At 74.0% G+C, this 110,591-nt stretch carries 110 protein-coding genes and 2 pseudogenes (1 of these 112 only partly in view); 53 read left to right on the top strand and 59 right to left on the bottom strand.

The genetic code is table 11. The annotated features are described in order from the left end of the window. Window positions 1-140: 140 nt before the first annotated feature. Window positions 141-1,040 (top strand): LysR family transcriptional regulator, encoded by a 900-nt coding sequence (locus ABFY03_RS21645; protein WP_346170652.1) that lies wholly within the window; start codon window positions 141-143, stop codon window positions 1,038-1,040. Window positions 1,041-1,042: 2 nt separating this feature from the next. Here the strand turns inward: ABFY03_RS21645 and ABFY03_RS21640 are convergent, their stop codons facing one another. The 5 genes from ABFY03_RS21640 to ABFY03_RS21620 form a co-directional block, all read right to left on the bottom strand. Next, a complete protein-coding gene (locus tag ABFY03_RS21640; protein WP_346170651.1) occupies window positions 1,043-1,603 on the bottom strand; it encodes a GNAT family N-acetyltransferase in 561 nt (186 codons plus the stop codon). Window positions 1,604-1,635: 32 nt separating this feature from the next. Continuing rightward, a complete protein-coding gene (locus ABFY03_RS21635; protein ID WP_346170650.1) occupies window positions 1,636-2,574 on the bottom strand; it encodes a DUF2199 domain-containing protein in 939 nt (312 codons plus the stop codon). Between the two features lie 21 nt (window positions 2,575-2,595). Continuing rightward, window positions 2,596-2,781 carry a DUF397 domain-containing protein gene (locus ABFY03_RS21630; RefSeq protein WP_346170649.1) on the bottom strand — a complete coding sequence of 62 codons (186 nt, stop codon included), beginning with the start codon at window positions 2,779-2,781 and terminating at the stop codon, window positions 2,596-2,598. Further along, entirely contained in the window at window positions 2,759-3,589 is an 831-nt protein-coding gene (locus ABFY03_RS21625) for a helix-turn-helix domain-containing protein (RefSeq protein ID WP_346170648.1), read from the bottom strand. Before ABFY03_RS21625 ends, ABFY03_RS21630 begins: the two co-directional genes overlap by 23 nt. Before the next feature lie 191 nt (window positions 3,590-3,780). Next, window positions 3,781-4,044: an ATP-binding protein gene (locus ABFY03_RS21620; protein WP_319012092.1), complete on the bottom strand. Its 264-nt coding sequence runs from the start codon at window positions 4,042-4,044 to the stop codon at window positions 3,781-3,783. 1,611 nt (window positions 4,045-5,655) lie between these two features. On the opposite strand from ABFY03_RS21620, the gene ABFY03_RS21615 reads away from it, so the two are divergent. Next, window positions 5,656-6,162 carry an SMI1/KNR4 family protein gene (locus tag ABFY03_RS21615; protein WP_346170647.1) on the top strand — a complete coding sequence of 169 codons (507 nt, stop codon included), beginning with the start codon at window positions 5,656-5,658 and terminating at the stop codon, window positions 6,160-6,162. Window positions 6,163-7,178: 1,016 nt separating this feature from the next. Here the strand turns inward: ABFY03_RS21615 and ABFY03_RS21610 are convergent. Next, on the bottom strand, window positions 7,179-10,037 hold the full coding sequence (locus ABFY03_RS21610; protein ID WP_346170646.1) for an FAD-binding and (Fe-S)-binding domain-containing protein: 2,859 nt from the start codon (window positions 10,035-10,037) through the stop codon (window positions 7,179-7,181). A 51-nt stretch (window positions 10,038-10,088) separates the two neighbouring features. Here ABFY03_RS21610 and serC point away from each other — a divergent pair, with 51 nt between their 5' ends. Continuing rightward, window positions 10,089-11,207 (top strand): phosphoserine transaminase, encoded by a 1,119-nt coding sequence (serC, locus tag ABFY03_RS21605; RefSeq protein ID WP_319011966.1) that lies wholly within the window; start codon window positions 10,089-10,091, stop codon window positions 11,205-11,207. Between the two features lie 84 nt (window positions 11,208-11,291). Here serC and ABFY03_RS21600 read toward each other — a convergent pair whose 3' ends face one another. Next, window positions 11,292-11,657 (bottom strand): cupin domain-containing protein, encoded by a 366-nt coding sequence (locus ABFY03_RS21600; RefSeq protein ID WP_319011965.1) that lies wholly within the window; start codon window positions 11,655-11,657, stop codon window positions 11,292-11,294. Window positions 11,658-11,728: 71 nt separating this feature from the next. Then, window positions 11,729-12,724 carry a WD40 repeat domain-containing protein gene (locus tag ABFY03_RS21595; RefSeq protein ID WP_346170645.1) on the bottom strand — a complete coding sequence of 332 codons (996 nt, stop codon included), beginning with the start codon at window positions 12,722-12,724 and terminating at the stop codon, window positions 11,729-11,731. 71 nt (window positions 12,725-12,795) lie between these two features. Here ABFY03_RS21595 and ABFY03_RS21590 point away from each other — a divergent pair, with 71 nt between their 5' ends. Next, window positions 12,796-13,641 (top strand): alpha/beta fold hydrolase, encoded by an 846-nt coding sequence (locus tag ABFY03_RS21590; protein ID WP_346170644.1) that lies wholly within the window; start codon window positions 12,796-12,798, stop codon window positions 13,639-13,641. A 62-nt stretch (window positions 13,642-13,703) separates the two neighbouring features. Continuing rightward, window positions 13,704-14,393 (top strand): GDSL-type esterase/lipase family protein, encoded by a 690-nt coding sequence (locus ABFY03_RS21585; protein ID WP_319011962.1) that lies wholly within the window; start codon window positions 13,704-13,706, stop codon window positions 14,391-14,393. On the opposite strand, the gene ABFY03_RS21580 is transcribed toward ABFY03_RS21585, so the two are convergent. After that, a complete protein-coding gene (locus ABFY03_RS21580; RefSeq protein ID WP_346170643.1) occupies window positions 14,377-14,805 on the bottom strand; it encodes a carboxymuconolactone decarboxylase family protein in 429 nt (142 codons plus the stop codon). The two genes, ABFY03_RS21585 and ABFY03_RS21580, sit on opposite strands and share 17 nt — an antisense overlap. A 27-nt stretch (window positions 14,806-14,832) precedes the next feature. Between ABFY03_RS21580 and ABFY03_RS21575 the strand changes: the two genes are divergently transcribed. Further along, a complete protein-coding gene (locus ABFY03_RS21575) occupies window positions 14,833-15,405 on the top strand; it encodes a MarR family winged helix-turn-helix transcriptional regulator (RefSeq protein ID WP_319011960.1) in 573 nt (190 codons plus the stop codon). 12 nt (window positions 15,406-15,417) lie between these two features. On the opposite strand, the gene ABFY03_RS21570 is transcribed toward ABFY03_RS21575, so the two are convergent. Both ABFY03_RS21570 and thpR read right to left on the bottom strand, forming a co-directional pair. Then, on the bottom strand, window positions 15,418-16,407 hold the full coding sequence (locus tag ABFY03_RS21570; protein ID WP_346170642.1) for an aldo/keto reductase: 990 nt from the start codon (window positions 16,405-16,407) through the stop codon (window positions 15,418-15,420). 150 nt (window positions 16,408-16,557) lie between these two features. After that, on the bottom strand, window positions 16,558-17,172 hold the full coding sequence (thpR, locus tag ABFY03_RS21565) for an RNA 2',3'-cyclic phosphodiesterase (protein ID WP_346170641.1): 615 nt from the start codon (window positions 17,170-17,172) through the stop codon (window positions 16,558-16,560). A gap of 85 nt (window positions 17,173-17,257) precedes the next feature. On the opposite strand from thpR, the gene ABFY03_RS21560 reads away from it, so the two are divergent. Beyond that, window positions 17,258-17,779 (top strand): GNAT family N-acetyltransferase, encoded by a 522-nt coding sequence (locus tag ABFY03_RS21560; protein ID WP_346170640.1) that lies wholly within the window; start codon window positions 17,258-17,260, stop codon window positions 17,777-17,779. 4 nt (window positions 17,780-17,783) lie between these two features. Here the strand turns inward: ABFY03_RS21560 and ABFY03_RS21555 are convergent, their stop codons facing one another. The 3 genes from ABFY03_RS21555 to ABFY03_RS21545 form a co-directional block, all read right to left on the bottom strand. Further along, a complete protein-coding gene (locus tag ABFY03_RS21555; protein WP_386723714.1) occupies window positions 17,784-18,290 on the bottom strand; it encodes a lamin tail domain-containing protein in 507 nt (168 codons plus the stop codon). Between the two features lie 185 nt (window positions 18,291-18,475). Then, window positions 18,476-19,834, bottom strand: a complete 1,359-nt coding sequence (locus tag ABFY03_RS21550) for an MFS transporter (protein WP_346170639.1) — start codon at window positions 19,832-19,834, stop codon at window positions 18,476-18,478. A gap of 26 nt (window positions 19,835-19,860) precedes the next feature. Continuing rightward, the gene (locus tag ABFY03_RS21545) at window positions 19,861-20,304 is read right to left on the bottom strand and encodes a MarR family winged helix-turn-helix transcriptional regulator (RefSeq protein WP_031010539.1); all 444 of its coding nucleotides are present in this window, start codon (window positions 20,302-20,304) and stop codon (window positions 19,861-19,863) included. A gap of 167 nt (window positions 20,305-20,471) precedes the next feature. On the opposite strand from ABFY03_RS21545, the gene ABFY03_RS21540 reads away from it, so the two are divergent. Continuing rightward, window positions 20,472-20,717, top strand: a complete 246-nt coding sequence (locus ABFY03_RS21540; protein WP_031010537.1) for a hypothetical protein — start codon at window positions 20,472-20,474, stop codon at window positions 20,715-20,717. Here ABFY03_RS21540 and ABFY03_RS21535 read toward each other — a convergent pair. Beyond that, complete coding sequence (locus ABFY03_RS21535; protein WP_319011955.1) at window positions 20,687-22,138, bottom strand: NCS2 family permease; 1,452 nt, start codon at window positions 22,136-22,138, stop codon at window positions 20,687-20,689. The two genes, ABFY03_RS21540 and ABFY03_RS21535, sit on opposite strands and share 31 nt — an antisense overlap. A gap of 161 nt (window positions 22,139-22,299) precedes the next feature. On the opposite strand from ABFY03_RS21535, the gene ABFY03_RS21530 reads away from it, so the two are divergent. The 3 genes from ABFY03_RS21530 to ABFY03_RS21520 all read left to right on the top strand — a co-directional run bounded on the left by ABFY03_RS21530 (window position 22,300) and on the right by ABFY03_RS21520 (window position 25,605). Beyond that, the gene (locus ABFY03_RS21530) at window positions 22,300-22,557 is read left to right on the top strand and encodes a DUF2530 domain-containing protein (protein WP_346170638.1); all 258 of its coding nucleotides are present in this window, start codon (window positions 22,300-22,302) and stop codon (window positions 22,555-22,557) included. Between the two features lie 95 nt (window positions 22,558-22,652). After that, the gene (locus ABFY03_RS21525) at window positions 22,653-25,091 is read left to right on the top strand and encodes an HAD-IC family P-type ATPase (protein WP_346170637.1); all 2,439 of its coding nucleotides are present in this window, start codon (window positions 22,653-22,655) and stop codon (window positions 25,089-25,091) included. Window positions 25,092-25,152: 61 nt separating this feature from the next. Continuing rightward, entirely contained in the window at window positions 25,153-25,605 is a 453-nt protein-coding gene (locus tag ABFY03_RS21520) for an SRPBCC family protein (RefSeq protein ID WP_319011952.1), read from the top strand. A gap of 24 nt (window positions 25,606-25,629) precedes the next feature. On the opposite strand, the gene ABFY03_RS21515 is transcribed toward ABFY03_RS21520, so the two are convergent. Together ABFY03_RS21515 and ABFY03_RS21510 are read right to left on the bottom strand one after the other, a co-directional pair. Then, window positions 25,630-28,752, bottom strand: coding sequence for a sacsin N-terminal ATP-binding-like domain-containing protein (locus ABFY03_RS21515; RefSeq protein WP_346170636.1), 3,123 nt, complete (start codon window positions 28,750-28,752; stop codon window positions 25,630-25,632). A gap of 266 nt (window positions 28,753-29,018) precedes the next feature. Next, window positions 29,019-29,954, bottom strand: coding sequence for a DUF3027 domain-containing protein (locus ABFY03_RS21510; RefSeq protein ID WP_319011950.1), 936 nt, complete (start codon window positions 29,952-29,954; stop codon window positions 29,019-29,021). Window positions 29,955-30,345: 391 nt separating this feature from the next. Between ABFY03_RS21510 and ABFY03_RS21505 the strand changes: the two genes are divergently transcribed. The 4 genes from ABFY03_RS21505 (at window position 30,346) to ABFY03_RS21490 (ending at window position 33,888) form a co-directional block, all read left to right on the top strand. Continuing rightward, window positions 30,346-31,722, top strand: coding sequence for an MFS transporter (locus ABFY03_RS21505; RefSeq protein WP_386723715.1), 1,377 nt, complete (start codon window positions 30,346-30,348; stop codon window positions 31,720-31,722). Window positions 31,723-31,827: 105 nt separating this feature from the next. Then, the gene (locus tag ABFY03_RS21500) at window positions 31,828-32,310 is read left to right on the top strand and encodes a DUF2771 domain-containing protein (protein WP_319011948.1); all 483 of its coding nucleotides are present in this window, start codon (window positions 31,828-31,830) and stop codon (window positions 32,308-32,310) included. Between the two features lie 7 nt (window positions 32,311-32,317). After that, entirely contained in the window at window positions 32,318-33,052 is a 735-nt protein-coding gene (locus ABFY03_RS21495; protein ID WP_319011947.1) for a futalosine hydrolase, read from the top strand. Next, on the top strand, window positions 33,043-33,888 hold the full coding sequence (locus tag ABFY03_RS21490) for a 1,4-dihydroxy-6-naphtoate synthase (protein WP_319011946.1): 846 nt from the start codon (window positions 33,043-33,045) through the stop codon (window positions 33,886-33,888). The genes ABFY03_RS21495 and ABFY03_RS21490 overlap by 10 nt, the downstream gene beginning before the upstream one ends. A gap of 9 nt (window positions 33,889-33,897) precedes the next feature. Here the strand turns inward: ABFY03_RS21490 and ABFY03_RS21485 are convergent, their stop codons facing one another. After that, on the bottom strand, window positions 33,898-34,281 hold the full coding sequence (locus ABFY03_RS21485) for a cold-shock protein (RefSeq protein ID WP_030497965.1): 384 nt from the start codon (window positions 34,279-34,281) through the stop codon (window positions 33,898-33,900). Window positions 34,282-34,525: 244 nt separating this feature from the next. Further along, window positions 34,526-34,696, bottom strand: a pseudogene (locus ABFY03_RS21480) (helix-turn-helix domain-containing protein); the annotation flags it as partial. 123 nt (window positions 34,697-34,819) lie between these two features. Here ABFY03_RS21480 and ABFY03_RS21475 point away from each other — a divergent pair. Both ABFY03_RS21475 and ABFY03_RS21470 read left to right on the top strand, forming a co-directional pair. Then, the gene (locus tag ABFY03_RS21475) at window positions 34,820-36,781 is read left to right on the top strand and encodes a zinc ribbon domain-containing protein (RefSeq protein WP_346170635.1); all 1,962 of its coding nucleotides are present in this window, start codon (window positions 34,820-34,822) and stop codon (window positions 36,779-36,781) included. Between the two features lie 51 nt (window positions 36,782-36,832). After that, window positions 36,833-37,102, top strand: coding sequence for a hypothetical protein (locus tag ABFY03_RS21470; RefSeq protein ID WP_346170634.1), 270 nt, complete (start codon window positions 36,833-36,835; stop codon window positions 37,100-37,102). 648 nt (window positions 37,103-37,750) lie between these two features. Here the strand turns inward: ABFY03_RS21470 and ABFY03_RS21465 are convergent. After that, window positions 37,751-38,386: an HAD family hydrolase gene (locus tag ABFY03_RS21465; RefSeq protein WP_346170633.1), complete on the bottom strand. Its 636-nt coding sequence runs from the start codon at window positions 38,384-38,386 to the stop codon at window positions 37,751-37,753. An 80-nt stretch (window positions 38,387-38,466) separates the two neighbouring features. On the opposite strand from ABFY03_RS21465, the gene ABFY03_RS21460 reads away from it, so the two are divergent. Genes ABFY03_RS21460 through ABFY03_RS21450 form a run of 3 tightly spaced genes read left to right on the top strand, consistent with a single transcriptional unit; the run spans window position 38,467 to window position 41,353 of the window. Then, a complete protein-coding gene (locus ABFY03_RS21460) occupies window positions 38,467-39,471 on the top strand; it encodes a FecCD family ABC transporter permease (protein ID WP_319011943.1) in 1,005 nt (334 codons plus the stop codon). Beyond that, entirely contained in the window at window positions 39,468-40,526 is a 1,059-nt protein-coding gene (locus tag ABFY03_RS21455) for a FecCD family ABC transporter permease (RefSeq protein WP_346170632.1), read from the top strand. The genes ABFY03_RS21460 and ABFY03_RS21455 overlap by 4 nt, the downstream gene beginning before the upstream one ends. Continuing rightward, window positions 40,523-41,353, top strand: a complete 831-nt coding sequence (locus ABFY03_RS21450; RefSeq protein WP_319011941.1) for an ABC transporter ATP-binding protein — start codon at window positions 40,523-40,525, stop codon at window positions 41,351-41,353. The genes ABFY03_RS21455 and ABFY03_RS21450 overlap by 4 nt, the downstream gene beginning before the upstream one ends. Here ABFY03_RS21450 and ABFY03_RS21445 read toward each other — a convergent pair. After that, the gene (locus ABFY03_RS21445) at window positions 41,315-42,355 is read right to left on the bottom strand and encodes a hypothetical protein (protein ID WP_346170631.1); all 1,041 of its coding nucleotides are present in this window, start codon (window positions 42,353-42,355) and stop codon (window positions 41,315-41,317) included. The two genes, ABFY03_RS21450 and ABFY03_RS21445, sit on opposite strands and share 39 nt — an antisense overlap. Window positions 42,356-42,431: 76 nt before the next feature. Between ABFY03_RS21445 and ABFY03_RS21440 the strand changes: the two genes are divergently transcribed. Further along, complete coding sequence (locus ABFY03_RS21440; RefSeq protein WP_346170630.1) at window positions 42,432-45,095, top strand: helicase-associated domain-containing protein; 2,664 nt, start codon at window positions 42,432-42,434, stop codon at window positions 45,093-45,095. 22 nt (window positions 45,096-45,117) lie between these two features. Here the strand turns inward: ABFY03_RS21440 and ABFY03_RS21435 are convergent, their stop codons facing one another. Further along, entirely contained in the window at window positions 45,118-45,495 is a 378-nt protein-coding gene (locus ABFY03_RS21435; protein WP_346170629.1) for a hypothetical protein, read from the bottom strand. A gap of 143 nt (window positions 45,496-45,638) precedes the next feature. On the opposite strand from ABFY03_RS21435, the gene ABFY03_RS21430 reads away from it, so the two are divergent. Beyond that, window positions 45,639-46,016, top strand: coding sequence for a VOC family protein (locus tag ABFY03_RS21430; protein WP_319011937.1), 378 nt, complete (start codon window positions 45,639-45,641; stop codon window positions 46,014-46,016). Here ABFY03_RS21430 and ABFY03_RS21425 read toward each other — a convergent pair. Beyond that, window positions 45,950-46,306 (bottom strand): Uma2 family endonuclease, encoded by a 357-nt coding sequence (locus ABFY03_RS21425; RefSeq protein ID WP_428838206.1) that lies wholly within the window; start codon window positions 46,304-46,306, stop codon window positions 45,950-45,952. The genes ABFY03_RS21430 and ABFY03_RS21425 overlap by 67 nt on opposite strands. 126 nt (window positions 46,307-46,432) lie before the next feature. On the opposite strand from ABFY03_RS21425, the gene ABFY03_RS21420 reads away from it, so the two are divergent. Further along, window positions 46,433-48,073: a DNA repair helicase XPB gene (locus tag ABFY03_RS21420; RefSeq protein WP_346170628.1), complete on the top strand. Its 1,641-nt coding sequence runs from the start codon at window positions 46,433-46,435 to the stop codon at window positions 48,071-48,073. Window positions 48,074-48,280: 207 nt separating this feature from the next. On the opposite strand, the gene ABFY03_RS21415 is transcribed toward ABFY03_RS21420, so the two are convergent. Together ABFY03_RS21415 and ABFY03_RS21410 are read right to left on the bottom strand one after the other, a co-directional pair. After that, window positions 48,281-48,610, bottom strand: coding sequence for a hypothetical protein (locus tag ABFY03_RS21415; RefSeq protein ID WP_319011931.1), 330 nt, complete (start codon window positions 48,608-48,610; stop codon window positions 48,281-48,283). Between the two features lie 70 nt (window positions 48,611-48,680). Continuing rightward, window positions 48,681-48,866, bottom strand: coding sequence for a hypothetical protein (locus ABFY03_RS21410; protein ID WP_319011930.1), 186 nt, complete (start codon window positions 48,864-48,866; stop codon window positions 48,681-48,683). 249 nt (window positions 48,867-49,115) lie between these two features. Between ABFY03_RS21410 and ABFY03_RS21405 the strand changes: the two genes are divergently transcribed. Next, complete coding sequence (locus ABFY03_RS21405; protein WP_319011929.1) at window positions 49,116-51,137, top strand: HelD family protein; 2,022 nt, start codon at window positions 49,116-49,118, stop codon at window positions 51,135-51,137. A gap of 61 nt (window positions 51,138-51,198) precedes the next feature. Here ABFY03_RS21405 and ABFY03_RS21400 read toward each other — a convergent pair whose 3' ends face one another. From ABFY03_RS21400 to ABFY03_RS21390, 3 genes are all read right to left on the bottom strand, one after another. Beyond that, window positions 51,199-52,101: an aminoglycoside phosphotransferase family protein gene (locus ABFY03_RS21400; protein ID WP_319011928.1), complete on the bottom strand. Its 903-nt coding sequence runs from the start codon at window positions 52,099-52,101 to the stop codon at window positions 51,199-51,201. A gap of 68 nt (window positions 52,102-52,169) precedes the next feature. After that, on the bottom strand, window positions 52,170-52,862 hold the full coding sequence (locus ABFY03_RS21395; RefSeq protein ID WP_319011927.1) for a copper homeostasis protein CutC: 693 nt from the start codon (window positions 52,860-52,862) through the stop codon (window positions 52,170-52,172). Window positions 52,863-52,913: 51 nt separating this feature from the next. Further along, window positions 52,914-53,909, bottom strand: a complete 996-nt coding sequence (locus ABFY03_RS21390; protein WP_346170627.1) for a hypothetical protein — start codon at window positions 53,907-53,909, stop codon at window positions 52,914-52,916. 192 nt (window positions 53,910-54,101) lie between these two features. Between ABFY03_RS21390 and ABFY03_RS21385 the strand changes: the two genes are divergently transcribed. From ABFY03_RS21385 to ABFY03_RS21340, 10 genes and pseudogenes are all read left to right on the top strand, one after another. Beyond that, window positions 54,102-54,383, top strand: a complete 282-nt coding sequence (locus ABFY03_RS21385; protein WP_319011925.1) for a cation transporter — start codon at window positions 54,102-54,104, stop codon at window positions 54,381-54,383. A gap of 108 nt (window positions 54,384-54,491) precedes the next feature. Then, entirely contained in the window at window positions 54,492-56,756 is a 2,265-nt protein-coding gene (locus ABFY03_RS21380) for a heavy metal translocating P-type ATPase (protein ID WP_346170626.1), read from the top strand. A 34-nt stretch (window positions 56,757-56,790) separates the two neighbouring features. Beyond that, window positions 56,791-57,072, top strand: a complete 282-nt coding sequence (locus tag ABFY03_RS21375) for a metal-sensitive transcriptional regulator (RefSeq protein WP_031010474.1) — start codon at window positions 56,791-56,793, stop codon at window positions 57,070-57,072. A gap of 169 nt (window positions 57,073-57,241) precedes the next feature. Beyond that, window positions 57,242-57,595, top strand: a pseudogene (locus ABFY03_RS21370) (BlaI/MecI/CopY family transcriptional regulator); the annotation flags it as partial. A 224-nt stretch (window positions 57,596-57,819) separates the two neighbouring features. Next, window positions 57,820-58,731, top strand: coding sequence for a M56 family metallopeptidase (locus tag ABFY03_RS21365; protein WP_346170625.1), 912 nt, complete (start codon window positions 57,820-57,822; stop codon window positions 58,729-58,731). Window positions 58,732-58,870: 139 nt separating this feature from the next. After that, window positions 58,871-59,350 (top strand): GNAT family N-acetyltransferase, encoded by a 480-nt coding sequence (locus ABFY03_RS21360; protein ID WP_319011922.1) that lies wholly within the window; start codon window positions 58,871-58,873, stop codon window positions 59,348-59,350. Window positions 59,351-59,523: 173 nt separating this feature from the next. After that, window positions 59,524-60,417 (top strand): SAM-dependent methyltransferase, encoded by an 894-nt coding sequence (locus ABFY03_RS21355; protein ID WP_346170624.1) that lies wholly within the window; start codon window positions 59,524-59,526, stop codon window positions 60,415-60,417. Between the two features lie 128 nt (window positions 60,418-60,545). Continuing rightward, window positions 60,546-60,971 carry a Fur family transcriptional regulator gene (locus ABFY03_RS21350; protein ID WP_346170623.1) on the top strand — a complete coding sequence of 142 codons (426 nt, stop codon included), beginning with the start codon at window positions 60,546-60,548 and terminating at the stop codon, window positions 60,969-60,971. 117 nt (window positions 60,972-61,088) lie between these two features. Beyond that, the gene (locus ABFY03_RS21345; protein WP_319011919.1) at window positions 61,089-62,135 is read left to right on the top strand and encodes a helix-turn-helix domain-containing protein; all 1,047 of its coding nucleotides are present in this window, start codon (window positions 61,089-61,091) and stop codon (window positions 62,133-62,135) included. 50 nt (window positions 62,136-62,185) lie between these two features. Continuing rightward, the gene (locus ABFY03_RS21340) at window positions 62,186-63,238 is read left to right on the top strand and encodes a helix-turn-helix domain-containing protein (protein ID WP_319011918.1); all 1,053 of its coding nucleotides are present in this window, start codon (window positions 62,186-62,188) and stop codon (window positions 63,236-63,238) included. Between the two features lie 116 nt (window positions 63,239-63,354). On the opposite strand, the gene ABFY03_RS21335 is transcribed toward ABFY03_RS21340, so the two are convergent. From ABFY03_RS21335 to asnB, 6 genes are all read right to left on the bottom strand, one after another. Next, window positions 63,355-63,558: a hypothetical protein gene (locus ABFY03_RS21335; RefSeq protein ID WP_319011917.1), complete on the bottom strand. Its 204-nt coding sequence runs from the start codon at window positions 63,556-63,558 to the stop codon at window positions 63,355-63,357. Window positions 63,559-63,784: 226 nt separating this feature from the next. Then, window positions 63,785-65,104, bottom strand: a complete 1,320-nt coding sequence (gene mshA, locus ABFY03_RS21330) for a D-inositol-3-phosphate glycosyltransferase (RefSeq protein WP_346172280.1) — start codon at window positions 65,102-65,104, stop codon at window positions 63,785-63,787. A gap of 141 nt (window positions 65,105-65,245) precedes the next feature. Beyond that, window positions 65,246-66,811: a class I tRNA ligase family protein gene (locus ABFY03_RS21325; RefSeq protein ID WP_319011916.1), complete on the bottom strand. Its 1,566-nt coding sequence runs from the start codon at window positions 66,809-66,811 to the stop codon at window positions 65,246-65,248. A 115-nt stretch (window positions 66,812-66,926) separates the two neighbouring features. Further along, window positions 66,927-67,673, bottom strand: coding sequence for an SDR family oxidoreductase (locus ABFY03_RS21320; protein ID WP_319011915.1), 747 nt, complete (start codon window positions 67,671-67,673; stop codon window positions 66,927-66,929). Between the two features lie 98 nt (window positions 67,674-67,771). Next, the gene (locus ABFY03_RS21315; RefSeq protein ID WP_319011914.1) at window positions 67,772-68,659 is read right to left on the bottom strand and encodes a 2-methylaconitate cis-trans isomerase PrpF family protein; all 888 of its coding nucleotides are present in this window, start codon (window positions 68,657-68,659) and stop codon (window positions 67,772-67,774) included. Next, window positions 68,646-70,454 carry an asparagine synthase (glutamine-hydrolyzing) gene (gene asnB / locus ABFY03_RS21310; protein ID WP_346170622.1) on the bottom strand — a complete coding sequence of 603 codons (1,809 nt, stop codon included), beginning with the start codon at window positions 70,452-70,454 and terminating at the stop codon, window positions 68,646-68,648. Before asnB ends, ABFY03_RS21315 begins: the two co-directional genes overlap by 14 nt. 134 nt (window positions 70,455-70,588) lie before the next feature. Here asnB and ABFY03_RS21305 point away from each other — a divergent pair, with 134 nt between their 5' ends. Next, the gene (locus tag ABFY03_RS21305; RefSeq protein WP_319011912.1) at window positions 70,589-71,332 is read left to right on the top strand and encodes a PIG-L deacetylase family protein; all 744 of its coding nucleotides are present in this window, start codon (window positions 70,589-70,591) and stop codon (window positions 71,330-71,332) included. 81 nt (window positions 71,333-71,413) lie between these two features. Here the strand turns inward: ABFY03_RS21305 and ABFY03_RS21300 are convergent, their stop codons facing one another. Then, window positions 71,414-72,037 (bottom strand): histidine phosphatase family protein, encoded by a 624-nt coding sequence (locus ABFY03_RS21300; RefSeq protein WP_346170621.1) that lies wholly within the window; start codon window positions 72,035-72,037, stop codon window positions 71,414-71,416. A gap of 157 nt (window positions 72,038-72,194) precedes the next feature. Between ABFY03_RS21300 and ABFY03_RS21295 the strand changes: the two genes are divergently transcribed. The 3 genes from ABFY03_RS21295 to ABFY03_RS21285 all read left to right on the top strand — a co-directional run bounded on the left by ABFY03_RS21295 (window position 72,195) and on the right by ABFY03_RS21285 (window position 73,969). Then, window positions 72,195-73,394: a serine hydrolase domain-containing protein gene (locus ABFY03_RS21295; protein ID WP_319011910.1), complete on the top strand. Its 1,200-nt coding sequence runs from the start codon at window positions 72,195-72,197 to the stop codon at window positions 73,392-73,394. Window positions 73,395-73,466: 72 nt separating this feature from the next. Next, on the top strand, window positions 73,467-73,631 hold the full coding sequence (locus ABFY03_RS21290) for a hypothetical protein (RefSeq protein ID WP_158822089.1): 165 nt from the start codon (window positions 73,467-73,469) through the stop codon (window positions 73,629-73,631). 23 nt (window positions 73,632-73,654) lie between these two features. Further along, window positions 73,655-73,969 (top strand): hypothetical protein, encoded by a 315-nt coding sequence (locus tag ABFY03_RS21285; RefSeq protein ID WP_319011908.1) that lies wholly within the window; start codon window positions 73,655-73,657, stop codon window positions 73,967-73,969. Here the strand turns inward: ABFY03_RS21285 and ABFY03_RS21280 are convergent. Together ABFY03_RS21280 and ABFY03_RS21275 are read right to left on the bottom strand one after the other, a co-directional pair. Next, the gene (locus ABFY03_RS21280) at window positions 73,927-74,691 is read right to left on the bottom strand and encodes an MBL fold metallo-hydrolase (protein ID WP_346170620.1); all 765 of its coding nucleotides are present in this window, start codon (window positions 74,689-74,691) and stop codon (window positions 73,927-73,929) included. The two genes, ABFY03_RS21285 and ABFY03_RS21280, sit on opposite strands and share 43 nt — an antisense overlap. After that, window positions 74,688-75,254 carry an NADPH-dependent FMN reductase gene (locus ABFY03_RS21275; protein WP_346170619.1) on the bottom strand — a complete coding sequence of 189 codons (567 nt, stop codon included), beginning with the start codon at window positions 75,252-75,254 and terminating at the stop codon, window positions 74,688-74,690. Before ABFY03_RS21275 ends, ABFY03_RS21280 begins: the two co-directional genes overlap by 4 nt. 130 nt (window positions 75,255-75,384) lie before the next feature. Here ABFY03_RS21275 and ABFY03_RS21270 point away from each other — a divergent pair, with 130 nt between their 5' ends. The 4 genes from ABFY03_RS21270 (at window position 75,385) to ABFY03_RS21255 (ending at window position 77,944) form a co-directional block, all read left to right on the top strand. Next, window positions 75,385-75,534: a hypothetical protein gene (locus ABFY03_RS21270; protein ID WP_346170618.1), complete on the top strand. Its 150-nt coding sequence runs from the start codon at window positions 75,385-75,387 to the stop codon at window positions 75,532-75,534. Continuing rightward, window positions 75,531-76,607 (top strand): MFS transporter, encoded by a 1,077-nt coding sequence (locus tag ABFY03_RS21265; RefSeq protein ID WP_346170617.1) that lies wholly within the window; start codon window positions 75,531-75,533, stop codon window positions 76,605-76,607. Before ABFY03_RS21270 ends, ABFY03_RS21265 begins: the two co-directional genes overlap by 4 nt. A 35-nt stretch (window positions 76,608-76,642) precedes the next feature. Next, a complete protein-coding gene (locus ABFY03_RS21260; RefSeq protein ID WP_319011903.1) occupies window positions 76,643-77,146 on the top strand; it encodes a cupin domain-containing protein in 504 nt (167 codons plus the stop codon). A 126-nt stretch (window positions 77,147-77,272) separates the two neighbouring features. After that, window positions 77,273-77,944 carry a TetR/AcrR family transcriptional regulator gene (locus ABFY03_RS21255; RefSeq protein WP_346170616.1) on the top strand — a complete coding sequence of 224 codons (672 nt, stop codon included), beginning with the start codon at window positions 77,273-77,275 and terminating at the stop codon, window positions 77,942-77,944. Here ABFY03_RS21255 and ABFY03_RS21250 read toward each other — a convergent pair. From ABFY03_RS21250 to ABFY03_RS21160, 19 genes are all read right to left on the bottom strand, one after another. After that, complete coding sequence (locus ABFY03_RS21250; RefSeq protein WP_346170615.1) at window positions 77,892-79,220, bottom strand: amino acid permease; 1,329 nt, start codon at window positions 79,218-79,220, stop codon at window positions 77,892-77,894. The two genes, ABFY03_RS21255 and ABFY03_RS21250, sit on opposite strands and share 53 nt — an antisense overlap. Before the next feature lie 154 nt (window positions 79,221-79,374). Then, window positions 79,375-79,986 (bottom strand): LysE family transporter, encoded by a 612-nt coding sequence (locus tag ABFY03_RS21245; protein WP_346170614.1) that lies wholly within the window; start codon window positions 79,984-79,986, stop codon window positions 79,375-79,377. Then, window positions 79,983-80,294, bottom strand: coding sequence for a DUF2087 domain-containing protein (locus tag ABFY03_RS21240; RefSeq protein ID WP_319011899.1), 312 nt, complete (start codon window positions 80,292-80,294; stop codon window positions 79,983-79,985). Before ABFY03_RS21240 ends, ABFY03_RS21245 begins: the two co-directional genes overlap by 4 nt. A 65-nt stretch (window positions 80,295-80,359) precedes the next feature. Continuing rightward, window positions 80,360-80,638: a hypothetical protein gene (locus ABFY03_RS21235; protein ID WP_319011898.1), complete on the bottom strand. Its 279-nt coding sequence runs from the start codon at window positions 80,636-80,638 to the stop codon at window positions 80,360-80,362. A 127-nt stretch (window positions 80,639-80,765) separates the two neighbouring features. After that, a complete protein-coding gene (locus tag ABFY03_RS21230) occupies window positions 80,766-81,425 on the bottom strand; it encodes a maleylpyruvate isomerase family mycothiol-dependent enzyme (RefSeq protein ID WP_319011897.1) in 660 nt (219 codons plus the stop codon). After that, complete coding sequence (ahcY, locus tag ABFY03_RS21225) at window positions 81,425-82,828, bottom strand: adenosylhomocysteinase (protein WP_346170613.1); 1,404 nt, start codon at window positions 82,826-82,828, stop codon at window positions 81,425-81,427. The genes ABFY03_RS21230 and ahcY overlap by 1 nt, the downstream gene beginning before the upstream one ends. After that, a complete protein-coding gene (gene metF, locus ABFY03_RS21220; RefSeq protein WP_319011197.1) occupies window positions 82,821-83,684 on the bottom strand; it encodes a methylenetetrahydrofolate reductase [NAD(P)H] in 864 nt (287 codons plus the stop codon). The genes ahcY and metF overlap by 8 nt, the downstream gene beginning before the upstream one ends. Further along, window positions 83,681-87,136 (bottom strand): methionine synthase, encoded by a 3,456-nt coding sequence (gene metH / locus ABFY03_RS21215; RefSeq protein ID WP_346170612.1) that lies wholly within the window; start codon window positions 87,134-87,136, stop codon window positions 83,681-83,683. Before metH ends, metF begins: the two co-directional genes overlap by 4 nt. Continuing rightward, window positions 87,133-88,116: a carbohydrate kinase family protein gene (locus tag ABFY03_RS21210; RefSeq protein ID WP_346170611.1), complete on the bottom strand. Its 984-nt coding sequence runs from the start codon at window positions 88,114-88,116 to the stop codon at window positions 87,133-87,135. Before ABFY03_RS21210 ends, metH begins: the two co-directional genes overlap by 4 nt. 5 nt (window positions 88,117-88,121) lie before the next feature. Next, window positions 88,122-89,333: a methionine adenosyltransferase gene (metK, locus tag ABFY03_RS21205; protein ID WP_319009167.1), complete on the bottom strand. Its 1,212-nt coding sequence runs from the start codon at window positions 89,331-89,333 to the stop codon at window positions 88,122-88,124. Next, complete coding sequence (locus ABFY03_RS21200) at window positions 89,330-89,581, bottom strand: acyl carrier protein (RefSeq protein ID WP_319009166.1); 252 nt, start codon at window positions 89,579-89,581, stop codon at window positions 89,330-89,332. The genes metK and ABFY03_RS21200 overlap by 4 nt, the downstream gene beginning before the upstream one ends. An 11-nt stretch (window positions 89,582-89,592) precedes the next feature. Continuing rightward, complete coding sequence (gene acpS, locus ABFY03_RS21195) at window positions 89,593-90,036, bottom strand: holo-ACP synthase (RefSeq protein WP_051717726.1); 444 nt, start codon at window positions 90,034-90,036, stop codon at window positions 89,593-89,595. A gap of 1 nt (window position 90,037) precedes the next feature. After that, window positions 90,038-90,892 (bottom strand): class-II aminoacyl-tRNA synthetase family protein, encoded by an 855-nt coding sequence (locus tag ABFY03_RS21190; RefSeq protein ID WP_319009165.1) that lies wholly within the window; start codon window positions 90,890-90,892, stop codon window positions 90,038-90,040. Window positions 90,893-90,944: 52 nt separating this feature from the next. Continuing rightward, on the bottom strand, window positions 90,945-91,838 hold the full coding sequence (locus ABFY03_RS21185; protein WP_319009164.1) for a diiron oxygenase: 894 nt from the start codon (window positions 91,836-91,838) through the stop codon (window positions 90,945-90,947). A gap of 38 nt (window positions 91,839-91,876) precedes the next feature. Beyond that, entirely contained in the window at window positions 91,877-92,920 is a 1,044-nt protein-coding gene (locus tag ABFY03_RS21180; protein WP_346170610.1) for a class I SAM-dependent methyltransferase, read from the bottom strand. Next, the gene (locus ABFY03_RS21175; RefSeq protein WP_319009162.1) at window positions 92,917-93,768 is read right to left on the bottom strand and encodes a class I SAM-dependent methyltransferase; all 852 of its coding nucleotides are present in this window, start codon (window positions 93,766-93,768) and stop codon (window positions 92,917-92,919) included. Before ABFY03_RS21175 ends, ABFY03_RS21180 begins: the two co-directional genes overlap by 4 nt. Before the next feature lie 165 nt (window positions 93,769-93,933). After that, window positions 93,934-94,476, bottom strand: a complete 543-nt coding sequence (locus ABFY03_RS21170) for a MaoC family dehydratase (RefSeq protein ID WP_319009161.1) — start codon at window positions 94,474-94,476, stop codon at window positions 93,934-93,936. Window positions 94,477-94,581: 105 nt separating this feature from the next. After that, on the bottom strand, window positions 94,582-95,757 hold the full coding sequence (locus ABFY03_RS21165) for a trans-sulfuration enzyme family protein (protein ID WP_346170609.1): 1,176 nt from the start codon (window positions 95,755-95,757) through the stop codon (window positions 94,582-94,584). Window positions 95,758-95,839: 82 nt separating this feature from the next. Continuing rightward, complete coding sequence (locus tag ABFY03_RS21160; protein ID WP_319009159.1) at window positions 95,840-97,276, bottom strand: MFS transporter; 1,437 nt, start codon at window positions 97,274-97,276, stop codon at window positions 95,840-95,842. 363 nt (window positions 97,277-97,639) lie between these two features. Between ABFY03_RS21160 and ABFY03_RS21155 the strand changes: the two genes are divergently transcribed. Both ABFY03_RS21155 and ABFY03_RS21150 read left to right on the top strand, forming a co-directional pair. After that, the gene (locus ABFY03_RS21155) at window positions 97,640-98,317 is read left to right on the top strand and encodes an HD domain-containing protein (RefSeq protein ID WP_346170608.1); all 678 of its coding nucleotides are present in this window, start codon (window positions 97,640-97,642) and stop codon (window positions 98,315-98,317) included. A gap of 184 nt (window positions 98,318-98,501) precedes the next feature. Further along, window positions 98,502-99,713, top strand: coding sequence for a Cmx/CmrA family chloramphenicol efflux MFS transporter (locus tag ABFY03_RS21150; protein WP_346172279.1), 1,212 nt, complete (start codon window positions 98,502-98,504; stop codon window positions 99,711-99,713). Between the two features lie 100 nt (window positions 99,714-99,813). Here ABFY03_RS21150 and ABFY03_RS21145 read toward each other — a convergent pair whose 3' ends face one another. Beyond that, window positions 99,814-100,092, bottom strand: a complete 279-nt coding sequence (locus tag ABFY03_RS21145; protein WP_319014054.1) for a DUF4031 domain-containing protein — start codon at window positions 100,090-100,092, stop codon at window positions 99,814-99,816. Between the two features lie 70 nt (window positions 100,093-100,162). Beyond that, a complete protein-coding gene (locus ABFY03_RS21140; protein ID WP_031015735.1) occupies window positions 100,163-100,519 on the bottom strand; it encodes a hypothetical protein in 357 nt (118 codons plus the stop codon). A gap of 111 nt (window positions 100,520-100,630) precedes the next feature. On the opposite strand from ABFY03_RS21140, the gene ABFY03_RS21135 reads away from it, so the two are divergent. Genes ABFY03_RS21135 through ABFY03_RS21125 form a run of 3 tightly spaced genes read left to right on the top strand, consistent with a single transcriptional unit; the run spans window position 100,631 to window position 104,028 of the window. Beyond that, a complete protein-coding gene (locus tag ABFY03_RS21135; protein ID WP_319014055.1) occupies window positions 100,631-101,551 on the top strand; it encodes a MurR/RpiR family transcriptional regulator in 921 nt (306 codons plus the stop codon). Between the two features lie 22 nt (window positions 101,552-101,573). Continuing rightward, on the top strand, window positions 101,574-102,503 hold the full coding sequence (murQ, locus tag ABFY03_RS21130) for an N-acetylmuramic acid 6-phosphate etherase (protein WP_346170607.1): 930 nt from the start codon (window positions 101,574-101,576) through the stop codon (window positions 102,501-102,503). Window positions 102,504-102,540: 37 nt separating this feature from the next. Further along, on the top strand, window positions 102,541-104,028 hold the full coding sequence (locus tag ABFY03_RS21125; protein WP_346170606.1) for a PTS transporter subunit EIIC: 1,488 nt from the start codon (window positions 102,541-102,543) through the stop codon (window positions 104,026-104,028). 90 nt (window positions 104,029-104,118) lie between these two features. On the opposite strand, the gene ABFY03_RS21120 is transcribed toward ABFY03_RS21125, so the two are convergent. Then, on the bottom strand, window positions 104,119-105,174 hold the full coding sequence (locus ABFY03_RS21120; protein WP_319014058.1) for a helix-turn-helix transcriptional regulator: 1,056 nt from the start codon (window positions 105,172-105,174) through the stop codon (window positions 104,119-104,121). Window positions 105,175-105,462: 288 nt separating this feature from the next. Here ABFY03_RS21120 and ABFY03_RS21115 point away from each other — a divergent pair, with 288 nt between their 5' ends. From ABFY03_RS21115 to mpaC, 6 genes are all read left to right on the top strand, one after another. Next, a complete protein-coding gene (locus ABFY03_RS21115; RefSeq protein ID WP_319014059.1) occupies window positions 105,463-105,747 on the top strand; it encodes a hypothetical protein in 285 nt (94 codons plus the stop codon). A gap of 83 nt (window positions 105,748-105,830) precedes the next feature. Continuing rightward, a complete protein-coding gene (locus tag ABFY03_RS21110) occupies window positions 105,831-106,808 on the top strand; it encodes an LLM class flavin-dependent oxidoreductase (RefSeq protein WP_346170605.1) in 978 nt (325 codons plus the stop codon). A gap of 110 nt (window positions 106,809-106,918) precedes the next feature. Next, the gene (gene mpaB, locus ABFY03_RS21105) at window positions 106,919-107,980 is read left to right on the top strand and encodes a daptide biosynthesis RiPP recognition protein (protein WP_346170604.1); all 1,062 of its coding nucleotides are present in this window, start codon (window positions 106,919-106,921) and stop codon (window positions 107,978-107,980) included. Then, a complete protein-coding gene (gene mpaM / locus ABFY03_RS21100) occupies window positions 107,980-108,798 on the top strand; it encodes a daptide-type RiPP biosynthesis methyltransferase (RefSeq protein ID WP_319014062.1) in 819 nt (272 codons plus the stop codon). The genes mpaB and mpaM overlap by 1 nt, the downstream gene beginning before the upstream one ends. Continuing rightward, window positions 108,795-110,063, top strand: a complete 1,269-nt coding sequence (mpaD, locus tag ABFY03_RS21095; protein WP_346170603.1) for a daptide-type RiPP biosynthesis aminotransferase — start codon at window positions 108,795-108,797, stop codon at window positions 110,061-110,063. The genes mpaM and mpaD overlap by 4 nt, the downstream gene beginning before the upstream one ends. Window positions 110,064-110,070: 7 nt before the next feature. After that, window positions 110,071-110,591 carry the 5' end (the start) of a daptide-type RiPP biosynthesis dehydogenase gene (mpaC, locus tag ABFY03_RS21090; RefSeq protein ID WP_346170602.1) on the top strand. It continues 676 nt past the right edge of the window, so only the first 521 of its 1,197 coding nucleotides appear in the window; the start codon lies at window positions 110,071-110,073; the stop codon falls past the right edge of the window.

The raw sequence follows: 110,591 nt of genomic DNA, 5'->3' as shown, positions 1-110,591 counted from the left end.
CTTGAGGACTTCAGACCTTCAGGACTTCACCCACCCGAAAGTCCAATCCACTAAACTCTCAGTCCAGAGTAATGCACTCCCCCGCACCCTGACGACCGGATTCCGCTTCCACGCTACGGAGCCCGGGCGCGGCAGCGGAAATGCGGATCGGCCTGCGGTTATGCTCCAGAGACATGACCGTGAGCATCGAGCTGCGCCACCTCCGCTGCTTCCTCGCCATCGCCGAGGAGGAGAACCTCACCCGGGCCGCCACCCGCCTCCACCTCACGCAGCCCGCCGTCTCCCGCACCCTCGCCGCCCTCGAACGCCACCTCGGCGCCCGGCTCGTCGACCGCTCCACCCACCACCTCGCCCTCACCGCCGAGGGCCGCGCCTTCCGCGACCGGGCCGCCGCCGCCCTCGCCGCCTTCGACGCCGCCGTCGACCCCGCCCGGCTGCGCCACCGCCCCCTCCGCCTCGGCCACGCCTGGTCCGCCTACGGCCCCTACACCACCCCGCTGCTGCGCCGCTGGCAGCGCGAGCACCCGGAGACCCCGCTCGAACTCCTCCGCATCGACGACCGCACCGCCGGCCTCGCCCGCGGCCAGGTCGACGCGGCCCTGCTGCGCGGCACCGTCGAGGCCCCCGGCCTCGTCACCGCCGAACTCACCACGGAACCGAGGGTCGCCGCCCTCCCCGCCGACAGCCCGCTCGCGGACCGCCCCGGCGAGCTCACCCTCCTCGACCTCGCGGACGAGACGGTCGTCCTCAACACCGTCTCCGGCACGACCACCCTCACCCTGTGGCCCCTGCCCGCCCGCCCCACGCGCACCCTCACGGTCGCCAACACCGACGACTGGCTCACCGCCATCGCCGCCGCCCGGGGCGTGGGCGTCTCCTCCGCCTCGACCGCCGCCCTCCACCCCCACCCGGGCGTCACCTACCGCCCCCTCCGCGACGCCCCGCCCCTCCCGGTGGTCCTCGCCTGGCGCGACGCCTTCCCGCACCCGGCGACGGAAGCGCTGGTCGCGATGGCCCGCGAGATCGTCAGCGGGGGCTGAGGTCACCGGGGACGACGGGACTCCCACTCCTCCCGCAGGACCCCGTACGTGACCGAGTCCCGCCACGCCCCGCGCACGAACACGTGCCCCCGGATCCGCCCCTCCTCCGTGAACCCGGCGGCGAGGAGCGTACGCGCCGAGGCGAGGTTCAGCGGCGCCCGCGCCGCCCACACCCGGTGCAGGTCCAGCTCCCCGAAGGCCAGGTCCAGGACGAGCCCGACCGTCTCCCGCCCGTACCCGATCCCCCACGACTCCGGCCGCAGCGCGAACCCCACCGTCGCCGCCCGCTGCTGGTGCGGGTCGAGCGCGAGCCGCGTGAAGCCGACGAGCACGCCCGAGGCCCGCTCGACGACCGCCAGCGCGTACTCCTCCCGCGGCACGGCCCGCGCCGAGTCGATCGACCGCCCGACGATCCCCCGCACCTCGTCCACGGACCGCGGCGCGAAGCTCAGGTGCTCGGTCACGGCCTCGGAGCCGTAGATCCCGTGCACGGCGGGCACGTCGGCGGCGACCAGCTCGCGGAGGGCGAGGCGGGGGGCCGGGGGGTCAGACCGTCGCTCCATCAGCGGTACCTACCCGTACGCGACCCCCGTACTCAGGCGTCCCGCCGCAGCGAACGCCAGACGTGCCGCGCCCACGCGTGCCGCTCCGGCTCCTCGTACGAGCAGTACAGCCCGGCCGCCGAGCCGTCCGGCTCCACCGCGTACGCGGTGAGCTCGTGGCGCGGGCGCCCGGTGTCCTCGGGCGTGCACCAGAAGGCGTACCGGACCCCGCCGTCCGGCAGCCGCTCGGTGTGGTCCTGCCCCGCCGGCACCTCGGGGCCGCCCCGCAGGAGCGCGGCGAGGAAGTCCTCGGCGCTCCGTCCCGGCTCGGTGTCCTGGAACAGCCCGACGGCGACGCTGCGGTCCGGCGCCCCGAACTGGTCCGCGCCGTTCTCGAACCGCGCCGAGAACCCCGCCGTCCGCTCCACCGACCACCCGTCGCCCAGATCGGTCCGCACGGCGACCGGCAGCGGGTGCGGGAAGCGGGCCAGGACGTGGTCCCGGTCCCAGACGTCCCCGAGGAGCCGTACCGCCGCCGGCCCGTGCCCCTCCACGAGGTACGGCAGCTCCTCGACGTCCCGGATCCGCCCGGTGAACTCCGCCCCGAGGACCTCCTCGCCCCACGGCCGCACGGCGTTCGCGAGCCGCCCGCGCACGACGAGCTCCGCATAGCCGGCCGCGTCGTCCCACACGTCGGCGGCCCGCCGGAAAGTCGTCTCGTCGACCTCCACCCAGGCCCCGAGCACCAGCTCGGCCTCCCCCGTCAGCCGCACCGGCAACAGACACCGCACGAAGAACCCACCCCCGTCGAGCGCCAGCAGCGCGGACGGCCCCGGCGACCGCCGGGCCTCCTCGGGAAGCTCGAACGCGACGTCCGGCAGCCCGAAGCGAACGTCGATCCGCCGCTCGTCGACGAGGGCGTCACCGCAGCAGGAACAGGTGGCCGGAGCGGTGGAGGGGGCGGTGGAGGGATGTGCGGGGTGGTCGCTCATCCCCGCACCCTAGAACCTGCCTCAGACACGCCCCTGCGCGGCCGCCTCGACGAACACGGCGAAGGCCTCGGGGGTGGCGAGGAGGTGGGGCCGGGAGGGTTCCTTGGAGTCGCGGACGGCGATGTGGGGGGCGAGATCGGCGACCTCGATGCAGTCGCCGCCGTTGGAACCGCTGTACGACGACTTACGCCACTGCACCGTGTCCATACCGTTCCTCCATCACACGAGCGATCAGCTCGGCCGACTCCTCCACGGAGAGGGCCGTGGCCTGGAGGCGAGAGTAACCGACGGAACGTTCCCTGATCACTTGCGGATTGGCGGTCATGTGACCGGAGTCGTAACTCTCGGAGTAGAAGAGGTCGGGGTTGCTGTCGAACCGCAGAACGTTGAACGACCCCATCACCGCCGCGTGCTCCCCAGCCTCGAACGGCAGCACCTGGATCTGCACCCACGGCTCACGGCTGAAGGTCAGCAGGTGCTCCAACTGCCCCCGCATGACCTCACGTCCGCCGATCTCCCGGAAGAGCACGGCTTCGTCGAGCACCGCCCACAGCACGGGCGGCTTTTCGCGCTCCAGGATCCGCTGCCGCTCCACCCGGGCCGCGACCATCTCTTCCAGCCGGTCCGTGTACTCGACGCTCAACACAGCGCGGGCGTACGCGGGCGTCTGGAGCAGGCCGTAGACGAGCTGGCACTGGTACGTCGAGATGTACGCCGCCTTCGCCTCCATCTCCGCGTACTCCTGGAACCAGCTCGGCAACTGGCTGCGCAGCACCAGCCCGACCAGGCGCGAGAAGAACCCGCCCGTCATCAGCGCCGCGTCGATGCGCTCGGAGAACTCGCGGGTGGGGACCTTGTGGGCCGTCTCGATCTGACCGATCAGCGAACCCGTACAGAAGATGGCCTCGCCGAGCTGGCTCTGACTGAGCCCGGCGTCCTCGCGGAGGCGGCGGAGTTCGGATCCGTAGTAGTCCAGCGGCGAGGCGGACGGATCCAGGCTGCGGATGTTGACCACGAGGAGGCACCCCCAACTGTCGGCTCGTCGCCGACGGTAACCGGGATGCCCGTCGCGCAGGAGTGGTATCGAAGAACGAGCCCTCTTTCGATGGAAGTTGGGCCTGCGGACGCATAAGGAACGAGACGGCGAGCGGCGGTTCGCCGCGCACCCGCGGAAGCGCGGACGCGCGGCGCCCACCACGCCTCAGATCACAGGGCCGGCAGGGCACCCGCCGGGCCCACGGGCAGGCCGCCCAGCAGGCCGGTGGCCTGGCCGGCCACGGGGGCGGCCTTGGCCGCGAGGTCGCCCGCGGGCGCCGGCAGGGTCTGCGCCGCCTCGCCCACCGGCAGGGTGGACGTCACGGTGCCCAGCGCCCCGGACACGTCGGGGGCGGCGGCCGCCTGGGCGGCGGGAGCACCGGCGGCGGCAGCGGCGAGCGCGCCGAGGGCGATGGCCAGGGTCTTGCGCTTCATGAGGTCTCCTTCATCGGGGCGGTCCGTAGACCGTCTGCTGCCCTGGCCAACGAGCGGACCCCCCTGGGGAAACGATCAACCTCCAGCCGACGCCGAGTGCGGGGCCCGGCGGGCGGGGCTCAGAACAGCCGGTTGCACGTCCCTCGGCCGGCCCCTTGTACAGCCAGAGGACCCCACCCCGGTCACGGGCAACGGTGCCGCCGAGTCCGCCGGGGAGGTTCGTGGGGTGGGCCGGGTACGGGGGTGCGGGTGCGGCCGCCCTCTTTCCGAGAGTGGCACCCTCCGGCGCCGCGTCAAGGGCGCCTGCGGCGTCGCTGCGCGATGGCCTTCGGCCACCCTTGACCCGGCACCTCCAGGCGCCCCAACACTCTCGGAGGGCGGCCGGGGGCGGGGCCACCGGGGGCCGTCGGGGAGTGGCGGGGGCGGGTGCCCGGGCTGCGGGAGGTGGGCGGAGGGCCCGGGTATCGCTCCCCTTTGGGTGTTTGCGTGCGGCCCGGTGGGTGGGGGCTTCGGGTATCGCTCCCCTTTCGACGTCGACCGCGCCCCGGTGGGTGGGGGCTCGGCTCGCGGCGCGCGCCGGGAGGGACGTGCGGGCCAGGGGTGGAGCACAGGCCGGGCATCGCTTCGGTGTGAGGGGCGGACCCCCGGCCGGTGGGTGGGGGGTCGGTTCGCAGCGCGCGCCAGGAGCGACCTGCCGGTTGGTGGGCGGGGCAGGCCGGGCATCGCTCCCGCGCGAGGGTCGGACCCACGGCCGGTGGGTGGGGGGTCGGTTCGCAGCGCGCGCCAGGAGCGACCTGCCGGTTGGTGGGCGGAAGGCAGGCCGGGCACGCTCCCGCGCGAGGGTCGGACCCCCGGCCGGTGGGTGGGGGGTCGGTTCGCAGCGCGCGCCAGGAGCGACCTGCCGGTTGGTGGGCGGAAGGCAGGCCGGGCACGCTCCCGCGCGAGGGTCGGACCCCCGGCCGGTGGGTGGGGGGTCGGTTCGCAGCGCGCGCCAGGAGCGACCTGCCGGTTGGTGGGCGGGGCAGGCCGGGCATCGCTCCCGCGCGAGGGTCGGACCCACGGCCGGTGGGTGGGGGGTCGGTTCGCAGCGCGCGCCAGGAGCGACCTGCCGGTTGGTGGGCGGGGCAGGCCGGGCATCGCTCCCGCGCGAGGGCGGTCCCCCGGCCGGTGGGTGGGGGGTCGGTTCGCAGCGGGCGCCGCAGGGATGTGCGGGCCGGAGGGCGTAGGGCGGGCCGGGCATCGCTCCGGCGTGAGGGGCGGATTCCGGCCGGTGGGTGGGGGTGGGTTTCGCGGCGGGTGTCGGGAGAAGCTGCGGGCCAGGGGGCGGGACAGGCCGGGTATCGCTCCCGCGCGGGGCGGTCATCGGGCGGCGGGCGCGGGAAGGGTGTTCGGGTGACACGGCGCCGACGTGCACTCAGATGAGCTACGGGGAGCAGCAGGGTGGAAATGACCCGATATGGGGGTTCAGGCTGCCACTCCGTTCATGTTGTCGTCGGCGGACTGGGAGACCACGCAGGGGCCGACCGGCCGCGCGCGGGCGGAAGGGGAGGGGGGTACCGTCGCCGGGTGAGGGACTGGGATGCGGGGTGGGTTCGCGCGCGGCTTCGGGAGATGGCCGACGCCGATTCCGAGCTGACGCGCTTCGGGGCGGGTACGCACCGGTACGTGCTGGCGCCGCCGCTGCCCGAGGCGGACATCCGCGCCTTCGAGACGAGGCATCACATCCGCCTGCCGGCGGACTACCGGTCCTTCGTCGCCGAGGTCGGCGACGGCCCCGCCGGGCCCGCCCACGGGTTGATGCCCCTGACCGTCCCCCGCGCGGATGTCGACGACGACTGGGCCGTGGACGAGGAGTGGCGGGGCGACCGGCGACCTGGCCGACTCGCTGAACCCTTTCCGCTCACCGAACCCCTGCCCGGGGCCATCGGGGCGCCGACCGAGGGACTGACGCCGGGCACGCTCATGCTGGCCGAAGAGGGCTGCGCCATGTTCGTCCGCCTCATCCTGAACGGCCCCCACGCAGGCCAGATCTGGCACCTCGACCCGGACTGGGGCGGCTTCGTCCCGATGGCCCCCGACTTCCGCACCTGGTACACGGATTGGCTCAGCCCGCAGTAGTCGCACCGAAGCGCGCACGGAGCGACTGTCCACACTCCCATATCGGGACATTTGCACCCCCCTGCTCCCCGTGGCTCATCTGAGTGCACGTTGGCGTCGTGTCATCCGCAGCCCGCACATCCCTGCGGCACCCGCTGTGAACCACCCCCCACCCACCGGCCGGGATCCGACCCTCATGCGGGAGCGTGCCCGGCCTGCCTTCCGCTCTCCGGCCGACAGGTCGCTCCTGGCGCGCGCTGCGAACCGACCCCCCACCCACCGGCCGGGGGTCCGACCCTCACACCGAAGCAATGCCCGGCCTGCCTCCGCCCACCAACCGGCTGGTCACTCCCGGCGCGCGCCACAAACCAACCCCCCACCCACCGGCCGGGGGTCCGCCCCTCACACCGGAGCGAAGCCCGGCCTGTGCTCCACCCCTGGCCCGCACATCCCTCCGGGCGCGCGCCGCGAACCGAGCCCCCACCCACCGGCCGGGATCCGACCCCCGCGCCGGAGCGATGCCCGGCCTGCCCCCGCCCACCAACCGGCAGGTCACTCCCGGCGCGCGCCACAAACCAACCCCCCACCCACCGGCCGGGGATCCGCCCCTCACACCGAAGCGATGCCCGGCCTGTGCTCCACCCCTGGCCCGCACGTCCCTCCCGGCGCGCGCCGCGAGCCGAGCCCCCACCCACCGGGGCGCGGTCGACGTCGAAAGGGGAGCGATACCCGAAGCCCCCACCCACCGGGCCGCACGCAAACACCCAAAGGGGAGCGATACCCGGGCCCTCCGCCCACCTCCCGCAGTCCGGACACCCGCCCCCGCCACTCCCCGACGGCCCCCGGTGGCCCCGCCCCCGGCCGCCCTCCGAGAGTGTTGGGGCGCCTGGAGGTGCCGGGTCAAGGGTGGCCGAAGGCCATCGCGCAGCGACGCCGCAGGCGCCCTTGACGCGGCGCCGGAGGGTGCCACTCTCGGAAAGAGGGCGGCCGCACCCGCACCCCCGTACCCGGCCCACCCCACGAACCTCCCCGGCCCTCTACCGCCCCTCCCCCTCCAGCCCCTCCGCCAGGAGCTCCGCCATGTGCCGGGCCCTGCGGTCCGTGAGGTGGGTGATCTGGGTGCGGCAGGAGAAGCCGTCGGCCAGGATCTCCGTTCCGGCGTCGGCGGCCCGCAGTGCCGGCAGGAGCTGGTCCTCCGCGCAGGTGCGGGACACCTCCTCGTGACCCGGCTCGAAGCCGAAGTTGCCCGCCAGGCCGCAGCAGCCGCCCGCCAGCTCCCCCACCAGCCCCGCCCGCTCCCTCAGGCGGCGGTCCGGGGCCCCGCCCAGGACCGCGTGCTGGTGGCAGTGGGTCTGGCCCGTCACCTCGCGGTCGAGCCGGGGCGGCGTCCAGTCCGGGGCCAGGGTCTCCAGGGCCTCCGCGAAGGTGCGGATCCTCGCCGCCAGCCGGGCCGCCCTCGGGTCGTCCGGGAGGAGTTCCGGCAGGTCGGTGCGGAGGGTCGCCGCGCAGGAGGGCTCCAGGACGACCACGGGAAGGTCCCCCGCCGCCCCCGCCTCACCCATCCCTCCCCTCTCTCCCCTCTCCCCCGTCTCCCCCTCCATCACGTCCAGCGTCCGCCGCATCACCCGCCGCGCCGCCCCCAGCCTCCCCGTCGACACGTACGTGAGCCCGCAGCACACCCGCCCCTCCGGCAGCGCCACGCCCAGCTTCGCCTCCTCCAGGACCCGCACCGCCGCCCGGCCCACCTGCGGGGCCAGGTGGTCCGTGAAGGTGTCGGGCCACAGCACGAGGGCCGCCGGGCGGGACGAGGCACGCTCGGCGAACCAGCTCGTGAACGTCCGCTCCGCGACCCTCGGGAGCGGCCGTTCCGGTGTGACGCCCGCCAGGCCCGCCGCGTACGGCAGCCGCGTCAGCGTGTTCAGGCCGCGCCCGAACACGTCCAGCCAGCGCGGCAGGCCGCCCATCGTCCAGTGCGATCGCGGCCTGCGCCACCAGCCGCCCGCCCCCGCGTAGTGCCGGTCCAGGAACTCCGCCTTGTACGCGGCCATGTCGACGCCCACAGGGCAGTCGCTGCGGCAGCCCTTGCAGGACAGGCACAGGTCCAGCGCCTCGCGCACCTCCTCCGACCGCCAGCCGTCGGTGATGACCTCGCCGAGCGCCATCTCGTGGAGGAGCCGGGCGCGCCCCCGCGTCGAGTGCTTCTCCTCTCCCGTCGCCCGGAAGGACGGGCACATCACGCCCTCCCCCTTGCTCGGCCCGGCGACCCGGCACTTGGCGACGCCGACGCACCGCGCGGCCGCCCTGCCCAGCCCTTCCCCACTCCCCAGCCCCTCCCCGCTTCCCAGCCCCTCCCCGCTCCCCACCACCGGCAGCCCCGCGAACCGCAGCCCCGAGTCCAGCGGTTCCGGCCGGACCAGCATGCCGGGGTTGAGGCCGCCGTCCGGGTCCCACACGTCCTTCACCTGGCCGAACAGCGCGACCAGCTCCTCCCCGTACATCCGGGGCAGCAGCTCGGCCCGCGCCTTCCCGTCGCCGTGTTCGCCGGAGAGGGAGCCGCCGTGCGCGACGACCAGGTCGGCCACGGCCTCGGAGAAGCGGCGGAAGTCGCGGACGCCCTTCCCCGTCCACAGGTCGAAGTCGATGCGGACGTGGACGCAGCCGTCGCCGAAGTGCCCGTACGGGACTCCCCGGAGGCCGAAATCGGCCAACAGCGCGCGGAAGTCCCGCAGATACGCGCCCAGCCGGGCCGGCGGCACCGCACAGTCCTCCCATCCCGGCCACGCGTCCCCGCCGCCCGGCATCCGGGTCGCCGTCCCGGCCGCGTCCTCCCGGATCCGCCAGAGCGCCCGCTGCCCGGCCGGGTCCCGTACGACCGCCGCGTCGACCGCGTCCGCCGCCCGGACGAGCCGGTCCGCCGCACCCGCCCCGTCCACCTCGCAGAAGAGCCACGCCCCTCCCCTCGGCAACCCGCCCACCGCTCCCACGAGGTCGGCCGCCATCCCCTCCACCGTCAGCGGCCCGTACGCCAGCAGTCCCGCCGCCGCGTCCGCCGCCGCCGTCTCGTCCGCGTACCCCAGAACCACGAGGATCGGCCGGGCGGGCAGGGGCACGAGCCGGACGGTCGCCTCCGTCACCACCCCGAGGGTCCCCTCGCTGCCGACGAACGAGCGGACGACGTCCACGCCCTTCTCCGGGAGCAGCGCGTCCAGCGCGTAGCCGGAGATCCGGCGGGGCAGGCCGGCCGGGTAGCCGGTCCGCAGCAGTCCCAGCCGCCGGCCCACGAGGTCGAGGAGCCCGGCGGGTGCGCCCTGCCCGTTCCTCCCCAGCGTCAACCGCTCACCCCGGTACGTCACCACTTCGAGGGAGTGGACGTTGTCGGCGGTGGTGCCCCAGGCGACGGAGTGCGCTCCGCAGGCGTTGTTGCCGATCATGCCGCCGAGGGTGCAGCGGCTGTGGGTGGACGGGTCGGGGCCGAAGGTGAGGCCGTACGGGCGGACGGCCTCCCGCAGCCGGCCGAGGACGAGTCCGGGGCGGACGACGGCGGTGCGGGCCTCGGGGTCGACGGAGACGATCCCGTCGAGGTGGCGTGTGAGGTCGAGCACGACGCCGGTGCCGGTGGCCTGGCCTCCGATGGAGGTGCCGGCGCCGCGCGGGACGACCGGGACGCCGTGGTTCCGGCACGCCTCCAGGGCTGCGGCGACGTCGTCGGCGTCGCGCGGCGCGACCGTACCGGCGGGCACGCGGCGGTAGTTGGAGGCGTCCATGGTGGTGAGCGCCCGTGCGGCGGGGGTGAAGTCGACGTCCCCGGCGAGCGCGGACCTGAGGTCGGCGGCCAGTCCTGCGTGTGTGCCCTCGTGTGTTCCCACGACGCAAGGATGTCTCGTCCTTCGTCTCATCCGGCGGACATCGGGCGCTCGCGGGCTTGCCGACCCGATACTCTCCGGCTCGTGGCCGATATCCAGATTCCCGCTGACATCAAGCCCGCAGACGGCCGTTTCGGCGCGGGCCCCTCCAAGGTGCGGACGGAGGCGCTGGACGCCCTGGCCGCCACCGGCACCTCTCTCCTGGGCACCTCCCACCGCCAGGCTCCGGTCAAGAACCTGGTCGGCGAGGTCCGTTCCGGCGTCTCCGAGCTCTTCTCGCTGCCCGAGGGCTACGAGGTGGTCCTGGGCAACGGCGGCTCGACCGCCTTCTGGGACGTGGCGACGCACGGTCTGATCGAGTCCAAGTCGCAGCACCTCACCTTCGGCGAGTTCTCCTCGAAGTTCGCCAAGGCGGCGAAGCTGGCCCCGTGGCTGGCCGAGCCGACCGTGATCTCCTCCGAGCCGGGTACGCACCCGGAGCCGGTGGCCGAGGCGGGCGTCGACGTCTACGCGTACACCCACAACGAGACCTCGACCGGTGTCGCCGCCCCGATCAAGCGGGTCGCGGGCGCCGACGAGGGTGCGCTCGTCCTGGTGGACGCGACCTCGGGCGCGGGCGGCCTGCCGGTCGACATCACCGAGTCGGACGTCTACTACTTCGCTCCGCAGAAGTCCTTCGCCGCCGAGGGCGGTCTGTGGCTGGCGGTGTTCTCGCCGGCCGCGCTGGAGCGGGCGCAGCGGATCCACGCGTCGGGCCGGCACATCCCGGAGTTCTTCTCCCTGCCGACGGCGATCGACAACTCGCTGAAGAACCAGACGTACAACACCCCTGCCCTGTCGACCCTCTTCCTGCTGAACGAGCAGCTGAAGTGGATCAACGGCCAGGGTGGTCTGGAGTGGGCGGTGGCGCGGACGAAGGAGTCCTCGGACGCCCTGTACGCGTGGGCCGAGGAGTCGAAGCACGCGACGCCGTTCGTCACCGACCCGGCGAAGCGCTCGCAGGTCATCGGCACGATCGACTTCGCGGACGAGATCGACGCGGCGGCGGTCGCCAAGGTGCTGCGCGCCAACGGGATCGTGGACACGGAGCCGTACCGGAAGCTGGGCCGCAACCAGCTGCGGATCGCGATGTTCCCGGCGGTCGACCCGGCGGACGTGCGGGCGCTGACGGCCTGCATCGACTACGTCATCGACAAGCTGTAGGACCGCTGCGGCGGTCGTATCGCTCCGTCGTACGAGGGGCCCGGTGTCGGACAGGACCGACGCCGGGCCCTTCGGCGTGCCGGTTCAGCCCGCCTGGGCCTTCACGTGGTCGATGACGGCGATGAACTCCTCCGTGGGGGAGAACTCGACGAAGTCGCTGTCCTCCAGTGCCTCGGGCGCGTGGCCGGGGCCCCAGTAGTACGCCTGTCCGGCCTCGTAGACCTGCTCGCCGGAGGCGGTCCGCATCCGGATGCGGCCCTTGAGGAGGTATCCCCAGTGCGGGCACGGGCACAGGTCGCCTTCCAGGCCCTTGAGGGCGGGTGCCAGGTCGGTGCCCTGGGGAAGGTGGATGAAGGCGACGCTCATGCCGCCTCCGGCCTCCTGGAGACGGAGGTCCACGCCATCGCCCTCCAGGGTGACCGGGGTGTCCTCACGTGTGAATGCCTTCATGGCGCCTCACCTCTTCGGTCTCCTTCCAGTCTGGGCCCGGTGCGGGCCGGAGGCGAGGCGGGGCCGGGGGTTCAGTCGCGGCGGAGGAGGCGTTTCACGCCGAGGACGAGGACGGTGGCGCCGGCGAGGACGAGGAAGCCCTTGGTGGCGCTGCCCGGGGAGTCGGTGGCGGCGGGCGTGGCTCCGGGGGGCGTCCCGGGGGTGGGGGCTTCCTGCCCCGGGCCGGGGTCCGCCGGCGCGGGCGCGTCCGGGCGGTCGACGCGGACGACGCGGCTCTGGGCGCCTTCCGAGCCGAAGAGCATGCCCGTGCCGTCGGGGGTGTACGTGACGGATTCCGCCTGGCCCTGGAAGGGGGCGCCGGGCGAGGTGCCGTCGCCGTCGATGCGGCCGTCCTTCCAGTCGTACTCGCGGGCGCTGAAGTAGCCGCGCAGGAGCAGCCTTCGGCCGTCGGGCGAGAAGGCCCCGTCGGTGACCCAGGGGACGTCGCCGATGCGGCGGAAGGTGTTGGTGCCGGAGGTGGAGAGGCGCTCGGGGCCGGCGTACAGGCCGCCGCCGTCCTCGTTCTTGCTGGCGATGTAGACGCGGCCGGTCTTCGGGTGGACCATCAGCGCCTCGGCGTTGCGGGGGCCGTCGGCGTACTTCACGACGTACTGCTCCGCCCGGACGGTCTGGTCCTTCAGGGTCTTCGGCTCGGGGAAGCGGTAGATCCAGACGTGGTCCCAGGAGCCGTCGAGGTTGTCGCCGATGTCGCCGACGTAGACGGCGCCGTCCGGGCCGACGGAGACGGCCTCCATGTCGCGGGGGGTGCCGACGCCGGTCAGGGTGATCGTCGCGACCGTCCTGCCGGTGCGGGAGTCGACGGCGAAGACGCGGGGTTCGTCCTGGTCGTTGTGCGTCCAGTAGATGCCGGGGTGGGCGCGGCTGGCGGCGAGGCCGCTGGACTCGGTGACGCGGGGGTCCTCGATGGTGAAGTCCCGGTCGGGTTCCTGCCCTTCGGCGCGGGCATGGCCGGCCGGGAGCAGCGCCAGGGCGGCGGCTGCGCCGAGGGCGCACAGAGCGGATCGCATGGGATCAAGCGTGCCATGGCGCCGGGGAAACGGGGTTGACCTGCCCGGAGGCCGCTGTCATGGTCGCGATCATGCCTACCTTCTCCGCCCCCGACGGCACCCTGCTCGCGTACCACGTGTCCGGTGCCGGCGCCCCGCTGCTCTGTCTGCCGGGCGGTCCGATGCAGGACTCCGCCTATCTGGGCGACCTGGGCGGTCTGGACGCCCACCGGACGCTGGTCCGCCTCGATCTGCGGGGGACGGGCGCGTCGGCGGTGCCGGAGGATCCGGCCTCGTACCGCTGCGACCGGCTGGTGGAGGACGTGGAGGCGCTGCGGGTCCACCTGGGGCTCGACGCGGTCGACGTGCTGGGGCATTCGGCGGGGGCGAACCTGGCGGCGCTGTACACGGCCCGGTATCCGGAGCGGGTGTCGCGGCTCGTGCTGGTGACGCCGGGCTCGGCGGCGGTGGGGCTCGACGCGACCGGGGAGGAGCGGCTGGCGGCGGCGCGGGGGAAGTGGCGCGCGGACGAGCCGTGGTTCGCGGAGGCGTACGCGGCTCTGGAGGAGCTGACGGCCGGGCGGGGTACGGCGGAGAGCTTCGCGGCGGTGGCGCCGTTCTTCCACGGCACGTGGGACGAGGCGGCGCGGGAGCGGCACGCCGAGAGCGAGCGGCAGCGGAACGGCGAGGCCGCCGGGGTGTTCGGCAGCGCGGGGGCGTACGAGCCGGCGGTGACGCGTGCGGCGCTGAAGGGGTTCGGGCGTCCGGTGCTGGCCGTCGCCGGTGAGGGGGACGTGAACTCGCCCGTGGAGACGGTGACCGCGTACGCGGATCTGTTCCCGGAGTCGCGGTTGTGGGTCCTGGCGGGCGGGGGGCACTTCCCGTGGCACGACGACGCGGAGTGGTTCAGGGAGAAGGTCGGCGCGTTCCTGGGCTGAGCGGCGCGCCCGTGTCCCGGATCACGTATCAGCGCGGCACGGCGGTCCGGGATGATGTGACCATGCGTTTTCTGTTCGTCGGCGACAGCATGACCATCGGACGCGCCGGCGACTGGACCTGGCGGTACCGCATGTGGCGGCATCTGGAGGCCACCCTGCCGGGCGGGTTCGAGATCGTCGGGCCCCGCACGGGTCTGTACGATCCGGCGGCCGACGCCCCGGCCTCGGACGCGTACGCCGATCCGGCCTTCCCCGCCCCGGCCCGCCGGCATCTGGCGGGGTGGGGCGAGGGATGGCTGCACATGGCTCCGGTGGTCGGGGAGACCGTGGCGGCCACGGGGGCCGACGTGCTGCTGGTCTCGCTGGGTCTGATCGACCTGGGCTTCTACACGAACAGCGACCAGACCGAGGAGAACGTGCGGGCCTTCGTGGCCGCCGCCCGGGCCGCGAATCCGCGGGTCCGGGTGGTGCTGCTGCCCGTGATCCCGAACGTCCGCGCCACCTACGACGCTCCCTTCGCCGCCGAGTGCGCCCGTTTCAACGAGCTGCTGGCGAAGGCGGTGGCCGACCTGGACTCGGCGGCCTCTCCGCTGCTGCTGGCGACGGTCCCGGAGTCGTACGACCTCCAGGAGGACACGTACGACGGGACGCACCCGGGTCCGAGCGGCGAGCACAAGCTGGCCGCCGCGTTCGCCGGGGCGATGCACCAGGCGTGGGGGCTCGGGGGGCCGTACGTCACGCGGCGCGGGTGAGGCGGTTCGCGAAGGTGGAGAGGGTGTACGCGCCGATGCCGAGGACGACCTCCAGGGCGTTCTGCCGGGTGTAGCCGGCGGCCTCGAAGGCGGCCAGTTCGGCGTCCGACACCGCGCCCGAGGAGGCGAGCACCTGGAGGGTGAACCTCTCGACGGCGGCGAGGCGTTCGGGGGCGGGGGCGGGGCCGAGGGCGGCGAGTTTCGCCTCGTGCATGTCGACGCAGAGGTGGCACTGGCTGCGGCGGGCGACGGTGAGGATCACGGTCTCGCGGGAGTGGGGGTCGAGGCTGGTGGACTCGAAGGTCGCGGAGAGCGCGAGGAAGGCGTCGAGGACCTGCGGGGCCTGGGCCTTGAGGAGGGCGACGGCGACGGCGGTGCGGTCGGCGAGGGTGGTGGGAGTGGTGTGCGGCAAGGTGGTCCCCCTTCTAGAATGGACAACATGGTTGACCATGTCGCGGGAGAAAACGTAAACCAGGTTGTCGATTCGGGCAAGGGGATTCCCGACCGCCCCGGCGCGTCCGACGCCTCCGGCGCCCCGGGCCTCCCCGACTCCCCCGGATTCCTGCTGCCCCTGCTGCTCTTCGGCGGCTTCCGCACCCTCATCGACCGGCTGCACGCCCGGCTCGCCGAGGAGGGCCACCCCGACATGCGGCCCGCCCACGGCTTCGCCATGCAGGCCATCGGCGACCGGGGCGCCACCGCCAGCGAGATCGGCCGCCGGCTCGGGGTCTCCAAGCAGGCGGCCGGCAAGACCGTCGACCGGCTCCTCGCCCTCGGATACGCGGAACGCGCCGACGATCCCGCCGACGCGCGCCGCAAACTCGTCCACCTCACCCCGCGCGGCCACGACGCCCTGGCCCGCTCCGCCGCCGTCTTCGACGAACTGCGGGCCGAGTGGAGCACCGTCCTGGGCGCCGACCGCGTCCGCGCCCTGGAGGCGGACCTGCGGAACGTGGTCCCCGCGGAGACCGCGTTCCGCCTCGACGCCACCAGCTGGCTCGGCGGCGTCTGAGCCCCGCGGGACCTACCAGGCGAACGCCTCCGGCGAGGGGCCCGGGCCCGGGAAGATCCCGTCCAGCTCCGCGAGGAGCTCGTCCGACAGCTCCAGCTCCAGCGCGCGCAGGGCGCCCGCCAGCTGCTCCGGGGTGCGCGGGCCGACGATCGGACCCGTCACGCCGGGGCGGGTGAGCAGCCAGGCCAGGCCGACCTCGCCGGGGGCCAGACCGTGCTTGTCGAGGAGGTCCTCGTACGCCTGGAACTTCGCCCGCACCGCCGGGTCCGCGAGCGTCTCCGCCGCGCGGCCCTCGGTGCGCCGCTTGCCCTCGGTCTCCTTCTTCAGGACGCCGCCGAGCAGTCCGCCGTGCAGCGGCGACCAGGGGATGAGCCCGAGGCCGTACTCCTGGGCGGCCGGGATGACCTCCATCTCGGCGCGGCGCTCGTAGAGGTTGTAGAGGCACTGCTCGCTGACCAGGCCGACCATGCCGCGGCGGGCGGCGGCCTCGTTCGCCTGGGCGATCTTGTAGCCGGGGAAGTTGGACGAGCCGGCGTAGAGGATCTTGCCCTGCGTGATCAGGACGTCGATCGCCTGCCAGACCTCGTCGAAGGGGGTCGCGCGGTCGACGTGGTGGAACTGGTAGACGTCGATGTAGTCGGTGCCGAGCCGCTTGAGGCTGGCGTCCACCGCGCGACGGATGTTGAGCGCCGAGATCTTGTCGTGGTTCGGCCACGCCTCGCCGTCGGGACCCATGTTCCCGTACACCTTGGTGGCGAGGACGGTCCGGTCGCGGCGGCCGTCGCCCTTGGCGAACCAGGAGCCGATGATCTCCTCGGTGCGGCCCTTGTTCACGCCCCAGCCGTAGACGTTGGCCGTGTCGAAGAAGTTGAGGCCGGCGTCGAGCGCCGTGTCCATGATCGCGTGACTGGTGGCCTCGTCGGTCTGCGGGCCGAAGTTCATCGTGCCGAGGACGAGGCGGCTGACCTTGAGTCCGGTGCGTCCGAGCTGCGTGTACTCCATGAGTCACCAGCCAACTGCTTCGAGCGCGCTCGAAGCAAGGGCTTACCGCGGTTACTGGCCGACGACGGAGGCCAGCGCGATCACCGCGAACATCAGTACGAGCACACCGGCCATGATCCGGTTACGAGTCTTCGGGTCCACCCCACGAGGTTAACCGGTGCGCTCCCCCGCCCCGGCCCCGCCCTCCGCCGCCCGCGCCCCGCCCTCCAGCGGCCAGGCGGCCACCGTCTCGTACCGGGGCTGCTCCCCGGGCACCCCGCTCACCGGCAGGTTCGAGCGGACCAGCGCCAGCTCGCCGACCTGCCAGCGGGTGCCCTCGAAGTGGTGCAGGGCGTCGACGAAGGGGGTCAGGGGGACGTCCTCGCCGCGGGCGCGTGCGATCGTCAGGTGGGCCTGGTAGCGGCGGTGCTCCTCCATGGGGACCCCGGCCCTGCGGGCCGCCGCGTCGGCGCGCTCGGCGAGCAGCCGCATCCCGTCCAGGTCCCCGGCGGCGCCGGTCCACAGGGCGCGCCGCCCGAAGTGGCCGCCGCCGTGCAGCCGGAGTCCGAACGGCGGGGTGCGGCGGGCGGCCCGGGCCAGCCGGTCGTGCAGGTCCGGCAGGAGGGCGTCGTCGACCTCGCCCATGAACGCGAGGGTGAAGTGCCACCCCGGGCGGGAGGTCCAGCGCAGCGCGTCCGCCCCGGGCAGGGCGTGGAGCCCGTCGACGACGGCACCCAGTTCGGCGAGCGGGGCGGCGGGCGGCAGGACGGCGGCGAAGAGCCTCATGGGCGCCAGTCTGGCAGCCCCGGGGCCGGTCCGGCCGCGCCGGAACACCGGCCGGGCCGCTCCGGGGCTCGGCTAGCCTCGCCGGATGGAGACCCATGCGATCAGGATCAGGCGCGGGGGGCCGGCGGACCTGCCGGCCGTCCTCGCGATACTCGACAGCGCCGTCGTCTGGCTCAACGGCCGCGGGATCACCGCCCAGTGGGGCACCACGCCCTTCACCTCCCGCCCGGAGACGGTGGAGCACGTGGGGCGGGTGATGGGCGAGGGCGAGCCGTGGATCGCGGAGGTGGACGGCGTCCCGGCCGGGACGCTGACGCTGACGCCGCACCCCGGGACGTACGTGCCGCCGGCCGGCGAGCCGGAGCGGTACGTGCGCTACCTCGCCACCGACGGGCGGTTCCACGGCCTCGGCGTGGGCGCGGCGCTGCTCGCCCACGCGGCGGAGGAGACCCGCCGCGCGGGCGTCTCGCTGCTCCGCGTGGACTGCTTCGCGGGCAGCGAGGGGCGGCTCGTCGCGTACTACGAGCGGCAGGGCTTCACCCGCACCGATCCGTTCACGGTCGACGCGTGGCCGGGACAGGTCCTGGGGATGCGGGTGTCGCCCTGACGCCTCAGCTGTGGAAGGTGATGTAGCCGTTGCCGTCGCGGTCGTTCGCGCTCTTGGTGTAGGAGTGCGTGTCGGCGTAGGCGCCGCCCGGCTTGATCAGCTTGATCGTGTCCCGGTCGTTGTTCCAGATGAAGTTGCAGTTCTGGCGGTAGGCGACGTTGTTCGCGTCGGACTCGGTGCCCTTGCCGCCGCGCAGCTTCACGTAGTCGCCGGGCTCCAGGTAGTGGTCGATGCGGAAGGTGTAGCTGTTGCCGACCGCGTCCTTGACGACGTACCCCTTGAGGTTGACCCGCGTCGTCCGGGAGAAGTTCTTGATCGTCACGTACTCGGCCTTGGTGTTGCCGGTCGTGCAGCTGTTGTTGTCGCTGCCCGGGGCGTCGTACTGGACGCCGGCGACCTTCAGGGCCGAGGAGTACTCGGTGGCCTGGGCCGGGGTGGCGACGAGGACGCCGGTCAGACCGCCGGCGACGAGGGCCGCGGCTATGACGGGGCGGATGGAGCGGTTGCGCAAGGGAACCCCCCTTGTGGTGCCTGTGATTGACGGCTCAACATACACAGGATCTCCACATGCGGGTGCCGGACCGTTCATTTCGAGACGCCACACGCCGGAGGGGCGGGCGGGAGTCGGTCGACTCCCGCCCGCCCCTCCGGCGGAACGGTGCGGTGCGGTGCGGGTGCGGTGCGGAACGGCGCGGGTCAGGCCGCCGCGGTCAGCCGCTCCGGCGCGACGCGCGGGACGAAGCGGAGGCTCGGGTGGCCGTGGCGCCAGCCCATGGCGACCCTCAGGTTGCCGATCCGGGCCAGGACCAGGCCGATGACGGCCGCCGCGGCGAGCGAGACCAGACCGCCCGTCGCGAAGCCGACGCGGGCGCCGTACGTGTCGGTGACCCAGCCGAGCAGCGGCGCGCCGATCGGCGTACCGCCCGCGAAGACCATCATGTAGAGGCTCATCACCCGGCCGCGCATGACCGGGTCGGTCGCCATCTGGACGGCCGAGTTGGCGGTGATGTTCACGGTGAGGCCGATCATGCCGATGGGCACGAGCAGCAGCGCGAAGAGCCAGAACGACGGCGAGAACGCGGCCGCGACCTCCAGGCCGCCGAAGACGCCCGCGGCGATCACCAGCATCCGCAGCCGGGTGGAGCCGCGGCGGGCCGCGAGCAGGGCGCCCGCGAGGGAGCCGGCCGCCATCAGCGTGTTGAGGAGGCCGTAGCTGCCGGCGCCGACGTGGAAGACCTCCCCGGAGAAGGCGGTCAGCCAGATCGGGAAGTTGAAGCCGAAGGTGCCGACGAAGCCGACGAGGACGATCGGCCAGATCAGGTCCGGCCGGCCCGCCACGTACCGCAGGCCCTCCCGGAGCTGCCCCTTGCCGCGCGGGGCGCGCTCCACCTTGTGGAGCTCGCTCGGGCGCATCAGCCAGAGCGCGGTCAGCGGGGCGAGGAAGGACAGGCCGTTGATGAGGAAGGCCCAGCCGCTGCCGACTCCGGCGATCAGCACGCCGGCGACGGCGGGGCCGACGAGCCGGGCGGACTGGAAGTTGGCGGAATTGAGCGAGACGGCGTTGCGGAGCCGGTCGGGGCCGACCATCTCGGAGACGAAGGACTGCCGGGCCGGGTTGTCGACGACGGTCACCATGCCGAGGAGGAAGGCGATCAGGTAGACGTGCCAGACCTGCACCTGTCCGGAGAGGGTGAGCGCGGCGAGCGCGAGACCGCACAGGCCGAGGGCGGCCTGGCTGATCAGCAGCAGGCGCCGCTTCGGGTAGCGGTCGGCGACGACTCCGCCGTAGAGGCCGAAGAGGAGCATCGGCAGGAACTGCAGGGCCGTGGTGATGCCGACGGCGGCGGCCGAGCCGGTGAGGCTCAGGACCAGCCAGTCCTGGGTGATCCGGGCCATCCACGTACCGGTGTTGGAGACGATCGCTCCGGTGAAGAACAGCCGGTAGTTCCGGATCGAGAGCGAGGAGAAGGTTCCCCTGGGGGCCCTCTCGCGCCCGCGGGTGTCGAGGGTGGGTTGATGGACGGGTGCGGAGTCTGCTCCGGGTCCCGTACTCAAAGTGCGTCGCCTCCTTGGCGCTCGGTTCAGAGATGGGCGAGCTTCTCCAGGACGGGAGCGGCCGCGCGCAGTACGGCCCACTCGTCCTCGTCCAGACCCTCGGCGAGGGAGGCCAGCCAGGCGTTCCGCTTGCGGCGGGCGTCCTCGAGCATGGCCTCGGCCCTCTCGGTCTGGCTGACCACCTTCTGCCGGCGGTCGTCGGGATGCGGCTCGAGCCGGACCAGTCCCTTGGCTTCGAGCAGGGCGACGATGCGGGTCATCGACGGCGGCTGGACGTGCTCCTTGCGGGCCAGCTCACCGGGGGTGGCGGAGCCGCAGAGGGCCAGGGTGCCGAGCACCGACATCTCGGTGGGGCTCAGCGACTCGTCGACGCGCTGGCGCTTGAGGCGCCGGCTCAGCCGCATCACGGACGAGCGCAGCGCGTTCACGGCCGCGGCGTCGTCGGCGGTGCCGTGGGACAGGTCAGGCATGTAGTTAGCCTAACTCATTACTCTCGCTAAGGACCACTCGAACGTGCGCGTGTCGCACGCATCACGTCGGCCCAGGTCACGGGTGGGTATCCATGCATCACCCAAATGAGTGAGCCGGATCCGGAAAGTGACGCAAAGAGGCCCCGCCAGCCCCGACCCTGAACGGCATGGGATCGACAGTGCTCAGCCTGCGCATCGACAGTGAGCTGCTCGACCGGCTCAAGGGTCACGCCGCCAGAAGAGGAATGAGCGTCCAGGACTATGTCGTCCGGACGCTCATTCGAGAGGACTTCGACGAGCGGTTCAAGACCGCCGTCGAGGAGACGGAGAGGTTCTACGGGGCGGAGCCGGAGCCCCCCGGCGCCGGCGCCGCCCCGCACGATCAGGTCAGGCCCAGCGCCGGCATCGCGTAGTAGAAGACGAAGATCGCCGACACCACGTACATGGCCACCGGGACCTCGCGGCCCCGGCCGGCCGCGAGCCGCAGCACGCTGAAGCTGATGAAGCCGATGCCGATGCCGTTCGTGATCGAGTAGGTGAACGGCATCATCACCATGGCCAGGAACGCCGGCACCGCGATGGTGAAGTCGCTCCAGTCGATCTCCTTGATCGACCCGGCCAGGATCAGGAAGCCCACCGCGAGCAGCGCGGGGGTCGCCGCCTGCGACGGCACCATGGTCGCGAGCGGCGTGAGGAACAGCGCCACCGAGAACAGACCGCCCGTGACGACCGAGGCGAGACCCGTGCGGGCGCCCTCGCCGACGCCCGCCGTGGACTCCACGAAGCAGGTGGTGGCCGAGGAGGAGGTCGCGCCGCCGGAGGCGACCGCGAGGCCGTCGACGAGCAGGACCTTGTTGATGCCCGGGAAGTTGCCGTCCTTGTCGATCAGCTTGGCCTCGTCGCCGACGCCGAGGATCGTGCCCATGGCGTCGAAGAAGCAGGACAGCAGGACGGTGAAGACGAAGAGGACGCCGGTCAGCAGGCCGACCTTGTCGAAGCCGCCGAACAGGCTGACCTCGCCGACCAGGCCGAAGTCCGGGGTGGCGACCGGGTTGCCGGGCCACTCCGGGGTGGTCAGGCCCCAGGACGGGACGGTCGCGACCGCGTTGATCACCATGGCGACGATCGTCATGACGACGATCGAGATGAGGATCGCGCCCGGCACCTTGCGGATGATCAGGGCGAGGGTGAGCAGGGTGCCCAGGACGAAGACGAGGACCGGCCAGCCGTTGAGGTGCCCGTCGGAGCCGAGCTGGAGCGGGACGGTGGTGTGCGCGGCGTCGGGGATGCGGGAGACGAAGCCCGAGTCGACGAGGCCGATCAGCATGATGAAGAGGCCGATGCCGATCGCGATGCCCTTGCGCAGGCCGACCGGGACGGCGTTCATGACGCGCTCGCGCAGACCGGTCGCGACGAGCAGCATGACGACGATGCCGGCGAGGACGACCATGCCCATGGCGTCCGGCCAGGACATCCGGGGCGCGAGCTGGAGGGCGACGACCGTGTTCACGCCGAGGCCGGCGGCGAGCGCGATGGGCACGTTGCCGATCACGCCCATGAGGAGCGTCGAGAAGGCCGCCGTCAGGACGGTGGCGGTGACGAGCTGGCCGCCGTCGAGCTGGTGCCCGTACATGTCCTTGGCGCTGCCGAGGATGATCGGGTTCAGCACGATGATGTAGGCCATCGCGAAGAAGGTGGCGAAACCGCCGCGGACCTCGCGGCCGACGGTGGAGCCGCGCTCGGAGATCCGGAAGAAGCGGTCGAGGGCCGAGGCCGGTTCCTGGGGGATCCGCGGCTCGGGGGAAGTGGCCTTGGCGGCGGCCGTGGTGCTCATGGGGGTGGGTTCCTCTTCGGGAAAGACGTCCAGAAGTCCTTTTTTGGCGGTTCATACGAGGGAAACCCGCCATAGGCAAACCGTTTCAGTATGAACACATGAACGAGCGGGAGTCCATCTCCGCGCGTAGACCCGGAAACGGCCCGCCTAGACTGAGCCACATGGCGAAGTGGACACCGAAGCACGAGGCACCCGAGCCCCTGGAGGGGCCGGTGGTCGGAACGATCACCGGCGGGACGATCCTCTGGTTCGTCCTCTTCCTGGTCCAGGTCCCCTTCTACGGCTGGTTCGCCGACCGGGACCTCACCTGGTGGGTGTGGACCTGCCTCGCCGGCGGCGGCCTCGGCCTGATCGGCATCTGGTACGTGCGCCGGCGCGACGCGGCGATCAAGCGACACCGGGCGGCGCAGAGCGGCTGACTTGTAGCACCACGGGACGATTCCGCTCCTCCCACGGTCGGATCTTGCCGCTTCCCGGCGGGTGAACGGTCGATTCCGGTCGTAACGTCGAAACCATGACTCAGCGGGCGAAGATCGACACGGGCGGCGGCACCACCGGCGACACCCCGGGCACCCCGGGCACCCCGGCGGAGACCGAACCGCCCGTCGTCCACCGGCCCGCCGGACTCACCGCCGCCGAGGTCGCCGAACGGGTCGCCCGGGGCGAGGTCAACGACGTCCCCGTCCGCAGCTCGCGCTCCACCGCCGACATCGTCCGGGCCAACGTCCTCACCCGCTTCAACGCCATCATCGGCGTCCTCTGGGTGATCATGCTGATCGTCGCCCCGATCCAGGACAGCCTCTTCGGCTTCGTGATCGTCGCCAACACCGGTATCGGCATCATCCAGGAACTCCGCGCCAAGAAGACCCTCGACGGCCTCGCCGTCATCGGCGAGGCCAAACCCACCGTCCGCCGCGACGGCCGCGCCGCCGGCATCTCCACCTCCGAGATCGTCCTCGGCGACCTCATCGAACTCGGCCCCGGCGACAAGGTCGTCGTCGACGGCGTCGTCGCCGAGGCCGACAGCATGGAGATCGACGAGTCCCTCCTCACCGGCGAGGCCGACCCCGTCGTCAAACGCCCCGGCGACCCCGTCATGTCCGGCTCCTTCGTCGTCGCCGGCGGCGGCGCCTTCACCGCCACCAAGGTCGGCCGGGAGGCGTACGCGGCACAGCTCGCCGAGGAGGCGTCCCGCTTCACCCTCGTCCACTCCGAGCTGCGCTCCGGCATCTCCACGATCCTCAAGTACGTGACGTGGATGATGGTCCCGACCGCGATCGGCCTGATCATCAGCCAGCTCGTCGTCAAGGACACCGACCTCAAGAACTCCATCGCCCGGACCGTCGGCGGCATCGTGCCGATGATCCCCGAGGGACTCGTCCTGCTCACCTCGGTCGCCTTCGCGATCGGGGTGATCCGGCTCGGCCGGAAACAGTGCCTGGTGCAGGAGCTGCCGGCCATCGAGGGCCTCGCCCGGGTCGACGTCGTCTGCCTCGACAAGACCGGCACCCTCACCGAGGGCGGCATGGACGTCACCGAGGTCCGCCTCCTGAACGGCTCCGACGAGGGATACGTCCGCAAGGTGCTCGGCGCCCTCGGCGAGTCCGACCCGCGCCCCAACGCCTCCCTCCAGGCCATCGTCGACGCCTACCCGGAGACCGAGGAGTGGCGCTGCACCGAGTCGCTGCCCTTCTCCTCCGCCCGCAAGTACAGCGGCGCCGCGTTCAGCGAGGGCGACGGCGAGGACTCCACCTGGCTGCTCGGCGCCCCCGACGTCCTCCTCCCGGCCGGCGACCCGGCCCTCGCCGAGGTCGACCGGCTGAACGAGGAGGGCCTGCGGGTCCTCCTGCTCGCCCGTACCGTCCACGAGCTCGACTCCCCCGACGTCGCCGAGGACGCCCTGGCCACCGCCCTCGTCGTCCTCGAACAGCGGCTGCGGCCCGACGCCGGCGACACCCTCGCCTACTTCGCCGACCAGAACGTGGCCGCCAAGGTCATCTCCGGCGACAACGCCGTCTCCGTCGGCGCGGTCGCCGGCAAACTCGGCCTGCCCGGCGCCGACCACACCGTCGACGCCCGCACCCTGCCCGCCGACCGCGAGGAGATGGCGCAAGTCCTCGACGAGAACGCCGTCTTCGGCCGGGTCACCCCGCAGCAGAAGCGGGACATGGTCGCCGCCCTCCAGTCCCACGGCCACACGGTCGCCATGACCGGCGACGGCGTCAACGACGTCCTCGCCCTGAAGGACGCCGACATCGGCGTCTCCATGGGCTCCGGCTCCGAGGCCACCCGGGCCGTCGCCCAGATCGTCCTCCTGAACAACTCCTTCGCCACCCTGCCGTCGGTGGTCGCCGAGGGCCGCCGGGTCATCGGCAACATCACCCGGGTGGCGACCCTCTTCCTCACCAAGACGGTCTACTCGGTGCTCCTCGCCCTCCTGGTGGTCGTCAGCCAGATCGAGTACCCCTTCCTCCCGAGGCACCTCACCCTGCTCTCCACCCTGACCATCGGCGTCCCCGCCTTCTTCCTCGCCCTCGCCCCCAACAAGGAACGGGCGAAGCCGCACTTCGTCCGGCGGGTCATGCGGTACGCGATCCCCGGCGGCGTCGTCGCGGCGGCGGCCACCTTCACCACCTACCTCCTCGCCCGCCACCACTACACGGGCGCCGACGCCCTCGGCGCCGAGACCAGCGCCGCGACCCTCACCCTCTTCCTCGTCTCCATGTGGGTCCTCGCGATCATCGCCCGCCCCTACACCCTGTGGCGGCTCGTCCTCGTGGCCGCGATGGGCGGCGCCTTCCTGCTGGTCCTCGTCGTCCCCTGGCTCCAGGACTTCTTCGCCCTCAAGCTGGTCGGCACCACCATGCCCTGGACGGCCGTCGCCGTCGCCGCGGCGGGCGCCGCCGTCCTGGAGGTCGCCTGGCGCTGGGTCGACCGCAGGTTCCCCGCCTGACGGGCCGGGCCGGGCCGGAGGCGGGAGGATGGAAGGAACAGGGACTCGCCGAGGGGGCGTCATGTCTCGCATCGAAGAATCCATCGACATAGCCCGTCCGCCCGAGGACGTCTTCGCCTACCTCATGGACCCCGGGCACATGCCCGAATGGCAGGAGAGCGCCGTCGCCGCGCGCCGGCTCGACGGCGGAGACCTGCGGGTCGGCTCGCGCTTCCGGGTGCGGCGGCGGTTCGGACGGCGCGAGATGCCGATGACCATGGAGGTCACCGAGCTCACGCCGCCGCGCAGCTGGCACTTCCACGGCGTCGACGGGCCCGTGCGCGGCGACGTCCAGGGCACCCTCGAACCGCTCGGCGACGGCAGCCGCTCCCGCCTCACGCTGTCGCTCGACTTCGAGGGCCACGGCGTCGGCAAGGCCCTGGTGCCGCTCGTCGTCCGCCCGCGCGTCCGGAAGGAGATGCCGCGGAACGAGGCGCACCTGAAGGAACTCATGGAGTCCGGGTCCGCCCGCTAGGACCTGGCGGGCGGACCCGGGCGGTCAGTCGAACCAGCGGTCGCGGGCCAGTTCCGCCGTGCGCGTCGGGTCCTCCAGGAGGGCCGCCACCTCGAAGCGGCGCGGCCACTGGCGGGTGGCCCAGGCCAGGGCGGCCGCCACGCCCTCCAGGGTGGCGGCGTGCAGGGTGCCGTCCGGGGTGCGGCGCCAGTCCAGCTCCACGCCGCCCGCGCGCAGCTCCTCGTGCTCCAGGTAGGTGGCGGGGGTGTCCGGCCCCAGGAGGGCGTGGACCGAGGCCGGGACCTCGTGCTCCTCGCCCTCCGTCGTCACCTCCGCCTCGACCGCCTCGCTGAGGCGGCGGACCTGGAGCAGCTCCGCCAGGTCGGCCGCCCGGGACGGGGAGACCGGCAGCAGCGGCAGGCCCGCGGTCAGCGGCAGCAGGTCGGGGGCGTCCGCGACCAGCGCCTCCGCCGCGTCGACCACCACCAGCTCGCCGTCGACGACCGCACGGAGCTCGTCCGGAAGGGTGACCTGGTCGGGGTCGAGGTCGGCCAGCGCCGTGTACAGGGCGTGCAGCTGCGGCCCGGTGACCTCCCGGTCCGGGTCGGCCAGCCGGGCGAGCAGCTCCGCCGCGCCGCCGGGCTCGTCCAGCAGGGTCGCCACCGAGGTGCGGACGCCGAGGGCGCGCAGCACCTGCTCGTCCTCGAAGCCGGTCGCGTCGGCGGGGTCGTACAGGCCGACGAGCAGCGGGTCGCCGCCGGCCGCGCGGAGACCCGCGGGACGGCGGCCGCCGAGGACCGGGTGGTCGCGCAGCCACCAGGCCGTGTACGGGCGGACCGTCTCCGTCGTGCCGTCCGGGAGGAGGACCCGTACCGGCTGGATCAGGGCGTCCCGCAGCGGCGGCCGCGCCAGCAGCGCCAGCGCCTGCGGCCAGGCGTCGTCGTCGACCAGGTCCAGGTCCCGTACCGCCACGATCTCCGTCGCCACCGGCGGCACCACGGCCTCCGGCAGCCGGTCGAGGACGTCCTCGCACCACACGTCGACCGCGTCGAGGAGGCCCGCGTCGTCCGGCTCGGGGAAGTCGCCCTCGCGGGGCTCCAGGTCGTCGGGGTCGAGGACCAGGTCGGCGGCGCGGACCAGCGCGAAGTTCGCGAGCACGCCGCAGGCGGCCAGCGGGCCCTCGCCCCAGCGGGCGGCCAGCTCGGCGTCCACGTGCGCGAGTTCGCCCTCGCGCATGACGGCGTCGAACGCCGAGCCCGGCATCACGAGTTCACCCGCGGGAGTGAGCTCCCCGTCCTCGTCGGGGAGGGCGAGCGCCGCCAGCCACGGCTCGTCGCCGGGCTCCAGGTCCGCGTCTCGTACGAGCCCGAGGACGGTCTCGACGAGCTCGTCCGGGTCCAGCTCCGGTTCGTCCAGGTTCCAGAACTCGTCCGCCTCGACGGAGGCCGCGACGGCGCCCCGGATGTGAGGGGTCGTCAGAACGGCGCGGGGCGTGGCCGGGAAGGCGCCCAGCTTCTCCAGGAGCGGGTGCACGGCGTCCCGGTGCGCCACCTTCAGGCCGAGGCGGGTCAGCTGGGGCGGGGTGCCCTCCTGCGGCAGCAGGACCTGCCGGGGGCCGATCGCCGTCCGGCCCGAGTCCAGCGGCACCGGCAGGCCGGTGAGCCGGTCCGGATCCACGCCGGCGAGGGAGTCGTAGAGCCGCCACCACCAGCCCGGCGCCCGCTCCACGCCCGCCAGCCGGTCCACCGCCTCGGTCAGCGGCACCCGGCCCACGCCGAGCGTCCGCAGCTCGGGGCGGCGCTCCAGGCCCGCCGGGAGCAGCCCCGGGAACACCTCGGCGAGGACGGCCACCGTCTCCGCGCCCGCGCCCTCGACGACCTCCGCCTCGATGGGGCGGAGCGCCGGCACGTCCTCGGAGGCGACGGCCGGGGCGAGGAAGGCGACGCGGGGCAGCCGGTCCAGGATCGCCTCGCGCAGCGCCCCGTCGAGGGGGCCCTTGCCGAGCGGTCCGGGGACGAGGTCGAGCGCCCCGCTCGTCACCGGCCGCCAGTCGGCGAGGAGTTCGGCGTACGCGTCGGCGGCCCGCTGCACCAGGAAGTCCGTCAGCGGCCCCGGCGCCGGGTGGCGGCGGGTGGGGTCGAGCGGCAGCGAGGCGATCAACAGGGCGGGGATGCCGAGGGGTTCGTCGGTGGGCGTCGGCGCGTGCACGACGGGCGCGGTGCGCGGGTAGCGCGGGGCGCCGGCGTCGTCCACGGGTACGGCCCAGGTCACCGACCAGTGCGGGCGCAGCCGCTCCTCGACCGGGCGGTCCTTGAGCAGGTCCGCGTCGAGGGGGCCGGCGTGGGTGACGGTCCGCCAGCGGTGCGGGGCGTCGGCGGCCGAGTCCTCGATCCGGACGTAGCCGTCGGCCTCGGAGCGGGTCAGGGTGCGTACCCCGTCCGGGGTCTCCACGACGATCTCGGCGAGACCCGGAAGAGTGAGCAGCAGTGCGTCGTCGACGGTGGCGAGGAGCCGTTCGGCGAGGCCGTGCGCGGCGGCGTCGCGGAGCGGGAGGACGACGACGGTGTCGTACCCCTCGGGCGCGGTGCCCTCGGCGGGCAGCGGCAGTCGCAGGAGGGGTACGTGGCCGTCCCTGCGGCGCAGTTCGTCGCCGAGGCCCGGGCTGTGGCGGGCGACGGCGGCGGCGAGTTCGCGGGCCTCGGCGAGGGACCAGCGGACGCCGCCGTGCCGGCCCAGGACGGCCGGCTCGTCGGAGACGGCGAGGACGGCGGCGAAGCCGACGCCGAAGCGGCCGACGGCCGTGGCGGTGTCGGTCCCGGTGCGCTTCGCGGAGGCGCGGAGCGTCGACAGCGACTCGACGCCGGCCGCGTCCAGCGGGGCGCCGGTGTTGGCGGCGGCCAGCACGGCGGGGCTGTCCGCGTCCGCCGGGTGCAGGGTGAGGCGCAGCCGGCCGGTGGTGCGGGCGCGGGCGGCGGCGTCGGCGGCGTTCTGGGCGAGTTCGACGACGAGACGGTCGCGGTAGCCGCCGAGGGCGAGGTCCTCCTCGGCGTTGGCGTCCTCACGGAAGCGGGCGGGGGAGGCGGCCCAGGCGTCCAGGACGCCTCTGCGGAGTCGGGCGGTGCCGAAGGGGTCGCTTCCGTCGGTCGTCGTCCGGACGGTGACGCTCACGTCTCACTCCACTCTGCAGTGCGGGTCCTTCGGTCCGGCGAAGTTACCGCGCCGCCTCGCGAACCCACCGACCAGCACCCCCACGAGCCCGTGCGCGCCGTTCCGCCACCGTGTGGGCAGGCGTTCCGCGAGGCGACGGGCGTCCTCCTGCTCGAGCGAAGCCGAGAGCTCGGGGGAGGGTGGGCACACCCACGGTGCGGCCGCACGTGTGCGGGGCGTTCAGGCGCGGGAACCCAGGCCCGGCACGGCCCGCCCCGCAACGGGGGTCAGGAGTGGCCGAGGTCCTCGGAGGTGGGGTCCGGGGGGGTGACCGAGCCGGAGTCGGTCGGCGGGTGGAGGGGGAAGGCGTCGACGGCCGTCGAGTCGAGGACCGGCTCCGCGGGCCGCGGCGGCGTCGGCATGACCGCCGCCTCCGAGTGCCCGCCGCAGCCGTACGCGAGGGAGACCACGCGCCCGTCCGCCGGGGACAGCTCGTTGGCGCAGAGGCCGAAGGACTGCCGCAGCGAGCCGGCCAGCGGGATCAGGAAGGCGCAGGACTGGCAGGTGGCGGGCGCCGCCTGGGCCATCGGCGTGCGGGGGCCGAAGGACTCGTCCCAGCGGTCGGCGGCGATCCGGAGGCCGTACCGGGAGAGGACGCGGGCCCGGCCCATGCCGAGCTCGTCGGCGACGGCCGCGATCGCGCCGCGCGTCGGCGTCCGGTCGGTGACCTCCGCGTCCTCCGCGTCGAGGTGGTCCGCGAGCTCGGCGGAGACGGCGGAGTTCGGCGGCGGGGCGTCCTCGCCGGTGTAGCCGGGCTCCAGGCGCGGGTCGTCCTGCTCGGTGGGGAGGAGGTCGCCCGGGCCGAGGTCGCCGGGGCGCAGCCGCTCGCTCCACGGCACCCATTCGGGCGCGAGGAGGGCGTCGGATCCGGGCAGCAGGACGGTTTCGTCAAGCGTGACGTTCTTGGCGCGGGAGGCGCGGGTGACGGTGACGGCCCAGCGCCAGCCGCGGTAGCCGGGTTCCTTGCACTCGAAGAAGTGCGTGACGACCCGGTCACCCTCGGCGACGACGCCGGAGTGCTCGCCGACGACGCCGGGGGCGGCGGCCTCCTCGGCCGCCTCCCGGGCGAGGTCCACGGCCTCGGCGCAGAGGCGGTCCGGGGCCGGGGTACGGCTGGCTCGCGGGGTACGCGGGGTACGGTCTCGCGTCGTCGCAGCACTCACTGGTATCGCTTCTCTCCTACGCCGTCTCACGGGTGCGCCGGCCGAGGTCCGGGAGCGAGGCTCCGGGAGCGGGGCGGGCGGAGCGGACCTGAGGGCCGCATCGACGTCCGCACCCGACCGGTCTCACGCGTCTCGGGCACACCTATCGTCATCCATTCTGCGGGATGCCGAAGGGGCGCGCGGCCGAGAGGAACCGCCGGTGGCGCGCTACGCACGCTACCCCGTTCGCGGGCCTGGGCCCACCTGCGCGCCCCAAGTGATCCGGATCGGGCCCGGGAGCGGGCGTCGATCCGTGCTCGTCCCGGCGTGTCCCCCGGGCGGGGGACGGGCCGACACCCCGTGGGGCCGCGGGCTCGGTTCGGGCGGGCGGCGGGTGGGGCACTATGAGGTGGTGGCAGCCGCACGGTCCTCCGGTCGATCCCAGGATCGTCCCGGGCCGCTCCGCCGAGCGGGCCGGGCGATGGGGCGTGCGCTGCACCTGCCGTTCACGGGGACGGCGCGGGGGATCCGGCGGGCGACGCACGCGCACGGGGCGGGCGAGTCCGGGCTCGGGAAGCTGATCGAGCTGCACGCGGTGAACGGCGCCGGGGACATGATGATCACGGTGGCGCTGGCGTCGACGGTGTTCTTCTCCGTGCCGACCGACGAGGCCCGGGGCCGGGTCGCGCTCTACCTCGCCATCACGATGGCCCCGTTCACGCTGCTCGCGCCGGTGATCGGGCCGCTCCTCGACCGGTTGCCGCACGGGCGGCGGGCGGCGATGGCGGCGGCGATGGGCGCCCGGGCGGTGCTCGCGGTGGTGATGTCGGGACTGGTGGTGACGGGCGGGCTCGCGCTGTATCCGGCGGCGCTCGGGGTGCTGGTGGCGTCGAAGGCGTACGGGGTGGTGCGGAGCGCCGTGGTGCCGCGGCTGCTGCCGGCGGGCTTCTCGCTGGTGAAGGCGAACTCGCGGGTGACGCTGGCCGGGCTGCTCGCGACGGGCATCGCCGCGCCGGCCGGTGCGGGGCTCCAGCTGATCGGGCCGCGGTGGCCGCTGTACGGGGCGTGCGCGCTGTTCCTGCTGGGCGCGTTCTGGGCGGTGCGGATGCCGCACAAGGTGGACTCGGCGAAGGGTGAGCGGCGGGCGCACCTGCTGACGCACGGCGAGAAGAAGCCGAGTCTGCGGACGGTGGGTCCGGCGGTGCTGCACGGGCTGCAGGCGAACGCGGCGCAGCGGATGCTCTCCGGGTTCCTGATCTTCTTCCTGGCGTTCCTGTTGCGCGAGCATCCGCTGTCGGGTCAGTCGGCGGCGGTGTCGCTGGGGATCGTCGGCGTGGCGGCGGGAGTGGGGAACGCGTGCGGGACGGCGGCGGGCTCGCTGCTGCGGGACCGGGGGCACCGGCCCGAGGTGATCATCGCCACGATGATCACGACGGTGCTGGCGACGGCGGTGTGCGCCGCGGTCTTCTTCGGCGGGGTGATGGTCGCGGTGCTGGGCGCGGTCGCGGGGCTGACGCAGGCCCTGTCGAAGCTGTCGCTGGACGCGCTGATCCAGCGGGACGTGCCGGAGGTGGTGCGGACCTCGGCGTTCGCCCGGTCCGAGACGGCGCTCCAGATGGCGTGGGTGGTGGGCGGCGGGCTGGGGATCGCGATGCCGCTGAACGGGACGGCGGGGATGGCGGTGGCCGCGGGTTTCCTGGCGGTCGGCGCCCTGCTCGCCGTGCGCGGCCTGCTGTCGTCGCGCGGTCCGGGCACCTCCGACCGCCCGCAGCGGGCGAAGGTGGCCTGACCTCGGCCGGTACGGGTCCCGGGGGCGGGGTCCTCCGGGCGGGCCGTGCGCGGCACGCCGTACCCCCGCGTGGCAGCGGCGCGGCGGCCCGATAGCCTTCGGCTCATGACCGTTGCGTTCTTCTCCGGCTCGCGCCGCCGGGCCGCCGTCGCCCTCGGGGCCGTCTCCGCCGGGCTCCTCGTCCTCACCGCCTGCGATAAGCCGACTCCGATCGCGACCGTCACGGTCGGGAGCGAATCGATCAACTCCGAGGCGGCCTGCTACAACGACGGCGACCCCATCAAGGAGTCCGACGTCCAGAAGTGCCTCAACAAGAAGGCCGAGAAGTCGATCACCGTCGCCATGGACGACAAGGTCCGCTTCGGTGTGGACCCGGAGATCGCCGACAACGGCTGGACCATCTTCCTGGGCGGCCAGCAGGCCGAGCCGGAGCCGTACAAGAAGACGTACCGGACCATCCCGGCCAGCGCGTTCTTCTCCAGCCAGCAGACCGGCGAGACCACCGACGAGACGCAGGTGACGATCGTCGAGAACACCGGCAAGACGCTCACCGGCATCTGGCACTTCAAGCTGAAGAAGGAATCCTGATCCTCCGGTGCACCGCCGGACCCTGATCGTGACGGCCGTGGCGGCGGAGGCGGACTCCGTCGCCGGCGGTCTCACGACGCCCGCCCGCCCGGGCGGGGAGCTTCCCGTGCCGGGGGGCCTCGTGCTGCGCCGGTACGCGAACGCGGACGTCCTCGTGGGCGGGGTGGGGCCCGCCGCCGTCGCCGCGGCGACGGGGGCCGCGCTGACCCGCGCCGCACTCGTCGGCGAGCCGTACGGGCTCGTCGTCTCCGCCGGGATCGCCGGCGGCTTCCCCGGCCGTGCCCCGCTCGGCTCGCTCGTCGTCTCCGACGCGATCGTCGCCGCCGATCTGGGCGCCGACACCGCCGACGGGTTCGTGCCCGTCGAGGAGCTGGGCTTCGGCCGCTCCGTCCACCCCGTGCCCGCCGGGCTCACCGGGCCCGTCGCCGCCGCGCTCGCGGCCGCCGGGCTCCCGCACACCACCGGGACGGTGCTGACCGTCTCCACCGTGACCGGCGGCGCCGCCCGTGCCGAGCAGCTCGCCGCCCGCCACCCCGGGGCCGCCGCCGAGGCGATGGAGGGCTTCGGGGTCGCCGAGGCCGCCGCCGCGCACGGCACGCCCGTCCTGGAGCTGCGGGCCGTGTCGAACGCCGTCGGGCCCCGCGACCGCGCCGCCTGGCGGATCGGCGACGCCCTGGACGCCCTGCGGCACGCCGTGACCGCAGTCGAATCGACCCTGTCGGAGGCCCGGCCGTGCAGCTGAAGATCGCCTACTCGCCCTGCCCGAACGACACCTTCGTCTTCGACGCGTGGGCGCACGGCCGCGTCCCCGGCGCCCCGCGCCTGGACGTCACCTTCGCCGACATCGACGTCACGAACGGCTGGGCGGAGAGCGGCACCGACTCCCACGACGTCCTGAAGGTCTCGTACGCCGTCCTGCCGTGGATCCTCGACCAGTACGCGCTGCTGCCCTGCGGCGGCGCCCTCGGGCGGGGCTGCGGGCCGCTGGTGCTGACCCGGGAGCCGGGCCTGGACCTGCGGGGGCGGACGGTCGCGGTGCCGAGCGAGCGCTCGACCGCCTATCTGCTGTTCCGGCTGTGGGCCGCCGAGACCGTCCCCGGCGGGGTCGGCGAGGTGGTCGTGATGCCGTTCCACGAGATCATGCCGGCCGTCCGGGACGGCAAGGTCGACGCGGGGCTCGTCATCCACGAGGCCCGCTTCACGTACAAGGCGTACGGGCTGCACTGCCTCGCGGACATGGGCGAGCACTGGGAGTCCACCACCGGGCTGCCGATCCCGCTGGGCGCGATCGTGGCCCGCCGCTCGCTCGGCGCGGAGACGCTGCGGCTGCTCGCCGACTCCGCGCGGCGGTCGGTGCGGATGGCGTGGGACGACCCGGCCGTGTCGAGGCCGTACGTCATGGAGCACGCGCAGGAGATGGACCCGAAGGTCGCCGACCAGCACATCGGGCTGTACGTGAACGAATTCACCGCCGACCTCGGCGAGGCCGGCTACGCGGCGGTCCGGGGGCTGCTCACCCGGGCCGCGGCCGAGGGGCTGGTGCCGCCCCTCGGCCCGGACGCGCTGTCCTTCCCGTGACGGGCGCCGTCAGACGTCGAGCTGGTCGGCGACCGCCCGCAGCAGGCCCGCGATCTTCTTGCCGGCCGCCTTGTCGGGGTACCGGCCGCGCTCCAGCATCGGCGTGATGTTCTCCAGGAGCGTCGTCAGGTCCTGCACGATCGACGCCAGTTCGTCGGGCTTGCGGCGCTGCGCCGCCGCCACCGACGGGGTCGGGTCGAGGACCGTCACCGAGAGCGCCTGGTCACCCCGCTGACCGGCGACGACCCCGAACTCCACCCGCTGGCCCGGCTTCAGTGCGTCGACCCCGGCAGGGAGCACCGACGAGTGCACGAAGACGTCACCGCCGTCATCGCGGGAGAGGAAGCCGAAGCCCTTCTCGCTGTTGAACCATTTGACCTTGCCAGTCGGCAAAGCACACGCTCCCTCTGTCGGTATCGGACACTCCTGGGCGCCCGTGGAAATGCCCTGGAACACCTTACTGGGGAGGTCCCCAGGCACAGTGAGGGTTAATCCCGCGCTCGGACGGGCTGGCCCCCGACCTGGGAAGGGACCGGAAACGGGCAGCGCGGTCCGGGAGAAGATCGTCAGAATCAGCGTGCCAGAGGTTCCTGCGCCACGTGGCGTCCGAGGAGGTCAGGCGCTTGACGAGGCTGCGCCCGTTCGCCAGGGCGTGCAGTGTGGGAAGTCGCGCCGAGTGCTTTCGTCTCTGCTCAAGCTGCCGGATCACGTTCACGGACACGCTCGAACGCTCCGACAACTCTTCCTGCGTCAGGCCCGCCAAACGGCGCAGCCGACGCAAGGTCTTGCCGAGGGCTTCGGTCGTCACGCCGCCGCCGTGCGCCGCCGCCTTTCCAGACCTCGGGGTTCATGAGTTCCTGGGTCGAAAGGGTGACCTTCCCCTGATCGTGTCGTTGATCTGATGACAGCACCGCGGGCGAGGGGAGGGGTGGTGAACCGGAAGCTGCCGCTGCGCGACGGGGAGGCGGCCCGTACCGCTTGCGCCCGTGCCCTGCTCCGGTCGGGGGTGGTGGAGAGGACCGGCGAAGTCCTCGCTGCCGCCGTCCTTACGGAACGTGTGGGCTGGTGTACCGACCTGGTGGTCGGAATGGTCGGCACCTTGCTGTCCACACACTGGAACGCCACTGACGTGGACGCGCTGGCCTCGGGTGTGGACGCGGGCGGCCGAGGGCTGCCGTCGAAAGCCTGGATGGCTCTGCGTCGCCTGGGCTGGGCCGTCGCCCCGGCCGGGAGCGTGAAGGTGAACGACCGGATCGTACGAATGGCGCAGGAGCATGCAGGGCGCGTGCTGCGGTCGGCGAAGTGGCGCGCGGATGTGACGGCCGGGATTCTGACAGCCTGGCCCGCAGATCCGGACCGGCGAACGGCCGCGGAATGGGACCAGGTACGTGACGCGATTCCGGGCGGGGAGCGCCTACCGACCGGCGTGATCCGTTCCCGCACCCGCCAGATCGCCACCTACCTGCGCAGGCACGGGCGGCTTCCCGTGGATGTGTTCGAGCTGGAGCTCGCACCGCGTACGGCCCGCATGCTGGTGCTCGCCGCGTGCGACGGCCAGCAGGCCACGATCGAGCGCTCCGAGGACGGGTGCCGGGGGCTGCTGCGCCTGCAACTTCCGATCCGGCCGGATCCGCAGACGTACGCGGACTGGACATGGGTGGCCTGCCCCGTCACTCTGCCGCCCACGGTCCCTGCCGACGCAGTACTCCATCTACCCACCCTTCGCGCTTCCGGCGGAAGAGTCCGAGTCGATCTCGCCTATGCCCACCCCGTGCCGAAGCCGAAGCGGTCCGGCCACACCGTCGCCCTCGGGGTGGACTGGGGTCTGAACACCCTCCTCAGCGCGGGCTCCGTCCGGGTGCACGACGACGGGCGGCTCACCGCCCTCGGAGCGGGCGGCCAGTTTCGCGCGGGTGGCGTGCTGGCCAAGCAGCACCGGCTGAGGCGTATCGACGAGCGCCTGCGCGCCAAGTCGGACCACTACGCGCGGCTCGCCGATCCAGCGCTGAGTACCAAGGCGGAAAAGCTGGCGGAGGAGATCCGGCGCGTCTCCGAGCGTCGGTCGCACCTCAACGACGCTCTCGCCCGGTCCGCGGCCCGCTGGGCCGTCGACCAGGCCATCGCCGCCGGAGCCACGGTCATCTATCTGGAGGACCTGCGCTCCCTGGAGGCCAGCGGCATGGGCCGGGCAATGAACACCCGGCTCTCCCAGACCGTACGAGGCCGGATCGCCGACTGGATCCGGCACCTGGCCGCCGAGATCGGTATCGCCGTCGTCACCGTCCCTCCACGCAACACCTCCAAGCACTGCCCGCGCTGCCTCGCGCCCCTGCGCCACCGCAAAGCACCCGACCGACCCACCGTGCCCGGCTGGAAGTGGGCTCTGTGCCCCAACTGCGGCTGGCAGGGCGACCGGGATCAGGGCGCCTGGCGCCGCATCGCCGCACGTGGCCTGGCTCACCAAGCCACAACAGTCGTGGACCGCACGAGCGGGCAGATGATGATCCGCACTGTAGTCGACACGCTGGAGACCAAGGCCGCCATCACAGAGACCACCCCGAGAACCAGCCGAAAGGACCGGTCCAAGACCGGCCCGACCCGGCCACGCACCAATCGCCCCGCGCCCAGGCGACGCGGGGTTCCCTCCCCGGCGTGGCCTCCAGGCCGCACCGGCCGGCGTCCGGAGGGACACGCACCAACGGACCGATCACGGCTGCCCCGCGCAGCCGACCGGCACCAGAGCGTGACCGCGATCAGCACACCCACCACCCGCCGACACCGGCCGCGAGGAGCAGCGTTGGGTGCAGGATTCCACTTCCACGCCCACGCTTCCCCACCGAGGTGGACACCGCCCGAGCCGGACCTGACGGTTCGCACGGGCCCGCCCAGCTGACCAGAGACGCCAATGCTCCAGGGGCCCGGCCAGGGGAACTACCCTGGCGGCATGCGCAGCGAAATCCCCACAGGACCAGTGAGCGAATCCGCAGACGACTCCGCGCCGGGCGATGGTCTCGTCAAGGCGGGAGTCGTCGTCTTCGCGGTCGGGGCGGTCGCGACGCTGGTCACCATGGCTCCGCTCTTCCTCGGAACCGATCCCTTCCCGACCGTCGCCTACCTGGTGTCCATGCTGATGGGCGTCGGTTTCGCACTCGCCGCCGCCGGGGTGCTCCGGTCGGTCGCAGCCCAGCGGCGGCAGGCACGGCGTACCGCCTAGAGAGCACAGTGGCTAGAGAGCACAGTGATCGGCGCCGCGGCTCGGTGAGGTTTCTCGGGGTGGGCCGGGTGTGTGGGTCTAGGGTGCGGCCGCCCTCTTTCCGAGAGTGGCACCTTCCACCACCGCGTCAAGGGCGCCTTCGGCGTCGCTGCGCGATGGGCTTCGCCCACCCTTGACCCGGCGACGGAAGCCGCCAAACACTCTCGGAGGGCGGCCGGGGCGGGGCCACCGGGAAGCGGAGGGAATCGGCGGGCGTCCGCGCCCGGGCGGCGGGCCGGTGGGTGGGGGGTCCGGGTATCGCTCCCGCGTGAGTGTCGGCGATGCGTGGGTGGGTGGGGGCGCGGACGCCGCCCGGCCGGAGCGATACCCCGGGCACCGGGACCCACCCACCCGCAGGCGCGCACCCTACCCCGGCCGACCCCGGCGCCCTTGCGCGGGCCCGCTCCCCCCCCCTCCGAGTTTTCCTGCACGCCTGGAGGTGGCGGGTCAAGGGTGGGCGAAGCCCATCGCGCAGCGACGCCGAAGGCGCCCTTGACGCGCCGCCGGAAGGCGTGACCCTCGGAGAAGGGGGCGGCCGCACCCGAACCCCACGAAGCCGGGCAACCCCCGGAAGCAGCGGCGGCAGGCGCGCGGCGGGCGGCGGACCGCCTAGCCGAGGTACGTCTTCCACCAGGCGCGGAAGTCCGTCAGGTCCTTCAGGACCACGTCGGCGCCCGCCTCGCGGAGCTCCTCGGGGGCGCACGGGCCGGTCGCCACGGCCACCGACAGGGCTCCGGCGGCCTTCGCGCCGCGGACGTCGCCGGTGTGGTCGCCGATGTAGACCGAGGCGCCGTGGGCGCGCAGCGCCTCCGCCTTGCCCTCGGCGAACAGGCCGCCGACGATCGCGTCGGGCTCGATGCCGAGGTGGGCGAAGTGCTGCTCGGCGTGCGGGCCGTTCTTGGCGGTGACGACGACGGTCCGGCCGCCGGCCTGGCGTACGGCGTCGAGGGCGTCGCGGGCGCCCGGCATGGGGACGGTCGGCGCGAAGGCGTGGACGCCGTAGAGGGTGCGGTAGCGGGCGACCATCTCGGTGACCTGGTCGGCGGGCACCCAGTGGGCCATCTCCTGCTCCAGCGGGGGGCCGAGCCGGCTGACGACGAGGTCGGCGTCGACGTCGACGCCGTAGGCGGCGGCGAAGGTCTCCCAGGTGAGGCGGATGCCGGGGCGGGTGTCGAGGAGGGTCAGGTCGAGGTCGAAGCCGACCGTGAGGGGGCCTGCGGGAGCGTTCGTCGTCATGGGTGACATTGTGCCCGGGTGTTCGAATTTGGCCGCTGCTTAGACTGAGCCAAGCCTTACCGAACCTCCTTCTCGCCCGATGGGTGCACATGACAGCCGCTTTCCGTTCCAGACGGGTCCTCGCGACCTCGGCGGCCGTCGTCGCCCTGCTCCTCGCCGTCCTCCTCAGCCTCGCCGTCGGCGCCCGGCCGATCGCCCCCGGCACCGTCCTCGACGCGCTCCTGCACGGGGCCGGCGGCGACGACGCCGAGGTCGTCCGGGAACTCCGCGTCCCCCGCACCGTCATCGGGCTGATGGTCGGCGCCGCCCTCGCGCTCGCCGGCACCGCCCTCCAGGGCATCACCCGCAACCCCATCGCCGACCCCGGCATCCTCGGCATCAGCCAGGGCTCCTCGGTCGCCGTCGTCCTCGCCATCGCCTTCCTCGGCGTCCACAGCCTCTCCGGCTACGTGTGGTTCGCCTTCGCCGGCGCCGCGCTCGCCTCGGTCGCCGTGTACGCCATCGCCCACAGCGGCCGCGGCGGCGCCACCCCCGTGAAGCTCGCCCTCGGCGGCGCGGCGATCAACGCGCTGCTGCTGTCCGTGACGACCGGCGTGCTCACCACGAAGGCCGCCGCGCTCGACGAGTTCCGGTTCTGGCAGACCGGCTCCCTGGACGGCCGGGACGCCGCCACCATCGGCCAGATCTGGCCGTTCCTGCTGCTCGGCGCCGTCCTCGTGCTGTCCGTCGCCCGCGGCCTCGACGCGCTCGCGCTCGGCGAGGACGTCGCCAAGGGGCTCGGGCAGAAGGTCGCCACCGTCCGGATCGTCGGCGGCCTCGGCGCGACCGTCCTCACCGGCGCGGCCGTCGCCGCCGCCGGACCCATCGCCTTCGTCGGCCTCGCCGTCCCCCACATCGCCCGGGCCGTCGTCGGCTCCGACCACCGGTGGGTGCTGCCGATGGCCGCGCTGATCGGACCCGTGATGGTGCTCACCGCCGACGTCGCCGGCCGGATCGTCTTCCCACCCGGCGAGGTCCCCGCCGGCGTCATGACCGCCCTCATCGGCGTGCCGTTCCTGGTGACCCTGGTCCGGCGGAAGGCGGTGCCGGCATGAGCCTCCCCGCCACGAGGATCCGCCCCGCGGGCTACGGGCTCGTCCGCACCGGACCCGCCTCCTTCCTCGTCCACCGCCGCTCCCTGCTCGCCGCCGGCGCGCTGCTCCTCCTGCTCGCCGCGGTCTCCGTCGCGTACCTCTGCGCCGGCGAGAAGACCGTCCCGCCCGGCGAGGTCCTGACGGTCCTCACCGGCGGCGACTCCCCCGCCGCGTTCGTCGTCGAGGAGCTGCGCGTCCCGCGGCTCGTCACCGCGCTCGCCGTCGGCGCCGCCTTCGGCATCGCCGGCGCGCTCATCCAGACCGTCGCCCGCAACCCGCTCGCCTCGCCCGACATCATCGGCATCAGCCAGGGCGCCGGCGCGCTCACCGTCGCCGCGATGACCTTCGGCCTCGCCTCGTACACGGTGCTGCCCTACCTGTCGATCGCCGGCGGCGTCCTCGCCGCCGCGCTCGTCTACGTCTTCGCCTGGCGCGGCGGACTGCACGCCACCCGCTTCGTCCTCATCGGCATCGGCTTCGCCATCGCGCTCCGGTCCCTCATCACCCTCTTCATGACCAAGGGCGACTACCTCGTCGCCCAGCAGGCGCAGATCTGGATGACCGGCTCGCTCAACGGGCGCGGCTGGGACGAGTCCGCGCCCGTCCGCTGGACGCTGCTGGCGATGCTGCCCGCCGTGCTGTGGACCGCCCGCGCCCAGCGGACCGTCGCCCTCGACGACTCCACCGCCACCGCGCTCGGCGTCCGCCTCGGACGGGTCCGGCTCGGGCTCGTCGCGGTGGGCGTCGTCCTCGCCTCCGTCGCCACCGGGGTCGCCGGGCCCGTCGACTTCGTCGCGCTGCTCGCCCCGCAGATCGCCCGCCGGGTGACGCGCACCGCGCAGATCCCGCTGTTCTGCTCGGCGCTGCTCGGCGCGCTGATCGTCACCGCCGCCGACCTCGTCGGACGGCGGCTGTTCTCCCCGGTGGAACTGCCGGTGGGTGTCCTCACGGCGGCGGTCGGCGCCCCGTATCTGATCTGGCTCATCGTCCGGAGCCGCACGGGAGAGAAGGCATGAGCAGACTGACGGCCCGCGGGCTGACCCTCGCCTACGAGAACCGGGTCGTCGTCGAGGACCTCGACCTCGCGGTCCCCGACGGCAAGGTGACCGTCATCGTCGGCCCCAACGCCTGCGGCAAGTCCACCACCCTGCGGGCCCTCGGCCGGCTCCTCAAGCCGGTCCGCGGCGCGGTGCTGCTCGACGGGGAGGAGCTGGCGAAGCTCCCCACCAAGGCGATCGCCCGCTCGATCGGCCTGCTGCCGCAGACGCCCGTCGCACCCGAGGCCATCACCGTCGCGGACCTCGTCGCCCGCGGCCGGCAGCCCCACCAGGCGTGGTGGAAGCAGTGGTCCGAGGAGGACGAGCGGGCCGTCACCGAGGCCATGGCCCGCACCGACGTGGCCGCCCTCGCCGACCGGTCCGTCGACGAACTCTCCGGCGGGCAGCGGCAGCGCGTCTGGATCGCGATGGCCCTCGCCCAGGAGACCGACCTGCTCCTCCTCGACGAGCCCACCACCTACCTGGACATCGCGCACCAGGTCGAGGTCCTCGACCTCGTCCGCCGCCTCAACCGCTCGCGCGGGCGGACCGTGGTCCTCGTCCTCCACGACCTCAACCAGGCCGCGCGGTACGCGGACCACCTCATCGCGATGAAGGCCGGACGGGTCGTCACCCAGGGCCCGCCGGCCGAGGTCGTCACCGACGCCATGGTCCGGGACGTCTTCGGCCTCCCCGCCGTCGTCGTCCCCGACCCGGTGACCGGCTCCCCGCTCGTCGTCCCCGGCGCGCCCTGGGAGGACCGGGACTCAGCCCCGGCGGGCGCGGCGGACCAGATAGAGGGCTGACAGGAGGGCGGCCGCCCGCAGGGTCCACGGCCAGGTGTCGGCGAGCGCCGCGCCCAGCGCCTCCGGCGGGAGCGGGTCGCCCCAGCGGCCGTTCCGCCGGCCCCACAGCCAGGCGGCCGAGCCCGCCGCGGCGACCCCGGGGAGGACCAGGACCGCCGTCTTGACCTGCGCCGGAGTCAGCCGCCGGGAGCCGTACGCGATCAGCCAGCCGCCGGCCAGGGCCAGGAGCCAGCCGAAGGCCGCACCCGCGACCAGCAACAGCGCGGCGAGGAGCAGGAAGGGGTGGCCGACGCCCCGGCGCGCCGGTGCCCCGCCCTCCTCCTCCTGATCCTCCTCCACGGCCTCCGGCTCGGGGCGCCGCCGCCGCAGGACGCGGGCCAGCCGGCGGGCGCGGCCCACCGGGGCCGGCGCCTCCTCGGGCTCGTCCTCCTCCGGCGCCTCGGGCTCCGGCGGGCGGAAGAGCTCCGGCGCCTCCACGCCGCCGACGAAGCCCGGCACCAGCGCGTCCAGGTCGCCGCCGGGCTCGACCGACTCGCCGTGCCACCAGCCGCGGGGCTGGGGAACGGGGGCGGGCGCGTGTGCGGGACCGGGTGCGGGTGTGGTCCCGGGCGGGGTGCGGGTGTCGGTGGCGCTGCCGGAGTCGCCTTCGGTGTCGGACCACCAGGCGCCGCGCTTCGACGGCCGGGGGCCCGGGGGCGCCGGGGGCGCCGGTGCCGCCGGACGCCGGGCCGGGGCCGGGGCGGGGGCCGCCGGCGTACTCCTGCCGCCGCCGTCGCCGTCCTTCGCCCGCCGCACGACCTCGTCCGGCGTGCCCAGGTCGCCGAGGATGCCCCGGACGGCGGACGGGGACTCCTCGCCGTACGTGGCGCGGCGGCGGTCGATCTCGTCGCGGAGACCCGCCACCAGGGCACTGCGGTCGCCCGGCGGGAGCTGCCGCTGCTGGGCCAGGTCGCCCACCTCGCTCAGGTAGTCGAAGACCATCCGGTCGCTCTCGATGCCCACGCCGCCCCTCCACCGTCCGGCCGAACGCCGTCCCGGTCCTGACGGTAGCGCCTGTCCAGCGGATAACGTGGGGCGGATGGGGATCGGCGAGCTGGACCGGGAGGCGCACGTGCCCGAGGGACGTCCGAGTGGGACCGCGGGAAGCCCGCGCACGCTGGCCGAGGCGCTGCGGGCGCGCGGGGACGACGGTCTCGCGGCGCTGCTGCGGGCCCGCCCCGACCTGCTCGGCCCGGTGCCGAACGATCTGACGCAGCTGGCGACCCGGGCCGGGACACGGGCCTCGGTCGTCCGGGCCCTCGACCGGCTCGACCGGTTCTCGCTCCAGGTGGCGGAGACCCTGGCGGTGGCGCCGGACCCGGCGCCGTACCCCGTCCTGCTCGACCTGTTCGGCGGTGGCCGGGACGCGCCCGAGATCGAGGCGGCGCTGCCCCGCGCGGTCGCGCTGCTGCGCGAGCAGGCGCTGGTGTGGGGCGACGACGACCGGCTGCGGCTCGTACGGACCGCGCGCGAGCTGCTGTCGCCGTCGCCGCAGCACCCCTCCCCCACCGGGCTCGGCCCGACCGTCGCCGAGGCGACCGCGGGCATGTCGCCGGGCAGGCTCCAGGAGATCGTCGCGGCGGCCGGGCTGCCGTCCACCCACGACCCGGTGTCCGCGGTCGCCTCGCTCACCGCGCTCTTCACCGACCGGGAACGGATGGCGGCGCTGCTCGACACCGCGCCGCCGGAGGCACTCGCCGTGCTCGACCGGCTCGTGTGGGGCCCGCCCTACGGCGAGGTGACGGCGAAGCCGACGCCGCCGGTCGGCTGGCTGCGGGACCGGGGACTGCTGCTGCCCGTGTCGCCGCGCACGATGGTGCTGCCCCGCGAGGTGGCGCTGCACCTGCGGGGCGGGCGGGCGCACCGGGCGCCGGAGCCCCGCGCGCCGGAGGTGCGGACGGCGCGCGAGTACCGTCCCCAGGTTGTGGACAGCGCCGCCGCCGGGCAGGCGTACGCGGCGCTCGCCACCGTCGAGGAGCTGCTGAAGTCCTGGGACCACGGCGGCCCCCTGGTGCTCCGGGCCGGCGGCCTGTCCGTGCGGGACCTGAAGCGGACGGCCGCCGCCCTCGACGTCCCGGAACCCGTGGCCGCGTTCTGGCTGGAGCTGGCGTACGGGGCGGGGCTGCTGGCCTCGGACGGCGAGGCGGACGAGCGGTACGCGCCCACGCCCGCGTACGACGACTGGCTCGACCAGCCGCCGGCCGAACGCTGGGCCCGCCTCGTCACCGCCTGGCTCGCGGCGACCCGCACCCCGAGACTCGCCGGCGGGCAGGACACGAAGGGCCGGACGCTGTCCGCGCTCGGCCCCGACCTGGACCGGGCGGCCGCGCCCGAGGTACGCCACCGGGTCCTCGGCCTGCTGGCCACGCTGCCGCCGGGCGCGGCGGCCGACCCCGAGTCCCTGCTGGCCCGGCTGCGCTGGGAACGGCCCACGCGCTCCTCCTCCGGCACCGGCGGGACCCCCGGCCGCCCCGCACCGGCCGCGGGCGCCGCCTCGACGCCCGCCACCGAGCCCGGCGCGGCCGGGCCGTGGGCCTCCGAGGTCCGCACCGCCACCACCCCCGCGCCTACCCAGCCCACGGCCGCCCGTCCCCCCGCCGACCTGCGGGAACGCCTGGCCCGCTGGGTGCTCGACGACGCCGAACTCCTCGGCATCACCGGCCGCGGCGCCCTGTCCACGGCCGCACGGGCCCTGCTCAACCTGCCGCTCACCGAGGCCGCCGCACCGGCCGCCGAGGGCGGCGGAGTGGAGCCCGAGGTCGCGGTGGAACGCGCCGCGGAACTCCTCGAACCGCTGCTCCCCCAGCCCGTCGACCACGTCCTCCTCCAGGCCGACCTCACCGCCGTCGCCCCCGGCCCGCTGCTCCGCCCGCTGGCCGACGCGCTCGCGGTCCTGGCGGACGTGGAATCGAAGGGTGGCGCGACGGTCTACCGGTTCACGCCCGCCTCGGTACGGCGGGCGCTCGACACCGGCCGCTCCGCCTCCGACCTGCACGCCTTCCTCGCCGCGCACTCCCGGACGCCGGTGCCGCAGCCGCTCGCGTACCTCATCGACGACGTGGCGCGGAAGCACGGGCACCTGCGGATCGGCGCGGCCTCCGCGTACGTCCGCTGCGACGACGACGCCCTGCTCGGCGAGATCCTGGCCGACCGCCGCTCCGCCGCACTGCGCCTGCGCCGCCTCGCCCCGACGGTGCTGGCCGCGCAGGTCGACCCGGCGTCGCTCCTCGACGGGCTGCGGTCCATGGGGTACGCGCCGGCCGCCGAGTCGGCGGAGGGCGACGTCCTGATCACCCGCGCCGACGCCTACCGGACCCCACCCCGCACCGCACCGGCCCCCGTCCCGGAGGGCCCGCCGGTCCCCGACGCCACGCTGCTCGCGGCGGCGGTCCGCGCGATCCGGGCCGGGGACCACGCCGCCACGGCGGTACGCAAGGAACCCGCCGTCCCGGTCACGGCGGGCGGCCTGCCCCGTACCTCGGCCGCCGAGACCCTGGCGACGGTGCAGGCGGCGGCGATGACGGGCTCGGCGGTGTGGATCGGCTACGTCAACGCCGAGGGCGCCGCCAGCCAGCGGGTCATCGCCCCGGTCCGGGTGGAGGGCGGCTTCGTGACCGGCTACGACCACACCGCCGACGAGGTCCGCACGTACCCGCTGCACCGCATCACGGGCGTGGCGGAACTCGCGGACGAGGAGGTCTGACGGCGCCGCCGCGGGGGCGCCGTCAGGCGCGGACGTTGCCGGTCAGCAGCATGACGACGACGTACATCCAGGCGACCTGGGTGAGCAGCAGGGGATAGACCGCCGCCAGGGCGCACCCCGTGACGGCGAGCCGGATCCGCGCCCGGCGCCGCCGCACGGTCCGGGCGAGGAACCAGCCGGGCGCGACGACCGCGAGGGGCAGGAGGAAGCCGGCGGCGAGGAAGACGGGCAGGGCCGTGAACAGGCCCCCCGCCGCGGCCGCCGCGCCCGACAGCACGGGCGCGACCAGGGTCGCCGCCAGCGGCGGCCCCCACCAGCGGGGGTCGGCGGCGTCCCCGGGGGCGTCGAGGGCGGCGTTCGGGGCGGCGAGGGTGGTGGCGGTGGCGGTGCGCTGCTGCATGGACCCATCCCAGCCGCCGCGCTCGGCCCGTCCCACCACGCGCCTACTCATCCCGGGCCGCGCCGGTACTCAGACCGGCCCTTGCGCGACCGCCACTCCTCGCCCTATCTTGACGTCAAGATTCTCGACATCAAGGGGGACGCGTGTCGACGGAACACACCCTGGCCGGCCTGCACCACGTCCAGCTGTCGATCCCGCCGGGCGGCGAGGACGCCTGCCGGGCCTTCTGGGGCGACGCGCTGGGCCTGACGGAGATCCAGAAGCCGCCGGTCCTCGCGGCCCGCGGCGGCTGCTGGTTCCGCGGCGGCGGCATCGAGGTGCACCTCGGCGTCGAGGACGACTTCCGCCCCGCCCGCAGGGCCCACCCCGGCATCCTCGTCACCGGCATCCACGCCCTCGCCGCCCGCCTGGAGAGCCGGGGCACGACCGTCACCTGGGACGACGCCCTCCCCGGCTACACCCGCTTCCACACCGCCGACGACCTCGGCAACCGCCTGGAGTTCCTGGAACCCTCGGCCTGAGCGACGCCTCGGCGGCGCGGGCTCACCAGCCGGCCCGGACCGACCTCGACCGGGAACGGCTTCTCGACGACCGTCCCCCGCCCGGCCTCCGCCACCCGCTCCACGTACCGCCCCTCGCTCAGCTCGGACACGACGAGCACGGGCGCGGGCTCCAGCTCCAGACGCCACAGGTGCTCGATCCCGGCCTCCGCGTAGTACGGCGGCTTGAGCAGCCGGTCGGTCCGGCGCCCCGACGAGGAGGGCGAGACGATCTCGACGACGAGGAGGACGGCGTCGGCGCCGTACGTGATCGGGTTATCGCGGCGGCCGCCGTCGCGTCCAGTGGGGCAGCCCCCGCCGACAACGGCCCCGCATCGGGCAGACTGGAGGATTGGCCGTTACGGGAACGGCCTGCTGCCGGAAGGACCTGATCGCGCGTGAACGGGCCACTCATCGTCCAGAGCGACAAGACGCTGCTCCTGGAGGTCGACCACGAGCTCGCCGAAGCCTGTCGGCGGGCCATCGCGCCCTTCGCGGAGCTGGAGCGGGCGCCCGAGCACATCCACACGTACCGGGTGACGCCGCTCGGGCTGTGGAACGCGCGGGCCGCCGGGCACGACGCCGAACAGGTCGTGGACGCGCTCGTGGAGTACTCCCGCTATCCGGTGCCGCACGCGCTGCTCGTCGACATCGCCGAGACCATGGACCGGTACGGGCGGCTCACGCTCTCCAAGCACCCCGCGCACGGGCTCGTGCTCACCACCACCGACCGGCCCGTCCTGGAGGAGATCCTGCGGTCGAAGCGGGTGCAGCCGCTCGTCGGCGCGCGGATCGACCCCGACACGGTCGTCGTGCACCCCTCCGAGCGCGGCCAGATCAAGCAGACGCTGCTCAAGCTCGGCTGGCCCGCCGAGGACCTCGCCGGGTACGTCGACGGCGAGGCGCACGCGATCGACCTCGCCGAGGACGGCTGGAGCCTGCGGCCGTACCAGCAGCACGCCGTCGAGGGCTTCTGGCACGGCGGCAGCGGTGTCGTCGTGCTGCCCTGCGGCGCCGGGAAGACGCTGGTCGGGGCGGGCGCGATGGCGAAGGCCCGGGCGACCACGCTGATCCTCGTCACCAACACCGTCTCCGCCCGGCAGTGGAAGAACGAGCTGGTCCGGCGGACCTCACTGACCGAGGACGAGATCGGCGAGTACAGCGGGACGAAGAAGGAGATCCGGCCCGTCACCATCGCCACGTACCAGGTGCTGACGACGAAGCGGAAGGGCGTCTACCCGCACCTGGAGCTCTTCGACTCCCGCGACTGGGGCCTGATCGTCTACGACGAGGTGCACCTGCTGCCCGCGCCGGTCTTCAAGTTCACCGCCGACCTCCAGGCCCGCCGCCGGCTCGGCCTCACCGCGACGCTGGTGCGCGAGGACGGCAAGGAGGCGGACGTCTTCTCGCTGATCGGGCCCAAGCGGTTCGACGCGCCGTGGAAGGAGATCGAGGCGCAGGGGTACATCGCGCCCGCCGACTGCGTCGAGGTGCGGGTGAACCTCACCGAGTCGGAGCGGCTGGCGTACGCGACGGCCGAGGCGGAGGAGAAGTACCGCTTCTGCGCGACGACGGCGACCAAGCGGCGGGTGACGGAAGCGCTGGTGAAGAAGTTCGCCGGGCAGCAGATCCTCGTCATCGGCCAGTACATCGACCAGCTCGACGAGCTCGGCGCCCACCTCGACGCGCCGGTGATCAAGGGCGAGACGTCCAACAAGGAGCGGGAGCGGCTCTTCGACGCCTTCCGCAACGGCGAGATCAACGTGCTCGTGGTGTCGAAGGTGGCGAACTTCTCGATCGACCTGCCCGAGGCGACCGTCGCCATCCAGGTCTCCGGCACCTTCGGCTCCCGCCAGGAGGAGGCCCAGCGCCTCGGGCGGGTGCTGCGCCCGAAGGCGGACGGCCACCAGGCGCACTTCTACTCGGTCGTCGCCCGCGACACCATCGACCAGGACTTCGCCGCCCACCGGCAGCGGTTCCTGGCGGAGCAGGGGTACGCGTACCGGATCGTGGACGCGGACGAGCTGCTCGGGGGCTGACCCCGCTTTCGTCGCCGGCTAGGTCGTTTCTTTCGGATCAGGCCGGATCAGGGAGCGGCGTCCGGTGCGTGCGCTCGCAAGGCGGAGGAGGGAGTCGACGCGGTGGGGGCACCTCCCGGCGGTAGCTGGGGGAGTCGGCGACCGACGACAACGCGGCGAGCGTGCGTGCCAGGCGTCGCGAGCCCGGCATGATCCGGAAGAGACGGCCTAGTCCATGAGGGCCAGGAGCGGGGCCGCGACCGCCAGGGCGTACTGGGCGGCGACGAGGGTCCGGCGGGGCACGGCGAGCGCGGTCACGCCCGCCAGGGCCGCGAGGCCGGCGGCCCAGAAGCCGGCGGTGACGAAGGCGCCGCCGACGCCGTCGTCGGAGATCGCGTCGGTGAGGGTGACGGCCATGGTCGCCACCGTGCAGACCGCGACGAGCAGCAGACCGAGGCCCGCGAGGACGCGGAGGTTCGTGGAGTTCAGGGCGGTGCCGGGGATGGTGTCCGTGGTGCCCTGGGTGGTGCCGTGGGAAGAGGGGCTGTCCGTCGTCATGCCCCGATCCCATCACCGCGGGCGGGGCGCCGACAGGCGTCCGGATACTCAGCCGGGGCCGGGGAGGTACTCAGTCGCCGTCGCGCACGTGCGGGGGGCGGGGGTTCCTGACGCCCGCCTCCCGGGGGCCGAGGTCGCCGAGGAGGGTGACGCCGACGGCGGCGGAGCCGAAGGCGCGGGCGGCGCGGAGGGCCGTGGCCGCCAGGCGGCGGGGGCGGGGGACGGTGGTCACGAGAGTGAAGGTCGTCGCGGTCATGTCTCCATGATGGAATCCGGACATTCCCCGCACATCGCCCTGGGGGCGGAACCCGGGACGAAGCGGGGTCCCCCTTACGGCGGACCCCTCCCCCTACGGGAAACGGATTCGCCCCGACCCCCGCGCCGCGTTAGAATCACCGGCTTCCCCCGCCTCCCGTCCGCGTACGGAGAGCGCTGCCGTCCGGTCGGAAACCGGCGGCCACATCGACGTGTCCGTGTGTCCGTATGTCCGACCGGAGGCTTCACCGTGTCCGCAGCTGTGCCCACCGACGACCCGCTCGTGCGCGAGCGGACCCACCTCTCCGCCTCCCGCGCCGCGCTGCGCGCGATGCGCGAGGAGGTGGAGGCGCTGGACATCAAGGACGTCACCGCGAACTGGGTCAACTCGATCGTCCTGGAGCGGCAGATCGAGGACCGGATCAAGGCGCTCGCGGACCTCGCCCACACCCCGCTCTTCTTCGGCCGGCTCGACTACCTGCCGCCCACCCAGCACGGGCAGCGCTTCTACATCGGCCGCCGGCACGTCCACGACGCGCAGGGCGACCCCATGGTCATCGACTGGCGCGCGCCGGTCTCGCAGCCGTACTACCAGGCGTCGAAGAAGGACCCGCAGGACGTCGGCCTGCGCCGCCGCTTCGGCTACACCGGCGGGGAGCTCACCGCGTACGAGGACGAGCACCTGTCCGACCCGGCGGAGCTCGAACAGACCAGCCGGCTGCTCCAGGCGGAGATCGAGCGGCCGCGCGTCGGTCCCATGCGGGACATCGTGGCGACGATCCAGCCGGAGCAGGACGAGATCGTCCGCTCCGACCTGTCCGGCACGCTGTGCGTGCAGGGAGGCCCGGGCACCGGAAAGACGGCGGTCGGCCTGCACCGTGTCGCCTATCTGCTGTACGCCCACCGGGAGCGGCTGGCCCGCACGGGGACCCTCGTCATCGGGCCGAACCGTTCCTTCCTCCAGTACATCGAGCAGGTCCTCCCCGCCCTCGGCGAGCTGGAGGTGAAGCAGGCGACGGTCGACGACCTGGTGGCCCACGTCGAGGTGCGGGGTACGGACGAGGCGGCGACGGCGGTCGTGAAGGGCGACGCCCGGATGGCGGAGGTGCTGCGGCGCGCCGTCTGGTCGCACGTGACGCTGCCGAAGGAGCCGCTGATGGTCGTGCGCGGCTCGCGGCGCTGGCGGGTGCCGGCGTACGAACTGGAGGAGATCGTCCGCGAGCTGACGGAGCGTGACATCCGGTACGGGGCGGCCCGGGAGGCGCTGCCGCAGCGCATCGCGCACGCGGTCCTGGTCCGGATGGAGCAGGCGGGCGAGGCGCCCGACGACCGGGTGCAGAACGCGGTCGCGCGGAACGCGGCGGTGAAGGCCGTGGTGAAGGAGTGCTGGCCGCCGGTCGAGCCCGCGAAGCTGGTGCTGCGGCTGCTCGGCGACGCGGAGTTCCTGGCGGAGCACGCGGAGGGCGTGCTGAGCGAGGAGGAGCAGAAGCTGCTGCTGTGGGCGAAGCCGGCGCGGAGCGTGAAGACGGCGAAGTGGTCGGCGGCCGACACGGTGCTCATCGACGAGGTGACGGACCTGGTCGAGCGGACGCACTCGCTCGGGCACGTCGTCCTCGACGAGGCGCAGGACCTCTCGCCCATGCAGTACCGGGCGGTGGGGCGGCGCTGCACCACCGGTTCGGCGACCATCCTCGGCGACCTGGCGCAGGGCACCACCCCGTGGGCGACGGCGAGTTGGGAGACCGCCCTCGCGCACCTCGGCAAGCCGGGCTCCCGCGTGGAGGAGCTGACGGCGGGCTTCCGCGTGCCGAGCGAGGTCATCGCGTACGCCTCCCGGCTGCTGCCGCACATGGCGCCGGGCCTGGCGCCGGTGGAGTCGGTACGGGAGAACCCGGGCGCCTTCGAGATCCGCGAGGTGACGTCGGACGCGGAGGTGGTCGCGGCGTGCGTGGACGCGCTCGGGAACGAGGGCTCGATCGGTCTGATCGCCGCGGACGCGCGGATCGCGCCGCTGGCGGAGGCGCTGGGGGCGGCGGGCCTGTCGTACCTGTCCCCCGGCGAGGAGACCACCGCGGAGTCGCGCCTCACGCTGGTCCCGGCCTCGCTGGCGAAGGGCCTGGAGTACGACTACGTGGTCCTCGACGAGCCGGCGGCCGTCGTCGACGGGGAGCCCGATGAGCGGACGGGGCTGCGGCGGCTCTACGTCGCCCTCACCCGAGCCGTCTCCGGCCTCACGATCACCCACGCGGCCCCCCTGCCGCCGCAGCTGTAACCCCCGGTCGCGGGCCCGCGGAACGCCTGCCCGCTCGGAGAGGCGTGGGGTGCCGTGGGCTTCAGGTGAGCTCGGACAGGGCTTCGGTCCAGGAGCGGCGGGCGACGGCCGCGAGGGTCGGGTTGGGGGCGGGGGCGGTGCCGGGGCCGCCTCCGTCGCCGTAGTAGTGGTCCGTGACGAGGCCCCAGCAGAGGGCCCAGCCGCGGCCGCGGGCCCAGGTGGCGTCGTCCAGGCCGGAGGCGGCGCGGAAGAGGGGGCGGGTGGCGGGGGTGAGGAGGGTCCAGGCGGGGAGGAGGTCGGCGGCGGGGTCGCCGGTGCCGAGGCCGCCGAAGTCGATGACGGCGCTGAGGCGGCCGTCGCGGGTGAGCAGGTTGCCGGGGAGGAGGTCGCCGTGCAGCCAGACGGGGTGGCGGTCCCAGGCGGGGAGGGCGAGGACCTGCTCCCAGGCGTCCAGCGCCGTGGGCGCGTCGAGCAGGCCGGCGGAGGACAGCGCCGCGACGGCCTTCGGCAGGTGGCCGCCCTCCCACTCCGTGACGGCGCCGCCCCGGAAGGAGCGCGGGCCGCCGGTGGCGTCGACCGCTCGCAGGGCGACGCCGAAGCGGCCCAACTCCTCGGCGGCGTGGGCGAGATCGGTGACCGGTGAGGTCCACGCGTCGGCGCCGTCCAGCCAGCCGTACACGCCCCAGGGCCGGCCGAAGTCCTCGCTGGGGGCGCCGGCGCCGAGCGGCCGGGGCACGGGGAGGGGCAGTGCGGGGGCGAGCCGGGGCAGCCAGCGCTGTTCCTTCTCGGCGTGACCGGCCGCCCACTCGGCCTTCGGCAGCCGTACGGCGAGGTCGTCGCCGAGCCGGAACATCGCGTTGTCCGTGCCGGCCGAGGCCACCCGCCGGACGTCGAGGCCCGCCCAGTGCGGGAACTGGGCGGCCACCAGCCGTCGTACGAGCGCCTCGTCGATTCCGTCCGTCATGCGCGCGAGGCTAGTGAGCCGGTCCCGGCCCCCGCACCGGGTTTTGGCGGTGCGGGGCCGCGGGTGCGTTACGGGGCGTCGACCGCCGTGCGCCAGGTGCGGACGGCGTCGGCCGAGACGGGGGCGGTCCAGCCCTGGGGGCGGGCGGCGCCGCCGATGTGGAAGGCGTCGAGGCCGGCGGCGCGCAGGCGCGGGAGGTGGTCGAGGCGGAGGCCGCCGCCGACCAGAATCCGCGGCTCGTAGCCGGGTTCGCCGGCCCGGGCGGCCTCGGCTTCGAGGACCGGGAGGCCGGTGTCCACACCGGCGGCGGAGCCGGCGGTGAGGTAGGTGTCGAGGCCGGGGAGGTCGGCGAGGCGCTTGCGGAGGCCGTCGCGGTCGGCGGCGCGGTCGATGGCTCGGTGGAAGGTCCAGCGGGCGCCGTCGAGGACCGCGATGAGCCGCTCGACGGCGACGAGGTCGGGCTCGCCGTCGGGGGTGAGGAAGCCGAGGACGAACTCGTCGGCGCCGGCCGCGCGGAGCTCCGCGGCCCGCCCGGCCAGGGCGTCGACGTCGCCCGCCGCGAAGCCGTCCGCCAGGCGGAGCATCACGCGGAGCGGGATGTCGACCGCGCGGCGGATGGCCGTGAAGGTGGCCGTCGGCGGGGTGAGGCCGTCCGCCGCCATGTCGGTGACGAGTTCGAGGCGGTCGGCGCCCCCGGTCTGGGCGGCGACCGCGTCCTGCTCGTCGAGGGCGATCACCTCCAGGACAGCACGGTTGCTCATTGCGCCCATTCCTCCATGAATGACGACTACAGGTCTAGTCCAATGACCAGACTAGCCGTGCGCGTGACCTCCCGCATCGTGCTCCGCCGTCTCCGAGGCCGTCGCCGACGGGATCGCGGTGGCCGCCGGGGCGCCGGACGGGGCGCCGGCCTTCACGGTGAAGGCGGCCGTGCGGACCTTGCCCTCGTGCTGGAAGTCGAGGAAGAGGCGGTACGTGCCCGCGGTCGGCGCGGTGGCGGTGAAGGAGACGTCGGGGCCGGGGCCGCCCTCGTTGGGGTGGACGTGGAGGTAGGCGAGGTCGCCCTGGCGGAGCGCGACCAGGTGGCCGTAGGCGCCGAGGTAGGGCTCCAGGTCGGTGACCGGCTTGCCCGCCTTGGAGACGGTGAGGCGCAGCTCACCGGCCTTGCCGGGGTCGAGGGTGCCGCCGAGCCGGACCTGGTAGCCGTCGACGGTGGCGGTGGGCGCGACGGCGGGGAGCGGCTTGGGGGCGTAGGCGCCGGGGACGCCCAGGTCGACGCCGAGGGTGAGGTTCTTCGCGCCCTTCGCGGCGGGCTTGAAGTCGGCGAAGGCCTTGTAGCCGCCGGCGGCCGGCAGGTCGGCCTCGACGGTCCAGGTGCCGTCGGCCGCCTTCACGGGGTGGAGGTGGCGGAAGACTGTCAGGTCGCGCGAGGCGACGATGAAGTGGAGCTCCTTGCCGTGCTCGGTGGTGAAGGCGGTGACCTTCTTCCCGGCGGCGTCCTTGACGGAGAACTTCAGGGTGCTGCGGCCGGCCGGCGGGGTGGGGGTCTCCAGGGCGAGGGTGTAGCCGCCGTCGGAGACCTGGAGCCCGCCGGGGAGTTCCGCGCCGGCCGGGGCGGGGGCCGTCTCGTCGTGGCCGGCGTGGCCGTCGGCGGAGGTGCCGGGCGTCGGCGTGGCGGCCGCGTGGTCGCCGTGCTCCGCCTGCTTCGGCTCCGCCACCGGGCCGACGCCCTTCCCGACCCCGTACGCGGTGCCGAAGGTCGCGGCGAGCGCGGCGGCGAAGGCGGTGATCTTCAGTCCGGTGTTCATGGCTGCTCTCCCCTGTGCGGATGCGGCTGGGTGGTCTTCCGGTGCTCTCTGCACCTCACCATACCCCTGGGGGGTATCAAGTCAAGTCGGTCCGACACTTGCGCCGGATACCACCGGGGGGTATACATGGACCCACACCGCCGATACCCCCCGAGGGTATCGCGGTCCACCGGACACACGATGGAGGACGACATGGGTTCCTGCTGCACCCCCGACAACAGCTGCTCGACCGGCACCACCACCGCGGTCGCCGTGGCCGACGCCACCAGCACCGTCTACGCGGTCTCCGGCATGACCTGCGGCCACTGCCGGACGGCCATCACCACCTCCGTCGGCGCGCTGGAGGGCGTCCTCTCCGTGGACGTCGACGTCGACGCCGGCCGGGTGACCGTCACCACCGACGGCGCCCCCGACGACGCCGCCATCGCCGCGGCGGTGGACGACGCGGGCTACGAGCTGACCGGCCGCGCCTGATCGTCGGCCTGGCCGACCGCGCCTGACCGATCCGGCCGCCGGGGCCCGTCCCGTACCCCCGCCCGGGCCCCGGCCCCCGTGCACAGGAAAGAAAGAGGGAGCAGTTTCATGACCACGACGACCCCCGGCACCGCCCAGGTCGAGCTCGCCATCGGCGGCATGACCTGCGCCTCGTGCGCGGCCCGGATCGAGAAGAAGCTCAACCGCATGGACGGGGTCGAGGCCACCGTCAACTACGCGACCGAGAAGGCGAAGGTCACCTTCTCCGCCGACATCCCGGTCGCGGACCTGATCGCCACCGTCGAGGCCACCGGCTACACCGCCGCCGAGCCCGAGCCGCCGAAGAGCGGGACCCCCGGTGCGGGCGGCCCCTCCGACGAGGAGAAGGCCGACGAGGAGCTGCGGCCGCTGAAGCAGCGGCTGATCACCGCCGTCGCCCTCGCCGTGCCGGTCATCGCCATGGCGATGGTCCCGGCGCTCCAGATCGAGTACTGGCAGTGGCTGAGCCTCACCCTCGCCGCGCCGGTCGTCGTCTACGCCGCCTGGCCCTTCCACCGGGCCGCCTGGACCAACGCCCGGCACGGCGCGGCCACCATGGACACGCTGATCTCGGTCGGCACGATCGCCGCCTTCCTGTGGTCCCTGTGGGCGCTGTTCTTCGGCACCGCCGGTACGCCGGGGATGACCCACCCCTTCGAGTTCACGATCGCCCGCACCGACGGCGCCGGGAACATCTACCTGGAGGCCGCCGCCGGCGTCACCGCCTTCATCCTGGCGGGCCGCTACTTCGAGGCCCGGTCGAAGCGGAAGGCCGGCGCCGCCCTCAAGGCGCTGATGCAGCTCGGCGCCAAGGAAGTCACCGTCCTCAGGAACGGGCGCGAGACCACCGTGCCCACCGCCGAACTCCAGGTCGGGGACCGCTTCCTGGTCCGCCCGGGCGAGAAGATCGCCACCGACGGCACCGTCGTCGAGGGCTCCTCCGCCGTGGACGCCTCCATGCTCACCGGCGAGTCCGTGCCCGTCGAGGTCTCCGTCGGCGACGCCGTCACCGGCGCCACCCTGAACGCCGGCGGCCGGCTGGTCGTCGAGGCCACCCGGGTCGGCGCCGACACCCAGCTCGCCCGGATGGCGAAGCTCGTCGAGGACGCGCAGAACGGCAAGGCCGCCGCCCAGCGGCTCGCCGACAGGATCTCGGCCGTCTTCGTCCCGATCGTCATCGCGCTCGCGCTCGGCACCCTCGGCTTCTGGCTCGGCACCGGCCAGGGCCTGACCGCCGCCTTCACCGCCGCCGTCGCCGTCCTGATCATCGCCTGCCCGTGCGCCCTGGGCCTGGCCACCCCGACCGCCCTCATGGTCGGCACCGGCCGCGGCGCGCAGCTCGGCATCCTGATCAAGGGGCCCGAGGTCCTGGAGACCACCCGCAAGGTCGACACCATCGTCCTGGACAAGACCGGCACCGTCACCACCGGCCGGATGACCCTCCTGAAGGTCCACACCGCCGCCGGCACGGACGAGACCGACGTGCTGCGCCTGGCGGGCGCCCTGGAGCACTCCTCCGAGCACCCGATCGCCCAGGCCGTCGCCACCGGCGCCGCCGCGAAGGTCGGCACCCTGCCCACCCCCGAGGACTTCGCCAACATCCCCGGTCTCGGCGTCCAGGGCGTCGTCGAGGGCCACGCCGTCCTCGTCGGCCGCGAGAAGCTCCTGGAGGAGTGGGCGATGTCCCTCCCGGCGAGCCTCAAGGCCGCGAAGGACGCGGCGGAGAAGGCCGGCAGGACGGCCATCGCGGTCGCCTGGGACGGGGAGGCCCGCGCGGTCCTGGAGGTCGCCGACGCGATCAAGGAGACCAGCCCGGAGGCGATCAGCCGGCTCAAGGGACTCGGCCTGACGCCGATCCTGCTGACCGGCGACAACAAGGCGGTCGCGGAGGCCGTCGCCGCCGAGGTCGGCATCGGCGAGGTCATCGCCGAGGTCATGCCGCAGGACAAGGTCGACGTCGTCAAGCGGCTCCAGGCCGAGGGCCGTTCGGTCGCCATGGTCGGCGACGGCGTCAACGACGCCGCCGCGCTGGCCCAGGCCGACCTCGGTCTGGCGATGGGCACCGGCACGGACGCGGCCATCGAGGCCGGCGACCTGACCCTCGTACGCGGCGACCTGCGGGCCGCGGCGGACGCCATCCGGCTCTCCCGCAGGACGCTCGGCACCATCCGCTCGAACCTCTTCTGGGCCTTCGCCTACAACGTGGCCGCCCTGCCGCTCGCGGCGGCCGGACTGCTCAACCCGATGATCGCCGGTGCCGCGATGGCCTTCTCCTCGGTCTTCGTGGTCGGCAACAGCCTGCGGCTGCGCGGCTTCCAGGCCGCGGACAAGTGACCTCCGGACCCTTGACCTGACGGGAGCCCCGCCGATGGCCGGTTACGTACAGCACAAGGAAGACATCATCAGAAGGCTCCGGCGGATCGAGGGACAGGTCCGGGGGGTGCAGCGGATGGTCGACGAGGACGTCTACTGCATCGACGTGCTGACCCAGGTCTCCGCGATCAACGCGGCCCTCCAGTCCTGCGCGGTCGCCCTCCTCGACGAGCACCTCAGCTGCTGCGTCACCGAGGCCATCGCGGCCGGCGGGGACCAGGCGAAGGTGAAGGTCGGCGAGGCGTCCAAGGCGATCGCCCGGCTGATCCGGACCTGACGGAGTCCGGCACCGCCCCCGTGCGAGGGGCCCGCGCCCGCGGGCCGCCGCACGGGGGCGGTGGCCGTGTCCGGGGCCGTCACCAACCCGCCACCCTACCCCTGGGGGGTATACCTCGGGCAGGCGTGCGGCCCGTACGATGAGCCGCCCGCGAGGGGAGGGGATGCACGTGCGCCGGCTGGGAGAGCTGGAGGCCGAGATCATGGACCGGCTGTGGGCCTGGCAGCGGCCCGCCACCGTCCGCGAGATCGTCGACGACATCAACCGCGGCCGCCGGGTCGCCTACACCACCGTCATGACGGTGGCCGACATCCTGCACCGCAAGGGCTGGCTCCGCCGCGAGAAGGCGGGCCGCGCCTGGCTCTACGAACCGGTCCGCGGCCGCGAGGAGTACACCGCCGGCCTGATGCGCGACGCGCTCGGCGACAGCCCCGACCGCCCCGCCGCCCTCCTCCGCTTCGTCGAAGCCATCTCCGACGAGGACGTCGAAGCCCTGGACGCGGCCCTCCGCACAGCCCGCGGCGAACCGGGGGCGGCCCCGGGCCTGGGCCCCGCCACCGGCGCGGCGTACGGCACGGCGGCGGGCGGGGGCCCCGGCGCGAGCCCGGCTTACGGCGTCGGCGCCGAGCCGGGTGACGGCGGCGGCCGTGGCGACGGTGCCGGTCGTGGTGACGGGCGGGCGTCGGCGCGGGCCGGGTCCTGGCGGGAGGCGTCGGGGGAGGCCGCGGAGCGGCGGGGTGGCGGCGCGTGAACCACCACGCCCTCGTGCCGCTCGGGCTCGTCCTGCTGTCCGGACTCGTCGTCCCCTGGCTGCTGGTGCGGGCCCGGTGGGCCCAGCAGGTGCCCCGGCTCGCGGTCACCGTGTGGGCCGCCTGCGGCGCCGTCTTCATGGTGGCGAGCGCCCTGCTCCCCGCGCAGCTGCTGCTGTCGAGCGAGGCCAGCCACCGGCTCACCGACATGGTGCTCACCCTCCGGCTCCCCTCCCCCGGCGAGCTGTTCGCGCTGCGCGGGCGGGAGGCCGTCGCTCCCGGAGTCGCCGCCGCCGTCCTCGCCGTACCGACCGCCGCGCTCGCCCGCGGCCTCCTGAAGGCCCGCAGGGCCCGGCGGGCGCACGGGGACGTGCTGCGGCTGATCGGACGGTACGACCCCGAGCTGCGCGCCACCGTCCTCGACCACGCGCGGCCCGCCGTCTACTGCCTGCCCGGCCGGGTCCGCCGGGTCGTCGTCTCCTCCGGCGCCCTCGACACCCTCACGCCCGCGCAGCTCGCCGCCGCCCTCGCCCACGAGCGGGCGCACATCACGGGCCGGCACCATCTGCTCGTCGCCGCCGCCGAGGCGTTCGGCACCGTCTTCCGGCGGCTGCCGCTGGCCCGGCACGGCTCCACGGCCGTGCCGCTGCTCCTCGAGATGGCCGCCGACGACCGGGCCCTGCGCCGCTGCACCCGCGACGCGCTCGCCACCGCTCTCTACGCCCTCGCCGCGGGCCGCGCGCCGCGCGCCGCGTTCGCCGCCGGCGGTCCCTCGGCGGCGCTCCGGATGCGCCGGATCCTCACCCCGCACCGGGCGGGGCACCCCGTGCTGCGCGGGCTGCTGACGATCGGCGCGGCCGCTCTCGCGATGGCTCCGCTCGTCGTCGCCTGTTGTTCCTTCCCCGCCTAATGTCCGGACCAACTCCCCTATTTACTAAGCGAATTCGTAGATTTCGCATCGGTCACACGACCAGGAATCGGTCGCTATTGTGGGTACGTTGGTCCACCGGCACACCACGGCGCTCGGCACGGCGAAGGGTACAGATCCAATGCAGCTCGCTGGCGTCCGCACGGCAGCGGCCGGCGACGCGACTCCGATATCCCGGCTGCTCGCCGACGCGATCCGGAGCAGCTATGCCGGAATGCTGGAGGAAATCCCGCTGCGCCGGCTGATCTCCACACAATGCGCGCTGCCGCGGATACGCGCGGAAATAGAAATTCCCGGGGGCGCGCCCGGCTGGCTCGGCTGGCTGGTCGCGGAGGACGGGGAGGGCCGGCTCGTCGGAGTCGCCGCCTGCGGGGTCCCGGTGCCGGGCGAGGGCGAGCTGTACGCGCTGGCGGTCGAGGAGGGCGCGCGCCGTCGCGGGATCGGTACGGCGCTGCTGACGGCGGCCACCGACCGGACGCGCGCGTACGAGGCGCGCGAGCAGCGGGTGCAGCTGCCGGTGGAGGCGGACCCGGCCCTGCCGTTCTACCGGGAGCGGGGCTTCGCGGCGCTCGGGCCGACCCGCTGGGGCCGCGCGGTCTGAGCCCCGTCCGGGCCCCGGAGGCCCGTGGCAGATCCGCGCCATCGCGTGTTCACGCCGCCCGATCCGGTGGATCGGGGCTCCTCCCGCAGGTCAGGATGGTCGCAGCGGCGCGGTCCCGGCGGCACGGGCACCTCGCCCGGACGGCATGGACCGAGCGAGCCCCTGGAGGAGCGATGCACACCCCGAGCGGCACTTCCCTGCCCGCCGTGCCCGCAGCGCTCGCGCCGGTCCTGCCGTCCCGATACGACCGGGAGCGGGCTCCGGTCGCCGGGGCGGGGGTGCGGATAGCCTCCGACGCCCTGCCCGGCCTGGAGTCCGTCGCGGCGATGGACGAGGGGTCGGTCTGGCTGCACGACGCCCTGCTCGGCCCGCACAGCGCGGACATCGTCCGGTACCTCGGCCTCGCCCGCTCCACCGGCGGACCCGTCCTGGACCTCGGCTCCGGCGCGGGACGGCTCGCCGTCCCGTTCGCCCGGCACGGCTTCGCCGTGGAGGCCGTGGACCGGGACGCCTCGGCTCTGGAGCGCCTCGACGCCTGGGCCCGCCGGATCGGCCCGCAGGTGGCCGGTCTGGTGGTGACGCACCGGTCGGACCTCACGGAGCTGCGGCTGCACGGGAGTTACCGGCTGGCGCTGCTGGCCGGGGCGATGGTGTCGGCGGTCCCGCCGGCCCGGCGGCCGGGCCTGCTGCGGGAGGTCGCGGACCATCTGGACGCGGGCGGGGCACTGGCCCTGGACTACACGGCGCACCGGTGGCCGGGCCTGGTGGCGGAGCCGCGCCGGACGTGGGCGTTCCAGGTGCCGCGGTTCGACGGGATCGACGAGTGGGTGGTGGCGCGGCAGGACTTCGACCTGGGGGCGATGAGCGAGCGGGTCACCTACTACGCGGCCAGGACCGGGAAGCTCTCCACCGAGCGGACGGTGCTGACCACCGACAAGTGGATCGTGGACCAGGACCGGCTGGCGGCCGAACTGCACGCGGCGGGGCTCTACATCGAGGGCCGGCGGCGGCAGCGGATCGACGAGCGCACGGAGTCGGTGCTGCTGGTCTGCCGGCCCGAGGAGTGACGCCCGGGCGACGGCGGACCGGCCGCCGGCGGTCCGGGGACTGGCCGACTCCCGCCTGCCGGGGCGGGCGGGCAAGAGGTACGATGCCCGCAAACGTTTGAGCGGACCAGATGGGCGAGAGGGCAGTCGTGGAAGAGCTGACGGGCCGCGAGGCGGTGATCCAGCGCCTGAGGGACGTCGGCCTGCGGGTCACCGGGCCGCGCCTGGAGGTCCTCTCGGTGCTCGCCGCCGGCGGCCACCTCGACGTCGAGGCGATCACCGCGACCGCCCGCGAGCGGCTCGGCACCCTCACCAGCCAGGCCGTCTACGAGATGCTGCGGCACTTCCAGGAGACCGGCCTGGTCGCCAAGTTCGACCGGCCCGGGCTGCCGGCCGTCTTCGAGATCTCGGGCCCCCGCCACCAGCACGCCCTCTGCGTGAACTGCGGCCGGGTGGAGAACGTGACGGCGCCCGCGCCCGCGCCGCCGCGCGACAGCCTGCCGGGCTGGGAGACCGCCGAGACCGAGCTCGTCTTCAAGGGGCTGTGCCCCGATTGCGCGGAAGGGTCGACCTGACCCCGTCCGTGCGGCTTCGCCCGGGGACCTCGTGCGGAACGTTCGAATGTGTGGCAGGGTCTGCCGGGGCGTTTTTTCGACGGGATCCGTGCGATCCGAGGGGAGTCTGCTGCCGCCGTGTCCAAGAACGCCGCCGGAGTACGCACAGGAGGCGAGCAGGCCCTCGCCCTCTACCAGGCGCTGCGCGCCGCCCCGGGCACCCCGCTCGCCGACGCGGCCCGCGACCTCCAGCTCACCGACGCCGAACGGGACCGGGCCCGGGCCGAGTTGGCCGGTCTCGGACTGGTCGGCGCCGGACCGGCGTCGGACCCGCCGCAGGTCGTCGCCCCGGACGTGGCCCTGCTCGGGCTGCTGCGGCACGAGCGGGACCGGCTGGAGAGCCGGCTCGCCGAGACCAGCCGCGCCCACACCGCCCTGGAGACCCTCGCCGGACCGTTCCTGCGGGCCCGGACCGAACCGGGTTCCGAGGTCGAGGTGGAGATCGTCGACGATCCGGCGCGGATCCGCCGCGAGCTCGCCGACCTGACGAAGACGGCCCGGGAGTCCGTCCACACCATGGCGACCGGCTCGGTCCGGCGCGAGGAGATGGCCCTGGAGCTGGACCGGGACCGGGAGCGGGTGGCCCGAGGGGTCCGCGTCGAGGCCATGTACAGCCACCGGGTCGGCCAGGTCCCCGAGATGGACCAGCACCTGGCGGCCCGTACCGCGCTCGGCGCGGAGATCCGGCTCTCCCCCGTCGTCCCCATGAACATGGTGCTCGCCGACGAGTCCTTCGCCCTGCTGCCCACGGACCCCCGCGACCCCGCCTCCCCCGCGATCCTGGCCCGCGGCCCGGGTCTGGTCCGCGCCTACCGGGCCCTGTACGCGTACTGCTGGCGCTCCGCCACCCCGTACGGCCACCGGGAAGCCGACGCGCACGACGGCGACGGGGTGACCGAACAGCAGCGGGCGGCGCTGCGGATGCTCGCCTCCGGCATCAAGGACGAGCAGGTGGCGCGGAACCTCGGGGTGTCACTGCGCACGGTCAGCCGGCTCATCTCCGAGGTGATGCAGGAGCTGGGCGCGGCCAGCCGCTTCGAGGCGGGCGTGAAGGCGGCCCGGCTGGGCCTGCTGGACGGCGAGAACGGCCCCGACGACCTCGGCGGGCCGGGACACAGCGCGTAGCCTGACGGTCCGGGACGGTCGATTTCGCGACGACGAGGGGGAAGTTCGCCATGGTCACGACGGACGGCGGCACGGTGGGAGACGGGACCGGGCTGCTGGTGACGCTCTATCAGGAGCTGCGCCGTCGCGGGGTGTCGAACTACACCGAGGTCGCCGCCGGGTTAGGTCTCGCGCCGGAGGAGTACGAGCGATGTCGGGCCGAACTGCTCTCCCTCGGCCTGATCGTCCCGACCACCAGCCGGCACGCCACCGCCGCCGACCTGCGGAACGAGGACTGGCGTCCCGAGGAGGACGCGGTCGCCTCGGTGGACCCGGAGATCGCCCTGCTGCGGATCCTGGACCGGGAGCGGGCCCGGCTGCGGGAACACCTCGCCGAGGCCGACCAGGCGTACGGCACCCTGGAGACGCTGGCCGGGACCTTTCTGCGGCCCGGCACCCTGGCGGGCTCCGAGATCGCCGTCGAGACGATCACCGACTACCGGCGGATCCAGCAGGCCCTGGAGGACATCGTCGACGTCACCCAGGAGGCGTCCTGCTCGATGTACCCCACGGGCCCGGCCCGCCAGGTCCCCGAGCGGATCTTCGAGCGGGACGCGCGCAAGCTCGCGCAGGGCGTCCGGATCCGCGCGATCTACCGCACCCAGGACGCCGTCCGGCCGGAGGCGGCGGCCGTCCTCAAGCGCCGCGCCGAGTTGGGCGTCGAGGTCCGGATCGCCCCCGAACTCCCCATGACGATGGTCCTGGTGGACCAGCAGTACGCGATGGTGCCGCTGCACCCGGAGGAGCCCGGCCGGGGTGCGATCCTGGCCCGCGGCCCGCTGCTCGTCGGCTCCTGCCTGAGCCTGTACGAGCACTGCTGGCACACCGCCACCCCGTACGGCGACGACGTGGCGCCCGAGCGCGGCGGCGACGGCCTCTCGGAGCAGCAGCGGGCGGCGCTCCAGATGCTCGCGGACGGCATGAAGGACGAGAAGATCGCCCGGAACCTCGGCGTCTCGCTGCGTACGGTGAGCCGGATGCTCTCCGAACTCATGCAGGAATTGGGGGCGTCGAGCCGATTCGAGGCCGGGGTGCGCGCGGTGCGGCTCGGCTGGCTGGACTGAATGCCCCGCCGGCTCCCGCGCCGGCGCAATCGCGGAGCCGCCGAATTCCGGACGCGCGAAAGCCCCGTGATCGTGGCAGGCCGATCACGGGGCTTCCGGAATTCCGTCGGGACGGGTCAGTTCACCGGCGGGGCGGGGGTGGCGGTCGCGGTGGTGTGCGGCCAGTCGACGGTGACACCCGCGTGCTGGACCGGGGATTCCGGGGCGCCGCCGGGGGAGACCGCGTAGACGGCGGCGCCGGCGACGGCGAGACAGGCGGTGAGGGCGACCAGGAACTGGCGGACGGTCTTCTGCATTCCGGAGTTCTGCTCGACGGACATGATTCCTCCAGGAGTCGTCGTGGTGAATGCGCTGATTCCCGTCTCAGGGGGCCCGTGCCGCCGGGCGTTCCCTGAAGACAACTCCATTCTGTCGGCGCCCTGTTGGTGAATCCAGAGTTCCTCGATGCGTGGACCCGCCATGGCGTGTGTGCGTCAATCGGACGCCGAATCAACGGAATTGGCGGATCCGTAGCGCATCTAACCTTTGGTTGAACCAAAAGAGATGCTAGACTCGTGCTACGGCCTTCTCGTTCCTCCAGGAGAGAGGGGCCGCCGGGGCAGGGGCGTGCCGCCGCCCTTGCCCCACCCGTGACGCCGCCGCGCCACCCCCTCCCGGTTCCGCGAGCGCGGCCTCGTACACCTCGACCGTCCGCGCCGCGGCGCCCCGCCAGCTCATCCCCCGGGCGTGCCCGACCGCCGCCACCCCCATCGTCGCCCGCGCCCGCGGATTCACCGCCAGCCACAGCAGCCGCCGGGCGTACTCCACCGGCTCGTGCCCCCGGACGAGCAGCCCCGTCACCCCCTCCCACACCGCCGTCGGCAGCCCGCCCACCGCCGACGCGAGCACCGGCGTCCCGCACGCCTGCGCCTCCGCCGCCACCAGACCGAACGACTCGCTCCGCGACGGCACCACCAGCACGTCCGCCGCCCGGAACCACTCCGCCAGCCGCTCCTGCGGCACCGGCGGACACGGCCGCAGCACGTCGGTCACCCCCAGCTCCGCCGCGAGCCGCGCCACCACGCCCTGCTCCCCCGCCCCCGAGTGCCCGCCGATCACCGGGACCAGCAGCCGCTCCCGCAGTCCCGGCGCCATCCGCAGCAGCTCCGCCACCGCCCGCACCAGCACGTCCGGGCCCTTCAGCGGCTGGATCCGCCCCGCGTACAGCGGCACGAACGCGTCCGCCGGCAGCCCCAGCCGGGCCCGCGCCGCCGCCCGCCCGGCGTCGGGGCCGGGCCCGGGCGCGAAGGTCCGCAGGTCCACCCCCGGACGGACGACCTCGGTGCGGGCCGGATCCGCCCCGTACAGGCTCCGCAGCGCCTCGGCCTCGTCCGCCGTGTTCGCGATCAGCCGGTCGGCCTCCGCCGCCAGGTGCCGCTCGCCGAGGATCCGGGCCGGCGGCTCCGGGGTGTCGCCCTCGCCCAGGTGCGCGTTCTTCACCAGGGCCAGGGTGTGCGCGGTGTGCACCAGCGGGGTGCCCCAGCCGAAGGCGGCGATGCCGCCCGCCTGCCCGGAGAGCCAGTAGTGCGAGTGGACCAGGTCGTACCGGCTCCGCTCCCGCAGCAGGCCCAGCGCGAAGGGCAGCACCAGATCCGGTACCGCCTCCTTGGGCACCGGCCGACGCGGGCCCGCCACCACCTGCCGGACCCGCACGCCGGGCGCCAGATCGGTGATCCGGGGCTCGCCGCCGCCCTGGCAGCGGGTGAACAGGTCGACCTCCAGGCCCTGTTCGGCGAGGGCCCGGGAGAGTTCGACCATGTAGACGTTCATGCCGCCGGCGTCCCCGGTTCCGGGCTGGTGGAGCGGGGAGGTGTGGGCACTGAGCATGGCGACGCGCAGGGACACGAGGGGCTCCTGAGGGGTGGGGGAGCCGCGTGCCCCCGCGCGTGTCGCGCCGGGCCCACGCGGCAGGGGTGACTTGTATCCGGCTTCTTAGTGGCTTAGAAGTACGGGACGGGCGGTACGGGCTCAGAAACCGAAGACCGGGCCCGACGGAGGGGAGAGCCGGGTCCCCGGCAGCGGCGGGATCAGCGCGTGCCAGTCCACCGGCCGTCCCGTCTCCACCCGCAGCGCCGCCGCCAGCCGGTCCGCGCCCTCCGGCATGACCGGCCGCGCCCACGCCGTCAGCGCCGACGCCACCGCCAACTGCGCGGTCAGCGCGGGCAGATGGCGGCAGGCGGTGGTGGGGCGGCACCGCTCGTGCGCGTTGACGTACCCGAAGTCGGCCACCGAGCGGACCATCTCGTCGAGGACGGCGACCGCCCGGCGCGGGTCGAAGGCGTCGGGGCCGTACGCCTCCCGCAGATCGTCCACCCCCCGGTGCAGCCGCCGCTCCAGGATCTCCCAGCCGGTGCCGCCGGGCAGCGCCTGCGGGGCCCGCCCGTCGCACTCCTCGCGGACCGCCGCGAAGAGCCGGGACAGCCAGCTGTTCCAGTTCTCGTCCAGCTCCCGCCGGGCGGCGGCGAGCCGCTCCCGCCGGAAGACCGTCCGGCGGCCCAGCGGCCGGGCCTGCAGGACGTGGCGGCGCAGGGTGTCGGAGCCGTACTCGGTGAGCAGGTCGAGCGCCCACACGTTCCCCTCCCGCACCCCCTCCTCGATCACGAAGGACTCGTTCACGTTGAAGTCCTGCGGCAGCTTCACGCCCTGCGCGAGCAGCAGCACCGGCAGCAGCACCGCGTGGCAGAAGGAGTGCCCGAAACCGCAGAAGTGGAGGGCGCGGGCCGGCAGCGGCCCCTTCGTGTCGTGCCCGAAGAGGTGCATCGCCGCCGCCTCGAAGCAGCCGTCGATCCGGTGCTCGGGGAAACCCTCCACCGGCACGTCGAGCCCCCACTCGGCCGGGTGGCCGACCGCGATGTCCGGCAGCCCGTCCTCCACCAGCGACTCGCACAGCGCCGCGAGCCGCGGCGGCAGCCCCGCCGCCGCCCAGTACTCGGCCAGCGTCTCCCGGAACGGCTCCAGCGGGATGTAGAGACGGCGGCAGCGGCGGGCCACCGCCGGGGTGCCGCAGACCGCGCAGCGCGCCCCGACGAGGTCGCCGCCGTCGTTGGGCCGCGCGCACTCGTGGCACATCCCGCCGTCGCTCGCCGCCCCGCAGTGCGGGCAGGAACCGGTGGCGTGCGCCCCGTGCAGCCACCGCCCGCACGGCTCGCAGTACGGCAGCAGCCGGGTCCGCGGGGCGATGACCCCCTCCGCGTACAGCTTCGCGAAGAGGTCCCGCACCCAGCGCGCGTACCCCTTGTCGCGGCGCGGCCGGACGATGTGGTCGAACGCGACGCCGGACCGCAGCCAGTCGGCGGTGATCGCGGCCCGGTACCCCTCCGCCACCTCCTCCGGCTTGCGGCCGAGCCGCAGCGCCCGCACCTCGACGGAGCTCGCGTGGTCGGCGGTGCCGGTGGTGAACCGGACCGGCTCGCCCTCGGCCCGCAGATATCTGGTCAGGACGTCGGCGGCCACGTACGGCCCCGCGAGGTGGCCGATGTGGAGTTCGCCGTGGGTGGCGGGCGGGGTCGCGGTGATCCAGACGGGGGTGCTCATGGAAGCCTCCTGAGCGTCAGCGAGGTGCGGGGGTAGACGGGACGGTGACGTGAGGACGGCGGGGCGCGAAAGGGTTCGGCGCGCGCCGGTCCGGTCGGACGGTCTCGGCAGGCGGTCAGCGGGGTTCGAAGTGAAAGGAGCGGATGAAGCAGTCGCGGGGCTGCTCGACGGCGTAGACGATGCACTCGAAGAGCGCCTGGGTGGTGAGCTTGTCGTCGGCCGCGACGCCGCTCGGGTCGATGCCGTCCCACTCGGCGAAGCGCGGGTCGGCGGTCGAGAAGTCCGGCGGGAACAGGGAGAAGACCCGCACCCCGGACGGCCGCAGCCGGCGGGCCAGGATGTCCGCGAACCCGGCCTGCGCGCTCTTCGCCGCCCAGAACGCCTCGTGCGCCCCGCCGGCGGCGGTCGCGGAGGCGCCCTCCGCGTCCCGCACCGCCACCATGTTCACGATGTCGGGCCGCAGCGAGCCGCGCAGCAGCGGCAGGAAGTGCTTGACCATGAGGACGGTGCCGCCGGCCGTGGACTCGATGGTCTCCACGATCTCGGCGTCGCTGGTCGCCTCCAGGTCCATGCCGTCGAGCCAGCGGGCGCCGTTGTTCACCAACAGGTCGACCCGATCGGTGTGTTCGCCGACCCGGGCCGCGAACTCCCGGATCTCGGCGGGCCGGCTGAGGTCGCACCCGAAGGCGTGGATGCGGTCGCGGGCCGAGCCCATCACCTCGGCACGGGTCCGCTCCGCCGCCTCGACGGTCCGCGCCGACACGTAGACCTCGGCGCCGAGGTGGGCGAATCCGACGGCGAGCGCACGGCCGAAATAGCGGGACGCGCCGGTCACGACGACACGCAGATTCTCGAATTTCATTGGGTTTCTGCTCTCCCCACGGATGCGGCTTCCACTGGCCGGTCCCTTGCAGCGTGGCAGAGGAAAGCAGCGGCGGAGCTGGGAAAAGCGGTGCGCGTTCACGCCGTTGCGTGGATGCGCCACGGCAGCGGGCAGGTGCGCAGCACCGTCGCCCGCTTGTGGTGCACGCTCACGCGGTCGGGGCGGGCGGAGACCGTGACGGTGCCGCCCGGCGTGCGGACGGCGCCCCGGACCGGCGGCACGACGGTCCCGTCCAGCGCCCCCGCCGCGGCGAGCGCCGCCGCGCCGGTCAGCGCCAGCCGGGGGTGCCAGCCGCCGACGGTGAGCGCGCGGACGGACAGCCCGTCGGGCGTGGCGTCGACCGTGGCGATCTTGGGCAGCGCGGAGTGCGGTGGGTGTCCGAGGAGCCGGGCGGCCTCGGCCCGGAGCGCCAGCAGATGGGCCTGCCCGCGGACCCGGCCGGCCTCGACGAAGACGTACGGGTTCCCGTACGAGACGAGGCTGGCCGGCACGCCGAGGAGGCGGTCGCGGGGGCGGCCGGTGGGGAGGGTGCCGGGGGCGTCGGGCGGGCGGAGGAAGTGCAGCGTGTACGCGTCCGCCCGCCGCGGCTCCGGCTCGCACAGGACGGTGTCGCCGGTGGTCAGGGCGCGGACGGTCACCGGGCCCGGCCGCCCCTCGGCGACGACGCACGCGAGCAGCGAATGCCCGCACCCGGCCCGGAAGTCGAACCCGCCGCCCGGCAGGACCTGCACGAACCGGTACCGCAGGGAGCCGTCGGGCGCCGCCCCGTAGAACGCGATCTTCCGCAGCCGGGGGTCGAGCCGCGCCAGCTCCCGTCCGAGCCCGAGGGTGCCGGCGGGCACCCGGTCCACCCGCACGACCAGCGTCGCCCCCGGCGCGTCGTGGGCCCGCACGACCAGCCCGGCGGCTTCGTCGGGGGCGGTCGTTCCGCCGGCCCGCAGGGACGGAGCGTCACGCGGCGGCACAGTCGGTGGGGATCTGCATCGTGCGGACGACGTCGGTCCAGAGTTCGTGGACCGCCAGCGCCCAGAGCGCCTGCGCGTCGGCGCGGTTGGGCCGCTCCAGCTGCCGCGCCAGGAGCCGCGCGACCCGGTCCGCGCGGACCTTGCCGCCGAGGACGAGCCGCGCCGGGGAGAGGAGTTCGCGGACCGTGTCCAGGAGCGGCCCCCCGGGCGCGATCATCGCCTCGACCGGGAGGGTGAAGGGCTGCTTGGGGCGGCGCAGGACCGCCGCGGGCAGCAGCTCCGCGCCCGCCTCGTACAGCGCCCGCTTGCCCGTGCGCGCCGCGGCCGGCAGGGACCGGGCGTGGGTGACGACGGACGGCTGGCAGAAGGGGAGCCGGGTCTCGACGGCCCAGGCCATCGCGAGGTGGTCGACGCGCCGCAGGTGGTACGCGGGCAGCCGCCACCGCGTCTCCAGGGCGGTGGTCGCGGTGACCCGGTCCGCCCCGACCGCCTCCGCCGAGCGCAGCTCCTGCTCGATGCGGTCGGCGGCGGACCCCGTGTCGGCGATGTGGGCGCGGTAGTCGGCCGTGTACAGGTGCTCGCGCAGGAGCCGCGGCGCGGCGGCGAGCGCGTCGGTGTAGGCCGCCGCCCAGTCGGCCCCCGGCGGGGCGGCGAGGGCCGCCGCCATCCGGTCGTAGCCGCCGAAGAGTTCGTCCGCGCCGTCGCCGGTGAGCGCGACGGTGAAGCCGTTCTGGCGGACGGCGCGGAAGAGGGCGTAGGTGGAGAGGGTGATGGGGTCGGCGTTGGGCTGGCCGAGGTGGCGGACGGTGCGGGTGAGGAGGGAGGGGAGCTCGTCGGGGTCGAGGGCGATCTCGTGGTGGACGGTGCGGGCCCGGCGGGCGACGGAGCGGGCGTGGGCGGCCTCGGAGCCGGGCCAGTTGCCGCGGTAGGTGAGGTGGAAGGTGTGCAGCGGGGGCGCGTCGGTCTCGCGGGCGTGCTCGGCGGCGAGCGCGGTGACGAGCCCGGAGTCGAGTCCGCCGCTGGTGACGGCGCAGACGGGGACGTCGGCGTCGGCGAGCCGGCGGACCTCGCGGCGCAGCACGTCCTGGGTGTCGCCGACGGGCGTGGCCCGGTGGGGGCCGCGGCGGCGGACGACGGGGGCGGCGCCGGGCCGGACGAGCGCGGTGGCGCCGGGCGGAAGGACGCTGACCCCGTCGAGGACGGTGGTGGTGGCGAAGGACGTACGGGTGGCGAGGACGGTGTCGAGGGAGTCCTCGCGCGGGGCGAACCGTACGCCGTCGAAGGCGAGGAGCGCGGGGATCTCGGAGGCGAAGCGGGTGGAGCCGTCCTCGGGGTCGTGGTGGAGGTGGAGCGGCTTCATCCCCATGTCGTCGACGGCGAGGACGAGTTGGGCGCGGCCGGGGCGCAGGTCGAGGACGGCGACGGCGAACATGCCGTCGAGGTGCTCGGCGAAGGCGGGCCCGTACTCGGCGTAGAGGGCGGGCAGGACGGTGCCGTCGCAGCGGTCGGGGAAGCGGTGGCCGCGGGCGGCGAGGGTGCGGCGGAGCTCGGCGTGGTTGTAGATCTCGCCGTTGAGGACGGCGAGGATGCCGGGGAGGTGGGGGAGCCGGTAGGGCTGCTGTCCGCCGCGCGGGTCGGTGACGGCGAGCCGGTCGCAGCCGAGGGACCAGCCGGGGCCGCTGAGCACACGGTGTTCGTCGGGGCCGCCGTGGCGCTGGCGCGCGGAGGCCGATGCGAGCGCCGCCGGGTCGGGGCGGTCCGCCCCGGCGGCGAAGGAGCCGAGAATCCTGCACATGCCGGTCGCCTCCGTGTCGTCGGGAGCTCATTGATTTGAATCTACCAATTTTTTGAATGGCGCGTAAGTGCCATGTCCTGTTCACGCCACGGGTTGGCCTTGCGACGTCCCTCCGCCCCCAACAGGCTGGAACCATGGAGGACTTCGCGACCGACCCCCCGACCTTCCGCAGCGCGCCGGAATCACTGCTGGTGGTGGCCGCGCACCCGGACGACATCGAGTTCTGCGTCAGCGGCACCGTCATGCAGTGGATCGAACGCGGCACCCGCGTCACGTACTGCATCGTCACCGACGGCGGCGCCGGCGGATACGACCCGCTGCTCCCCCGGCAGGCGATGGCGGACCTGCGCCGCGCCGAACAGGTCCACTCGGCCAAGCTGAGCGGCGTCGCCGACGTCCGCTTCCTCGGCTACCCGGACAGCTTCGTCGAGCCCACCGTCGAGTTGCGGCGCGACCTGTGCCGGGTCATCCGGGAGGTCCGGCCGCAGCGGGCCATCATCCCCTCCCCCGAGATCAACTGGGCCCGGGTCGCCGACCTCCACCCCGACCACCGGGCCGTCGGCGACGCGTGCCTGCGGGCCGTCTATCCCGAGGCGCGGAACCCCTTCGCGCACCCCTCGCTGCTGCGCGACGAGGGGCTCGAACCGTGGATCGTCCACGAGCTGTGGCTGATGACGGGCCCGACGCCGAACCAGTACGTCGACGTCACGTCCGTCTTCGACCGGAAGGTCGAGGCGCTGCGGATCCACACGTCGCAGACGGCGCACTTCGACGATCTGGCGGGGCTTTTGCGGGAGTGGCTCTCGGAGCACGCGCGGGCGGCGGGGTTGCCGGCGGGACGCATGGCCGAAGCCTTCCAGATCGTCCACATCGACTGACCGCGCCCCGCTGCCGGGCGACCCTCCGCGGGGCGGTGGCCCACAACGGAGCGGCGCGGGCGCGGGTCGTGGGCGTGTGGGTCAGATGTGGTCCTGGGTGGGGAGGCCGGTCCAGCGGAGGGGGGCGGGGAGGTGGCCGGTGTCGTTGTAGAGGAGGAGCGCCGGCGGGCGGTCCGGCGCGTAACGGATGACCGTCAGGCCCGCGTTCGCGTGGTTGAGGCCCATCCACCGCCACCCCGGCGCGTCCAGCGCCGCCCGTACGAGCCACCCCACCAGGAAGTTGTGCGTCACGACGAGTTCGTGGACGGGCTCGTCCCCCTCCACCGGCCCGGTGAAGCGCGCGGCCGCCTCCGCCGCCAGCGCCGCGCCCCGCGCCCGCTCCTCCGCCGGGAACCGCTCCAGGAAGCCGAGCATCGCGTCGGCGCTGTCCGCCGGGAGTTCGTCGCGGGAGGGCTGGTACGGGACGTAGTCGCCGGCCGCCTCGGCGACGCGTACCGGAACGCCGGCGAGCCGCTCGCCGACCAGCCGTGCCGTCTCCGCCGCCCGGGCGAGCGGCCCGTGGTGGACCGCGGTCAGCGGCGCCTCCCGGAGCCGTTCCCCGAGGAGGGCGGCCTGGCGGCGGCCCGTCTCCGTCAGACCGGTCTCGTCGGGCGTGGCCTCGCCGTGCCGGGTGAGGTAGAGATAGCGGGGGGCCGAGGTGGTCATGGGCCGGGAGCCTTTCGGGGACGGGGAGGGTTCCCGGGCGGGGACGGCATCGAACCCGCGTCCGGTTCCCCGTCCGCGGAGGCCGTACGGGTGGACTCGTACCCGCCCGGCCGTCCCGCCGCCCCCCGCCCCCGCCTTCGGTGCTGGTCTGACCTCCATGCGACCTAGACGCCCGCTCCTCGCCGCCGCCCTGCTCCTCGCGGCCACCGCCCTCGTCCCCGCCGCCCTGCCCGCCACCGCGGCGGCCCCGGTTCCCGTCCGCCACGGCGACGGCGAGCGGTGCCCGGCGGGCGACGCCCTGCCGGCCGCCACCACCGCCCGGCTCGACGCGACCGTCGAGAAGGTCCGGCGGGAGGCCGGGATCCCCGGTCTCGTCGTCGGGATCTGGATGCCGGGCAAGGGGTGTTACGTCCGGGCCACCGGCGTCGCGGACAAGCGGACCGGCGAGCCGATGTCCGCCGACGGCTACGTCCGGATCGGCAGCGAGACGAAGACCTTCACCGTCACCGCGCTCCTCCGGCTCGTCGACGAGGGGAAGGTCGGGCTGGACGACCCGATCGACGACTACGTGCGGGGCGTGCCGAACGGGCACCGGATCACCCTGCGGCACCTCGCCGGGATGCGCAGCGGCCTGTTCCCTTACACGTCCGACCCGGACTTCGTCCGGGACCTGCTGAGCGCGCCGAAGCGTCCGTTCAACCCGTGGGAGGTCCTCTCGTACGGCTACCGGCACGCCGACACCTTCGCGCCCGGCGCCACCTTCCAGTACTCCAACTCCAACCTCGTCCTGCTCGGCCTGGTCGTCGAGAAGGTCACCGGCCGCCGGCTCGCGGAGGTGCTGCACGACGAGGTCGTCCGTCCGGCGGGGCTGCGGCACACCTTCCTGCCGAAGGGCGCCGAGTTCCCGCTGCCGCACGCCCGCGGCTACACGGACCAGACCCTGGACGGCACCGTCGCCGACGCGACGGACTGGAACCCCAGCTGGGCGTGGTCGGCCGGCGCGATGATCTCCGACCTGGACGACCTGCGCCGCTGGGCGCCCGTGCTCGCCACCGGGAAGCTGCTGAGCCCCGCGACGCAGGCGCAGCGCATGAAGACCCTGCCGACCGGCTTCCCGGGCACCTCGTACGGGCTCGGGATCCTGGACACCAACGGCTGGATCGGCCACAACGGCTCGCTGCCCGGGTACGAGACGGTCACCGTGTACCTCCCGTCGCAGAAGGCCACCCTCGTCCTGATGCTCACCACGGACTCGCTCAGCGGCGGCCAGGAGCCGTCCACCCTGGTGGCCCGCGCGGTCACCGGGGTCATCACGCCGAAGAACGTGTACGCGGGCTCCGTGACGCCCCGGGGCTGATCCGGCCCTCCCCGCACGAAGGGCCGCCGGGGGAACCGGTTCCTCCGGCGGCCCCACGGGTACGAGCCGGACATGTCGAAGGGTTGGGGATGGTGGTTCCTCGCGGGCTTCGCCGTGTGGACGTTCTTCGCGCTGCAGTGGACCGACCTCGGGTGCGACTACCCGGAGGCGTACATGGCGGTCGTCCGGTTCGGGACACCGGAGGGGCTGGAATTCCTTCCGGCCTGCGCCGGATAGGGGTCCGTGCCTACGATCGGTCCATGAGCGCTGACGGTTCCCGCTGGTCCCTCGCTTCCCGGAACTCGTTCCTGTCGATCGGCTCGGTCGGTTCGACGCTGTCGATCGGCTCGGTCGGCTCGTTCCTGTCGGTCGGTTCGGTCGGTTCGGCCGCGTCCGTCCTCTCCGTGGGCTCCTGGGCGAGCCTCGGCTCCCTCCTGTCGGCGGAGTCCCAGTGGTCGGCCCTGTCCTGGCGCTCGCGCTGCGGCGTGATGGCGGGCGGTGCCGTCCTGGCCGCGGGGGCCGTCCTCGCCGTTCAGACGCTCTCCGCCACGCCCGGCCGGAGGAAGCGGAGGTAGGGGGAGCCCGTGCCGGGCGGCGGGAACGCGGCCTCGATGACGGCGCGGGGTTCGGTGAAGTGGGTCCAGCCCTCGTAGTGGAGGGGGACGACCGTGCGGGCGCCCAGGGTGCGGGCCAGCGCCGCGCCCTCCCGCGCGCTGAGGGAGAAGGAACGGTCGCCCGTGCTGGGGAAGTGCGCGTCGCCCAGGTGCAGGAAGGCCGTGTCGACGGCGAAGCGGGTGGCCAGTTCGTCGAGGGCGCGGTGGCGGGTGGTGTCGCCGGAGACGTAGAGGGTCCTGTCCTCGTGGGTGAGGACGAAGCCGGTGACGGGGCCCGTGACGTGCTCCGTGCCCTCGGGGCCGTGGCGGGCCGGGACGGCGGTGACGGTGAGCCCGGCGCCGTCGGGCGTGGGGAGGGTGTGGGACCGCCAGGGCGCCAGGCCCACCGCTCGGCCGCCCAGCCGGTCCGCCGCCTCCGGGGTGGTCAGGACCAGCGGGGCGCCGGCCAGCACCTCGCGGCCGGAGACGTCGAGGTTGTCGGCGTGCTGGTCGTGGGAGAGGAGGACCAGGTCGAGGGGCGGCAGTTCGGCGGGGGTGAGCGCCGGGCCCGCGGTGCGGCGGAGGGGGCGGGCGCCGGGGTGGTCCGCCGGGGCGGGGTCGAAGGCCGGGTCCGTGAGGATCGTGAGCCCGCCCACCCGGAGGAGGAGCGTCGCCGTGCCGACGTAGGTGGCGGTGACCGTCACGACCGGGCCTCGATCCGGGACTTGAGGGCGGTCAGGAGGTCCTGGAGGAGGCCGATCGAGGTCTCGTCCGTCAGCGTGCCGTCCGCGTCGAAGCGCTCGTGCGAGCGGAAGAGGTGCACCTCCGGCTTCACCACGACGTCGCTGTCGGTCCAGACGAAGACCTGCCGCAGCGCCAACTGGGCGCGCACGGTGCCGAAGTTGGTCGGCGCGGCGCCGAGGATCGCGATCGGCTTGCGGTGCAGCGGCAGGCCCTCGGTGCGGGTCCAGTCGGTGGAGACCCAGTCGAGCGCGTTCTTCAGGACGCCGGGGATCGAGTAGTTGAACTCGGGCGTGGCGATGAGGATCCCGTCCGCCTCCGCGACCCGCCGGCGCAGCTCCGCCACGGCGGCCGGCCGGCGGTCGGGGTGGTCGAGGTCCTGGTCGTACGGGGGGATCTCGCGGAGGTCCTCGTAGATCTCGATGTCGAGGCCGCCGGGGTTGAACTTGCGGGCGGCGTGCAGCAGGAGCGTGTTGTGCGAGTCGGCGCGGAGCGAGCCGGAGATGGCCAGCACGGTCGCGGTCATGAAGTCCCCCTGGGTGAAGGCGCCTTGGCGGCGGCGCGGCGATGACCCGCAACGTAAACCGAACGGTTCAGGGTGTCAACCGAACGGTTCAGTCTTGACAGTGAACCGAACGGTATAGTTCTCTCGGGGTATGACGACGACACCGAAGGGCCCCGAACGGGCCTGCGGAACCGCCGAGTTCACCGCCGCCGCCGGACCCCGGACGAGGGAGTACGCCCCCCGGGGCCGCGCCCTCGCCGGCCAGGGCACCGCGCCGATACCCGCGGGCGGCGCGGCGTGACGGCCGGGACCGCCGGGACCGCCGGGGCGGTCGCCGACGCGACGGGGACCGGCGTACAGGGGCGGGGCGCGGCGCTCGCCGCCCTCGCCGCGCCCGCCGCGGCCGGGGTGTCCGGGCCCGCGCTCGTCGTGCCCGAGGCCGCGGCCTCGCTCGGCGTGTCCGTCGCCACCGCCACCTGGCTCCTGACGGCCTTCGGGATCGGCATGGCCGCCGGGACGCCGCTGCTCACCGCCGCCGGGCGGCGCGGCGGGCCGGGCGGGACGCTGCGGGCGGCGGCGGCGCTCGTCGTCGCCGGGACGGCGCTCGTCCTCCTCGTCCCGGGCTTCGCCGCCGTCCTGGCCGGACGGGCGCTGCTCGCGGCCGGCGCCGCCGGGTTCAACGTGGCGGCCTTCCAGCTCGCCGGCCGGGACCGGAGCGGACGGTCCGCCGGGCTCGTCGCCATCGGCAGCGCGACGGGCGGGACCGCCGGACTCTTCGGCGGGGCGGCGATCGCGGCGGGCGTCGACTGGCGGGCGGCGCTGGTGCTGCCCGTGCTGAGCCTGGCCGTGCTCGGGTGGGTGCGGAGCCCTGGCGCGCCCACCCCCGACGCCGCGGGACCGCGCCGGGCCCGCGGCGGGACGGCGGCGGTCCTCCGCTCCCCCGCCTTCCTCTCCTGCGCCGGACTCGTGCTGGCGCTCTCCACCGTCAACTTCGGGCTCATGTACGCCGGGCCCCGCCGGGCCGGGGAGCTGGCCGGGTGGGGGGTCGTGGAGACCGGGGCGTACGCCGCCGTCGCCGCGCTCGCCGGGGCGCTGCTGTCCTGGGTGCTCGTCCGGGCGCGGGCCCGGTGGTGGGTCCTGGCCTGCGGGGGCGCCCTCGCCGTCGCGCTCGCCGCAGGCGGGCCCCGGGCCTGGGTGGTGCTGCTCGGGTCCGGGGTGAGCTCGCTCGCGACGGCCGCCGGGCAGGGACTGCTCACCGGCGCCTCCACGGAGGGGCTGCCCGAGGAGCTGCACGACACCGCCGTCGGCCTCTTCAACTTCGCGTTCCTGGTGGGCGTGGCCGCCGGCCCGGCGCTCGCCTCCACCCTGTACTGATCCCCGATCACCCCTTCGATCCGTCTGGAGCCGTCATGTCCTACCCCGATCCCGCGTCCTACCCCGATGCCCGCTACTTCGGCGACGAGGGCGAGATCAGCGCCCGCTTCCGGCCCGCCGACACCCCGCCCGACTACGTGGCCACGGGCGTCGCGCCCGCCGCGTACCACTACCTCTCCACCACGCTCTCCACGCAGGGCGAGTACGGCCTCTACCGGGTGGACATGGGGCCCGAGTCGGCCGGGCCGGCCACCCACTTCCACAAGGCGATGTCGGAGGCGTTCTTCGTGCTCTCGGGCACGATCCGGCTCTTCGACGGGGAGCGCTGGGTCGACGCCCGCTCCGGCGACCACCTCTACGTGCCGGTCGGCGGGCTGCACGCCTTCCGGAACGAGTCCGGGGAGCCCGCGTCGATGCTGATGCTGTTCGCGCCGGGCGCGCCCCGGGAGGAGTACTTCGAGCGGATCGGCGACCTGGCGGCGATGAGCGAGCAGGACCGGGCCGCGTTCCAGGTGAAGCACGACAGCTTCTTCGTCTGACGCCGGCCGAGGCCGCCGGCGCCCCCTGACGCCCGCGCCGGGTCCACCGGAACCCACCTTTGCAGACCGAACCGTTCAGTTCATATACTGGACCGTCCCCCTCCCCTACCCCGAGGACGTACCGCCATGGCCGCCAGCAAGGACGTCCTCGACGAGTACGGGATCCCGGTCATCCCGGACCCCGCCGACGCGGCCTCGCGGAAGCGGCAGGCGATCATCGACGCGGCGCTGACGGAGTTCCTGGCGGAGGGGTACTCGGCCGCGTCGATGGACGCGATCACGGCCCGGTCCGCGGTGTCGAAGGCGACGATCTACAAGCACTTCGGCAGCAAGGAGCGGCTGTTCCTGGCGGTCATCGGCGGGGTGCTGCCGAAGACGTACGCGGATCTGGAGCCGACCAACTCGACCATCGCCGCCGCCCCCGACCTGCGGTCCGCGCTGCTGAAGCTGACGACCGACTGGGCGCGGATCCTGCTGCGGCCGGACATCATGTCGCTGCGGCGGCTCGTCATCGGTGAGATCGACCGGTTCCCGCAGCTCGGCCAGCTCTGGTACCGCGTCAGCTACGACATGAACAACGGGCCGCTGGTCGAGGCGTTCACCGAGCTGCACGAGCGCGGCGTCCTCGACGCGCCGGACCCGAAGCTGGCGGTGCAGCAGCTGGTCGCGGCGACGGTCGGGGTGCCGCAGCTCGTGCGGACCTTCTCCCCGGACGCGGAGATCGAGGAGGCCGAGCTGGAGCGGATCATCGGCTCGGGAGTGGACCTGTTCCTGGCGCGGTACGCCACCGGCGCCTGACCGCCGCCCACACCAGCAGCGCCGCCGCCCACCCGCCGGTGGTGAGCAGCTGGATGCGGCTCGCGGGGTCGCCGAGCATGAAGAGCAGGACGGCCCCGATGCCGGCGAGCGCGGTGAGCGAGGCGGCCGAGGGGCCGCGCAGGCGCAGGTGCGCGCCGGCGATCAGGGCCCACACGATCAGGATGGCCGCGCCGATCGAGTTGAGCAGGAACGGGAAGACCGTGCGCGGCCACAGCAGGCTGAGCACCACCGAGGCGAAGCCGAAGGCGGCCGAGGCGAGGACGGCCGTGTGCGGGACGCCGGCGCGGACGCGGCCGAGGGCGGGCGGGGCGTCGCCGCGGTCGACGAGGGCGTACAGCATGCGGGAGGAGCCGTAGATGTTGGCGTTCATCGCGGAGAGCAGGGCGACGAGGACGACGGCGCTCATGACGTCGGCGGCGCCCGGGACGCCGATCCGCTCCATGACGGCGGTGTACGGGCCGTCGGCGACGCCGGGCGCGTTCCACGGGACGAGGGCCACGATGACGGCCATCGAGCCGAGGTAGCAGACGGCCACCCGCCACATGACGGCGCGGACGCCGGTGCGGACGGCGCCGGCCGGGTCCTCGCACTCGGCGGCGGCGATGGTGACGGTCTCCAGGCCGCCGAAGGCGAAGACGGCGGCGACCATGCCGACGGCGACGCCGTGCCAGCCGTGCGGCAGGAAGCCGCCGGCGCCGGTGAGGTGCGCGGTGCCGGGTGCGGCGACGCCGCCGACGAGGCCGGCCAGGGCGGCGGCGCCGAGGAGCAGGAAGGCCGCGATGGCGGCGATCTTCAGGCCGGCGAACCAGAACTCCAGCTCGCCGAAGCGGCGTACGCCGGTCAGGTTGGCTGCGGTGAAGACGGTCATGAAGACGGCGACCCACGCCCACGGCGGCACGGCGGGGAGCCAGCCGTGCGCGATGCGGGCCGCGCCGATCGCCTCGGCGGCGACGCTGACGACGAGCAGCGCCCAGTACATCCAGCCGGCGAGCAGGCCGGCCCAGCCGCCGAAGGCCCGCCGGGCGTGTTCGGCGAAGGAGCCGGTGACCGGCCGCTCGGCGGAGAGGTCGCCGAGCATCCGCATCACCAGCACGGTGAGCGCGCCGGCGAGGACGTACGAGACGAGGATGCCCGGCCCGGCGGCCGCGATCCCCACTCCCGAGCCCACGAAGAGCCCGGCGCCGATGGCCCCGCCGAGCGCGATCATCGCCAGATGTCTCCGGCGCAGCCCGCGCGTCAGTACCCGCCCCGTCATGTTCTCCCCCGATCGTCAGGACGACAGCGGGGATCATGACGCGATCGGGCCGCGCGGGCAATCCGGAACCGTCCGCTCGGAGACGCTCGGACACCGCTCGGATCCCGGTCGGACGGCGGCTCGGACACCGCTCGGATCCCGGTCGGACAGCGGCTCAGACCACCAGCCCCACCGCGAGGACCGCGATCAGGCCGCTCGACGCCAGGCCCGTGAGGAGCCGGGCGCGGGCGCCCGTCAGGGCGTGGCCGAGGAGCGTGCCGGTGGAGGCGAGGAGGAGCTGCCAGCTCGCCGAGGCGGCGAAGGCCGCGGCGACGAAGACGGCCCCTTCGGCCGGGCCCGTCGTGGCGTGGCCGCCGAGGACGAGGGCCGTGAAGTAGAGGACCGTCATGGGGTTCAGGACCGTGATCCCGAGGAAGGTCCAGAAGGCCCGGTGCGGGGCCGTCACCGGCCGTTCGCCGGGCGGGGTCCCGGCGCGGTGGGCGCGGAGCGCGGTACGGGCCGAGGCCGCCGCGAGGACCAGCAGGACGCCCGCGGACACCCAGCGCAGGGGCGCCGCCACCGGCGCGAGGAGCGGCACGAGCGCCGCCCCGCCGACGACCGCGACGAGGGCGTACACCCCGTCGGCCGTCGCGATGCCGAGCGCCGCGCCCGCCGCCGTACGCCACGGGCTGCGGGCCGCGACCGCCACCAGGTGCGCGCCGACGGCGCCCACCGGGATCGCGATGCCGTAGCCGGCCAGCAGGCCGGCCACCACCGCGGCGGTCACGCGACGGCGGGGATCGCGCCTCCGGTGGCCGGGGTCGACTGCTGTCGGTGGTAGGCCGCGCCGTCCTTCGTCCGGGCGAGCAGGCCGCCGACGACCAGGTAGCGGCGGAGCGCGGGGTAGTCCTCGTGGACCGTCTTGAGGGCCTCGTTGACCTCGGTCTCGCGGTAGACGCGGCCGGACTCGAAGAGGGTCTCGGCGAGGTGGGCGAGGAGCGCCGCACGGCGGGCCGGGCGGCGCGGGATCGCGATGAGGCGGCCGTCGGCGGAGAAGAGCTCCGCGACGGGCCGGGGGGAGGGATGACTGCTCATGGGGGAAGGGTGGGCCGCCACCGGCCCGCCCCGCAAAGGGTTTTCGCCGACCGCGGCGGGGCGGTTCAGCCGATGATGACGTTCGCCGCCTCCTGGAACTTCGGCAGGATCGGCGGCATGCCCTGCTCCTGGAAGATCGGGCGCGCCTGGGCCGCGAAGGCGAGGAAGTCCTCCTCGGACTCCCAGAAGTCCACCACCCGCCAGCCGCCCGAACCGTCCGGCCCGGCCGCGTGGGCGAGGAACCCCTGCGGGGGCCACCACTCGGCGTCGGTGAGCCGGCCGGTCGTGGCCTCGTACTGCTCCTGGGTGCCGCCGGGGATCTCGACGGTGACGATGACGGCCATGCTGCTGCTCCCGTGGGTGCGGGGGTGGGGGGTCACGACCAGCACACCGCCGCCCCCGGGGGCCCGCACCGCGACGGGGACCGAACGGGCGAGACCTCCGGGAGCCCGTGACGGGCGGCGGGAGGCGTCAGCGGTAGATCAGCAGTTCCTGCTCGGTGGCGCCGGTGAGGGCGTACCGGGTGCGGACCAGGGGGCGGCCCGCGTAGATGCGGATGAGGGTGGCGGCGTCGCCGTCGAAGCGGGCGGGCGGCCGGCCCTCGATCGCGTTGCCGAGGGCCACCTCCTCCGCGTGGTCGGCGAGCCGCCCGACCAGGCGCGGGGTCTCCCGCCTGCGGCTGGTGACGGAGAGCAGCGGGAGGGCGAGGGCCAGGGCCTCGCCGCAGTACGCGCCGGGCTCGCCGAAGGCCTCGCGGACGTCCCCGGCGTGCACCCACTCGCCGAGCGCCACCGCGTCGAGCCGCCCGTCCTCGTGTTCCGCGATCACCGGTCCGGCCTCGGTGAGGCCGCGTTCCAGCTCGTCGAGGATCCGGCCGAGCGGCCAGTCCGCGCGCTCGGCGACGTCGCGGGCGTTGCACTCGGGGAGGAAGACGCCCTCTTCGAGGCGGCCCTCCACGATCCGGACCAGCGCCGCCGCGCAGTGCGCGAGGACCTGCCGGGCGGTCCAGCCGGGGCAGGCGGTGCGGAGCTCGTACGCCTCCTCGGGGGTGCGGCGCAGCAGCGGCATCAGCAGGTCCCGCTCGGTCCGCAGGAGCCGGTCCGGGAGCCAGGGGTCGCGTTCGGTACACATCAGTAGCGGTAGTGGTCGGGCTTGTACGGGCCGTCGACGGGGACGCCGAGGTAGGCGGCCTGGTCGTCGCTGAGGACGGTCAGCCTGACGCCGAGGGCGTCGAGGTGGAGGCGGGCGACCTTCTCGTCCAGGTGCTTGGGGAGGGTGTAGACGTCGGTCGGGTACTGCTCCGGCTTCGTGAACAGCTCGATCTGGGCCAGCGTCTGGTCCGCGAAGGAGTTCGACATCACGAAGGACGGGTGGCCCGTCGCGTTGCCCAGGTTGAGGAGGCGCCCCTCGGACAGGACGATGACGACCTTGCCGTCGGGGAAGGTCCACGTGTGGACCTGCGGCTTGACCTCGTCCTTCACGATGCCCGGGATCTTCGCCAGGCCGGCCATGTCGATCTCGTTGTCGAAGTGGCCGATGTTGCCCACGATCGCCTGGTGCTTCATCCGGGCGATGTCGGACGCCATGATGATGTCCTTGTTGCCCGTCGTGGTGATGAAGATGTCCGCCGTCTCGACGACCTCGTCGAGGGTCGTCACCTGGTAGCCTTCCATCGCCGCCTGCAGCGCGCAGATCGGGTCGATCTCCGTGACGATCACACGCGCGCCCTGGCCCCGGAGGGACTCCGCGCAGCCCTTGCCGACGTCGCCGTAACCGCACACCACCGCCGTCTTGCCGCCGATGAGGACGTCGGTGGCCCGGTTGATGCCGTCGATCAGGGAGTGGCGGCAGCCGTACTTGTTGTCGAACTTCGACTTCGTCACGGCGTCGTTCACGTTGATCGCCGGAAAGAGCAGGAGGCCGTCGCGGTGCATCTCGTACAGGCGGTGGACGCCGGTGGTGGTCTCCTCGGTGACGCCGCGGATGCCGGCGGCGAGCGCGGGCCAGTCCAGCGGGCTGTTCTCCAGCAGGGCGCGGACGACGGCGAGTTCCTCGTTGACGGCCGCCGGCAGGGCGCCGGTCTTGCGGTACTCCACACCCTTGTGGACGAGGAGGGTGGCGTCGCCGCCGTCGTCGAGGATCATGTTGGGGCCGTCGGCGCCGGGCCAGGTCAGGGCCTGCTCGGTGCACCACCAGTACTCCTCCAGCGTCTCGCCCTTCCAGGCGAAGACGGGGATGCCGGCGGCGGCGATCGCGGCGGCCGCGTGGTCCTGGGTGGAGTAGATGTTGCAGGACACCCAACGGACCTCGGCACCGAGGGCGACGAGGGTCTCGATGAGGACGGCGGTCTGCACCGTCATGTGGAGGGAGCCGGTGATCCGGGCGCCCGCGAGGGGCTGCTGCTCGGCGTACTCGCGGCGGATCGCCATCAGGCCGGGCATCTCGTGCTCGGCGAGGGTGATCTCCTTGCGGCCGAAGTCCGCGAGGCCGATGTCGGCGACCTTGAAGTCGGAGAAGGGGGTGGTGTCAGACATGGGCTGCAACTCTCCTTGCGCTGAGGATGGTTCGGTGGATTTCCAGGGCCGCGGTCGACTTGTTGAGCGTGATGTAGTGCAGGCCCGGCGCGCCCTCGTCGAGGAGGCGCAGGCCCATCTGTGTGGCGTGCTCGACGCCGATGCGGTACGCGGCGGCCGGGTCGTCCTTGGCCGCTTCCAGGCGGTGTGCCAGGTCCTCGGGGAAGGCGGCGTCCGACAGTTCGGCGAAGCGGCGGATCTGGCGGACGTCGGTGGCGGGCATGATCTCCGGGATGATCGGGGTGTCGCAGCCGGCGGCGGCGACCCGGTCCCTCAGCCTCAGGTAGTCCTCCGGGTCGAAGAACATCTGCGTGATCGCGTAGTCGGCGCCCGCGCGGCACTTGGCGACGAAGTGCGCGAGGTCGGCGGCCGCGCTCTCGGACCGTGGATGGCCTTCGGGGAAGGCCGCCACGCCGATCCTGAAGTCGCCCAGCGAACGCACCAGTTCGACCAGTTCGCAGGCGTACGTGAAACCCTGCGGGTGCGGGGTCCACGCCCCGCGCGGGTCGCCCGGCGGGTCGCCGCGCAGCACGAGGACGTCCCGGACGCCGGCGTCGGCGTACGCGCCGATGATCGCGCGCAGTTCGGCGACGGAGTGGCCGACGGCGGTGAGGTGGGCGACGGGCCGCAGGGTGGTCTCGGTGACGAGCCGCTTCGTGACGCCGATGGTCCGGTCGCGCGACGAACCGCCCGCCCCGTACGTCACGGACACGAAGTCCGGCTTCAGCGCCTCCACGCGCCGGATCGCGTCCCACAGGGCCTGCTCGCCCCGGTCCGTCTTCGGCGGGAAGAACTCGAACGAGAAGGTGGGGTTCACAGGCGACGGCCTCCCGCGTTGAAGTAGCTCGCCTCCGGGTGGTGGACGACGATCGCGTCGGTGGACTGCTCGGGATGGAGCTGGAACTCCTCGGAGAGGTGCACGCCGATCCGCTCCGGCCGCAGCAGCGCCGCGATCTTCGCCCGGTCCTCCAGGTCCGGGCAGGCCGGATAGCCCAGCGAGTAGCGGCAGCCCTGGTACTCGGTGCGCAGCATGCCGTCCAGACCGGCCGGGTCGGCGCCGCCGATGCCCCATTCGCGCCGCACGCGCGCGTGCCAGTACTCGGCCAGGGCCTCCGCCAACTGCACCGACAGGCCGTGCAGTTCGAGGTAGTCGCGGTAGGCGTCGGCGGCGAAGAGCCGGGCGGTCTCCTCCCCGATCCGCGATCCGACGGTGACGACCTGGAGGGCGACGGTGTCGACTTCGCCGGACTCCTCGGCCCGGTGGAAGTCGGCGAGGCAGAGGCGGCGGCCCCGCTGCTGGCGGGGGAAGGTGAAGCGGGTCCGCTCGCCTCCGTCCTCGTCCAGGACGATCAGGTCGTCGCCCTTGGACACGCACGGGAACCAGCCGTAGACGACGGCCGCGTCCACCAGGTCCTCGCGCGCGATCCGGTCGAGGAGGGCGCGCAGCCGGGGCCGGCCCTCCGCCTCGACCGTCCCGGAGTCCTTGAGCCCCCACTGGCCCTTGAAGAGCGCCGTCTCGTCGAGCCAGGGGGCGTAGTCGGCGAGCGGGATGCCGGTGACGACCTTCGTCCCGAGGAAGGGGGGCTCGGGTACGGGGTTGTCGGCGGCGACGTCGGAACGGCCGGCCGGCTCGGGCTCGCGCACCTCCAGCGGAGTCTCCCGCCGGGGGACCCGCCGCTGCTTCAGCGGCGGCAGGGCCGCCCCGGGAACGCCCCGCTTCACCGCCATCAGCGCGTCCATGAGCCGCAGGCCCTCGAAGGCGTCGCGGGCGTAGCGGACCTCGCCGCCGTACAGCTCGTGGAGGTCCTGCTCGACGTAGGCCCTGGTCAGGGCCGCGCCGCCGAGGATCACCGGGTAGCGCTCGGCGAGGCCCCGGCCGTTGAGCTCCTCCAGGTTCTCCTTCATGATCACGGTGGACTTCACGAGCAGGCCGGACATGCCGATGACGTCGGCGTCGTGCTCCTCGGCGGCTTCGAGGATGGCGGAGACGGGCTGCTTGATGCCGATGTTGACGACGTCGTAGCCGTTGTTGGACAGGATGATGTCGACGAGGTTCTTGCCGATGTCGTGGACGTCGCCGCGGACGGTGGCCAGCACGATGGTGCCCTTGCCGGCGGCGTCGGACTTCTCCATGTGCGGCTCCAGGTGGGCCACCGCGGTCTTCATGACCTCGGCGGACTGGAGCACGAACGGCAGCTGCATCTGCCCGGAGCCGAACAGCTCCCCGACCGTCTTCATGCCGTCGAGCAGCACCTCGTTGACGATCTCCAGGGCGGGGCGCCCGGCGAGGGCCGCGTCGAGGTCCGCCTCCAGGCCGTTCTTCTCGCCGTCGACGATCCGGCGCTTGAGGCGCTCCTCCAGTGGCAGGGCGAGGAGCTCCTCCGTCTTGCCGGCCTTGAGGGACTTCGTCGTGGCGCCCTCGAAGAGCTCCAGGAGCCGCTGGAGCGGGTCGTAGCCGTCGCGCCGGCGGTCGTGGATCAGGTCCAGCGCCACCTCGACCTGCTCGGGTTCGAGCCGGGCGATCGGCAGGATCTTGGAGGCGTGGACGATCGCCGAGTCCAGGCCGGCCTTCACGCACTCGTCGAGGAAGACCGAGTTCAGGACGAGCCGGGCGGCCGGGTTGAGGCCGAAGGAGATGTTCGACAGGCCCAACGTCGTCTGCACCTCCGGATGGCGGCGCTTCAGCTCGCGGATCGCCTCGATCGTCGCGATGCCGTCCTTCCGGGACTCCTCCTGCCCGGTGCAGATGGTGAAGGTCAGCGTGTCGATGAGGATGTCCGACTCGCGGATCCCCCAGTTCCCGGTCAGGTCGGCGATCAGGCGTTCCGCGATCTCGACCTTCTTCTCCGCCGTCCTGGCCTGCCCCTCCTCGTCGATGGTCAGCGCCATCAGCGCGGCCCCGTGCTCCCGCGCCAGCGCGGCGACCTTCGCGAAGCGGGACTCCGGCCCGTCGCCGTCCTCGTAGTTGACCGAGTTGACGACGGCCCTGCCGCCCAGCTTCTCCAGTCCGGCGCGCAGGACGTCCACCTCGGTGGAGTCCAGCACGATCGGCAGGGTCGAGGCGGTCGCGAAACGGCCCGCCAGCTCCTCCATGTCGGCGACGCCGTCCCGGCCCACGTAGTCCACGCACAGGTCCAGCATGTGCGCGCCCTCGCGGATCTGGTCCCGCGCCATCTCCACACAGTCGTCCCAGCGGCCGTCCAGCATGGCCTCGCGGAACTTCTTCGACCCGTTCGCGTTCGTCCGCTCGCCGATCGCGAGGTACGAGGTGTCCTGCCGGAACGGGACGTGGCTGTAGAGCGAGGCCGCGCCCGGCTCGGCGGCCGGACTGCGGTCCAGGACGGCCGCGCCCCGGACCCGGTCCACCAGGGCCCGCAGGTGCGCGGGCGTCGTCCCGCAGCAGCCGCCCACCAGCGCCGGCCCGTACTCCCGCACGAACTGCTCCTGCGCGTCGGCCAGTTCCTCCGGGCTCAGCGGGTAGTGGGCGCCGTCGGAGGTCAGCACCGGCAGGCCCGCGTTCGGCATCACCGAGAGCGGGATCCGGGCGTGCCGCGCGAGGTGGCGCAGGTGCTCGGCCATCTCCGCCGGGCCGGTGGCGCAGTTCAGGCCGATCATGTCGATGCCCAGCGGCTCCAGGGCCGTCAGGGCGGCGCCGATCTCCGAGCCGAGGAGCATGGTGCCGGTGGTCTCCACGGTCACCTGGACGATGACCGGGAGGTCCAGGCCGATCCAGTCCAGGGCGCGACGGGCGCCGACGACGGCCGCCTTCGTCTGGAGCAGGTCCTGCGAGGTCTCGATGAGCAGGGCGTCGGCGCCGCCGCACACCAGGCCCTCGGCGTTCTGCTGGTAGGCGTCGCGCAGCGGCCCGTACGCGACATGGCCGAGGGTGGGGAGCTTGGTGCCGGGGCCCATGGAGCCGAGGACCCAGCGGGGCCTGCCGTCCTCGGCGGTGCAGGCGTCGGCGACCTCGCGGGCCACCCGGGCGCCCGCCTCGGACAGGTCGTGGACGCGGTCCTCGATGCCGTACTCGGCGAGCGCGGCCAGGTTGGCGCCGAAGGTGTTGGTCTCGACGCAGTCGACGCCCGCCGCGAAGTACTCCCGGTGGACGGCGGCGACCAGGTCGGGCCGGGTGACGTTGAGGATCTCGTTGCAGCCCTCCAGGCCGGTGAAGTCGTCGAGGGTGGGGTCGGCGGCCTGGAGCATGGTGCCCATGGCGCCGTCCGCGACGACGACCCGCCGGGCGAACTCCTCCCGCAGGGAACGCCTCATGCCGTCCCCCTCAGATGCGGGGCGAGCGCGGCCGCGCCGGCGGGCCCGTAGGCGGTCCTGATCCGGTCGAGCAGCGGCTCCCGGCGGAGCCGGTACTCCTGGGTGCCGACGGAGTCGAGGACGGTCGCGGCGACCGCGCAGCCCAGCTGGGCGGCGCACCGCTCGGGGACGCCCCACAGGGTGGCGGCGAGGAAGCCGGCCCGGAAGGCGTCGCCGACGCCGGTCGGGTCGACCACGCGGGGGACGGGGACGGCGGGGACGGCCAGCCGGTCGCGGCCGGCGCCCCGGATCCGTACGCCCGCCTCTCCGTGGGTGGTGACCCAGGTGGCGGCCCGGCGCAGGACCTCCGCCTCCGTCCAGCCGGTCTTCTCCCGCAGCAGGGCGGTCTCGTACTCGTTGGTGAACAGGAACCGGGCCCCGTCCACCAGCTCCCGCACCTGCGCGCCGTCGAGCCGCGCGAGCTGCTGCGAGGGGTCGGCGGCGAACGGGATGCCGAGGTCGCGGCAGGCGCGGGTGTGCCGGAGCATCGCCTCGGGGTCGTCCGGGGAGACCAGGACCAGGTCCGGGCGGCCGGTGCGCGCGGCGACCTCGCGGAGGTCGATCTCGCGCGCCTCGGCCATCGCCCCCGCGTAGAAGGTGGCGATCTGGTTCTGGTCCCGGTCGGTGGTACAGACGAACCGGGCGGTGTGCAGGGTCTCGCTGACCCGCACCGCGTCGGTGTCGACGCCGTGGTCCTTCAGCCAGACCCGGTACGGCTCGAAGTCGGCGCCGACCGCGCCCACGAGCACGGGGCGCAGGCCGAGCACGCCCAGGCCGAAGGCGATGTTCGCTGCCACTCCGCCGCGCCTGACCTCCAGGTTGTCGGCGAGGAACGACAGGGAGACCCGGTCGAGCCGGTCGGCGAGCAGCTGCTCGCCGAACAGGCCGGGGAAGGTCATCAGATGGTCGGTCGCGATGGAACCCGTGACAGCGATCCGCATGACCGTCAGACCCCCGCCGCCGACTTGAGGGCGTCGACGCGGTCGGTGCGTTCCCAGGTGAAGTCGGGGAGTTCGCGGCCGAAGTGCCCGTACGCGGCGGTCTGCGCGTACACCGGGCGCTTGAGGTCCAGGTCGCGGATGATCGCCGCCGGGCGGAGGTCGAAGACCTCGCTGACGGCCCGCTGGATCCGGTCGACGGGGACGGTCTCGGTGCCGAAGGTCTCGACGAACAGCCCGACGGGCTCCGCCTTGCCGATGGCGTACGCCACCTGCACCTCGCAGCGGCGCGCGAGCCCCGCCGCGACGACGTTCTTCGCGACCCAGCGCATCGCGTACGCGGCCGAGCGGTCCACCTTGGAGGGGTCCTTGCCGGAGAACGCGCCACCGCCGTGCCGGGCCATGCCGCCGTACGTGTCGATGATGATCTTCCGCCCGGTCAGGCCGGCGTCGCCCATCGGGCCGCCGACCTCGAAGCGGCCGGTCGGGTTGACCAGCAGCCGGTAGCCGTCCGACTCCAGGACGACGCCCTCCTCGACGAGCTCCTTCAGGACGTGCTCGACGACGTACTCCCGCACGTCCGGGGTGAGCAGGCCCTCGACGGAGACGTCGGCGGCGTGCTGTGAGGACACCACCACCGTGTCGAGGCGGACCGGGCGGTCGCCGTCGTACTCGATGGTGACCTGCGTCTTGCCGTCCGGCCGCAGGTAGGGCACGGTGCCGTCCTTGCGGACCTCGGACAGCCGGCGGGAGAGCCGGTGGGCGAGCGCGATCGGCAGCGGCATCAGCTCGGCCGTGTCGTCGCAGGCGTAGCCGAACATCAGGCCCTGGTCGCCGGCGCCCTGCGCGGCCAGCTCGTCGCCCACGCCCTCGACCCGGGCCTCGTGCGCGGTGTCGACGCCCTGCGCGATGTCCGGGGACTGGGCCCCGATCGACACCGACACGCCGCAGGAGGCGCCGTCGAAGCCCTTCGCGGAGGAGTCGTAGCCGATGTCCAGGATGGCGTCCCGCACCAGCTGCGCTATCGGCGCGTACGCGGTGGTGGTGACCTCGCCGGCGATGTGGACCTGGCCGGTCGTGATCAGCGTCTCCACGGCCACTCGGGCCGCCGGGTCCTGGGCGAGCAGCGCGTCCAGGATCGTGTCGCTGATCCGGTCGGCGATCTTGTCGGGGTGGCCCTCGGTCACGGACTCCGAGGTGAAGAGGCGGCCGCCGCTCATGCCTGGACCTCCACCTGGGCCGGGAAGAAGTGCCGCTCGATGGCGCCGAGGCTGCGGATGACCTCGACCTCCAGGGTCTCCATCTGGATGGAGACGCCGCTCTCCTGCTCCAGCAGGAAGACGAACTCCACGAAGGAGAGGGAGTCGATCAGCCGGTTCTCGATGAGGTCGAGGTCGGGGGCGATGTCCTGGCGCTCCGGGTGGCGCTCCAGGATCCAGTTCTTGATCTGCTGCAGGCCGTCGGCCATGGGGGTTCTCCTCAACTCGGTTGCGCGGGTGGGGTGGGGGCGATGATCGGGGCGGCGACCGCCACCGCGTAGTCCACGTCGTGGCTGATGGACACGGTGATCTCGGCGATGCCGGATCCGGCGGCCATCTCGGCGGCGGAGCCGTGGAGTTCGACGAGCGGCCAGCCGCCGTCGGAGCGCCGCACCACGATGTCCGGCCAGGGCAGGAACCTGCCCCTGACCCGTAGGGTCTTGAAGGCCGCTTCCTTGGCCGCGATCCGTCCGCACAGGCTCAGCACGTCGAGCCCGGTGGCGGTGCGGCAGTCGGCGAGTTCGCCGGGGGTGAGCATCCGCTCGAAGAAGCGCTCCCCGTACTGTGCGAGGAGCCGGCGGACACGGTTGACGGACACGATGTCCATGCCGAGGTTCGCCCAGCCCAGGCCGCCCGCCGGCGGGGCGACGGGACGGGCCGGCACGTCAGATCACCGGCCCGGCCGCGTCCAGGACGGCCCGGGTCGCCGCCTCCCAGCCGCCGTGGCGACGGGTCAGCGCGGACAGCCAGCGTTCCAGGCCGAAGGCGACGCAGCTGGTGAAGGCCGGGCCGCCGGTCGAGGCGAGCGTGATGGCGCAGCGCTCGCCGAAGAAGTTCCGGTGGGTGTTGACCGAGGCGATGGCCAGGTCCTCGTACAGGAACTCGTACTTCACCGGGGTGAGCCGCTGGAGGAGCGCCTTCGAGCCGCCCTTGTCGAAGAAGGGGTCGCAGGCGGCCTCCTTCCGCAGGCTGAGGCCGACGGCCTCGGCGAAGGCGTCGACGCGGGCGGTGAACGCGGTGAGGTGGTCCTCGGCGTGCTCGCGGGTACCGATGGCGACGATCTCCCGCATGCGGAAACCGAGTTGGCGGCGCATGCCCTCGTAGTGGGTCTCCTTGCGGAAGCACCACGAGCAGACGGTGACGAGGGTGTCGTCGGCGACCTGCCGGCCCTGGTGGTCCAGGTAGACGGCGTAGCAGGAGGCGGAGGGCAGGCCGAGGCCGGCCGGTTCGAGGGCGGCGGCCGGCCAGTGGCCGTGCGTGCCGTCGAAGGGCGTGGTGAGCCGCTTCTCCAGGTCGAGGGGGGCGGCGAGGACGGCCTGGTGGGGGAAGTTGTCGTAGTAGTCGAGCCGTGCCAGGTCGGCGGCGGGCAGCAGCGGGGGCATGGTCATCGGGCGGGCGCCCGCGGACACGCCCCAGCTCTCGAAGGTGTCGTCGAGGAGCCGCAGCAGGCGGGTCCCCTCCGGTCCCAGGGACGGCAGGCCCCTGGTCGCCCCGGTGGTCTCGGGGAGGGTGGCGGTCATGGTCGGTGCACCTCTCGGGTGAGGGCTCTCGGGTGGGTGCTCCCGGGCGGTCTCAGAGGACGGGCAGGGTGTCGTCCGAGAAGATCCCGGTCTTCAGGAAGAAGGCGAGCGGCTTGCGGATCGCCTTGCGCTCGTGGGCGCGGCGGGACGGGTCGGCGATCAGGGCGTTGCGCAGGCCGAGCGGGTCGGGGAGGCCGGCGTCCCGGTACACGTGGGGGTTGTAGAGGGAGTTCACGCTGTAGACGACGTACCGCTTGAGGTACGCCTCCACCTCCCGGACGCGGGCGGCGGGCACGGCCTCGCGCATGCGCTGGTGGAGGAGGGAGACGAGTTCGCGGCCGAAGGCGATGTGGCGGGACTCGTCCTGGTGGTGGATGCGGTTGACCTCGCGGATGGTGTGGCAGAGGGAGTCGTCCTTCGCCATCCGGGAGTTGTAGTGGTCGACAAGCTCCTCGAAGAAGAGGATCCGGGTGAAGACGAGGAAGTTCTCGACCTCGGGCTCCCAGGCGGCGTCGGCGCGCATGGCGGTGGAGCCGTAGATCTTGTGCCCGTAGCGGCGGCAGAACTCGGAGAAGAACCACATGTGTTCGTTCTCCTCGCCGATGAAGTGGTGGAAGAAGTCGGAGGGGACCTCGAAGCCGGGCATGTGGATGCGGCCGACGACCTCGATGAGGAGCTCGCGGATGCCGTGCACGTTGAGGCTGTAGAAGTTGATCGACTCCCACTTGGAGAGGCGCTGGAGCGCTTCCTCGCCGAGGGTGTCGTAGTGCTCGGTGCCGTAGACGGTGAGCAGCTCCGGCGTCATCCAGAAACGGTTCTCCTCCAGGGTCTCGGGCCACTGGAAGGTCTGGTACGGGTTGTAGTAGTCCTCGACCGAGCGCTCGCTGAGGCGGTTCAGGACCTCCAGGAAGCGGTCGTTGACCGGCAGGGGGGCGGCGACGCCCATGGTTCTGGCTCCTTCGTGTCTGCGGCTCACTCGCCGGGTTACGGGCGGACCTCGTAGACCGCGTTCACCGGGGTCTCGGTGGCGCGCCGCCAGCGGGTGAAGCCGGCCTCCTCGGCGATCGCCCGGAACGCCTTCTCGCCGGAGTGGTTGCCGAGCGCGTGCGGTCCGCGCTGGGCGACCGCGACCGGCAGGCACATCACGGCGGACAGGGCCATGAACATGCGGGCGGCGGGGGTCTGGGTGTCGACGTCCTGCGGGGAGACGTTCGACTCGACGAGCATCCAGGTGCCGTCGGCGTCCAGCGACTTGTGGACGTGCTGGGCGGCGGCGACCGGGTCGCCCATGTCGTGCAGGGCGTTGAAGAAGCAGACCAGGTCGTAGCCGGAGCCGGGGTAGTCGTCGGCGGAGGCGACGTCGAAGACGACCCGGTCCGACAGGCCGGCCTCCTCGGCCAGCTCGCGGGCGATCGCGATGGCCTCCTCCGAGTAGTCGAAGCCGTGGACGGTGGCGTTCGGGAACGCCTTCGCGATGAGGAGGGTGGTGTGGCCGACGCCGCAGCCCACGTCGGCGACGGTGCCGCCGTTCCGCAGCTTCTCGGTGACCTGGTGGAGGGAGGGCAGCCATTCGGGGACGAGCTTGTGCTCGTACGCCGGCTGGAAGAAGGAGCCCATGCCGGTGTCGAGGGCCGCGTCGTGCTCGGCCCAGCCGACGCCGTCGCCGGTGCGGTACGCCTCGACCAGCAGGTCCTCGGTGGCGTACAGCGCCTTGAGGGCGGTGAAGAAGCCGGCGGCGAAGGTGACGGCCTTCGGGTCGGCGAGCACCTCGGCGTGGTCCGCGGGGAGGGTGTACGTGAGCGAGCTCGGGTGCCGCTCGACGTACCCGGCGGAGAGCTGGGCGTGCAGCCACTCCTCGACGTACCGCTCGTTCGTGCCGGTCGCCCGCGCCAACCCGGCGGCGGTGAGCGGCCCTTCGGAGGCGAGGGCCTTGTAGAGGCCGAGGCGTTCGCCGAGGGCGACGGTCAGGCCGCGGACGGCGGCGCCGGCGTCGCCGATGACGCGCTGGTGGAAGTCGTGGGCGCTCACGCGGCCGCCTCCTGGTCGTATCCGGGCGCGGCCGGCAGGTCGCACGTGAAGAGGAAGGAGCGGGGGATGCCCGGGATCGCGCGGTCCGGGACCGGGTAGGGCCAGCGGTCGAAGTCGGCGCCGTCCTCGCCGGGCTGCTTCACCTCGCGGACGGACCAGCCGCATTCGGCGAGCAGTTCCTCGGGCTCCTCGGTGCCGAAGAGCCACGGGTTGCCGTCCTCCTCCAGCGCCTTCATGAAGTCGCGGGCGAGCGGGTTGACGAGGGCGGCCCGGGAGATGACGTCGCCGAGCAGTACGGTGCCCGGCGCGGAGTGGGCGGCGAGGGTCGCGATCAGGGTGCGGACGGCCTGCTCGGGGAGGAAGAAGAGCAGGCCCTCGACGACCCAGAGGACCGGCTCGTCGCTCTTCCAGCCGGCCTCCTTGAGCGGGCCGGTCCAGTCCTGGGTGAGGTCGACGGGGACGGCGACGCGGGTGCGGCCGGCCGGCTGCGGCTCGTCCTTCAGCATCCGGGCCTTGGCGTCGAGGAGCGCGGGGCGGTCGAGCTCGTAGACGGTGACGCCGTCGGGCCACGGCAGCCGGTAGAAGCGGGTGTCCATGCCGGCGGCGAGGAACACGACCTGGCGGATGCCGCGCTCCTGGACCGCCCGGACGATGGCCCGGTCGAGGTAGGTGGTGCGGATGGCGAGGAACGGCACGATGCCGCCGCCGGCGTAACGCTTCAGCAGCTCGACGCCGGTCTCGTCGGCGACGGTGCGCGCGTACGGATCGGCGAACAGCCGGTCCTCGCGCTCGGTCTCCAGGGCACGCGCGGCGGCGGTCCACTGGGCGGTGCGGGATACGGCCTCCACGGGAGGTCTCCCTTCGGTTGGTTTCCGGTGATGGCTCCGGTGGCGGGGCCGGTGACGGCTCCGGTGACGGCTCCGGTGATACGGACGGCCGTGTCCAGGGCCGGGCGGGGGCGGGCGGTTCCGGCCGACGGGCATACGGACCCGTCGGGGCGGAGCACGCCCCCGTCAGGCGGTCATGACCGGGACACAGACCTTGGCCCGGGCGCCCGTGCAGCCGACGGGGTCCTCGGCCGCGGGCATCGACGACGGATGCGCGGCCTCGGTGTCGGCGGGGCGCCGGCGGAAGATGCTGTGCAGGATCATGCTGAACACGGCCGTCCCGTCGGCGGCCACGAGCGTGCACCGCGGCTTGACGGTGCCGGTGGCGGGATTGAACGGCGACGGGGTGGCGCCGAGGATCTCGACGCGCGCGGTCAGGACGTCGCCGGGGCGCACGGGGCGCACGTAGCGGACCTCGTCGATGCCGGGCGAGCCGAGGCAGTCGCTGTAGGCCAGCAGGCCGTCCACGTACCGCCGCATGAAGAGCGACTGGGTGTGGAAGCCGCTGGCGATCAGGCCGCCGAACGGCGAGTCCTTCGCCCGCTCCGGGTCCGTGTGGAAGGGCTGCGGATCGAAGCGCCGGCCGAACTCCAGCACCTCCTCCGCGGTGACGGTGACGGTGCCCAGTTCATGGACGTCGCCGGGCCGGAAGTCCTCGAAGTAGCGCATCGGACGCCCCCCTTGACCTAGGAGTTCTACGTTTCCTGGCATCACCCAATCTACGAATGACTCATTTATTTTGTCAACCCAAAAGAAGCGTGGATCGGGGCCCGACTACCCCTGGGCGAGGGCCTGTTCGAGGTCCGCCCACAGGTCGTCGACCGCCTCGATGCCGACCGACATCCGCACCAGCCCCGGCGCGATCCCGGCCGCCGCCAGCGCGGCCCCGTCCAGCTCGCGGTGGGAGGTGGACGCGGGGTGGGTGAGCAGCGTCTCGACCCCGCCGAGCGAGAGGGCGAGGCGGCCGATCCGCACCCGCTCCACCAGGGCCCGGCCCGCCGCCCGGCCCCCGTCGAGCTCGAAGGAGAGCAACCCGCCGCCGCCCGAGAGCACCTTCCGGGCGTGGTCGTACGAGGGGTGGGACGGCTGCCACGGGTAGTGCACGGCCGTCACCCGGGGGTGGACGCGCAGCAGCTCGGCGAGGGCCGCCGCGTTGGCGCAGTGCTCGCGCATCCGCAGCGGCAGCGTGGGTATCCCGCGCAGCACCAGCCAGGCGGCGAACGGGTCCGCGCAGGCACCGAGTTCGACCGTGCGCGGCCAGACCCGGCGGCGCAGCCCGTCGTCCGCGAAGACGGCCGCGCCGGCCAGGACGTCGGAGTGGCCGGCCAGGTACTTGGTGGCGGAGTGCACGACGACGTCGGCGCCCAGCTCCAGGGGCCGGCACAGGACGGGCGAGGCGAGCGAGTTGTCGACCACGCTCGTCACCCCGAGCCGGCGCGCGGCGGCGAGCAGTCCCGGCAGGTCGGCGACCTGCCCGGTGGGGTTGGCGATCGTCTCCAGGACCAGCACGCGGGCCGCCGGGTGGACGGCGGCCTCCTCGAACGCGGCGACGTCGTCGCCGGAGACGTACACGACCTCGATCCCGTACCGCTCGGCGAGGTCGGACAGGACGGAGAACGTGCCGCCGTACAGGCAGCGCTGGGCGATCACCCGGTCGCCGGGCCTGAGCAGGGCGAGCAGGACGCCGCTGATCGCGCCCATGCCGGAGGCGAAGGCGATCGCGCCCGCGCCGCCCTCCAGGCCGGCGAGGGTCTGCTCCAGGGAGCGGACGGTCGGGTTGCCGCGGCGGCCGTAGACGTACCGGCCGTCGGGCCCGGCCATCGCGGCGGCCAGCTCCTCGGCCGAGTCGAAGGCGAAGGCGGAGGACTGCACGAGCGGCACGGACAGCGGCCGGCTGCCGTCGCCGAGGGGTTCGTTGACGACGTGCACGGCGCGGGTGCGGAGTTCCATGGTCTTCCTCTCCGAGGGGGTACGGGAAAGGGGCCGCCCGACGTCCGGGAGGGACGTCGGGCGGCCCCTTCGGGGGCGGGGGTCAGGCGGCGACCTTCTCGCCCTGCGGCGCGGGGGCGGCGGCCTCGGCGGCCACGGCCTTGTCGCTCTTCATCACCAGGAGGGTGATGACACCGCCGAGGGCGGCGACGACGGCGGCGCCGATGAACGCGGCCGAGAAGCCGTCGGTGAGCTTGGGCAGGTTGCCGAGCTGGTCGGCGCCCTGCGACATGGCGACCGCGGTGAGGGCGGCGAGGCCGAGCGCGGAGCCGACGTTGTAGGTGGTGTTGACGATGCCGGAGGCGAGACCGGCCTGCTCCTGCGGGGCGCCGGACATCGCGGCGATCATCGCCGGGATGTAGGCGAGGGACATGCCGAGCGCGGCGACCAGCGAGGCCGGCAGGACGTCGACCAGGAAGGAGCCGGTCGGCGGCACGGCCGCCAGCCAGACCAGACCGGCCGCGAGGACCAGCAGACCACCGGCGACGAGCGGCTTGGCGCCGATCTTCATCATCAGGCGGGAGGTGATGGCCGTCATGAAGATCATGAGCAGCACGGTCATCGGGAGCAGCGCGGCACCGGACTCGAAGGCGCCGAAGCCGAGGACCTGCTGGAGGTACAGGTTGAGGAAGTACCACATCGGGATCCAGGCGGCACCGAGCAGCGTCATCGCCAGGTTGGCCGAGCCGAGGCGCGGGACCCGCCACACGCTGAGCGGCATGAGCGGCTCGCGGACCGACTTCTGGATCACGAAGAAGAGGACCAGGAGGGCGGCGGCGCCGACCAGTTCGAGGATGGTGGCGGTGGCGCCCCAGCCGACCTCGGGAGCGCGGACGACGGCGAAGACGGCGAGCGCGAGGCCGGCGGTGACGGCGACGGCGCCGAGGACGTCGACGGAGCCGCGGCGGGACTCGACGTCCGGGAGCAGCTTGGTGGCGGCGAGGGTGGCGAGGCCGATCGGGATGTAGATGATGAAGACCCACTGCCAGCTCATCCACTCGGTGAAGACACCGCCGAGGAAGACGCCCGCGGTGCCGCCGGCCGGGGCGGCGGCACCGTACAGCGCCATCGCCTTGCCCAGCTCCTTCGGGTCGTGCATGAAGAGCATCATCAGCAGGGTCATCGCGGAGGGCGCGATGAGCGCGCCGCCGACGCCCTGGACGGCGCGGCCGACGATCTCGACCCAGGCGGTCTGCGCGGCGGCGGCCACGACCGAACCGGCGATCATGACGGCCCAGCCGGAGACGAAGATCTTCCGGGCCCCGACGAGGTCGGAGAGGCGTCCGCCGAGGAGCAGCAGACCGCCGAAGACGATCACGTAGGCGTTGAAGATCCACTGGAGCTCGCTCTGCGAGAAGCCCAGGTCCTTCTGCATCTCGGGGAGCGCCACTCCGATGATCGAGGTGTCCATGATGACCATGAACTGGGCGGCGGCGAGCACGAGGAGTGCCCACCAGCGCCGGGGGTTGACGTTTGACATCGCACTGCCCTTCTCTCACGGCCGACCGGTGGCCTGGGCCGGATACATACCCCTGGGGGGTACCTTCGCGCAGCACCGTAACATACCCATGGGGGGTATGTAAGAGCGAGATGAGGGTGATCTTCCGCAGGGGCGGGTGCACACCCCGACCGGACCGCGGGCCGACCCGGAGCACCTCCGGCGCCCGCGACCGGACCGCGGGCCGACCCCGCACACCCCCGGCACCCCCGGCACCCCGCAACCGGACCGCGGGCCGACCCCACGCACACTCGGCGCCCCGCCGGCGACCGCCCGGGCCGCCCGGCCGCCCGGAGGCACCCCGCCACGACCTCCCCTGGCCCGCCCGGCGGGCAGAATGCGGCCATGACCGCAACCGAGGAAGCCGCCGCGCAGGACCTCGACCTGCTCCGGCGCTGGAACGCCACCCTGCTCGCCGCCCGCGCCGGCCGCGAGGGCCCCGACCCCGCCCCGTACGGCCGCGACCTGCTCGGCCGCTGGGCCGAGCCGCAGCGCCGCTACCACACGGTCACCCACCTGAAGGCGGTCCTCGACCGGATCGACGAGCTCACCGACCAGGGCGGCGAGGGCGGGGAGCTCGAACTGGTCCGGCTCGCCGCCTGGTTCCACGACGCCGTCTACCGCCCCGACCGCTCCGAGAACGAGGAGCGCTCCGCCCACCTCGCCGAACGCGCCCTGCGCGAGGCCGGGTTGACCGAGCACGAGGTGGCCGAGGTGGCCCGCCTGGTCCGCCTCACCGTCACCCACGACCCGGCCCCCGGCGACCTCAACGGCGAGACGCTCTGCGACGCCGACCTGGCGATCCTCGCCACCGACACCGATACCTACAGGGGGTATACGGCAGCTGTCCGCGAGGAGTACGCCCTCGTCCCCGACGACGCCTTCCGCGAGGGCCGGGCCGCCGTCCTGCGCCGGCTCCTCGACCTCCCCCGCCTCTTCCGCACCCCGTACGGCGCGGCGGTCTGGGAGGAGAAGGCGCGGGAGAACCTGGAAGCGGAACTCGCGGAGCTGACGGCGGACTGAAGCCGGGGAGGGGCGGACCAGCCGGGGAGACGCGGGGACCGCCCGCGGACGACCCCCGGCGACCGTCTCGTATCGCGAGAAACCGGCGGATCACGGAATGACAGGCACAAAGATCCGGTTGACCCATGTCATGCCGTCTCCCTCCGCCGAGCCCGCCCCCACGCCCTCCCCCACCGCCACCCGGATGCCCCTGGCCGTCTACATCCTCGGCCTCTCCGTCTTCGCGCTCGGCACGAGCGAGTTCATGCTCTCCGGCCTCCTGGAGCACATCGCGGCGGACATGGACGTCTCCATCCCGCAGGCCGGCCTGCTCATCTCCGCCTTCGCCATCGGCATGGTCGTCGGCGCCCCGCTGCTCGCCGTGGCCACCCTCCGCCTCCCCCGCAAGACCACCCTGATCGCCCTGATCACCGTCTTCGGCCTCGGCCAGATCGCCGGCGCGCTCGCCCCGAACTACGGGATCCTCTTCGCGTCCCGCGTGGTCAGCGCGCTCGCCTGCGCCGGCTTCTGGGCCGTCGGCGCGGCCGTCGCCATCGCGATGGTCCCGCCCGGCTCCCGGGCCCGCGCCATGGCCGTCATGATCGGCGGCCTCTCCATCGCCAACGTCCTCGGCGTCCCCGCCGGCGCCTTCCTCGGCGAGCACCTCGGCTGGCGCTCCGCCTTCTGGGCCGTGGGCGCAGCCTCCGCGATCGCCCTCGTCGGCGTGGTCACCCGCATCCCCCGCATCCCCCTCCCCGAGACGAAGCCCCGCCTCCGCCACGAGCTCACGATCTACCGGGACCGCCAGGTCCTCCTCTCGATCGTGGTCACCGCCCTCGCCGCGGGCGGCGTCTTCTGCGCCTTCTCCTACCTGGCCCCGCTCCTCACCGACGTCTCGGGCCTCGACGAGGGCTGGGTCTCCGGCGTCCTGGCCCTCTTCGGCATCGGCGCCCTGGTCGGCACGACGATCGGCGGCCGCGTCGCCGACGCCCACCTCTTCGGCGTCCTCCTCACCGGCATCACCGCCTCGACGGTCTTCCTGCTGGCCCTGGCCCTCTTCGCCGCCACCCCGGCGGCCACCGTCACCCTGGCCTTCCTCCTCGGCGTCTCGGCCTTCTACACCGCCCCCGCCCTCAACGCCCGCATGTTCAACGTCGCCGGCGCCGCCCCCACCCTGGCCGGCGCCACCACCACCGCCGCCTTCAACCTCGGCAACACCGGCGGCCCCTGGCTCGGCGGCACCGTCATCGACGCGGACCTCGGCTACGCCTCCCCGGCCTGGGCGGGCGCCGCCATGACCCTCCTGGCCCTCGCGGCAGCCGCGCTCTCCCTCCGCCTGACCCGCGCGGCCCCGTCGAAGGTGGTCATCGGCGCCCAGGGCGCACCGGCGGAGAGGCCGACCACGGCCGGCCGCTGACGGCCCGGGGCGCACGCACCCCGTGGCGGCGGGCTGATCCTCGACAGGGTCCTCGCCTCCGGGCGGGGGCCCCGTCGCGCGCCCGGGCGGCCCGCCCTTCCTAGGCCGGCCACTCCTCCGGTCGCCCCTTCGGGCGTCGGAGGCCCGCTGCCGAGAGGCGGCGGAGGAGTTCCTTGGAGCCGACCGGGAGGGCACCGGCGGCGACCGCGCGGTCGTACCAGTCGGACGGGATGTCGTAGTGGTCGCGGTCGAAGCCGCGCGCGGGGGCGCCGAGCTCGGCGGCGAAGGCGTGGAGCTCGTCGAAGGAGACGTCGCTGACCAGGTGGGACCACAGGCGGCCGTGGCCGGGCCAGGTCGGCGGGTCGATGTAGAGGGTCACCGGCGGATCCCCGTGCCGAGGGCGGCTCCCACGCGGGACCGTCCGCCCGGACCGGTGCGCGCGCCCGCTCTCACGTCAGGCCGCCCACGCGGGCCACCACCACGCCCTGCTTGCCGCAGACCCAGTGGGGGTCCGGGCCCAGTTCCGGTTCGACGTCGAGGGCGTGGGGGTCGCCGGAGGAGCAGACGGGGCAGAGGGGCCAGCGGCCGTACGCCTCCAGGAGGGCGTCCTGGACGTCCTGGGCGACCAGGCCCGCCACGTACTCCACGCCCTCGGGCCACTGCTCGACCCACCAGCGGCGGTGCGTCACCGCGTCCTCCACCATCGACACGACCTGCGCGGCTGCCACGTCACGGGCCGCGAGGTCGGCCAGTACCAGCGCGCGAGCGGCGTGCAGCGCCTGCTCCACGGGGTCGATGTCGTCCATGGGCCCATTGTCCACCGTGCGGGGCGGCGGGACGAAGGTCCCCTTCCTCTCCGGCTCCTCCAGGACGTACGGGCTCTTGTCCCGACCAGTCCGTGAAAGTATCTTTCAAGCGTGACCCATGACGTGAAGGAAACTTTCAGCGGCGAGGCGCCCCCGGCGCCGGCCGCGCTCGCCGCCAAGGTACGGACCCTCTCCCCTTCCATGACCCGCTCCATGCAGCGGGTCGCCGAGGCCGTCGCCGGGGACCCCGCCGGCTGCGCCGCCCTCACGGTCACCGGCCTCGCCGAACTGACCGGCACCAGCGAGGCCACCGTCGTCCGCACCGCCCGCCTCCTCGGCTACCCCGGCTACCGCGACCTGCGGCTCGCCCTCGCGGGGCTCGCCGCCCAGCAGCAGTCCGGCCGGGCGCCCTCCGTCACCGCCGACATCGCCGTCGACGACCCCGTCGCCGACGTCGTCGCCAAGCTCGCCCACGACGAGCGGCAGACCCTCGCCGACACCGCCGCCGCGCTCGACACCGTCCAGCTCGGCGCGGTCGCCGCGGCCTGCGCCACCGCCCGCCGCATCGACGTGTACGGCGTCGGCGCCTCCGGCCTCGTCGCCCAGGACCTCGTGCAGAAGCTGCTCCGGATCGGCCTCATCGCGCACGCCCACGGCGACCCGCACCTCGCCGTCACCAACGCCGTGCAGCTCCGCTCCGGCGACGTGGCCCTCGCCATCACCCACTCCGGCTCCACCGGCGACGTCATAGAACCGCTCCGGGTGGCCTTCGAGCACGGCGCCACCACGGTCGCGATCACCGGCCGCCCGGACGGCCCGGTCAGCCAGTACGCCGACCACGTGCTCACCACCTCCACCGCCCGCGAGAGCGAGCTGAGACCGGCCGCCATGTCGTCCCGCACCAGCCAACTCCTGGTCGTGGACTGCCTGTTCACCTGCGTCACCCAGCGCACGTACGAGACCGCGGCCCCCGCCCTCGCGGCCTCGTACGAAGCCCTCGCCCACCGCCACTCGCCCCGCACCACCCGCTGAACCCAGGAGAAAGCAGCCCGCCGTGCCCGACACGTACTCCGAACTCCGCGCCCAGCTGGCCACCCTCACCACCGAGGCGTACCGTCCCGAACTGGCCGAGATCGACCGGCTGTCCACCCTGGAGATCGCCCGCACCATGAACGGCGAGGACCAGAGCGTCCCCGCCGCGGTGGCCCGGCAGCTGCCCGCGATCGCCGCCGCCATCGACGCCACCGCCGAGCGGATGGCCCGCGGCGGCCGGCTGCTCTACCTGGGGGCCGGCACCGCCGGACGGCTCGGCGTGCTCGACGCCAGCGAGTGCCCGCCCACCTTCAACACCGAGCCCTCCCGGGTCGTCGGCCTGATCGCGGGCGGCCCCTCCGCCATGGTCCAGGCCGTCGAGGGCGCCGAGGACTCCAAGGAGCTCGCCGCCGCGGACCTCGACGCCGCCGGCGTCGGCCCCGACGACACCGTGGTCGGCGTCTCCGCCTCCGGCCGCACCCCGTACGCCATCGGCGCCGTCGAGCACGCCCGCGCCGCCGGGGCGCTCACCATCGGCCTGTCCTGCAACGCGGACAGCGCGCTCGCGGCCGCCGCCGAGCACGGCATCGAGGTCGTCACCGGGCCCGAACTCCTCACCGGCTCCACCCGGCTGAAGGCCGGCACCGCCCAGAAGCTGGTCCTCAACATGATCTCGACGATCACCATGATCCGGCTCGGCAAGACCTACGGGAACCTCATGGTCGACGTCCGCGCCTCCAACGAGAAGCTCCAGGCCCGCTCGCGCCGCATCGTCGCGCTCGCGACCGGCGCCCCCGACGAGCAGATCGAGGCCGCCCTCACCGCCGCCGAGGGGGAGGTGAAGAACGCCATCCTGATCCTTCTCGCCGACGTCGACGCCGCCACCGCGGCGCGGCGGCTGAAGGACTCCGGCGGGCATCTGCGTGCGGCGCTGCACGCGACCGCCCCCTGACCTCCGAGCCCCCCCTCACAGCAAGGCACCACCGCACATGAGCACAGACGACAAGAACCGCGCCGTCGCCGCCGCGATCCTCCCCCTCGTCGGCGGCGCCGGGAACATCACCTCCGTGGCCCACTGCATGACCCGCCTCCGGCTGGGTCTGCGCGACCGCTCGCTCGTCCAGGACGAGGCCCTGAAGGCCCTGCCGTCCGTGATGGGCGTGGTGGAGGACGACACGTACCAGATCGTCCTCGGCCCCGGCACGGTCGCCCGCGTGACCCCCGCGTTCGAGGCCCTGGTGGCGGAGGCGCCGCAGCTGGCCCACACGGCGGAGGAGCTGGCCGACAAGGGCGCCGCCCTCAAGGCGGCGCGGAAGGCGAAGAACTCCACCCCCTTCAAGCTCTTCCTCCGGAAGATCGCGAACATCTTCGTCCCGCTGATCCCCGCCCTCATCGGCTGCGGCATCATCGCCGGCCTCAACGGCCTGCTGGTCAACCTCGGCTGGCTGCCCGGCGTCACCCCGGCGCTGGCCGCCGTCGCGAGCGGCTTCATGGCCCTCATCGCGGTCTTCGTCGGCTACAACACGGCCCAGGAGTTCGGCGGCACGCCGATCCTCGGCGGCGCGGTCGCGGCCATCATCGTCTACGCGGGCGTCGCCAAGATCGAGGTCTTCGGCCAGGCCCTCTCCCCCGGCCAGGGCGGGGTCCTCGGCGCGCTGGGCGCGGCCGTGCTCGCCGTGTACGTGGAGAAGTGGTGCCGCCGCAGGGTGCCGGAGTCACTGGACGTGCTGGTCACCCCGACGCTCACCGTGCTCGTCTCCGGCCTCGTCACGATCTTCGGCCTGATGTTCCTCGCGGGCGAGGTCTCGCAGGCGATCGGCGACGCCGCCGACTGGCTCCTGGCGAACGCGGGCGCCGGCGCCGGCTTCCTCCTCGGCGGGCTGTTCCTGCCGCTGGTGATGCTCGGCCTCCACCAGGCCCTCATCCCGATCCACACCACGCTGATCGAACAGCAGGGCTACACGGTCCTGCTGCCGATCCTGGCGATGGCGGGCGCGGGGCAGGTCGGCGCGGCCATGGCGGTGTACCTGCGGCTGCCCCGCAACGGCTCCCTCCGCCGCACCATCAAGTCCGCCCTCCCGGCCGGCTTCCTCGGCGTCGGCGAGCCGCTGATCTACGGCGTCTCCCTGCCGCTGGGCCGCCCCTTCGTCACGGCCTGCGTCGGCGGCGCGTTCGGCGGCGGCTTCGTCGGCCTCTTCAGCATGCTGGGCGACAAGGTCGGCTCCACCGCCATCGGCCCGTCCGGCTGGGCGCTCTTCCCGCTCCTGGACGGCGACAAGGGCCTCGGCCCGACCCTCGCGATCTACGCGGGCGGTCTGCTCGTCGGCTATGCCGTGGGCTTCGTCGCCACCTACTTCTGGGGCTTCAGCCGCGCGATGATCGAGGAGTTCGACGTGGACCCGGAGGCCACCCCCGCGCCGGTGGCCGCCGCCGGCGGTCCCAGCGCCGACCCGGAACCGGAGCCCGTGAAGGTCTGAGGCCCGGACGCCGCACGACCTCCTCTTGGACGACTCCGAGGGACGGGGCCCTGCTGCCACGCACGTGCCGTGGGGGCAGGGCCCCGGGCGCTAGCCGAGCCAGCCCTTCTCGTGCGCGAGGAGGGCCGCCTCCACCCGGTTCGCCGCGCCGAGGCGGCGCATGAGCGCGGCCAGGTGCTTGCGGTAGGTGCGGACGGACATGCCCAGTTGGCGGGCGGCCGTCTCGTCCTTGTCCGCCTCCCTGAGCATCGCGAGGATGTCCCGCTCGACGTCCGACGGCAGGTCCACCTCCTCGCTCGGCAGCTCCTCCGCCGCCTCCCACATCCGCTCGAAGAGCGTGACCAGCGTCGCCACCAGCCCCGGCTCGCGGACCAGGAGGGCGCCCCGGGCGGTGTGGGCCGGGTCGATGGGGGTGAGCGCCGCCGAGCGGTCGACGATGATCACCCGCTCGATCGGCTGGTGCGAGACCCGTACCTCGGCTCCGTGCGAGACCAGTTCCCGCATGTACGTGAGGGTGGGCTCGTCCTGGAGGATCGCGGCGCCCATGATGGTGCGCAGCCGGACGCCGCGGCGCAGCAGCCGCATGTTGATCGGGTGCGAGACGGCGATGGACTCCTCGGCGAGGACCCCGGTGGGTTCGGTGGTCAGGTCCTCGGTGCGGGCGAAGAAGGTCAGCTCGTCGATGGCCTCCCGCACCGCGTCGATGCCGTGCAGCTGGGCGATCATCTGGCCCTCGCCGGCCTGGTCGTCGTGCGGCGGGGGGACGGCGGTCCAGCACTCCATGAAGAGCGACTCGATGACCGAGCGGCGGGTGGCCTCGGTCTCCAGCTCCTCGCGCAGGGTGCGCAGCCGGCTCTCCACGAGGGCGTCGACGGCGCGGGCCGGCGGGACGGCGCGGATGACGCCGTGGGCGCCGCCGGTGGCCAGTCCCAGCACCAGCAGCCGTTCCAGGACCTCCCGGCCCGCCTCCGCCGCTCCGGCCCCCGGTCTCGGGCCGTCCGCCGCTTCCGCTCCCCGTCTCTCCCCGTGCGGTGCGCCGGTCTCCTGTCTCCCCGAGGCCGCCGAGGCGGATCCGCGGCGCAGGAGGGCGCGGTACGCCTCTTCCTCTTCCTCGGTCACTCCCAGAAACGAGAGCAAGTTGCTCACGTATCCCCCCCTTTGACGATCGATCATTGCTGCCCCGTGGGAATCTTCAGCCGCCCGGACTGGTGTGTCAATGGTGGAATGCCCGGTATTCAGCGCTTTTGTCACGGGTGTTTCTGCCACGCGTGTGCAACATGAGGAACCCCGGCGTGCAGCAAGCTGCGCGCTCGAGGCCCCCTGACGGGCCCCTCGAGACGGCAGAGTCTTCCTCACAAGCGAAAGCGCGAACAGCGCGGAAGCGAAGCAGAGCCGCACAGGGCACACCCCCCGTTCAGGACCGAGGAGACCACCGTGAACAGCACCGCGAACCCCACGACGTCGTCCCGCCGCCGCGTGCGCGCCTCCGTCGTGGCCCTGATGACCGCCGGTCTTCTGGCCACCGGCGCGCAGGGCGCGGCCTTCGCCGCCGACGAGCCGGCGGCGGCGCACCGCACCGCGGCCGAGGCCCCGGCGGGCACCCCCGAGCGGCTGCCCTTCGACGGCGTCGGCGGCGACGTCCGCGAGCTGATCGGCCGGATCGGCGACCTGGTGTCGGACGTGGCCCCGCTGCCGAAGAACAACAACGACTGGAAGTAGTCCGCACCCCGGGCCGGCCACGGCCCCACCGCCCGCCGCCCCCGCCCGCCCCGCCGGACACCGACCGCAGGAGACCCGCCGCCATGACCGACTACTCCGTGCTCCTCCCCTGTGTGCCGCGCCGGCTGGAGCAGGCCCTCCCCTTCGCCGGACTGGTCCGGTGGACCGGAGCCGCCCGGCTCTGGCAGGGGCAGGCGATGGTGATGGAGCCGCACCAGACCTTCACCGGGATGGCCGGGGCCGGATTCCGGGTCCCGACGGGCTTCGGGGTCACGCTGATGCCGCTGCGCCACCCGTACGAGGCGGCGCTGCAGGCCCGGTCGGTGGCCCTGGCCACCGGGGAGCCGGTGATCGCGGGCTTCGGCCCCGGCTCGCCCGCCTTCCAGGCCAACATCCTGGGAGCGCCGTACGCCAAGCCCCTCCAGGTGGCGCGGGAGTACGTGACGGCGGTGCGGGGGCTGCTCGACGGCGAGACCGTGGAGGCGACGGGCCCGCACTACACCTTCCGGGGGCAGCTCGCCCCCGCCGCGGCGCCCCGGGTCGACGTGGGCCTGGGGGTGCTGCGGCCGGGCATGGCGCGGCTCGCCGGCGAGGTCGCGGACGTCGTGATCACCTGGCTGACCCCGCCGTCGTACCTGCGGGACGTGCTCCTGCCGGCGGTGGCCGAGGGGGCGGCCCGCGCGGGCCGGACCTCGCTGCCGCGGGTGGTGGCGATGGTGCCGACGGGGCTGGAGGCGGACGGGCGCGAGGGGGCCTCCCCGGAGCGGCTGGCCGTGGCCGGCAACGCCGCCCACATGCAGGCGCCGCACTATCTGGACATGCTCGGCCGGGCAGGGGTGGACGTGAGCTCGGGACAGCTCGCGGACGTGGCGCGCGGGGTGGTGGAGACCGGCGCGTTCGTCGGCGGCGACCTCGCGCAGGTCGTGAAGGGGCTGCGGGCGTACGAGGAGGCGGGGGTCGACGAGATCGTCCTCAACACCACCGCCGTGCACAAGCTCTTCGGCTCCCGCGACTCGCTCTCGGACCTCTCCTCGATCCTCCAGGCCGTCACGGCTCCCTGACCCGCCCCGACGGCCCGCCCTCCCCCCTCCCCTCCTCTTCCTCCTCCTGAACCAGTGCCTCCCGGCGCCCCGCGGCAGCCGGGACACGGACCGACGAAGGACTTCCTGGCATGGACACGACAATGCTCTCGGACGCGGACACCGCCCGCCGCAGGCTCAAGCGGCACCTCATCTCCTGGGCCACCGGCACGCCGCTCGACCCGCCGGCCCCGGCACCCGCCACCGGCACCCACACCCTGGTCCTCGCCGACGCCGCCCACCTCGACGCCGCCCGCGCCGCCGGACTCGCCGGCCCCGACACCCTCGTCCTCGTCCCCGGACTCCCGGGCGAGGTCCCGGACGGCACCGCCGCCTACGACGGCAGCCTCACCGAGCCCGGCGGCGAGTTCTCCAACGGCCAGGACTTCTTCCTCCAGACCCACTCCTACGCCGCCAGCCCCTTCATGACGGTCTTCGGGCCCACCGTGGTCCGCGTCTTCGACGAGGACGACCACGCGGCCTTCCTCGCCGACGCCGACCGCGCCCTGGCCGACGGCGCCTTCCCCGAGTTCCTCGTCACCTCCTCCGTCCTCCTCGCCGACCCCGACGCCCTCGGCGGCGGCCAGGACCCCGCCGACGGACCCGCCCTGCGGCTCTACGCCGACCCCGACGGCCGGGTCTCCCTCTCCCCCACCGGAGCGGTGCTCGGCACGGTCCACGACAGCCTCGACACCCTCACCGCCCGCCACGCGGACCTCACCCACGGCGCCGCCGGCACCGGCCGGGTGCTGCCGCCCGGCACCCTCGCGCCGGCCCGCGCCGACCGCCCCCACCTGCCCCGCTACCTGGCCGCCGTCACCGCCCTGCGCAGCCTCATGGCCCGCGGCGTCACCGGCCTGAGCGTCTCCGGCTTCGGCTCCCGGCTCACCCCCGGCCTCGCCGCGACCGGCGCCGCCGCCGACCTCGCCGACCCCGGCCTGCCGATCGTCCTGCACCGCGACCACGAGGCGTACGCCGTCGCCGGCCACCGCCTCTTCGCCCTCGACGTCCGCGCCGCACGGGCCCTGGAATGCCTCCTCGCCACCGGGGGCGACGCCGCCGGGCTCGTACCCGCCGAGGACCTCGCCCGGACCGTCGCGCTCCTCGACCGGCACGGCATCGCCCTGCCCCTGCCCCTCCCGGCGGCCGCGTGATGACCACCGCACCCGCCCCCGCCGACACCACGCCCACCCTCGCCGCCCGCCGCGTCGCCGCACTCGGCGCACGGGCCCGCCACTGCGGCCTCTACGACCGCCTCGGCGCCCCCCTCTACCAGGACCTCGCCACCTACGACGACCCCGAGACCCGGGCCCTGCTCTCCGGAGTCCGCAGCGCGCCCGGCCCCGTCCTCGACCTGGCCGCCGGAGCCGGCCGGTTCACCCTCCCGCTGCTCGCCGGCGGACGCGAGGTCACCGCCCTCGACCTCTCCGCCGACATGCTCGACCTGCTCCGCGCCGAACTCGACAGGGCACCCGCCTCGATGCGCTCCCGCTGCACCGTCGTCCAGGGCGACATGTCCGCCTTCGCGCTCGGCCGCCGCTTCCCGCACATCCTGCTCGGCACCACCTCGCTCTCCCTGCTCGACGCCGAAGGCCGCGCCGGCCTCTACCGCTCCGTCCTCGACCACCTCGCGGACGGCGGCCGGTTCCGGCTCACCGCCCTGGAGCGCGGCGACGACGACGGCCCCGACGAGACGGCCGTCCGCGTCACCGGCGCCGGCGGCACCGCCTACGAGCTGTACGAGCACTGGCCGGCCGGCGCCACCAGCCGCTCCGTCACCCTGCTCCCCGCCGACCCGCCCGCCGACGACAGCCCCGTCACCGTCTGCACCGACCGGGTGGCCGTGATCGGCCTGGACGTCCTGGAGGCCGAACTGGCCGCCGCCGGACTGACCGTCCTGACCCGCGAGCTCCTCACCCCGCCCGGCGAGCGTCACCGCGTGACGCTCCTGACCACGGAAGCCACCCGATGACCGCGCTCTGGCCCTACCTCATACCGCCCTCCAGCCACGGCGACGACCGGCTCTGCGCGACCCGCGCCGAAGGCCACCGCGTCACCTTCGCGGACGGCAGCACCGTCCTGGACGCCGACAGCGGCCTGTGGAACGCCAACCTCGGCTACGGCAACGAGCGCATCGCCGAAGCCCTCGCGGAAGCCGCCCGGAACGCCTCCTACCTCGGCTCCTTCCGCTTCGAGAACACCTACGCCCGGCGCGCCGCCGAGGACCTCGTCCGCGTCTGCGGCCCCGACCACTACGGCAAGGTGCTCTTCTCCACCGGCGGCGGCGTCGCCAACGACGCCGTCATGAAGCTCGCCCGGCTCTACCACGCCCTCCAGGGCGCCCCCGGCCGCAACCTGGTCGTCGCCCTCCGCGGCAGCTTCCACGGCCTCACCTTCGGCGGCTTCGCCCTCACCGGCGAGGACCTCGGCCAGCGGGTGTACGGCGTCGACCAGCGGCTCATCCGCCACGTCGACCCCAACGACACCGCCGAACTGGAACGGCTCATGGCCGCCCTCGGCCAGCAGGTCGCCGCCGTCGTCGTGGAACCCGTCGTCGGCACCGGCACGGTCCCCCTCGACGAGGAGTACGTCGCCGCCCTCGGCCGGCTCCGCGACGAACACGGCTTCCTCCTCGTCGCCGACGAGGTCGCCACCGGCTTCGGCCGCACCGGAAGCTACTTCGCCTCCGAGAGCTGGCCCGGCCGCCCCGACGTCCTCGTCACCTCCAAGGGCCTCACCAACGGCGCCTGCCCCGCCTCCGCCCTCGTCGTCGCCCACCGCGTGACGCGGGTCCTCGAAGAGCACGACACCACCTTCGCCCACGCCGAGACCCAGGGCGCCACCGCCCTCGCCTGCGCAGCGATCAGCGCCACCATCGCCGAGATGGAACGGCTCGACGCCGTCGCCGCCGGCCGGAACGTCGCCGCCTGGCTCCAGCAGGGCCTCACCGACCTCGTCGACCGCCACCCGCTGGCCACGGGCGCCACCGGCACCGGCTGCTTCCGCACCCTGCGCCTCGCCCACCCCGACGGCACCCCGCTCACCGGCGCCGACGTCGCCGCACTCGTCACCCGCATCCGCGAGGCGGGCGCCATCGTCCACCCCGGCCCCTCCGGCGTCCAGCTCGTGCCCGCCCTCACGTACTCCCGCGACGAGGTCGCCGAGCTCATGACCTGCGTCGAAGCGGGACTCGACAGCCTGCTGCCGGCCGCCGCCGGCGCCGCCCCGAGGAGCTGACCCCGCCATGGCCCCCGCCCCCGTCCTCGACAGCTACGACCAGCTCCCCGGACTCCTGCGCGAGCTGCGCCCCACCGGAGCGACCCTCCTCGCCGACCCCGCGGTGAACGGCCTGCCCGTCACCCGCCAGGTCCTCGACGGGATCGCCCGTGCCGGGATCACGCCCACCCGGGCGGTCACCCCGGCCGACGGCGGCCTCCCCGCCGTCGAGGCGCTCGCCGCCCGGCTCGCCCCCGGCGAACTGATCATCGGCGTCGGCGGGGGATCCACCCTCGACCTGGCCAAACTCGCCGCCGCGGTGAGCAGCCGGCCCGACCTCCTGCCCTACCTCACCGCCGGACAGCGCAGCGGCCTCATCGCCCTGCCGCACGGCTGGGGAGACCACGCCCACGTCCTCGCCGTCCCGACCACCCTCGGCACCGGCACCGAGGCCGGCCCCGTCGCCTGCTTCCCGTACGACGGCGGCAAGCGCCTGGTGATGGGCGCATGCCTCCGGCCCCGCGCGATCCTCCGGACCGCCGAGGCCAC

This window comes from Streptomyces roseofulvus, from assembly GCF_039534915.1.
GTDB classification, from domain to species: Bacteria; Actinomycetota; Actinomycetes; order Streptomycetales; family Streptomycetaceae; genus Streptomyces; species Streptomyces roseofulvus.
The sequence above is the reverse complement of the archived record's forward strand: the minus strand, read 5'-3'. Positions and strand labels throughout refer to the sequence as shown.

Excerpts from the sequence above, each read along its gene's own strand:
- ABFY03_RS21500 (WP_319011948.1), top strand. The coding sequence starts at position 31,828 with ATGACCGTTGCGTTCTTCTCCGGCTCGCGCCGCCGGGCCGCCGTCGCC.
- ABFY03_RS21140 (WP_031015735.1), bottom strand. The coding sequence starts at position 100,519 with ATGGACGACATCGACCCCGTGGAGCAGGCGCTGCACGCCGCTCGCGCG.
- ABFY03_RS21210 (WP_346170611.1), bottom strand. The coding sequence starts at position 88,116 with ATGCGGATCGCTGTCACGGGTTCCATCGCGACCGACCATCTGATGACC.
- ABFY03_RS21645 (WP_346170652.1), top strand. The coding sequence starts at position 141 with ATGCGGATCGGCCTGCGGTTATGCTCCAGAGACATGACCGTGAGCATC.
- ABFY03_RS21610 (WP_346170646.1), bottom strand. The coding sequence starts at position 10,037 with ATGAGACGAAGGACGAGACATCCTTGCGTCGTGGGAACACACGAGGGC.
- ABFY03_RS21235 (WP_319011898.1), bottom strand. The coding sequence starts at position 80,638 with ATGGCCGTCATCGTCACCGTCGAGATCCCCGGCGGCACCCAGGAGCAG.
- ABFY03_RS21200 (WP_319009166.1), bottom strand. The coding sequence starts at position 89,581 with ATGGCCGACGGCCTGCAGCAGATCAAGAACTGGATCCTGGAGCGCCAC.
- ABFY03_RS21110 (WP_346170605.1), top strand. The coding sequence starts at position 105,831 with ATGACCGACTACTCCGTGCTCCTCCCCTGTGTGCCGCGCCGGCTGGAG.
- ABFY03_RS21540 (WP_031010537.1), top strand. The coding sequence starts at position 20,472 with ATGGGATCGACAGTGCTCAGCCTGCGCATCGACAGTGAGCTGCTCGAC.
- ABFY03_RS21595 (WP_346170645.1), bottom strand. The coding sequence starts at position 12,724 with ATGCGATCCGCTCTGTGCGCCCTCGGCGCAGCCGCCGCCCTGGCGCTG.
- ABFY03_RS21255 (WP_346170616.1), top strand. The coding sequence starts at position 77,273 with ATGGCCGCCAGCAAGGACGTCCTCGACGAGTACGGGATCCCGGTCATC.
- ABFY03_RS21290 (WP_158822089.1), top strand. The coding sequence starts at position 73,467 with ATGTCGAAGGGTTGGGGATGGTGGTTCCTCGCGGGCTTCGCCGTGTGG.
- ABFY03_RS21165 (WP_346170609.1), bottom strand. The coding sequence starts at position 95,757 with ATGGAACTCCGCACCCGCGCCGTGCACGTCGTCAACGAACCCCTCGGC.
- ABFY03_RS21240 (WP_319011899.1), bottom strand. The coding sequence starts at position 80,294 with ATGAGCAGTCATCCCTCCCCCCGGCCCGTCGCGGAGCTCTTCTCCGCC.
- ABFY03_RS21410 (WP_319011930.1), bottom strand. The coding sequence starts at position 48,866 with ATGACCGCGACGACCTTCACTCTCGTGACCACCGTCCCCCGCCCCCGC.
- ABFY03_RS21320 (WP_319011915.1), bottom strand. The coding sequence starts at position 67,673 with ATGAAATTCGAGAATCTGCGTGTCGTCGTGACCGGCGCGTCCCGCTAT.
- ABFY03_RS21150 (WP_346172279.1), top strand. The coding sequence starts at position 98,502 with ATGCCCCTGGCCGTCTACATCCTCGGCCTCTCCGTCTTCGCGCTCGGC.
- ABFY03_RS21575 (WP_319011960.1), top strand. The coding sequence starts at position 14,833 with ATGGTTGACCATGTCGCGGGAGAAAACGTAAACCAGGTTGTCGATTCG.
- metH (WP_346170612.1), bottom strand. The coding sequence starts at position 87,136 with ATGAGGCGTTCCCTGCGGGAGGAGTTCGCCCGGCGGGTCGTCGTCGCG.
- ahcY (WP_346170613.1), bottom strand. The coding sequence starts at position 82,828 with ATGTCTGACACCACCCCCTTCTCCGACTTCAAGGTCGCCGACATCGGC.
- ABFY03_RS21230 (WP_319011897.1), bottom strand. The coding sequence starts at position 81,425 with ATGTGTACCGAACGCGACCCCTGGCTCCCGGACCGGCTCCTGCGGACC.
- ABFY03_RS21450 (WP_319011941.1), top strand. The coding sequence starts at position 40,523 with ATGAGCAGACTGACGGCCCGCGGGCTGACCCTCGCCTACGAGAACCGG.
- ABFY03_RS21560 (WP_346170640.1), top strand. The coding sequence starts at position 17,258 with ATGGAGACCCATGCGATCAGGATCAGGCGCGGGGGGCCGGCGGACCTG.
- ABFY03_RS21170 (WP_319009161.1), bottom strand. The coding sequence starts at position 94,476 with ATGCGCTACTTCGAGGACTTCCGGCCCGGCGACGTCCATGAACTGGGC.
- ABFY03_RS21275 (WP_346170619.1), bottom strand. The coding sequence starts at position 75,254 with ATGACCGCGACCGTGCTGGCCATCTCCGGCTCGCTCCGCGCCGACTCG.
- ABFY03_RS21535 (WP_319011955.1), bottom strand. The coding sequence starts at position 22,138 with ATGAGCACCACGGCCGCCGCCAAGGCCACTTCCCCCGAGCCGCGGATC.
- ABFY03_RS21375 (WP_031010474.1), top strand. The coding sequence starts at position 56,791 with ATGGCCGGTTACGTACAGCACAAGGAAGACATCATCAGAAGGCTCCGG.
- ABFY03_RS21640 (WP_346170651.1), bottom strand. The coding sequence starts at position 1,603 with ATGGAGCGACGGTCTGACCCCCCGGCCCCCCGCCTCGCCCTCCGCGAG.
- ABFY03_RS21395 (WP_319011927.1), bottom strand. The coding sequence starts at position 52,862 with ATGAGCAACCGTGCTGTCCTGGAGGTGATCGCCCTCGACGAGCAGGAC.
- ABFY03_RS21455 (WP_346170632.1), top strand. The coding sequence starts at position 39,468 with ATGAGCCTCCCCGCCACGAGGATCCGCCCCGCGGGCTACGGGCTCGTC.
- ABFY03_RS21340 (WP_319011918.1), top strand. The coding sequence starts at position 62,186 with ATGGTCACGACGGACGGCGGCACGGTGGGAGACGGGACCGGGCTGCTG.
- ABFY03_RS21630 (WP_346170649.1), bottom strand. The coding sequence starts at position 2,781 with ATGGACACGGTGCAGTGGCGTAAGTCGTCGTACAGCGGTTCCAACGGC.
- mpaB (WP_346170604.1), top strand. The coding sequence starts at position 106,919 with ATGGACACGACAATGCTCTCGGACGCGGACACCGCCCGCCGCAGGCTC.
- ABFY03_RS21155 (WP_346170608.1), top strand. The coding sequence starts at position 97,640 with ATGACCGCAACCGAGGAAGCCGCCGCGCAGGACCTCGACCTGCTCCGG.
- ABFY03_RS21335 (WP_319011917.1), bottom strand. The coding sequence starts at position 63,558 with ATGTCCGTCGAGCAGAACTCCGGAATGCAGAAGACCGTCCGCCAGTTC.
- ABFY03_RS21160 (WP_319009159.1), bottom strand. The coding sequence starts at position 97,276 with ATGTCAAACGTCAACCCCCGGCGCTGGTGGGCACTCCTCGTGCTCGCC.
- ABFY03_RS21435 (WP_346170629.1), bottom strand. The coding sequence starts at position 45,495 with ATGCAGCAGCGCACCGCCACCGCCACCACCCTCGCCGCCCCGAACGCC.
- mshA (WP_346172280.1), bottom strand. The coding sequence starts at position 65,104 with ATGCTCAGTGCCCACACCTCCCCGCTCCACCAGCCCGGAACCGGGGAC.
- ABFY03_RS21380 (WP_346170626.1), top strand. The coding sequence starts at position 54,492 with ATGACCACGACGACCCCCGGCACCGCCCAGGTCGAGCTCGCCATCGGC.
- ABFY03_RS21415 (WP_319011931.1), bottom strand. The coding sequence starts at position 48,610 with ATGACGACGGACAGCCCCTCTTCCCACGGCACCACCCAGGGCACCACG.
- ABFY03_RS21615 (WP_346170647.1), top strand. The coding sequence starts at position 5,656 with ATGGCCGACGCCGATTCCGAGCTGACGCGCTTCGGGGCGGGTACGCAC.
- ABFY03_RS21460 (WP_319011943.1), top strand. The coding sequence starts at position 38,467 with ATGACAGCCGCTTTCCGTTCCAGACGGGTCCTCGCGACCTCGGCGGCC.
- ABFY03_RS21390 (WP_346170627.1), bottom strand. The coding sequence starts at position 53,909 with ATGAACACCGGACTGAAGATCACCGCCTTCGCCGCCGCGCTCGCCGCG.
- ABFY03_RS21440 (WP_346170630.1), top strand. The coding sequence starts at position 42,432 with ATGGGGATCGGCGAGCTGGACCGGGAGGCGCACGTGCCCGAGGGACGT.
- ABFY03_RS21635 (WP_346170650.1), bottom strand. The coding sequence starts at position 2,574 with ATGAGCGACCACCCCGCACATCCCTCCACCGCCCCCTCCACCGCTCCG.
- ABFY03_RS21400 (WP_319011928.1), bottom strand. The coding sequence starts at position 52,101 with ATGACGGACGGAATCGACGAGGCGCTCGTACGACGGCTGGTGGCCGCC.
- ABFY03_RS21585 (WP_319011962.1), top strand. The coding sequence starts at position 13,704 with ATGCGTTTTCTGTTCGTCGGCGACAGCATGACCATCGGACGCGCCGGC.
- ABFY03_RS21355 (WP_346170624.1), top strand. The coding sequence starts at position 59,524 with ATGCACACCCCGAGCGGCACTTCCCTGCCCGCCGTGCCCGCAGCGCTC.
- ABFY03_RS21325 (WP_319011916.1), bottom strand. The coding sequence starts at position 66,811 with ATGAGCACCCCCGTCTGGATCACCGCGACCCCGCCCGCCACCCACGGC.
- ABFY03_RS21185 (WP_319009164.1), bottom strand. The coding sequence starts at position 91,838 with ATGGGCGTCGCCGCCCCCCTGCCGGTCAACGACCGCTTCCTGGAGGTC.
- ABFY03_RS21590 (WP_346170644.1), top strand. The coding sequence starts at position 12,796 with ATGCCTACCTTCTCCGCCCCCGACGGCACCCTGCTCGCGTACCACGTG.
- ABFY03_RS21305 (WP_319011912.1), top strand. The coding sequence starts at position 70,589 with ATGGAGGACTTCGCGACCGACCCCCCGACCTTCCGCAGCGCGCCGGAA.
- ABFY03_RS21270 (WP_346170618.1), top strand. The coding sequence starts at position 75,385 with ATGACGACGACACCGAAGGGCCCCGAACGGGCCTGCGGAACCGCCGAG.
- ABFY03_RS21530 (WP_346170638.1), top strand. The coding sequence starts at position 22,300 with ATGGCGAAGTGGACACCGAAGCACGAGGCACCCGAGCCCCTGGAGGGG.
- thpR (WP_346170641.1), bottom strand. The coding sequence starts at position 17,172 with ATGAGGCTCTTCGCCGCCGTCCTGCCGCCCGCCGCCCCGCTCGCCGAA.
- ABFY03_RS21250 (WP_346170615.1), bottom strand. The coding sequence starts at position 79,220 with ATGACGGGGCGGGTACTGACGCGCGGGCTGCGCCGGAGACATCTGGCG.
- mpaM (WP_319014062.1), top strand. The coding sequence starts at position 107,980 with ATGACCACCGCACCCGCCCCCGCCGACACCACGCCCACCCTCGCCGCC.
- ABFY03_RS21570 (WP_346170642.1), bottom strand. The coding sequence starts at position 16,407 with ATGGAGTACACGCAGCTCGGACGCACCGGACTCAAGGTCAGCCGCCTC.
- mpaD (WP_346170603.1), top strand. The coding sequence starts at position 108,795 with ATGACCGCGCTCTGGCCCTACCTCATACCGCCCTCCAGCCACGGCGAC.
- ABFY03_RS21525 (WP_346170637.1), top strand. The coding sequence starts at position 22,653 with ATGACTCAGCGGGCGAAGATCGACACGGGCGGCGGCACCACCGGCGAC.
- ABFY03_RS21600 (WP_319011965.1), bottom strand. The coding sequence starts at position 11,657 with ATGAAGGCATTCACACGTGAGGACACCCCGGTCACCCTGGAGGGCGAT.
- ABFY03_RS21385 (WP_319011925.1), top strand. The coding sequence starts at position 54,102 with ATGGGTTCCTGCTGCACCCCCGACAACAGCTGCTCGACCGGCACCACC.
- ABFY03_RS21190 (WP_319009165.1), bottom strand. The coding sequence starts at position 90,892 with ATGACCGCCACCCTCCCCGAGACCACCGGGGCGACCAGGGGCCTGCCG.
- ABFY03_RS21360 (WP_319011922.1), top strand. The coding sequence starts at position 58,871 with ATGCAGCTCGCTGGCGTCCGCACGGCAGCGGCCGGCGACGCGACTCCG.
- asnB (WP_346170622.1), bottom strand. The coding sequence starts at position 70,454 with ATGTGCAGGATTCTCGGCTCCTTCGCCGCCGGGGCGGACCGCCCCGAC.
- ABFY03_RS21125 (WP_346170606.1), top strand. The coding sequence starts at position 102,541 with ATGAGCACAGACGACAAGAACCGCGCCGTCGCCGCCGCGATCCTCCCC.
- ABFY03_RS21620 (WP_319012092.1), bottom strand. The coding sequence starts at position 4,044 with ATGAAGCGCAAGACCCTGGCCATCGCCCTCGGCGCGCTCGCCGCTGCC.
- ABFY03_RS21300 (WP_346170621.1), bottom strand. The coding sequence starts at position 72,037 with ATGACCACCTCGGCCCCCCGCTATCTCTACCTCACCCGGCACGGCGAG.
- ABFY03_RS21295 (WP_319011910.1), top strand. The coding sequence starts at position 72,195 with ATGCGACCTAGACGCCCGCTCCTCGCCGCCGCCCTGCTCCTCGCGGCC.
- metK (WP_319009167.1), bottom strand. The coding sequence starts at position 89,333 with ATGAGCGGCGGCCGCCTCTTCACCTCGGAGTCCGTGACCGAGGGCCAC.
- ABFY03_RS21520 (WP_319011952.1), top strand. The coding sequence starts at position 25,153 with ATGTCTCGCATCGAAGAATCCATCGACATAGCCCGTCCGCCCGAGGAC.
- ABFY03_RS21285 (WP_319011908.1), top strand. The coding sequence starts at position 73,655 with ATGAGCGCTGACGGTTCCCGCTGGTCCCTCGCTTCCCGGAACTCGTTC.
- ABFY03_RS21465 (WP_346170633.1), bottom strand. The coding sequence starts at position 38,386 with ATGTCACCCATGACGACGAACGCTCCCGCAGGCCCCCTCACGGTCGGC.
- ABFY03_RS21545 (WP_031010539.1), bottom strand. The coding sequence starts at position 20,304 with ATGCCTGACCTGTCCCACGGCACCGCCGACGACGCCGCGGCCGTGAAC.
- ABFY03_RS21470 (WP_346170634.1), top strand. The coding sequence starts at position 36,833 with ATGCGCAGCGAAATCCCCACAGGACCAGTGAGCGAATCCGCAGACGAC.
- ABFY03_RS21260 (WP_319011903.1), top strand. The coding sequence starts at position 76,643 with ATGTCCTACCCCGATCCCGCGTCCTACCCCGATGCCCGCTACTTCGGC.